We start from the raw sequence: 115,343 nt of genomic DNA on the forward strand, positions 1-115,343 counted from the left end.
GGGTCCGGGCCACGGCTCCGCAGGGGCGCGTGCAGTCCTTCTGGCTGCACCTGAACAGCACTCCGGTGTCGGACGCGACGGTCGCCCTGGAGGCGCGGCGTCGTGCTCACGTCGTGCTCAACGCGTGGGAGGGCGGCCTTCTTCGCAAGCTCAAGGCCGCGAATCCGGCGATCGAGGTGTACGTCTACAAGGACCTGTCGTCGACTCGCTCCTATGCGTGCAGGGCGGGTGTGGACGACCGGTTCCTGCCCGCCGGAGTGGGCTACTGCTCCGTCCGCGGCACCAAGCCCGAATGGTTTCTGCGGGACCAGGGTGGGAAAGAACTGGCCTTCTCCGGTTACGAGGGGCATTGGCAGATGGACGTCGGCAATCCCGATTACCGAAAAGCGTGGGTGAACGGGGTGCTGGCGGATGCCAGGAGTAGCGGTTTCGACGGTGTGTTCCTGGACAACGCCCTCTTCTCGTGTGACACCTATCATCCGGGCGTGTGTCCTGCCAGGTATCCGGACAACGCATCGTTCCAGCAGGCGTACAAAGGGATGCTGGCCGAGGTGGGGAAGGCGCTCGGCGCGGCGGGGTTGTCGACGGTCGCGAACCTCAGCAACGCCCGGCTGCACGCCGGCGCCTGGGAGGCGTACACGGAGTTCCTCGACGGCGGGTTCGACGAGTGGTGGCTGTCCTTCTCGGACACCGAGCTCCTGCAGGAGTACCCCGAGGGCTGGAGCCGGCAGGTCTCCCAGGTCACGGCCGGAGAGGCGAGCGGCAGGACGACCTGGGTGCAGCCGCACTTCGGCGCGGGCAACCAGAAGGCGTTCCGGTACGCGCTGGCAAGTCTGTTCCTGGTCACCGGTGGTGGCGCCGCCATCGCGGAGGTGGCCCACGTCGACGGCTACGCGGGGCCGACGCCCTGGCACCCCGAGTACGACTGGTACCTCGGCCATCCCGCCGGCGCCTACCGCAAGGTCGTGGACAACGTGTACCGCAGGGACTTCACCTGCGGTGTGGTGCTGGTCAACGCCAACCGGACGGGAAGTCCCGAGGTCGAGGTGCAGCTGCAACGCACCTACAAGAACCACGAGGGGGCGCCGGTCGACTCCGTGCGCCTGTCCGGCACCAGTGGCGTCGTTCTGCGTGCGAACTGCTGAGCCGCGCCACCTCCCTCAAGGGTGTGGCACCGCAACCTCCACAACGGACCGACAGGGCCCTTTTCCCGGCGGCACAAAGGAAACATGCATTGATCTCACGTGCACCCTTCGTAGTCGACCCCCTGGACGGGTGCGCGCCAAACCACTCGGTATGGCCCCAAAGGAACGGCGTCGGCAACCCTCCGAAGCGGACCGCGGAAGACGCGCAGGCCTTGCGGGGGTGAGGTTGTTCGACGAACGAGGGGCACCCGTTCCGTCAGCGCGAATCTTCGCGGACGCTGAAGGCAGCACAACATTTCCAGCTCGTACGAGGAGGACTCTGAAGTGCGCACTCAAGGTCGCCGAATCTCAGTCATCGCCTGCCTGGCGGCACTCGTCAGTCTCGCGGCCCCGCCGGCCCAGGCGACGCCCGCGGCCCCGTCCCTGCTCCCGTCCGTGGGCACCGTGGCAGCGCTGAAGCTGTCCGCGTCCGGCGTCGACATCAAGATCGGCGCGAAGACGGAGAAGGTCGACCTGAAGGGCGACGTGGTCCTCCGCGTGGTAGCAGGCGACCTGGACCCCCTCAAAGCCGTTCGCCTGCGCATCCTGGACCTGAACCTGGCCGGCAAGCTCCCCAAGGGCGACGTGCAGATCACCCTGGGCAGCCTGGACGTGGACGTCGCCGGCGCCCTGAGTCTCAACCTGGGCATCCCGCCCACCCTGACACACACGCTGGCGCTGAACCTGAAGGTCGCCATCAACCAGCCCGACGTGAGCCCCACGCCGATCACCCTGTCCACAAAGGACGCGGCCAAGCTCGTCGGCACGCTGAAGAAGTTCCCGCCGGCCGGTGACCTGCACCAGCTCCAGAAGCCGCTGGAGCTCGTCGACGCGGCCAAGCCCACCGTGGTGGCCGCGGTGATCGCGAAGCTCTCCCTGAAGGTCGGCTGACGCCGCGGCCCTGGTGGGCGGGGAAACCCCCGCCCACCAGGGCCGCGCGTTCGGGTCAGCAGGACAGGTTGTCACCGGCCGGGACTCCGAGGATCCCGGTGATCTGCGTGTACTTGTCGATCCGGCTCTGCACCTGTGCCGGGTTGCCGCCGTTGCACTCGATGGAACCGTTGATGCTGCGGATGGTCTCACCGAAACCGCGGCCGTTGACCATCGCGTCGTGCGGCGTCATCGTGCCGGGGCCGCTCTGGGTGTTCCAGTACCAAAGGCCGGTCTTCCACGCCACGGCCGCGTCCTGCTCGACGAGGTAGGGGTTGCCGAGAAGGTCGATGCCGAGGTTGTCACCGGCGGCCTTGTAGTTGAAGTTCCAGCTCAGCTGGATCGGCCCGCGCCCGTAGTACGCGGCCTGGCCCGCGGGACAACCGTAGGGCTGACCGGCGTCGCAGTAGTGCGGGTAGTTCGCCTGGTTCTGCTCCACGATGTGGACGAGGCCACCGGTCTCGTGGTTCACGTTGGCCAGGAACGCCGCGGCTTCCTGCCTCTTCACCGTGTCGTCGCCGGTGTTGGCGAAGCCGGGGTAGGCGTCCAGAGCCGCGGTGAGGCCGCTGTAGGTGTAGAAGCTGTTGCGGCCGGGGAAGATCTGGTTGAACTGGTCCTCGCTCACCACGAAAGAAGCGTCCGATGTGGACGGCTGGGCGGACGAGGTCGCGGCGGGCAGCACCAACGCGCCAGTGGTGGCGACGAGTGCTGCGAGTGCCACTCCGGCGCGCTTCAGGAACCGGGGTGTCGACATTCGGAACTCCTCTTGTCATGCCGGTCGTGCGCGGTACGACCGATCCCGTGTGGACTACGGGAATAGGTATGGACCAATCGCCGAGCCGTGAAACCGCTCTCACGACAAGTGACCGCGTCCGGCCCAGTGATCGCCTCGACATCTGGCAGCGAGTGAAGGACGAGTGGGCCGAACGGATGACGGACGAGGCCGAAGGGACGCGGCCTCTCTACTTTCCGTAGAGACGCCGCACCGGGGCTGGCACCGGCAGGCGGACGAGCTGGTCCGGTCAGGGGCGGTTCAGCTGGGCGCCGTCACGCAGGTAGGTCAGCGTGGCCAGCACCCGGCGGTTGCGATCGTCGCCAGGGGTGAATCCGAGCTTGGCGAAGATGTTCCCGACGTGCTTGTTCACCGCGGCCTCGGAGACCACGAGCTTCTCGGCGATGGCCGCGTTGGAGTAGCCCTCCGCCACCAGGCCGAGGACCTCCAGCTCCCGGTTCGACAGGGTCGCGAGCGGAGTGCTGCTGCGCTTGAGCAGCGTGCGGACGACCTGGGGGTCGACGACCGTTTCGCCTGCCGCCACCCGGTGCAGCACGGAGATGAACTCCCGCACGTCGCCGACCCTGTCCTTGAGCAGGTAGCCCACACCGACACCGCCGCCGGAGTCCAGCAGGTCGGAGGCGTAGCCGGCCTCCACGAACTGGCTCAGCACCACCACCCGCAGCTCCGGGCGATCCTGGCGCAGGCGCACCGTCGCCCGCAGGCCTTCGTCGGAGAAGCTCGGTGGCATGCGGATGTCGGTGACCACCAGGTCGGGGTCGTGCTCGGTGACGGCGGCGACCAGCGCTTCCGCGTCGCCCACGGCCGCCACCACCTGGAACCCGAACCGGTCGAGCAGGGCGGAGAGTCCCTCCCTCAGCAGCGCGCCGTCCTCGGCCAGGACGGTCCGGATCACTTGGGGCTGCATGGGAACTCCGCTCGTACGGTGGTGGGCCCGCCGATCGGGCTGGACAGGGACAGGGTGCCGCCGATGGCCGCGGCGCGGTCGGCCAGGCCGGTGAGACCGGTACCGCGGCCGGCGTCGGCACCGCCGCGGCCGTTGTCGGTGATCTCCACCGTCAGGACGTTCCGGCGGACCTTCGCGGAGACCTGGATCTCGGTGGCACCGCTGTGCTTGCCCGAGTTGCTCAACGCCTCGGCGACGACGAAGTAGCCCGCGCTCTCCACCGTGCCCGGCGGGCGTTCGGGGATGGCGCAGTCGACGGTCACCGGTGTCGCGGAACGGTCGGCCAGTTCCTGCAACGCGGCGGGCAGACCCAGGTCCGACAACGCCTGCGGATGGATGCCGTGGATGAACTCGCGCAGTTCGACGAGCAGTTGCTTGGCCTGCTCGTGGGCGTTGGTCACGGACTCGGTGCCGGGGGAGTCCGGCGGCATCTCCACCTTGGCGAGGCCCAGCTGGAGGATCAGGCTGACGAGGCGTTGCTGCGCGCCGTCGTGCAGGTCGCGCTCGATCCGGCGCCGTTCCGCCTCGAAGGCGTTGACCAGGCGTTCGCGTGACTGCGCGATCTCGACCAGCTCGATCCGCAGACGTTCGTCGGCAACGCCCGACAGCAGCCTCCTGGCAGCCGCACCGTGCAGGCCGGCCAGTCCGGAGATCAGGTACAGCGCCAACGGGAACAGCCCCAGCCCCAGCAGCGCGTACGGCAGCGCCTCGGACACCGTGCTCACCCGACCGAGACCGAGCGCCAGCGGAGCGTCCGGCTGGACCACGAACGGGCTGATGATCAGTGAGCCGACCATCAGCAAGGTCAGGAACAGCGCGGCGCACGGCAGCGCCGCCAGGGACACGACGACCAGGTAGGCGACCTCCCGCCAGGTCTCCGGCCGGGTGTACCGGCGGTGCAACCAGCCGATCCAGCCGCCGCCCCTGGCGCTGTGCGGCACCGGCACCGGATCCGCCTGGACCAGTCGCAACCGCAGCCGTTCGACCTGGGCCACGGGCAGGGCGGCCAGCGGACCGCCCGCCACGACCAGGAGCAGACCACCCAGCCCCACCAGCACTATCTCACCGAGGGTGATCGGCGTGGGCCCGATGAACCGGAAGACCAGGTACAGCCAGGGCAGGCACAACACGGTGACCGGGACGCTGACCAGGGCCGACACGACCGGGGTGCTCAGCACGTACGCCAGGCCGCGCCACGGCCAGCTGCTCAGGAGGAAACGGCTGTGCGCCATCGACTCCCAGATCGTGCGTGCGTTGCGTACGGACACAACGCCCACCGTAGTCAACATCGACATCGGCGATGGACCGGTTGCCGGTAGAGGTTTCTATACCCGTAACTCGGGAGTTAAGGACAGTGACTCCTCGTGCGCGGTGCGGTTGGGTTGCAACTGTTGGTAGTCGAAGAACACGGGTGACGGGCGAGGGGTGCCCGCGACAACCGCGCGACCGGTTGTCCTGTCACCGCAGACGGGGGTTTTCATGTCTTGGAATCAGCACCTCGCCGCCGGTCATCGGCAGGGGGTGCCGAGCGGCGGTCACTCGGCGGTGGAACTGCACCAGGTGACGCGGCAGTACGGAGCCAGGAACACCGGCGTGGCCGCGTTGGACAACGTCAGCCTGAGGTGCCCGGCCGGGACCTGGACCGCCATCATGGGCCCCTCGGGTTCCGGCAAGTCCACCCTCCTGCACTGCGCCGCCGGACTGGACCAGGTCACCAGCGGACGCGTCCTGCTCGCGGGCCGCGACATCACCAGGGCGCAGGACAGCCAGCTCACGGAGCTGCGCCGGCGCACGATCGGCTTCGTGTTCCAGAGCTTCAACCTGATCAGCTCGCTGACCGCCGAGCAGAACGTCGCGTTCCCCTCGAAGCTCGCCGGGGTGCGGGTGTCCAAGAGGGACGTCCGCGAGACCCTGGCCAGCGTCGGGCTCGCCGACCGCGCCAGTCACAAGCCGCGTGAGCTCTCCGGTGGCCAGCAGCAGCGGGTCGCCATCGCCCGCGCGATGATCTCCCGCCCCGCCGTCCTGTTCGCCGACGAACCCACCGGTGCGCTGGACTCGCACTCCGCGAAGGTGGTCCTCGAACTGCTGCGCACCATGGTGCAGACCGTGGGGCAGAGCATCGTCATGGTGACCCACGACCCCGCGGTCGCGGCCAGCGCCGACACGGTGGTCTTCCTGGCCGACGGTCAGATCGTGGACCGCGTGGACATGCCGACCATCCACGACGTCGCCGAGCGGCTCGCCCGGCTGGAGAGCTGAGCCATGTTCCAGATGTCGTTCAGCACGTTCCGCGAACGGTGGGAGCTGTTCATCGGCGCCATCCTCAGCGTGGGCGTCGGTGTCGCACTCGTGCAGGCTTCGATGCTGGTGCTGGCGGCCACCGGCGAACCCCAGATCCCGCCGGGGACGTCCCGGCAGGCGGAGGACAAGATCCGCGAGGGGTTCGTGGCCGCCGCCACGGTCATGGGCATGACCGCGTTCCTCGCCATGTTCCTCGCGGTCTTCATCGTGAGCTCCACGTTCAGCTTCACCGTCGCTCAGCGTCGCCGCGACCTCGCCCTGCTGCGCCTCACCGGCGGAAGCCGCACCCAGCTGCGCGCGCTCCTGCTGTCGGAGTCCCTGCTGCTCGGCGTGGTCGGGTCCGCGCTGGGGGTGCCGTTCGGGCTGATCGCGAAGTACGCGCAGACCTGGCTGCTCGTCGAGATCGGCCTGCTGCCGGAGGGGTTCACCGCTCCGTGGCACCTGTGGGCCGTGGTCGTCTCCGGGATCATCGGTGTCTGCGTGGCCCTCGCCGGCGTGTTCACCGCCTCGCTGCGGGCAGCGAAGATCCTGCCGCTGGAGGCGTTGCGGGAGACGGGCAAGGCGGCCAGGGTGATGACCCTGTCGCGGTGGTTCGTCGGCCTGTCCTTCGCCTTCTGCACGATCGCCATGGTGATGTGGGCGCAGGGCGCCAACCTGATCGGCGCGATGATGGCGGCGCTCGGCATCTCCATGTTCGGCGCGGTCGCCATGAGCATGCTGAGCCCGCTGGTGGTCCCGTTCATGGCCTGGCTGTTCGGGGTCCTCGTGCCCGGCAGCACCCTGGTCGGCCTGGCGCAGGCCAACATGAGGGACGGCGTCCGGCGCAGCGCGGCCACCGCGTCCCCGCTGATCGTGCTGGTCGCGTTGCTGCTGGGACTGGCAGGCACCTTCGGCTCGCTCTCCGCCGCGGGTGGCGAGGAGGCGAAGCGGTCCGTGAACGCCCACCTCGTGGTGACGTCCACCGGCGAGGAGGCGGAACGGCTGCCGGGCATCGAGGGCGTGGCCGTCGCCTCGCGGCAGAACGCTGTGGACATCACGATCACCACGGAGAAGACGCAGAACAAGCGGGTGATCACGAGGAACTTCTACACGGGGATCGTCGCGGTGGACGCGGCCGACTACGCGCGCACGCACACCTTGCCCCCGGCGAGGGGCGACCTCGCGGCGCTGACCGGCAACACCGTGTTCACCGGCCCGGCCCGCAACGCCGACCGGATCGCCCCCGGCCAGGTGCTGCCGGCCGAGGCGGGCGGGCAACCGCTGCAGCTGACGGTGGTCGGCGGCATGCCGGAGACGCTCGAGATGGGGGACAGCTTCCTGGTCCCGCGCCAGGCCCTGCCCAAGGAGGTGTGGGCCGCCGCGCCCACCGAGACCGTCGTCCAGGTCGCGCAGGGCCAGGACCCGGACGCGGTCGCCGAACGGATCGAGAAGGCGGGCTTCGCGCAGGTCCAGCCGGTGTCCGAGTGGGCGACCGCCCGCGCGGAGAACGCCCAGGACGGCAACGTCAAGATCCTGACCGTGCTGATGGGCCTCGCCGGGCTCTACGCGCTGATGGCCGTCGTGAACTCGGTGGTCATCGCCGGCACCGAACGCCGCCGCGAGTTCGCCGTCTCCAGGGTGACCGGGCTGACCCAGCCCCAGGTGGTGCGCACGGCCGTGGTCGAGGGCATCGGGGTGGCGGTCATCGGACTGGTGCTCGGGTGCCTGGTGGCCGGGGCGGGCCTGATCGGCATCGGCGGCGCCGTGCACAAGGCGATCGGTACGACCGTCGTTTACGTTCCGTGGACACTTTTGACAATTGTCGCTATTGGGTCGGTTGGCGTCGTTGCGACGACAAGCGCAATCACCGCCGCTATCGCCACGAAGGAACGGCCTGTGTCCCTGGTCACAACGAAGGAATAAATCCAACCGGCGGGCGGCGGTCGGCATGTGCTATCCCCCCGAAGCGCATCGCCGACCGCCCATCTGGCGGTACGCTCACGCCCGAACGGAGGACCATTAACCCAGGAGGAAACCGCATTGGCTGAAAATGTCGAATATCGCTACGGTCGTTGGTATTCCGTCCGTCTGAGTTGCGCGTGCGCGATATCGCGGTACGCGTTCTGGGGCTTGTGCTAGCGTTCTTGTCGGGGAAGGAGCCTTGAGGGTCCGGGGGGCATTGACCTTGGCTACTCGCCCGTAGTCCCTCAACGGCTCATTGGTTTTACACACGTTGGGGGGCGCTGTGGTTCTGCGCATTCATTTTACGGCTGACGATCTGGCGCGAACACGTATGACAGCGGGTTTGGGGCCGGTCGCGGAAAGCATATTCGCGCTGGATCTGCTGGCGGGTCAACGCAGTCATCTCGTGCACGAACTGCGCAAGCACTTCCAGCAGAAACTGGGCGACCGGCTGGTCGAGATGCAGCAGTTCGGTCAGGAGTACCAACCGATTCCTGACCTGCTCTGGATGCTCAACCGGCGTACCGCGGCGGACGTGGCCGCGGGTGGCCGCGGCGCGCAGCAGATCGCGTCGACCGTGTTCGAGTTCTGCCGCAACGCCGTGCTGCCCTCCTGGGGACAGCTGCGCGACCGGCTCGAGCTCGAGCGCGAGGTCCAGGCGCGCATCGCGATCAGCAGCGGGGTGGAAGGCCTGCTCGGGTCCCTGCACCCCCGGTTCTACTGGAACGCTCCGGTGCTGGAGATCGCCGACGCCGCCGATCGCGACATCCACCTGAACGGCCGGGGTCTGCTGCTGAGCCCGGCGATCTTCCTGCAGGCCCGCCGGCACGCGCTGATCGAGAACGAGAAGGAGAGCGGCATGACCGCGATCGCTTTCTCGGTAGGTGCCGCGGAAGTCGGTGTGGACGGCTTGAACGACACGTGGGACGCCGGCGAGCAGGCGCTGAGCGCGTTGGTGGGAACCACGCGGGCGGCGGCTCTGCGGGTGCTCACCGAAAGCTGCACGACCAGCGTGCTTTCTGAGCGACTGGGAATTTCGCTGGCGGGTGCCAGCAAGCACGCGACAGTGTTGCGCAAGGCCGGTCTCATCACCACAGCGCGCAACCGCAACACAGCACTGCACACACTCACATCTCTCGGACAGGCCCTCCTGCGCAAGCGGGAGGGCCTGCCTCTGATGCGCTCAGAAAGGTTCGCGTCATGACCACCAATCCTTTTGACGACCCGGACGGCCGGTTCCTGGTGCTGATCAACTCGGAAGGCCAGCACAGCCTGTGGCCCGATTTCATCGGCGTCCCGGCGGGGTGGACGGTGGTGCACGAGGTGACCGACCGCGTCACGGCGTTGGCCTACGTTTCCGAGAATTGGACAGATCTGCGCCCGGCCAGCCTCGTCAAGGCGATGACCGAGTAACTTGACCCTCCGGCTAAACAGGTCGAGCCAGGCAGAACACCGTGCCAGGCTCGACCTGTTTTCGTTGCCGGGAATCTTCGCTCAAAACAGGGGGATGTCGTGCTCAGGTTCGAGCTGACCGAAACAGAGGTCGCGGACGTGCGAGGCGTGGTGGACGATCTCGTGCCGCGCTACGCCACCGTCGAGGACGAGCGCTTCCACGCCGAAGCCCTCGTCCACGCCCAGGAGCTGCCGCGGCGACTGCGCCGCGCCATCGTCGACTACCGCACCACCGAGGCCTCCGGCAGCTTCGTCCTCTCCGGCTTCCCGGTGGACGACTCGGCGCTCGGGCAGACTCCGGCCGACTGGCGCGACAAGCCCGACCCCACCGCCACCACCCGGTACGACCTGATGTTCTACCTCGTCGGCAGTCTGCTCGGCGAGCCGGTCGGCTGGGGCACGCAGCAGGACGGCCTGCTCATGCACGACGTCTTCCCGATCAGGGACTTCCGGGACGACCAGATCGGCTGGGGCTCCGAGCAGCCGCTCGTCTGGCACACCGAGGACGCGTTCCACCCGCTGCGCGCCGACTACCTCGGCCTGATGTGCCTGCGCAACCCGGACGGCGTGGAGACCACCGCCGCGGACATCACGGACGTCAAGCTGGACGAGGAGACCAGGGCGAGCCTGTTCGACGAGCGGTACTTCATCCTCCCCGACGACTCGCACCGGCCGCAGGCGTGGGCGGAGGACGAGCTCGCCGACCCCAGGCTGGGCCGGTTGCTCGCGCGGAGCCGCGACCGGGTGGAGAGCGCGCTCGCCAGCCCGCAACCCGTTCCGGTGCTGTTCGGCGCCGAGGACGACCCGTACGTCTGCCTGGACCCGCACTACATGAAGGGCGTCCACGGCGAACGGGAGCAGGCCGACCTCGACAAGATCGGCAGGGCGATCGACGAGGCGATGAGCGGGGTCGTGCTGCGGCCCGGCGACGTCCTGTTCATCGACAACTACCGGATGGTGCACGGCCGCAAGCCGTTCAAGGCCCGCTACGACGGCACCGACCGCTGGCTGCGCCGCCTCAACATCACCAGGGACCTGCGCAAGTCGCGGCACGCCCGGCTGACCGCCGCGTCCAGGGTCATCTACTGATGATCCGGCACATCGTCCTGTTCAAGTTCAAAGCCGGCTACTCGTGGGACGACCAGCGCGTCGTCGCCGCGGAACGGTCCTCGCAGCAGGTCGGCGCGCACGTGCCGGAACTGCTGGAGTGGCGCACCGGGCGCAACGTGTCCACCAGGGACATCGCCTACGACTTCGTGGTGATGGGCCTGGTCCGGGACGAGGCGGACCTGCAGCGCTACCTGACGAACGACTTCCACCGGAGATCTGCCGGGTTGTGGCGGGAGATCAGCACGTGGGTGATCGCCGACCTCGAAGAACCCGTGAGCTCAGACCACGACGTGTGATGGGGGATCCTTGTACACCGTCTTCCACCCGGAACTGGCCGGGTTGACCACGCGGCTGGCCGGCGACTTCGCCGGTTACCTGGCCGGTGACTGGAACGCGGACCGGCTGCGCGCACACCAGCTGGCCGCGTTCCGCGACACCATCGCCTACACCCGCGAACGTTCGCCGTTCTACCGGCGCCACCTGTCCGATGTGGACCCGGCGGCGATCGCAGGGCTGGACGCCGGCTCGATCGCGCACATCCCGTTCACCACCAAGGAAGATCTGCGCCGCGAGCAGTTCGACGTGCTGTCCGGGAAGGTCAGCGACGCGTGGATCTTCTACGAGACCACCGGGACCACCGGCGCGGCGACCCCGTGCCCGCGCGACAACGTCGACACGTTGCACAACAACGCCGTGCTCACCGCTTACTACGAAACGGTGTTCCGGCAGTTCGGTGACGACCAGGTCATCGGAGTCTCCGGCCCGAGCGAGCTGCACGCCACCGGCGACACGTTCGGCGACGTGTGCCGCAACCTCGGCCTCGCGGTCGCCAAGATGTGGCCGCACTCCCCGGTGATCGGCTTCCCGCGGGCGCTCGAGGTGATGCGGCTGCTGCCGATCACCGGTCTGTTCTGCACGCCCGGCATGGCCCTCTCCCTGGCCAAGGCCGCGTTGCGTGAAGGACTCGACCCTGCGGAGGACTTCGAGCTCCGAACGCTGATGATGACCGGCGAGCTGGTGTCGCCGAGCCTCTTGCGCGTCATCGGCGACCTGTGGGGAGCCAAGGCCTACAACTGCCTGTACGCCTCCCAGGAGGCCTCGATCCTGGCCGCGGCCGGCGCCGACGGCGTGCTGTACCAGGCGCCGCTGATCAACTACTACGAGGTGGTCGACCCGGAGACCCTCGCGCCGGCGCAGCCGGACGCCGACGGGATCCGCAGGGGCGAGCTCGTGGTCACCAACCTCTACCAGGGGGTGAAGCCCCTGGTCCGCTACCGCACCGGCGACCTCGTCCGGGAACGGCCGCCCGCGCAGGACGCCACGGTTCCCGCGCCGCGCCTGGAGATCCTCGGCCGCGTTCGCGACCAGCTGGACCTCAACGGTCACCTGATCTCCGGCTACGACCTGGAAGAGCTGCTGCTGCAGCACGTGCACGGGTTCGTCGACTACCAGATCACCATCGACCGCGAGGACGGCCGGGACCGGCTGCACGTGCTGTTCCAGCCGCGCACCCTCACCGCGGAGGACCCCGGCCTGGCCGCGGCCGCCCTGGCGTGCTCCGAGCGCCTCGGTGCCCGGCTCACGGTGAGCTTCGGCGAACCGGGCAACGTCACCGCCACCGGCGCCATGGTCAGCTGGAAGGCCGCGCGGGTCGTCGACCGCCGGAACCTCGTCGGCGCCGAGTCGGTGGCGGCTCAGGAGATCGCGTCGCGGAGGACGGCGTGAGCGCCACTCCCGAACTGGGGCCGGTGGCCTACCACCGCGGCGAGTTCGTCGACGCCAGAGCCGCGCACCTGCCGTTGACGACGCAGGGTCTGCACTACGGAACCGGTGTGTTCGAAGGCATCCGGGCCCACCCGCTGGACTCCGGCGACCTCGCGGTCTTCCGGTTGGGTGATCACCTGGACCGGCTGCTGGCCGGGGCACGGCTGTTGCGCGTCGACACCGGGGTGACGCGCGAGCTGGCGACGGAGATCGTCGTGGAGTTGCTCCGGCGCAACGGTTTCACCGCGGACGTCTACCTGCGGCCGCTGGCGTACAAGCTCGGCCTGCAGCCGGGCACCCGGCCAGGCGTCGGTCTCACCGGGGTGTCCGGCGCGCTGTCGATCGTGGTCTCCCGGCTCGGTGACTACCAGCCCCCGGCCGGCCTCCGGTGCCTGATCAGCTCGTGGCGACGACCGGCCAGGTCGGCGATCCCGGTGCGGGCCAAGATCACCGGAGGGTACGTGAACAACGCGCTCGCCCTCGACGAGGCGCGCTGCGCGGGGTTCGACGACGCGATCCTGCTCGACGAGCGCGGACTGGTCGCGGAAGCGACCACCGCCAACGTGTTCGTGGTGCGGGACGGCCTGCTGGTCACCCCGCCCGCGACCGGGGACCGGCTGCCCGGCATCACCCGCGACACGGTGCTGACCCTCGCCGCGGACCTCGGGATCGACCGGGTCGAGGCGGAGCTGGACAGCACCGATCTCCTGCAGGCGGAGGAGGTCTTCCTCACCGGCACCGGCTGCGGGGTCAGCCCCGTGATCGAGGTCGCCGGCCGTCCGGTCGGCGCCGGCGAGCCGGGTCCGGTGGGCACCGCGCTGCGCGAGACCTACGACCAGACCATCCGCGGGCGGCGACCCGACACCCGCGGCTGGCTCACCACCGTTGCGCTGGCGGAGGCACTGCGATGACGACGATGACGACGAACGAGACCCAGGCACTGGGGTGGATGTCGGTCAGCACCGCCCCGGCGGTCCGGCTGGCCTCCATCGGCACCCTGGGACCCGCCGGGACCAGCAGCGAGCAGGCCGCCGGGCTGCTGTGGCGCGAACTCGGTGAGGGACCGCCCGTGGTGCGGCTGTTCAACTCCTACGAACGCGGCGCCGACGCCGTCCGCGACGGGCACGTCAGCCACTTCGTGGTGGCCAACGCCTACCGGGACGCGCACGAGTTCTACATGGACCTGCGGTTGTCCTTGGCCTCGGTGTTCATCATGGACACCCCGCTGTACGGCCTCGCCCGCCGCCCCGGCGTGCACGACATCCCCGCGCGACCCACGATCGCGAGCCACCGGTCGCCGGTGCCGTTGATCCACCAGCTGATGCCGGCGGGCCTGAGCGTCGGCGACATCGAGGTGATGGCCTCCACCAGCGCCGCCGCGCAGGCCGTCCGCAACCGTGCCGTGGACCTGGCGCTGACCACCGAGGTGGCCGCGCGGAACCACGGCCTCGAGTTCATCTCCGCGACCCGGCCGATCCGGATGGTCTGGTCGGTGTTCGTGGCCGGTGGGGGCGGCCTCGCCGGACTGTCCGGCCAGACCGCGGAAGGAGAGGGCTGAACGATGTTGTTGATCCTGGACGGTGCCGCCGTGCGCAAGGCGCTCGCCATGTCCGACGCCATTCCGGCGATGGCGGACGCGTTGCGCCGCTACAGCGAGGGCGTGGTGACCCAGCCGCTGCGGTCGATCCTGCGCCCGCCGTCGGGCAGCGAGATCTTCGCGAGCATGCCGAGCCACGTCGCGGGCCACGGCTTCGGTCTCAAGGCGATCATGCTGAAGCCGGACAACGCGGCCCGCGGGCTGCCGTCCCACGTCGGGGTCGTCGTCGTGTTCGATCCGGAGACCGGCTACCCATTGGCCACTTTGGACGGTTCCGCGCTGACCGGCATCCGGACCGCCGCCGTCTCGGCGGCCGCCACCAGGGCGCTGGCCCGTCCGGACGCCGGTGACCTCGCGATCATCGGCGCGGGTGTGCAGGCTCGCAGCCACCTGGAGGCCATGCACCTGGTGCGGGAGCTCCGCCGGGTGCGGGTGTACAGCCGCTCGAAGGACCGGGCCGAGCTGCTGGCCAAGCACGCGGCCGGCCAGCTCGGGATCGATGTGGAGGTCACCGGTTCCGCGGCGGAGGCCGTGCGCGGCGCCGACCTCGTCTGCACCACCACCTCCAGCAAGGAACCGGTGCTGGACGCCGCGGACCTGGCAGAGGGCGTGCACGTCAACGCGATCGGCGCGTCCACGAGGGACGCGCGCGAGCTGCCGTCCGAGGCGGTGGCGCGGGCCTCGGTGTTCGTGGACAGCAGGGAGTCGGCGCTCGCCGAGTCCACCGACGTGGGTGCGCCGATCGCCGAGGGCCTGCTCAGCGCCGACCAGGTCACCGAGGTCGGTGACGTGCTGCTGGGCAGGCATCCCGGCCGGTCGTCGGCCGGGCAGATCACCCTGTTCAAGTCCCTCGGCATGGCCGCGCAGGACGTGGTCGCCGGGTTCCTCACCGTGCGCGCGGCCACCGAGTCCGGCACCGGCGTCCGGGTGGCCTACCAGCTCGAGACGGGTGATCACTGATGCCCGCGCTCGTCCTCGGCAACATCGTCGCGGTGCGCAACCCGGAGGGCCTCGCCGAGTACCGCCGCCGTGCAGCGTCCACTTTGGAGCCCTACGGCGGCCGCTTCTTCCTGCGGGGCGCGGAAGTCGACGTCCTCGAAGGGGACTGGGTGCCCGGTCACGTCTCGGTGCTGGAGTTCCCCAGCGCCGAGCACGCTCGCCGGTGGTACCGGTCGCCGGAGTACCAGGAGCTCGTCGCGGTGCGGGCCGGAGTGGACCTGGAACTGGTCCTGTTCGAAGGTGAAGAGGGATGACAGTGCAGGCGGACGTCTCCGCCGCGCCGGGCCGGACCGAGGCCAGGGCGCCGATCGCCTGGCGTCCGGCCGGGATCGTCGTGGCGGTCGTCTCGGCGATCCAGGCCGTGTTCCTCGGGGGCTACGGCCTGTCCGCGGACGAGCTGTACTTCCGGATGCTGGGCGACCGGCCGGGCTGGGGCTACACCGACCAGCCGGCCGCGCTCCCGCTGCTGGCCAAGTTCGGCTCCGTCGTCTTCGGTGACTCCGCCTGGGGCATCCGAGTGCCCGCCCTGCTCTGCGGCGCGGCGGTGCTGGTGCTGCTGGCCGCGATCGTCGCGGAGCTCGGTGGCGGGCGCAGGGCCCAGCTCCTGGCCCTGATCGCGGTGGCGAGCTCACCGTTCGGCTGGGGCGTCGGCCACTTCCTGCTCACCACGAGCGCGGACATGGTCGTCTGGTGCGCCGTCGTCCTGTTCACGCTGCGGGCGTTGCTGCGCGGCGACGGGAAGTGGTGGATCCACGCCGGCATCACCTGCGGGCTCGGCCTGTACGTCAAGTACATGGTCCTGCTGCTGCCGGTGGTGTGGCTGGCCTCGATCGCGCTGCTGGGCCCCCGGTCCGCGTTCCGGGACAGGCGGTTGTACCTGGGCATGGCTCTGGGCCTGGTGATCGGCCTGCCCAGCCTGCTCTACCAGGTCACCCACGGCTGGCCGCAGTTCGAGATGGCCGAGGCGCTGGGCCGTGAGGAGGGCGCGGAGAACCGTTCGCTGTTCCTCACCAACATGATCGTCATGCTCGGGCCCGCGGTCGTGCCGGTGTGGATCAGCGGCGTCGTCGGCCTGTTCCGGTGGACGTCCTGGCGCCCGGTCCGGTCGCTGGCGCCCGCCTTCCTGGTGGCCCTGGCGCTCGTGCTGCTGGTCCAGGGCGGTCGTGCCGACTACACCGCGGGTTTCCTGCTCGCGCTCGTCGCCGCGGGTGCCGTGGTGGCGGATCGGTGGATGACCCGTGCCCGCTGGCGGCCCGCCGTGCTGTTCGGCCTCGTCGGGCTGCTCGCCGCGCCGCAGTTCCTGCTGGCGATGCCGGTGCTGCCGGAGGAGGTGTTCGCGCGGTACCCGGTCGCCAGCCTCTCCGTGGAGACAGTCGGCTGGCCCGCGATGGCGCGGCAGGTCGGCGATGTCTACAAAGGACTCCCCGCGGGGGAGCGGAACCGCGCCGTCGTCCTCACCGAGAACTTCGGCGAGGCAGGAGCCCTGCACCTGTACGGGAAGGAGCACGGCCTGCCTGCCGTCTACAGCGGGCACAACGAGCTGCACAACTGGGGGCCACCGCCGGAGTCGGCGGACGTCGTCATCGCCGTCGGGCTGAGCCGGGACACGTTCGCCGGCTGGCGGCAGTGCGACGTCGCCGCCAGGTACGACAACGGTGTCGGGCTGGAGGCCAGCAAGGAACAGGGGCGCGAGATCCTGGTCTGCCGCGGCAGGACCCAGTCCTGGCAGCAGTGGTGGCCTGCTCTGCGCAGACTGGGAGGTTACTGAGCCAGGTTCTCCCGGACGGCGCCTCACCACGACGTGGTGGGGCGCCGTTTCGCATGTCGTCCCAAGCCCCTGGCCGCGCTGTTTCACCTGCGTGTAAAGGAACTGGCCGCACCGGCCGCGCACCTGAAGTATTGCCCTCGAACGGGTGCTGTTGTTCTCGGCGCACTTCTTCTTCGCGCCACACAAGGGGGTTCTGGGGTGGTTGAGCAACATGCGCGCGGCCTGTACGAGGCGTTCGCGCGACAGGTGCGGCGGTCGCCGGACGCGATCGCGGTGGAGTCCGAATCGGGGTCGCTGACCTACGCCCAGCTCGACGCCCGCGCGACCCACCTGGCCGCGGAGCTGGCCGCACGCGGTGCCGGCCCGGAGGTCGTCGTCGGCGTCTTCGCCGAACGCGGCCCGGAGATGATCGTGGCGCTGCTCGGCGTGTTCAAGTCCGGCGCCGCCTACGTGCCCCTGGACCCGGACTACCCGGCGCAGCGGATCGCCTTCCTGATCACCGACACCGCCGCGCCGATCGTCGTGGCCCAGCCGCACCTGCTGCACCGCCTGCCCGATACCGGGGCCCGCGTGATCGAGCTCGGGCAGCGGGACGACCTGCCGTTCCAGGAAGTCGTGACACACCAGGAGAACCTGGCCTACACGATCTACACCTCGGGTTCCACCGGAACGCCGAAGGGCGTGCAGGTCGCCAGGGACGCGGTGCTGCGCAACATGGTCTGGACGCAGGACCAGTACCCCATCCGCCCGGGAGACCGCGTCCTGCAGAAGACGCCGATGAGCTTCGACGTCTCCGTGTGGGAGATCTTCTGGCCGTTGTTCGGCGGCGCGACGCTGGTGCTGGCCAAGCCCGGCGGCCACCGCGACACCGACTACCTGGTGCGGCTCGTCCAGGACCGCGGGATCACCGTCGTGCACTTCGTGGCGTCCATGCTGACGGCCTTCCTCTCGCATCCCGACGTGGCCGGGTGCGTAACCCTGCGGGCGGTCTTCACCAGTGGCGAGGCGCTGCCCGCCGACGTGCGCGACCAGTTCTTCGAGATCTTCGACATCGGCCTGCACGACCTGTACGGCCCCACCGAAGGCACGATCCACGTGACCTACGCGGACACCGTCGCCGGAGAACCCACCGTGCCGATCGGCCTCCCGGTCAGCGACATCACCGTCCACGTCCTCGACGACCGGCTGGGCGAGGTGCCGTCCGGCGAGATCGGCGAGCTGTACCTCGGCGGCCGTCAGCTCGCCCGCGGCTACCACCGCCGTCCGGACCTCACCGCCGAACGGTTCGTCGCCTCACCGTTCGCCGTTGGGGGAGAACGCCTTTACCGCACCGGCGACCTCGCGAGGGTGCTGCCCGACGGCAGGATCGACTACCTCGGCCGGGTCGACCACCAGGTCAAGATCCGCGGCTTCCGGGTGGAGCTCTCCGAGATCGAGCTGGCCCTGCGCGACGTCGGCGGTGTCGCCGACGCCGCCGTCATCGCCCGCGACCAGCAGCTGATCGCCTACCTGGTCACCGGCGCGGACCTCGACCGCACGGCGGTGCGGGCTCATCTCGCACAACGGTTGCCGGAGCACCTGGTGCCGGTCGCGTACGTCCTGGTCGAGGAGCTGCCGCTGACCATGAGCGGCAAGCTGGACCGCAACGCCCTGCCGGAGCCGGGGAGGCAGGATCGCCTCACCGAGGGGTACCGGGCACCGGCGGGAGCGGTCGAGGAGGCGTTGGCCGCGATCTTCGGCGAGGTCGTCGGCGAACCGGTGATCGGGGCCGACGACGACTTCTTCCGCCTGGGCGGCCACTCGTTGAGCGCGATGCGGCTGGCCAGGCAGATCCGTGCCCGGTTCGGGATCGACCTCCCGGCCAGGACGGTCTTCGAGCACCGCACTGTCGCGGAGCTGGCCCTGCTGCTCGGCGAGCCCGCGGGAGCCGCGCCGGACGTGATCGCCGTCAGCACCGGTGACCGGATGCCGCTGTCCACCACGCAACGCCGGTTCTGGTTGCAGCAGCAGCTGGACCCGGACTCGCTGGAGTTCGCCGTGCCGCTCGCCGTGCGGCTGACCGGCGACCTGGACCTCGACGCGCTGCGGACCGCCGCCACGGCCCTGGTCGCCCGGCACGAGCCGCTGCGCACGGTCTTCGAGGACGGCCAGGGCGAACCGGTCCAGGTGATCCTGCCACCGTCCACTGTGGACGTGACGGCCGTGGACCTCAGCGGTTCCCCGTCCGGCTGCCTGGAGGAGGTCGTGGACGTCGAACTGAGCACGCCGTTCGACCTGCGCACCGGGCCGCTGATCCGGTTCCTGCTGATCGCGCTCGATCCCGGCGAGCAGGTGTTGCTGATCAACGCCCACCACATCGCCGTGGACGGCTGGTCGCTCGGCCTGCTGACCGAGGAGCTCTCCGCCTGCTACAACGACGTCCGCAACGGCCGGCCGGTGCACCCCGCCGCGCCGGAGGTCCGGTTCGCCGACTACGCGGGCTGGGAACGCCGCACCCGCACCGAAGAGGCCCTGGCGGACCAGCACGCCTACTGGGCGGACCGGCTCGCCGACCTGCCCGCGTTGCGGCTGCCCACCGACCGGCCGCGTCCCGCGATCCGCACCACCGCGGGCGCCGCCCACCGCTGGACGTTGCCCGCCGGCCTCACCGCACGACTCGGCGACCTGGCCGCCGACCGGAACGCGACGCTGTTCGTGGTGCTGGTCGCCGCCGTCCGGTTGCTGCTGTCGCACCGCTCCGGCCAGCAGGACTTCGCCCTCGGCACCGCGGTGGCCGGTCGGGACCACGCCGTCACCGAGTCGCTCATCGGCAACTTCATCAACACCGTGCCGCTGCGCACGCCGATCGACCCGCTGCTGTCCGTCGCCGCCGACCTGGACCACGTGCGTGAGACGGTGCTGTCCGCCTTCAACCACCAGCAGGTGCCGTTCGACCAGCTCGTCGACCGCCTCGCCCCTGACCGAGAGGCCGGCACGACCCCGCTGGTCCAGGCCGTGGTGGTGTTGCAGAACACCCGCTTCCGGCTGCCGGAGCTCGAAGGTCTCGCGGCGGAGCTGCTCCCCGTTCCGCTGCGGGCCGTGATGTTCGACATCGCCTTCGACTTCACCGAACGCGAGGGCGGTCTGGACGCGGAGATCCAGTACAACACCGACCTCTTCGACCAGGACACCATCGCCAGGATCGGAGGCAGGCTCACCGCGCTGCTGGAGTCCTTCGTGGACGATCCGGGGCAGCCGGTCCGCGACCTGCCGCTGGGCGATGACGAGTGGGACCTGCTGCTGCGGCGGTGGAACGACACCGCGAGCGAGGTGCCCGCCGAGCTGACCGCCCACGCTCTCTTCGCCGGGGTGGCGGCCGAGACCCCGGACGTGGTCGCGCTGACGTTCGGCGCGCGGAGCTGGACCTACCGCGAGCTCGACGAGCGCACCAACCGGCTGGCCCACCACCTGGTCGCGCTGGGGGCCGGGCCGGACGTCCCGGTGCTGATCTGCGCCGACCGCGGACCGGAGTTCGTGGTCGGCGCGCTCGCCGCCATGAAGGCCGGATCGCCGTACGCCGCCGTCGACCCGAACGACCCGGCGGACCGGCTGGGCTACGTCGCCGCCGACACCGGTGCGCCGGTGGTGCTGAGCCGGCGGCACCTCGTCGCCCGGCTGCCGGAGCTGACCGCCGAACCAGTGTTCTTCGAGGAGCTCGACGACGTTCTCGCCGCTCTGCCCGCCACGGCGCCGGTGACCGCGGTGACCGCCGGGAACCTGGCGTACGTCGTGCACACGTCCGGGTCGACCGGCCGCCCCAAGGGCGTGATGATCGAACACCGCAGCCTGGTCAACCTGATCACCTGGTACCGGGAGACCTACCAGGTCACCAGCGCCGACCGGGGTTCGCAGATCGGCACCACCGCGTTCGACGCGGTCGCGCTCGAGGTCTGGTGCAACCTCATGGCGGGCGCGGGCGTCGCCGTCGCCCCCGCGGACGTGCTCGACGATCCGCACGACCTCGTCGGCTGGCTGGTGGACCAGCGGGTCACCCTGTCGGTCGTGGTGGCGGGACGGCTCGAGGGCGTGCTGCGCGAGCTGGAGGACCGGGACGGTCCGCTGCGCCTCGTCATCACCGGGGGCGACATGGTCCGCGCCCGGCTCCGCGGGGACTTCGGCGTCCAGGTGATGAACCACTACGGACCGACCGAGTCCACCGTCCTCGCCACCGGTGCCGAGATGCGGCCAGAGCACTCCGGCCGTCCCTCGATCGGCGGCCCGCTGGGGAACATCACCGCGCACGTGCTCGACGAGTGGGGCCGTCCGTTGCCCGCCGGCGTGCCCGGTGAGCTCTACCTCGGTGGCGCCGGCCTGGCGCGCGGCTACCTGAACCGCCCCGACCTGACCGCGGAACGGTTCGTCGCCGACCACCTGGGAACCGTCCCGGGTGGACGGTTGTACCGCACCGGCGACCTGGTGCGGCGGCTCGGCGACGGGAACCTGGAGATCCTCGGCCGGGTGGACGGCCAGGTGAAGGTTCGCGGCTACCGCGTCGAGCTAGGCGAGATCGAGGCGGCGCTGCTCAGCCTGCCCGAGATCGACGAGGCCGTCGTGATCGTGCGCGAGGACGACAGCGGCCGCAAGCGCCTGGTCGGCTACGTGACCACGGCCGAGGGCCACCACCCCGAACCGGCGAGGCTGATCGCCGCGCTCGGCCGGGTCCTGCCGCCCTACATGGTGCCCTCGGCGATCGCCGTGCTCGACGCCTTCCCCCTCACCGCGCGGGACAAGGTCGACGTCAAGGCCCTTCCCGACGTCGCGGACCAGCAGGCGGCGGCCGACCACGTGGCGCCCGCCGGCCCGGTGGAGACGGCGCTCGCGGAGATCTGGTCGGAGCTCACCGGGGTCGAACTGGTCGGCGTGCACGACAACTTCTTCGCTCTCGGCGGTGACTCGATCGTCGCGCTGCAGGTGGCGGCCAAGGCCAGGCGGGCGGGGCTCGTCGTGCGGTCCAGGGATCTCTTCCGCTGGCAGACCATCGCCGAGCTCGGCAGGCACGTCGAGACCGAAGAGTCCACTGAGGACTCCCCGGCCGCGGACGGGCCCGCACCGCTCAGCCCGGTGCAGGAGCTGCTGTTCGAACGGTTCACCACGCCGGGCGACTTCAGCCAGTACGTGGTCGCGGACCTGGCCGAGGACGTCGACACCGCCGCCCTGGCCGCCGCCGTCCACGCCCTCGTGGACCACCACGAGGCGCTGCGACTGCGCTTCACCCGCGGGGACGGCCGTCTCGTGCAGGTCCTGGCGGACGCCGGGGCCGCTCCCGCCGCACTGCCGGTGCTGGCGGGGGAGGCGGCCGAGGCGGCGGCGCGGATCAGCGCCACCACGGACCTGGCGAACGGGCCGCTGTTCCGCGCCGCGCTGCTCGGTGCGGACGCCCGGCTGCTGCTGGTCGCTCATCACCTGGTCGTCGACGGCCTGTCCTGGCGCATCCTCGTCGAGGACCTCGAACGTGCCTACCAGCAGGCCAAGGCCGGCCAGCCGATCTCGCTGGGAGTGCGGACCACCGGCTTCGCCGACTGGTCGGGCCGCCTGCGGGAGGCGGCAGGCAACGGGCTCTTCGACGACGAGATCGGTCACTGGTCCGGAATCGCCGGCCGCGCGGCCACGCAGGAGTCCACAGTGGATTCCACCAGGACCGTCACCGTCACGCTGAGCGCGGACGACACCGACGCGCTGCTGTACGAGGTGCCTGCCCTGTACCGCACCGAGATCAGCGATGTGCTGCTCACGGCGCTCGGCACCGCGTTCACCTCGTGGACGGGCGACGACCGCGCCCTGATCGCGCTGGAGGGACACGGCCGCGAGGAGGACCTGTTCGACGGCGTCAGCCTCAGCCGCACCGTCGGTTGGTTCACCAGCTACTACCCGGTGGAACTGGACGTGCGGGCACCCGCGCTCGCCGACCGGATCAAGTCGGTGAAGGAACAGCTGCGCGCCGTGCCGCGGCACGGCATCGGTTACGGCGCCCTGCGCTACCTGGGTGCGGCGGACCGGGTGCCGGACGTGCGGCCGAGCCTGTCGTTCAACTACCTGGGCCAGTGGGACGCGGGTGCGGGCGGCTACGCGCTGGTCCAGCGGCTGTCGCAGGTCGAGCTCGTGCAGGCGCGGCGGGACAGGCGGATGCACGAGATCGACGTGGTCGGCGTGGTCTCCGGTGAGCAGCTCTCGTTCGAGGTGGTCTACTCCGCGGGACGGCACGCGGAAGCGGAGGTCAGGAGCTTCGCGGAGTCGTTCTCGGCCCGTCTGCGCGAGATCATCGCGCACTGCCGGACCCCGGAGGCCGGTGGCCGCACGCCGTCGGACTTCCCGCTGGCGGCGCTCGACCAGTCCACTCTGGACAGGCTCGTGGGCGACGGCCGTGCCATCGCGGACATCCACCAGCTCACGCCCGCGCAGAACGGCATCCTCTTCGACTCCCTGATGGACACGAAGTCCGGCGTCTACCTGGGGCAGTTCGAGGCCGTGCTGGAGGGCGTCACCCGGCCCGAGCTGTTCGCCGCCGCCTGGCAGGACGCGGCGCACAACGCCACCGTGCTGCGCACCCGGATCGTGTGGGAGGGCCTCGAAGGCCCGGTGCAGCTGGTGCACCGCGACGTCGAGCTGCCGGTCGTCCACCTCGACTGGCGAGACCTCGGCGCGGGCGAGCGGGAACAGGAGCTCGCCGCGCTGCGCGAGGCCGACCGGATCGCCGGGCTGGACCTCACCGTCGCACCGGCCGCCAGGGTCACCCTGATCCGGCTCACCGACAGCCGGATCCGTCTGTTGTGGACGGTCCATCACCTCGTGATGGACGGCACGAGCGCCTACCAGGTGCTGGGCGAGGTGTTCGTCAGGTACGCCCTGCTCACCGGCAGGCAGGTCACCCGGCCCGCCCCGCGCCGGCCGTTCGCGGACTTCGTGCGCTGGTTGCGAGACTGCGACGAGCGGGCCGTGCGCGAGTTCTGGACCGCGGAACTCGCGGGGCTCACCGCGCCCACCGCGCTGCCCTTCGACATCGCGCCTTCCACCGGGCACCGCTCCGCCTCCACCGCCACGGTCGAGGTCGGTGTGGACGCCGAAGGTCTGGTCACGTGGGCACGTCAGCACCGGCTCACCCTGAACACCCTGGTCCAGGGTGCGTGGGCACTGCTGTTGTCGCGCTACGGCGGGGAACGCGACGTGGTCTTCGGGGCCACGGTCTCCGGGCGCCCCGCCGACCTGCTGGACGCGGACAAGATCGTCGGCCCGATGATCAACACCCTGCCCGTGCGGGTGGCCGTCGACGGCGGAGCGGACCTGGTGTCGTGGCTGGCCGGGATCCAGCGGGCGCAGGTCGCCGCCCGCGAGTACGGCTGGATCTCGCTCGCCGAGGCCCACGCGTGCAGCGGTCTGCCCGCGGACACCTCGCTGTTCGACAGCGTCGTGGTCTTCGAGAACTACCCGGTCGACCACGACGCGGCCGCCGCCAACGGGCTGGAGCTGATCGAGGTCACGGCCACCGAGGTCTCCGGCTATCCGCTCGCGCTGGTCGTCTACCCCGGCGACGGGCTGAGGTTGTCGCTGCGCTACGACCCGGAGCTGTTCACCGAGGACACCGCGCGGGAGTTCGCGGACCGCCTCGGCAGGGTGCTGGCCTCGATCGCGGAGTCCGAGGTCACCTCCGTGCGGGAGCTGCGGCTGATCAGCCCCGGCGAGTACCGGCGGACCGTGCACGACTGGACCGCCACCGAGTCCGCGTACTCGGTGGACCGCAGGATGGACGAACTCATCGCCGAGCAGGCGCGGCGGGATCCGCACGCCGTCGCCGTCGAGGACGGCGATCAGGTGCTCACCTACGGGGAACTGGACGTCCGCGCCAACCAACTGGCCCGCTACCTGATCGCCCGCGGTGTCCGGCGCGACAGCCTCGTCGGCATCGCGCTGGACCGGAACCTGGAACTGGTCGTCGCGATCCTCGCGGTGCTCAAGGCGGGTGCCGGGTACGTGCCGCTCGACCCGAGGTTCCCGGCGGCGCGGCTCACCCAGATGCTGGCCGAGACCCGGCCACCGCTGCTGCTCACCCAGGAACGGCTCCTGGACGCGTTCGCGGGCGGCGCGGGCGAGGTGATCGCGGTGGAACGGATCCGGTCCGAGGTGTCGCGGCGCGGCAGGACCGCGCCCCGCGTGGCGGGAGCGAGCCACCGCGATCTGGCGTACGTGGTCTACACGTCGGGCTCCACCGGCAGGCCCAAGGGCGTGCTGATCGAACACCGGTCGCTGGTCAACGTGATCCTGTCCGGCATCGAGCACTACGGCCTGCGGCCCGGCAGCCGGAAGCTGCAGTTCTACACGATGAGCTTCGACGGCGGGGTCTGGGACGTCTTCATGACGCTGGCGTCCGGCGCCACCCTCGTCATGGCCACCCTGGACGACCAGGGGCAGGTGGACGACCTGGCGGGCCAGCTGCGCGATCGCGGGATCACCGCGCTGACCCTGCCGCCCGCGGTGCTGCCGTTGCTCGACCCGGCGACCCTGCCGGATCTCGCGGCGGTGGGCGTCGGCGGTGACGTGCTGCCCAAGGACCTCGCCGACCGGTGGTCCAGGCGGATGCGCCTGGTCAACATCTACGGTCCCAGCGAGACCGCGTTGTCGGTCACGTTGTTCCAGGCCGAACCGGACGCCACCTACCGCACGGTCCCGCTGGGGCCGCCGGTGCCGAACGCGAAGCTGTACGTGCTCGACCCCGACCTGTCCCCGGTTCCGCCGGGCGTGACCGGCGAGCTGTACATCGGCGGCGCGGGCCTGGGTCGCGGCTACGTGGACCGGCCTGACCTCACCGCGGAGAGGTTCGTGGCGAACCCCTTCGAACCGGCGGGATCCCGGCTGTACCGCACCGGCGACCTGGTGCGCTGGACCGAACCCGGCTGGCTGGAGTTCGCGGGCAGGGCCGACGATCAGGTCAAGATCCGCGGTTACCGGGTCGAGCCCGCCGAGGTGGAGAACGCCCTGCTGCGCCATCCCGAGGTCGCCGAGGCCGTGGTTCTCGTGGTGGGAGAAGGGGACCGCAAGAAGCTCATCGGCTACGTGTCCCCTGCCGGGCGGACGATCGACTCGGACCTGCGGGCGGACCTGGCCGCCCAGTTGCCCGACTTCATGGTCCCCGCGCAGATCGTGGTGCTGGAGACCATGCCGCTCGGGCCGACCGGCAAGGTCGACCGCAGAGCCCTGCCCGCGCCCGGACGCGCCGACGCGACCGCGGTGTCGTACCTGGCGCCCGCCGACCCGACCCAGGAGCTGCTCGCCGGCATCTACGCCGACGTCCTCGGTCTCGAGAAGGTCGGCACCGGTGACAGCTTCTTCGAACTGGGTGGTGACTCGATCTCCGTGCTGAAGCTGACCTCCCGGGTCCGGCTGGCGTTCGGCATCGAGATGTCACCGCGCGAGTTCTTCGACGCCCCCGCCATCGACGCGCTCTCGGAACTGGTGCAGGACAAGGTCCTCGCCGGTCTGGAAGCCGAGCTCGGGGCCCTGTAGACATGGAGAGAGTTGTGGACACCTCGACGTCCCGCGCGGCGCGAATCGCCGCGCTGCCCGCGCACGTCCAAGAGGAGCTGCGGCGCCGGCTCGCCGGCGAGGCGCCGCGCCCCCGCACCCCCGACGAGATCCCGCGGGTCCCGCGCGACCAGCCGATCCCGCTCTCGCCCTCCCAGCAACGGCTCTGGTACCTCCACGAGGTCGATCCCGGCAGCGTCGAGCACCTGTCGATGCGGGTGCTGCGGCTGCGCGGCGATCTCGACCACGCGGCACTGCGCCGTGCGCTCACCGACCTGGTGGCCCGGCACGAGCCGTTGCGCACGCGGTTCGGCACGGTGGACGGTCAGGGCGTCCAGCTCGTCGGCCCGGCCACCGAGGTCGAGCTCCCGGTCGTGGCGTGCCGAGCCCGCCCCGGCCAGAGCCAGGAGGAGGCACTCGGCGAGCTCCTCGACGCCGAGGCGCGCACGCCGTTCGACCTCCGCGCGGCGGCTCCGTTCCGCGTCCTGCTGGCCGAACTGTCCACTGAGGACCACGTGCTGGTGCTGACCATGCACCACATCCTCACCGACGGCTGGTCCATGGGCGTGATCGCTGACGAGCTGACCTCCGGGTACGCCGGTCAGGCGGTGGCGGCCCCGACCGTGCAGTACGCGGATGTCGCGGCGTGGCAGCGGAATCGCTCCTTCGCCGCGGACGAGGAGTACTGGGCGGGACAGCTGGCCGGGCTGCGTCCGGTGGACCTGCCGGTGGACCGGCGACGTCCGCCGGTCCGCACGTCCGCGGGAGACGCCTGCCGGTTCGCGGTGGACGCGGACACCGCGACGCGCCTGGGAGAGCTGGCGGCGGGGGAGCGGGCCACGCTCTTCATGGTCCTGGTGGCCGCGGTGCAGCTGCTGGTGGCGCGGTACAGCGGCAGTCAGGACGTGGCCGTCGCCACGGCCAGGTCCGGCCGCAACCGGGTGGAGACCGAGCGGCTCGTCGGCTTCTTCGTCAACACCGTGGTGCTGCGCTCCCGGATGGCCGAGGAACGCACGTTCACCGAACTGCTGGCCGAGGTCCGCTCCACGGTGCTGGACGCCTTCGAGCACGACGAGCTGCCGTTCCAGCGGCTCCTCGACGTGCTGAAGGTCGACCGCGACCCGAGCAGGTCGCCGCTGACCGAGGTCGTGGTGAACCTGCAGAACGCCCCGGCCGGGTCCCTGGAGCTGCCCGGCCTGCGCGTCGAGGAGGTGACCCCGCCGTTGCTGACGGCCGGGATGGACCTGGCCTTCGACTTCTTCCCCGAGGACGCGGGTCTCGCCGGCTTCCTCACCTTCAACGCCGACCTGTACGACCCCGCCACCGCGCGCCGGATGACACGGCACCTGAGCGCGCTGTTGACCGCGATCGCCGCTACCCCCGCGACGCGGATCGCTGATCTGTCCATTTTGGACGAGGACGAGCGGCGCCGGATGGTCGAGCGGTGGCCGGTCGCCGGTGCCGCGGCGGAACCGGTCACCGCCGGCGAGCTGTTCGCCGCCAGGGTGGCCGAGACCCCGCACGCGCCCGCGCTGGAGTACGGCGGCACCAGGCTGACCTACGCCGAACTGGACGAGAAGGTCAACCGCCTGGCCCGTTTCCTGATGATGCACGGCGCCGGACCGGAGAAGGTCGTCGCGGTCGCGATGCCGCGCTCGGCGAGCCAGATCGTCGCGGTGCTCGCGGTGCTGCGCAGCGGTGCCGCCTACCTGCCACTGGATCCCGCGTACCCGAAGGAACGCCTGGAGTACGTGGTCGGCGACGCGCGCCCGGTGCTGGCCATCGCCGGGGGCGGGATGAGCAAGATCCTCAAGGGGGTGCGGCTGATCTCCTTCGGTGCTCCCGAGGTCATCGCCACGCTCGGCAAGCTGTCCGGTGCCCCGGTGCGCAACGAGGAGCTGCGGCCGGAACACCCGGCGTACGTGATCTACACGTCCGGCTCCACCGGGCGTCCCAAGGGCGTGGTCGTGACGCACGCCGGCGTGCACGGCCTGATCCGCGGGCAGGCCGAGAGGTTCGCCGTGCGGCGGGACGCGAAGGTGCTGCAGTTCGCGTCGCTGAGCTTCGACGCCGCCTTCTCGGAGCTGGGCATGGCCTTGTTCAACGGAGCCACCCTGGTCGTCGCGGACGGCGGTGACCTGATGCCGGGGGAGCCGCTGGCCGAACTGGTGGCGAGGCACCGGATCACCCACGTCACGCTGCCGCCGACGGCGCTGCGGGTGCTGGACCCGGCGGCGCTGCCCACCGTGACCACGCTGGTCGTGGCCGGTGAGGCCTGCCCGCCCGCGCTGGTCCCCGCGTGGTCGGCCGGGCGGCGAATGATCAACGCGTACGGCCCGACCGAGGCCACGGTGTGCGCCGCGATGAGCGAACCCCTGTCCGGCGGGCCGGTCGTGCCCATCGGCCGCCCGCTGGCCGGCACCTCGGTGCGGGTGCTCGACGCGGCGCTGCGCCCTGTGCCCGCCGGAGTGCCCGGCGAGGTCTACCTGTCCGGCCCGGCGCTGGCCCGCGGCTACCTCGGCCGGCACGGCCTCACCGCGGAACGGTTCGTCGCCGACCCGTACGGTGCCCCCGGCACCCGGATGTACCGCGCCGGCGACCGGGCCCGCTGGTCGGCCGCCGGAGAGCTCGAGTTCCTCGGCCGAGCCGACGACCAGGTGAAGATCCGCGGCTACCGGATCGAACCCGGCGAGATCGAGAACGTCATCGCGAGCCACGCCGAGGTGGACGGCGCCGCGGTGACGGTCCGGCCGGACATGCAGGGTTCTCCGCGTCTGGTGGCGTACGTCGTCGGCGACCTGGACGTCACCCGGCTGCGCGACCACGTCCGGCAGCAGGTGCCGGAGCACATGGTGCCCGCGCTGTTCGTGTTCCTGGAATCGTTGCCGCTCAACCAGAACGGCAAGGTCGACCGCGACGCCCTGCCCGAGCCCGTCGTCCAGCAGAACGGCGACCTGGTCGCCGCGGCCACCCCCGCGGAGCAGGCGCTGGCCCGGATCTGGGCGGACCTGCTCGGGGTGCCGGAGGCAGGGGTGCACGACAACTTCTTCGAGCTGGGCGGGGATTCGATCCTCGGCCTGCAGGTCGTGGCGAGGGCCAGGGACGCGGGCTGGACGATCACGCCCAAGCAGACGTTCCTGCACCAGACCATCGCCGAGCTCGCCGCTGTCGCCGTGCCTCTGGGCACCGGCCGGGCGGCGACCGGGGAAGCCACCGGGGCGATCACCCTGCTGCCGATCCAGCACTGGTTCTTCAGCGAGCTCGGCGCGAGCGCGGACCGGTTCAACCAGTCCGTGCTCGTCGAGCTCCCCGGGAACCTGGACGAGCGGGCGTGGCTGACCGCACTGGCCGCGGTGTTCGACCGGCACGGCATGCTGCGCGCCCGCGTGGTGCACGACGGCGGTCCGCGTCTGGAGATCCCCGCGGACGCCGACCCCGACCGGCTCGCCGCCGCCGCGCACCAGGTGGTCGATCTGTCCACAGTGGAGCAGGTCGCCGCCGAGGTCGAGAAGGCGCAGCTGGACTTCCCGCTGGAGGCCGGTCCGCTGGTGCGCAGCCGGTTGTTCCGGCTGGGCACCGGTCAGCGGCTGTACCTGGTCGTCCACCACCTGGTCGTCGACGGTGTGTCGTGGCGGGTGCTGCTCGGCGACCTGGACGCGGCCTACCGGCAGGCTCTCGCGGGACTGCCGGTCGACCTCGGCAACCGCACGACCTCGTTCGCCGAGTACGCCGCCGCTCTCGCCGGCCAGGTGCGGGCCGGTGCGTTCGACGAGGAGCTGGAGCACTGGCGGACGGTCGGGTCGAGCGTCCGGCTGCCGGTGGACCGCGCCGGTGCCAACACCGTCGCCGGCGCGGCGACCGTGGTCGTCCGGCTGGGCGAGGCCGAGACCGAGGCGCTGCTCCGCGACGTGCCCAAGGCGTACCGCACCCAGGTCAACGACGTGTTGCTCAGCGCGCTCGGCACCGCGCTGACCGAGTGGACAGGTGGCCGGGTCGCCGAGATCGCCCTGGAGGGCCACGGCCGGGAGGAGATCTTCCCCGGAGCCGACCTGTCCGCCACCGTCGGCTGGTTCACCACCCTCTACCCGGTCTCGCTGACGCTGCCCGGCGGCGGTTGGGGCGAGGTGCTGAAGTCCGTGAAGGAACAGCTGCGAGCGGTGCCCGGCAGCGGCATCGGTTACGGCGCCCTGCGCTACCTCGGAGGAGGCCTCGCCGCCGAGCGGGCGCCGGAGGTGAGCTTCAACTACCTGGGCAGGATCGACGCGGGCGCGGACTCGGGTCTCTTCGGCACCCGGTTGCCCGTCGAGGGGGCCGAACGCGCCCCCGGCCAGGTCAGGCCCCAGCTCATCGAGATCAACAGCGTGGTCTCCTGCGGACGGCTGGACCTCCACTTCACCTACGCGAGCCAGATTCACCACGAGTCGACCGTCCGGCGCCTTGCGGACCGCTTCGCCTCGGCGCTGCGGGAGATCGTCGAGCACTGCGCGTTGCCGGCGTCACGCGGGTGCACGCCTTCGGACTTCCCGCTGGCGCGGCTCGACCAGTCCGCGGTGGACCTGATCGCCGCCGCGGACGTCGAGGACGTCTACCCGTTGAGCCCCGCGCAGGCCGGCATGCTCTTCCACTCGCTGGCGAGCGCGGGCCGTGACATGTACACCGGCCATTTCGGCCTCCGCCTCACCGGTGTGTCCGATGTGGACGAACTGGCGGCCGCGTGGCAACGGGTCGTCGACCGGACGCCGGTGCTGCGCACCTCGGTGCGCTGGCAGGACGTGACCGAACCGGTCCAGGTCGTGCACGCGTCGGCGACCCTGCCGATCCGGCACGAGGACCTGCGCGCCCTCACCCCGGCGGAACAGGACGCCGAACTGGCCAGGCGCTGGGACGAGATCCGGGCAGGCGAGGTCGAGCTGGGCACCGCGCCGTTGCTGCGCGTGCACCTCGTCCAGCTCACCGGCGACGCGGTGCAGCTCTACTGGTCGGTGCACCACATGATGGTGGACGGCTGGAGCTTCGCCGGGGTGCTCTCCGACGTGTTCACGGAGTACGCCATCGGCACCGGCCACAGCACGCCGGACGCCAGGGTCAGGCGGCGGCCGTACCGCGACCACGTCGGCTGGCTGGCAGGCCGGGACCCGGCGGAGGCCGAGGAGTACTGGCGCCGGGTGATGGCGGGCTTCGCCGTGCCCACGCCGTTGCCTTACGACCGGCCGCCGGCCAGGGCCCACGGCTCCCGCACCACGACGGACACCCGGCTCAGCCTGTCCGAGGCGGACTCCCAGCTGGTCTACGACACCGCGCGGCAGGCCAGGATCACGGTGAACACCCTGGTCCAGGGTGCGTGGGCGGTGCTGCTGGCGCGGTACGCGGGGGAGCGCGACGTCTGCTTCGGCGCCACCGTCGCCGGTCGCCCCGGTGACCTGCCCGGTGTCGAGTCGATCATCGGGCCGTTCCTCAACACGGTGCCGGTGCGCGTGCGGCTCGACGGCCGCGCCGACGTCGTCGACTGGCTGCGGGAGCTGCAGCACGCCCAGGTCGAGTCCCGGCAGTACGAACACGTCGCCCTGAACCGGATCCAGCGAGTCAGCGACGTGCCCGGTGGCACCGACCTGTTCGACAGCCTCGTGGTGTTCGAGAACTACCCCTACGACAGCGAGGCCGCAGCCCGGTTCGGTCTGAGCGCCGGGACCTACCTGGGCGAGGAGCACACGAACTACGCGCTGACCGTCACCGCGTACGCCGACCGCGAGCTGCACCTGTCGATCGGCTACGACCCGGCCTTGTTCGACGAGGCCACCGCCGAACGGATCGCCGGTCACCTGGGCACGGTGCTGCGCGGCATCGCCGAGAACCCCGGCACCGCCGTCGACGACCTGCCCGTGCTCGGCGAGGAGGAGACCGCCCGGCTCCTGACGGGCTGGAACGACACCGACGCCGACTTCCCGGCGCCCGAGCTGATCCACACCCGGTTCAGCGCCCGCGCCGCGCTGCACCCGGACCTCCCCGCCGTCAGCGACCGGGAGGAACAGCTCAGCTACGCGGAACTGGACCGCCGCTCCGGGCGGCTGGCGAACCTGCTGGCCGCCAAGGGGATCCGGCGCGGCGACCTGGTCGGCGTGTGCACCGGGCGCAGCGTGCACGCGGTGGTGGCGCTGCTCGCCGTGCTCAAGGCCGGGGCGGCGTTCGTTCCGCTGGACCCCTCGTACCCGGCGGAGCGCCTGAGCCTGATGATCGAGGACGCCGGGCTCGGCGTCGTCGTCACCGACCGGGAGCGCGGCCACCCCGGTGAGATCGACCTCGCCGGGACCGATCTCGCCGGCTACCCGGACACCCTGCCGCAGCGGGAAAGCGCGGTCGACGACCTCGCGTACGTCATCTACACCTCGGGCACCACCGGCCGCCCCAAGGGCGTCATGGTGGAGCACCGGCACCTCCACCACATGATCGAGTCCTGGGACCGCCGGTACGGCATCCGGGAGCTGGCACCGACCGTGCTGTCGGTCTCCAGCCTGTCGGTCGACCTGTTCGTCTCCGACTTCGTGCTGGCCTGCCTGCACGGCGGCCGCATGGTGATCTGCGCGGACGACCAGGTGGACGACCCGGCGGCGTTGGCGGGGCTGCTGCTGGACAGCCGGGCGCAGCTCATGATCACCGTGCCGTCGCTCGCACGGGCGGTCGTGGCCGAGTTCGGCTGGCGCGGCACCAGACCGGAGGCGTTGCGGGTCCTCATGGTGGGTTCCGAGGGCTGGCACGTCGACAGCGCCGTCGAGGTGTCCGCCGGGCTGCACCCGGACACCGCGATCGTCAACTGCTACGGCTCCACCGAGACCACTGTGGACTCCACCACGTTCCAGCTCGGCACGGACCCGCTCGGCGAGTCCGCGTTCGTGCCCGTTGGAACGCCGATGGCGAACACCCGGATCTACGTCCTGGACGACCGGCGGCGGCCGGTGCCGGTCGGGGTCGCCGGTGAGTGCTACATCGGTGGCGGCGGGGTCTCCCGCGGGTACCTGAACCGGCCGGAGCTCACCGCGCAGCGCTTCCTGGACGACCCGTTCGTGCCCGGCGGCCGCATGTACCGCACCGGCGACCTGGTGCGGCGGCGGGCCGACGGCAACCTCGAGTACCTGGGCAGGGCCGACGACCAGGTCAAGATCCGGGGCTTCCGGGTCGAACTGGGCGAGGTGGAGACCGCGCTCGGCCGTCACCCCGGCGTCGAGCGGGCGGCCGCGGCGGTCCGGCCCGACGCGGCCGGAGTGGCGAGGCTGGTCGGCTACCTGGTGCCCGCGGCCGCCGGTGCGCCCGGTTCCGCGGAGCTGCGCGCCTTCCTGGCCGACGTCCTGCCGGCTCCCGCGGTGCCCACCGCGTTCGTGGTCCTCGACGAGCTCCCGCACACGCCCAGCGGCATCGTCGACCGCCGGTCCCTGCCCGGTCCGGACCTGGCGGTCGACACCGGAAAGCCCTACGTGGCACCGGGCACCACCGCCGAACAGGTGATCGCCGAGATCTGGCGGGAGGTGCTGGGCGTGCACCGGGTCGGCGTGCTCGACGACTTCTTCGACCTGGGCGGTGACTCCGTCCTGGGCATCCGGGTGGTGTCCAGGGTCCGCGCCCGGCTCGGCGTCGCGCCCTCACCGCGGCTGCTGTTCGACGCTCCGACGGCCGGTGCCTTCGCCGCCGCCGTGACGGCGCTGGACACCGCGGCGGCGCCGGCGCTCATCACCCCGGCCGACCGGTCCCGGGCGCTGCCGCTGTCGCACACCCAGCGCCGCATGTGGTTCCTGCACGACTTCGCGCCGGACAGCGCCGAGTACAACACCGTGCTGGCACTGCGGCTGACCGGATCCCTCGACACCGAGGCGCTGCACCGGGCGGTGGCCGGCCTGGTGCGCCGCAACGAGTCGTTGCGAACGGTCTTCGACACCGAGGACGGCGTGGCGCACCAGGTGCCGCGACCCGAGATGCCCCTGCCGTTCACCCGGCTTGATCTGTCCACATCGGACGGTGACGAGCAGGCGCGGCTGCTGGACGAGGCGATGCGGGAGGCCGCCTCCGAGCCGTTCGACCTGCGCACCGGGCCGTTGCTGAGGCTCCTGCTGGTCCGGCTCGGCCACGGTGATCACGTTGTCGCGCTGGTGATGCACCACATCGCCACGGACGGCTGGTCGATGGGTCTGCTCACCGCCCAGCTCTCGGAGTTCTACGCCGCGGCCGCACGCGGTGAGGAGCCCGACGCCGAACCGCGCGGCCTGCAGTACGCCGACTACGCGGTCTGGCAGCAGCGCGAGCTCGGTGGTGCCGAACTGAGCCGCCGGCTCGGCGTGTGGCGCGAACGGCTGGGCGGTCAGGAACCGCTGGACCTGCCCGCCGACCGCCCGCGACCGGCCGTGCGGTCGTCCGCGGGGGCGATGGTCAGGCTGGACCTGCGCGCCGACGTCCTGGCCGGGCTGAAGGAACTGGCTCGCGCCCACGACGCCACCCTGTTCATGATCCTGATCGCCGGCGTGCAGCTGTTGCTCGCCCGGCGCAGTGGTCAGAACGCGGTGACGGTCGGCACCGCGACCTCCGGCCGTGACCGGGCCGAGATCGAGGACGTGGTCGGCTTCTTCGTCAACACCGTGCCGCTGCGTTCCACAGTGGACGAGAGCGGGTCGTTCGCGGACCACCTGGGCCGGGTGCGGGCCACGGTGCTGGAGGCCTTCGCCGCCGAGGTGCCGTTCGAGCTGCTCGTGGACGCGACCGGAGCCGGGCGGGACCCGAGCCGCACCCCGGTGGTGGAGACCATGGTGGTGCTGCAGAACGCGCCGGGCGGCCCGGCCGTCTTCCCGGGACTGGAGGTGGAGGAGCTCGGCTTCGTCGCCGACGAGGTCGGTCACGACCTGATGTTCGACTTCATCGAACGCGACGGCAGGCTGCTCGGCGGTCTCGGTTACAGCACGGCCCTGTTCGACCAGGGCACCGCGCAGGAGTTGCTGGCCGAGCTCGCCGTGGTCTTCCAGCAGGCCGTCGCGGCACCGGACCAGCCGCTGCGGACCGCGCCGACGTTGCCGGAGCACGTGCGGGACCTGGTCCTGCGCGACTGGACGGCGGCCGCGCCGGTCGTCACCGACGTCACGCTCGTCGGTCTGCTGGCCGCTCAGTCCACTTCGGACCGCCCGGCGCTGTGCTGGGAGACGAACGAACTGAGCCACCGGGAGCTGCACCACCGGGCCATCGCCCTGGCGACCCACCTGGTGGAGCTCGGCGTCGGCCCGGACACCGTTGTCGGCGTGTGCGCGCAGCGAGGCCCCGGCCTCGTCGTCGGCATGCTCGCCGTCCTCCACGCCGGAGGCGCCTACCTGCCGCTCGACCCCGGCTACCCGGCCGACCGGCTCGACTACGTGATCGACGACTCCGGTGCCGCGCTGGTGCTGGCCACCGCCGAGGAGATGGACAGGTTCACGGGCCGCACCGTCGTGTCGCTCGACGAGGACCGCCAGCCGGTGCGGGTGGACCTGCCAGAGGTGCGGCCGGACAACCTCGCCTACGTCATCTACACCTCGGGCTCCACCGGCCGGCCCAAAGGCGTGCTGATGACCCACCGGGGTATCGCGCACCGGCTGGCCTGGGCGGCGCGGCACTACGGGTTCGGTCCCGAGGACCGGGTGCTGCAGAAGACCTCGGCGAGCTTCGACGCCTCGGTGTGGGAGTTCTTCCAGCCGCTCGTCGCGGGCGGCGTGCTGGTGCTCGCGGCACCGGGCGGGGACAGGGATCCGGAGTACCTGGCCCAGGTGGTCGAACGGGAACAGATCACCACCGTCCAGTTCGTGCCGGCCATGCTGCGCGCGTTCGTCGAGGAGCCGCACACCGGCAGCTCGCTGCGGCGGGTGTTCGTCGGTGGCGAGCCGTTGCCCGCCGATCTGCGGGACCAGGCGATCGAGGTGCTGGAAACGCCGTTGTACAACGAGTACGGCCCCACCGAGGCCGCCATCGGCGTCACGCACGCGGAGACCGAGCACGGGGCGGAGCGCGTGCTCATCGGACCACCGTTGCCCGGCAACCGGTTGTACGTGCTGGACGAACGGCTGCGGCCGGTCGCACCGGGGGTGCCCGGTGAGCTCCACATCGCCGGTGTCCAGTTGGCTCGCGGCTACCACGGCAGGCCCGCGCTCACCGCGGAACGGTTCGTGGCCTCGCCCTTCGGCGAGCCGGGGGAGCGGATGTACCGCACCGGCGACCGGGTGCGGTGGACCGCCGACGGTCGCCTCGACCACCTGGGCCGCACGGACGACCAGGTGAAGTTCCGCGGTTTCCGCATTGAGCCCGGCGAGGTCGAGGTGGTCCTGGAACAGCACGCCGACGTGCGCCGAGCCGTGGTCGTCGTGCACGAGGACCGGCTGGTGGCTCACGTCCAGCCACCGGTCGACGGGCAGCTGTTGCGCGCCCACCTGTCCGAACGGCTGCCCGCACACCTCATCCCCTCGGTGTTCGTGCCGATGACCGAGGTGCCGTTGACACCGAACGGCAAGGTGGATCGACGTGCGCTGCCCGATCCTGACCTGGGGGCTGCGTTCGACACCGCCGGCCGGGTAGCGCCGAGCACCGGCATCGAGGAGGCACTGGCCGGGCTGTGGGCAGGAGTGCTGCGGGTCGGCGCGGACCAGATCGGTGTGCGGGACAACTTCTTCGCGCTCGGCGGTGACTCCATCCTCAGCATCCAGCTGGCGTCGCGGGCGAGGCGGGCCGGGCTGCGGTTCACCTCCAGGGACCTGTTCCTGAACCAGACGATCGCCGAGCTGGCCCAGGTGGTGTCGGTGCTCGAGAAGGAGATCGCACCGGTGCGGACCGGGCCGGCCGAGGTGCCGCTGACCCCGATCCAGCACGAGTTCTTCGCCACGCATCCGTTGCGGCCAGGGCACTTCACCCAGTCGACCCTGCTCCGGCTGCGGCCGGACGTGAACCCGGAACGGCTGCGGGCCGCACTGGACGCGGTGACGAGCAGGCACGACGCCCTGGCCATGCGGTTCGACCGGATTCCGGCGGGCTGGACGCAGACCTACCGCCCGGACTCCGCGCGGTTCCGGCTGGAGGTGCACGATCTGAGCGCGGTACCGGAGACGGAGCTGCGGGCGGTCGTGCACGAGCACGCCGTGCGAGCGGAGCAGAGCTTCGACCTGGCGCACGGTCCGTTGTTCACCGCGCTGCACTTCGAGCGCGACGAACCGTTGCTGTTCCTCACCGCGCACCACCTGGTGATCGACGCGGTGTCCTGGCAGGTGCTCCTCGAGGAGCTGTCCCTCGCCTACGACGGGCAGGAGCTCGCCCCGCCGAGCAGTCCGTACCGCGACTGGGCCACCCGGCTGCGCGATCACGTGCTGCAGGGAGGCTTCGACGCCGAACGCGAGTACTGGGCGGCGTTGCCCGCGCCGGTGCCCCTGCCGGTGGACGGCGCGCTACCGCCGCTGGCGGGCGCCGCCGAGGTGATCTCCACCGAGCTGACCGCCGAGGCGACCGAACGGCTGACCCGCAAGGTCACCGGCCGGTTGCGCAGCGGTGTGGACGCGATCGTGCTGGCCGCGCTCGCCTCCGCACTGGCCCGGTGGACGGGCGAGGAGCAGGTGCTGGTCGACCTGGAACGCCACGGCCGTGAGGACCTGTTCGACGAGGTGGACCTGTCGGCCACCGTCGGCTGGTTCACCGGCAAGTTCCCGGTGGCGCTGACCGTCGCCGCCGGTGAGGACCACGCGGCGCTGGTCCGGCACGTGCGCGGGCAGTTGCGCCGCGTCCCCGGCAACGGACTCGGCTACGGCGCGCTCCGGTACCTCGCACCGGACGGACCGGCGGGGAACGGTGCCCAGGTGGTGTTCAACTACCACGGCCAGGTCGACGGCCGGTCCGGCACGGACACCGGTTCACTGTTCGCCGGTGTCGCCGAGCCGGTCGGGCTCGACCACGCACCGGACGAGGAACTGCCCCAGCTGGTCGAGGTGGTCGGCGCTGTCCACAACGGACGGTTGCGCTTGCTCTGGCACTACGCCGCGAACACCCATCGCCGCGAGACCGTGCAGGCCGTCGCCGACGACGTGCTGCGGGTGCTGCACGATCTGGTGGAGGGCACGTGATGCTCGCGGAACTCGCGGAGCGGCACCGGGTTCCGGCCGCCCAGCTGGTGGTCCGGCGCGGTGGTGCGACCGAGTCGTCCGCGGCCGGGGTGACCTCGCGGGCGGCGTTCCCGCTGGGCTCTCTCACCAAGCCGGTCACCGCGAAGGCGGTCATGGCCCTGGTGGCGGACGGGGAGCTCGACCTGGACGAGTCGCTGGAGGAGCAGCTCGGTCCGCTGCACCGGAGCAGGACGCCGCGCGGGCTCCTCAGCCACACCGCCGGACTGCCCGCCACCCTGCGCGAGGAGCACGAGAACCTCACCAGGGCACGCTGGGCGGCACGCTTCGACGAGGAGGCGTTCCCGCCCGGCGCCCAGTTCTCCTACTCCAACCCCGGGTACGTGCTGGCGGGCCACCTGGTCGAGGTGATCACCGGGATGAGCTGGGCGGACGCGGTGAGCACGATCGTGCTGGAGCCCTCGGGCGTCGTCCCCGCGTTCACCGCGGGAGCAGGCGGGCGCGAGGTCGTGGCCGGGCACAGCGTCCAGAGTGGACACCGGACGGTGGTGCTCGACGGACCGCCGGGACCGGCGATCGAAGCACCCGCCGGGGGACTCGCCCTCAGCGCGGAGGACGTGCTGGCGTTGCTGGACGCGGACTCGGCGCGGATGTGCGACGACCAGGTGGCCGGGATGGCCGTCGGGCCGTTCGGGCTGGCCGACGGGTGGGGCCTCGGCTGGGCCCGCTACCAGACGTGGTGGGGCCACGACGGCACGGGCGACGGCACCTCCGCGCACGTGAGGTTCGACCCGGTCACCGGGGACGCGGTCGTGCTCACCGCGAACGCCAGCACCGGCCCGGCGTTGTGGCGGTCGGTGCTGGAACGCCTGGCGGGCCGGGGGATGGTGGTGGGCGACCACCCGTTCTCCAGCCTGCCCGGCGCCGGTGACCCGGTGCCGCCGCCCGCCGCGGCGCCGGGGCGGTACGTCAACGGCGGCCTGGTCCTCGACGTCACCACCACCTCCGGTGGAGGCCTGGCGCTGGCACTGGACGGCCGGCCCTACGCCGCTCTCACCTGCTTCTCCGGACACCGGTTCGTGGCCGAGGAGCTGACCTCGGCCCGGATGGCCTACACCGGCCGCTTCGTCACCGGGCCCGGCGACGCCGTCACGCACGTGCAGATCTCCGGGCGCCTGTCCCGCAAGCTCTAGAGAGGAACGAATCGATGTCGGACGGTGCCGCACCGGACGTCCCGCTGTCCAGGAACAGGAACTACACCATCCTCTGGACGGGCCAGCTGTTCTCCGAGTTCGCCGCGGAGCTGACGCTGATAGCGTTCCCGCTGCTCATCTTGTCGATGGCCGGGTCCCCGCTGCAGATGGGCCTGGCGTCCTCGGTCCTCGCGGTCGCCATGACCGCCGCCGTCGCGCCCGCCGGGGTGCTGGCGGATCGGTGGGACCGCAAGAAGATCATGCTGATCTGCCAGGCGTTGCGCGCACTGGCCATCTCCAGCCTGGCGGCCGCGCTGTACCTGGACTCCTACACGTTCGGGCACCTGCTGGCCGTCGCCGTGGTCGAAGGCGTGCTCGGGTCGGTGTTCCAGCCGGCCGAGCACGCGGCGCTGCCGACCGTGGTGCCCGAGTCGCAGCTGTCCAACGCCGTCGCCCGCAACGCGGCCCGCCCCTTCGTGGCGATGCTGCTCGGCCCGGTCGCGGCAGGCTACCTGTTCGCGCTGAACCCGATCAGCCCGTTCCTGGCGAACGCCGTCATCCTGACGATCTCCCTGGCCACCATGCTGTTCCTGCGACTTCCCCGCGGTGGTGCCGGCGCCGAGCCGGCCGGTGAGCCCAGGCCCCAGGCCGGTTTCGGCGGGCAGTTCGCCGAGGGGGTGCGGTGGATGCTGGGCCACCGGGTCATCCGCACCACCATGGCGTGGGCGGTCGTCGCCAACATGGTCTTCTCGGCACTGCTGATCATCATCCTCACGATGTCCAACGAGGACGAGGTCGGGCCGGGCGAGATCGGACTGATGATGGCTTCCTTCGGCCTTGGCGGCATCGCCGGCGCGATGGCGGCGGGCTGGCTGCACGACGTGCTGAAGCCGTCCGTGGTGGTGCTCGGCTTCAGCTGGATCCTGCCCGCCGCGGTCGCCCTCATGGCCGTGGTCCCGACCGGCCTCCCGCTCGGTGCGGTCCTCGGAGTCGCCGCGTTCTTCGCGCCGGTGGCCAACACCGTGGTGATGACCTACCAGATCACCGCGACACCGGACGAGCTCCGTGGCCGGCTGTCCGGCCTGGCCGCTCTGGCGTCCGGTGCCGCCGCCGCGTTCGGGCCCATGATCGGCGCTTTCCTGCTGGCCGGTCTCGGTGACGGGCGCAAGGCCGTTCTCGTCTGCGCGGCAGGGCTTCTGGTGGTGGCGCTCGCCTCCACCGCCAGCCCGGTGCTGCGCCGGTTCCCCGCCGCCAAGCCCTCCGAGGCCGAGCCGGTGTCCGCCTGAACCTCGGCAAAGCCAACGGCCCTGCTGCTCCGTGCAGCAGGGCCGTTGGCGTCCGGCAGGTCAGAAGGTGCCGGTCCAGTGGAGCTTCCTCCAGGTCGCCGCCCAGGTCTCCTTGCGCCCGCCGCACACCAGGATCTCCTTGTCCTGGTTGATGTTCGGCAACGCGAAGGTCAGCTTGCCGCGGACCTCGCAGCTGGTGAACAGGTCGCTGAACGAGGCCTTGTCGACGCCGACCGCGATCACCAGGGTCTTGTCGTCTCCCGGGACGCCGAAGCCGGCGTAGGAGTTGTTGCCGCTGTAGGCCCTGGGCAGCCCGGCGCCGTACCTGTCCACCGCGCCGGCCTGGCTGTAGTCGTGACCGTAGACGACCGTCTTCCGCTGGTCGTCCTCCGAGAGGTCCCGGTAAACGACGGCCACCTGGTTCGCCAGCTCCTCCGCACCGGTCTGCCCGGTCTGCACCTCACCACCGAGCCCTGCCAGCACCGGGTTGTCCAAATAGGACTGGACGGGCAGGATCGGCAGCACCACGAGCGCGTTCAGCACCGCGTTGGCGACCACCGCGACCACCAGGATCGTCTGCTTCGACCGGGTGCGCGCCCACCGGGCCGCGGGCACCGAGCCGATCGCCACGAGCGCCACGAGGATGCCCTCGTTGTAGCGGGGGAAGCCGCCCAGCGCCAGCAGCGCGACGACGATCAGCAGGTAGGCCAGGCCGATCGCCCGGTAAGGACGCCAGTCCGGGCGGCGCAGCAGTGCCACCAGACCACCGATCCACACCGGGGCCAGCAGCAGGCCGCCGAACAGGAACTGGCCGATGACGAAGCTGATCGCCGTGTTCACGTCCGGCGAACCGGACAGCTCTCCTGCCACGGTGAACTGCGGCCACCCGTGCGTTGCCTGCCACACCAGCGCGGGCGCGGCGATCGCCAGCCCGAGCAGGACGCCGAGCACGAGGAACCTGTCCCGCAGCAGTGCCCGGCCGGGGGTGAGCAGCAGGCCACCGAGCAGGCCCAGCACCAGCAGCACCACCAGGTTCTTCGACTGCAGGCCGATTCCGGTGACCAGCCCGATCGCGAGCCACAGCCGCGAGTTCCCCGTGCGGACGAGCCGGATCAGCAACCAGCAGACGGTCAGCCACACCAGGTGGTCGACGGCCGTCGGGTGCAGGGTGTGCCCGGCCGCGAGGGAGCTCATCGCGCCTCCGGCCGCGGCCGCCGCGAGCAGTTGCGCCGCCCCGCCGCCGCCCATCTCCCGTGCGATCAGCCCGGCGACGACGACACCGATGCCGGCCAGCAGTGCGGGCACGACGCGCAGCGCGGTGACGGTGTCACCGAACAGGGCTGTCTGCACCGCGGCCAGCAGCGCCACCAACGGCGGCTGGTCCTCGTACCCCCAGTCCAGGTGGCGCCCGGCCACCCGGAAGTACAGCTCGTCGAGGTAGTAGCCGTGCCGGGGAGCCAGCACCAGCAGCAGCGCGGTCATCGCACCGCCCGCCGCGACCAGCACGGGCCAGCGCACCACCGGTGCGGCAGGTGGCGGCGTGGCCACCTCGGTCATTTCCTCTGCGATCGACATCGTCCCCACTTCATCCCGTAGTCCGCGAAGGCCAGTGTCTCCAGGCGAGTTGCTGCCAGGTAAGGAAGTTCGCTGGTGGTTCAAGTTCCACCGGTGCAGGTTGACTGCACGGGAAAGCTTCCAGGTGAGTCCGCCGCGAACGGTCCGTCCCGGCCTTTTCCCTGCTGGCAAAGGGAATCCGGGCTGTTAGCGTTTGCGTCGTCCTATCCCGGCGGACATCTGTGCCGGCGGTGAGTTCGGCGGGCGCGGGGGAATGCACGTCCTTTCGAGCACCGGGCTCCAAGCAGCTTGATCTGTCGCCTATCCCAAAGGTGCTTGTGAACAGACCATGACGACGACCGTGAGTTCTTCAGCCCAGCTGGGCAACCTGACCCAGTTCGAGTACCTGGCGCTCAACAGCCCGCTCAACCTGTCGGACGGCCACGCCCGCCAGGACCTCACACCAGGCCAGATCCGGATCATCGACGACCTGCCCGTCCTGTGGGAGGAGGCCGTCAAGCTGCCGGTCGAGGAGGTGGAGACCTCCGCCAAGCAGGCCTACTTCGAGCTGCTCGGCCAGCACAGCTTCCCGTCCGACAGGGTGCTGAGCTGCTACTCCTCCTCGGTCGCGATGGAGATCTTCGCGCGGTCGCTGGCGACGAGGGCCGAGGCCATCGGCCTGATCCACCCGACGTTCGACAACATCCCGGACATCCTGCGGGGCGTCGGCCTGCGGCTGGTGCCGGTGGAGGAGGAGGTGCTGCACGCGGGCGACCTGCCCGCCGAGCTGCTCTCCGAGGTCGGCTGCGTCTTCGTGACGACGCCGAACAACCCCACCGGCCGGGTGCTGCCCGCCGACCGGCTGCGGCGGCTGGCCGAGCAGTGCGCCGAGCACGACGTGGTGCTGACCCTGGACACCTCGTTCCGCGGCTTCGACACCGACGCCCACTACGACCACTACGCGATCCTGCGCGACAGCGGCTGCCGCTGGGTGGTCATCGAGGACACCGGCAAGCTGTGGCCCACCCAGGAGCTGAAGATCGGCTTCCTGGTGTCCTCCGAGCACGTCGGCCTGCCCGTCGACGAGATCTACTCGGACATCCTGCTCGGCGTCTCCCCGGTGATCATGGGCATGATCCGGCGGTTCTCCGAGGACGCCGCAGGCGGTGGTCTCGGTGAGCTGCACCGGTTCATCGCGCGCAACCGGGCCACGTTGCGGTCCGTCCTCGCCGACGTGCCGGGCGTCAGCTTTCCCGACATCCACAGCAGGGCCAGCGTGGAACGCCTGCACGTCGGCGATCGGCTGGGCCTCGAAGTGTGGTCGCGGGTGCAGGACTTCAACGTGTTCGTGCTGCCCTGCCAGAAGTTCCACTGGGCCCGCCCGCACGAGGGCGATCACCTGCTGCGCATCGCCCTCTCCCGGTCCGAGTCGGCGGTTCGAGGTGCGGCGGAAGCGCTGCGCGACGTGTTGCTGACGGGATGAGCCTCCAGCTCTCCTCGCGGGACAGCGCCGGACCGTCCTCGCACGACCGGCACTGGCGCGCGGGCACCGTCCAGGCGGTGCCCCCGCCGGGGGCCGTGGATCTCGGACCCGGTTACCTGGAACCAGGTCTGCTGCCGGTGGACCTGATCGGCGAGGCCTACGCCAGGACGGCGGAGGAGTTCGGCGCGGCGGCCCTGAGCTACGGCGAGAACCGGGGCGCGCTGCCGTTCCGGCAAGCGGTCGCCGAGCGCACCGCCGCGCTCGACGGACTGCCTTGCGGCCCGGAGAACATCCTCGTCACCGCGGGAAGTTCCCACGGCCTGCACCTGCTCGGCACGAGCCTCGCCAGGCCGGGGCAGCAGGTGCTGGTCGAGCGGACCGGGTACGACTTCGGATGGGCCGTGCTGCGCGACTGCGGTCTCGCTTTGCGTTCGGTGGCAACCGATTCCGACGGCATGGTGCCCGCAGCGTTGGACGAGGCGTTGCGCGCCGCCGCGGGGCGGGTGGCGTTCGTCGTGCTCACCCCGACCTTCCACAACCCGACCGGCACGGTCATGTCGTTGCGGCGCAGGACCGAGGTGCTGGAGGTGGCCGCCCGCCACGGGGTGCTGCTGGTCGAGGACGACGCCTACGCCGAACTGGACCTGGACGGCACCGGCGCGCCGCCGTCGCTGGCCTCGCTGGCAGGTCAGCGCGGGGTGGTGCGGCTGCGGACCGTCTCCAAGGTCCTCGGCCCCGGACTGCGGCTGGGGTGGATGCAGGCCGACCGGGAGATCACCGACCGGTTCGCCGCCCACGGCCTGCTGCTCAGCGGTGGCAGCGCCAACCACCTCTGTTCGCTGGCTGTGGCGACCCTGTTGCGCGACAACGGGTTCGACCGGCACCTCGACTGGTTGCGCGTCCGGCTGCGCGAGCGGCGCGACGCGTTGTACGAGGCGATCACCGAGGAACTGCCAGGAGTCGTCGAGGTGCGGCTGCCGCAGGGTGGCTTCTTCCTGTGGCTTCTCGCGGAACAGGACGAGACCTCGTTGCTGGACAAGGCGATGGCCGCCGGCGTGGTGGTCGCCGCCGGCTCCCGGTTCGGCCGGACCGAGGTACCCGCCGTGCGCGTGTCGTACAGCTTCAACCCACCGTCGTCGCTGCGTGCCGCCGTCACCAGGCTGGCCGCCGCGTGGAAGGGGACGTCATGACCGACCGAGCGCCGTGGGGCTACAGCCTGCCGCTGTCGCCGTCCGGCAGATCCGCGATGCTCACCCCGCCGCCGTGGCACTTCTCCGGTGACGTCCTGATGGTGGACTACCGGGTGAGCCCGGAGGCCGCCGCCGCGTTCCTGCCACCGGAGCTGTCGCCCGGCCCTGACCCCGGCGCGGCGGCCGCGGTGTTCGCGCAGTGGCAGTGGACCTCGGACGACGGCGCCGAACTGGAGGACCCGCACCGCGGGCAGTTCGGCGAGTTCCTGATCCTGCTGGCCTGCGAGTTCGAGGGGGAGCGGCTGGCCAGGTGCCCGTACGCCTGGGTGGACCGCGCGGTGCCCCTGGTCCGTGGCTGGCTGCAGGGGATGCCCAAGCAGTTCGGCGAGATCCACCAGACCCGGCCGGCCTCCGTTGGCCGGGCCGGACCGCGGATCGCGCCCGGCGGACGGTTCGCGGGTTCGGTGTCCGTGCTGGGCCGCCGGGTAGCCGAGGCCGCCGTCACCCTGCGCTCCCAGGCAGCCGAGCCGCCGCACCTGCACACCGTTCCGCTGGCGCACAACAGAGTCACTCCACCCTGGCTGCCAGGCGAGGTGGCGGTCTCACAGCTGGTCGCTTCCGCAGTGGACGGTGTCGAGTTCTCGCCGGTGTGGTCGGGAGACGCCGAGCTGACCCTGTTCGACGAGCTGCCCGCCGACCTGGCGGACCTGGGCCTGCTGGCCCCGGTGAGCGTGGGACAGGGGCACTACTTCTCCTACGCCGAAACACTTCACGGCGGCCGCCCGCTCAGTTCATGAGGCGACCAGCCCGTTTTCCCGTGGCGCGAAGAATCTGGTGGCCGGCACGCGGTCGCGCCACTCTCGAGATCAGCTGAATTCCTCCACAAACGACTGGGGCACATCGTGACCGCCGAACTCCTGGAAACGCAGCGCCTTCTCAGCGCTGCCGAGATCTACAACTCGACACTCGCGTCGTGGGCCATCAGCGCCGCCTGGGAACTGGGCGCCCTCGACGAACTGAACGAGCACGGCAAGCTGGACGCCATCGAGTTCGCGACCCGCAAGAACCTCGACCCCGCCTCCACCGTGGGCATGTTCGCCGCCCTCGCCAGCGTGAAGGCGGTGCACCGGGAGGACGCCCTGGTCTGGGTGGGCCCGAACTTCGAGGAGGTGGAGAAGTACCGGTCGATCTTCCACTGGCTGGCCCGGGGCTGCTCCGGCCTCTTCACCGAAATGCCTTCCGTGCTGCGCAACGAGAACCGGAAGGGAGAGGACTTCTACCAGCGCGACGCCGGCGCGATCAGCTTCGCCTGCCGAGAGATCAACGGCCGGTTCTGGGACCCGACCTTCTGGCAGGTGATGAACGGAATCGACTTCAAGTTCACCCACGTGGCCGACCTGGGCAGCGGCAGCGCCGCCCGCCTCATCCAGATAGTCCAGCGCTTCGAAGGAACCACCGGCCTGGGCATCGACATCGCCCAGGGAGCACTGGACTTCGCCGCCACCGCGGTCGCCGAGGCCGGCCTGTCGGACCGCATCTCGTTCGCCCTGGACGACGCCCGCAACCTGAGCGCGAAGCCGCAGTACGAAAAGGTAGAGCTGCTGACCTGCTTCATGATGGGCCACGACTTCTGGCCCCGCGACAACTGCGTCCGCAACCTGCGCAACCTGCGCGCCCTGTTCCCGAACGTGCGCAAGTTCCTGCTGGGCGACGCCACCCGCACAGTAGGCATGGACGACGCCGACAAGCCGGTCTTCACCCTGGGCTTCGAGGTAGGCCACGACATGATGGCCACCTACATGCCCACCATCGACGAGTGGCTGGGCGTCTTCGGCGAGGCAGGCTGGCACCTGGACAAGATGCACCGCATGGAGATCCCCACCGCGTCCGTGATCTTCGAGCTGAGCTGAGCGGCAACCGGCCGAAACTTCGAGCTGTCGACTCCGCTATCCGGTCGGGTGCGCTGCATGCTGCCCCGGACGATCAGGCTGGAGCGCGCCACCAAGTCGTTCCACGACCGCGGGTCGAGGCGCGGTCAAATCCTGTCGCCCGACAGCCAGAGGGCTTTCGCAGCTCAGACCCTGCGGAAGCCCTCCTTCGCGATCTTGCCGAGTTCTGCTGCATCGACCACGCCAAGGCCGACGGGCTGAAGATGACGGGAGAGCACTTCGTGACCCTCGGAGCCGGGGACTTGCACGAGATCGTTTTTCGTAGGGCCCGGCTTCGGGCGGGCTACCCAAGGATGGGAGCGGGCTGAGCTGAGGATTTGGCCGACTCTCTAGTTGTCGAGGAGCGCTTCCCGCTGACGCGCCCCGATATGTCCGAAAGCGGTGGAGGTAGGTGCTGACCCGCCTGAAACCTGGTTCAACCCCGTGCGCCGCTTGGTGCTCATCTCAGCTGATCGGCCACACCCAGCCTCGACTCTTGCTGCCCGTCCCGGTGGAAGCGGAGGCGATTGAGGTAACCGACTCCGGCAGGACGACCTCGACATGGCCGGAGTACTTCGAGTTCGGCAGGATCTGGTTCGGCATGGCGCCGGTGAAGTCCAGACAGGAGCCCGGCTTGGCGTCGTGGACGAAGCCGTCCGGACTGATGCCCTTCATCGAGAACGGGTTGAAGATCCCGGCAGCGTAGAAGCTCTGGTCCTGACTTAGTTCGCCGGTCGACATCGACACGTGCAGCACGACCGTCTTGCTGCCTGCGTCGGCTTTCGTGCCGTACTGGCCGCAGGCGGGGTTGGTCTCGATGCGTTCCACCACGAACTTCAGCCCGCACGACGCTTCGGTCTGGCAGTTCAGGCCGCCCTGTTCGCCGATCTTCTTCGGGATGAACCCCTGCGGAGTCAGGCTCGGGCTCGGTGCGGCCGTCGACGTCGAGGTCGGCGCTGGGCTGGGACTCGGGTTCGGAACAGACGACGAAGAGGTCGACGCTACTGGTGCGGCGGCGCACCCCGCTACCAACGTGACGAGCAGGGCCAGGGCGGGAACGAAACGCATGGTCGGCCTGTCGCGGGTGACCTCGGCATTGTTACAACGAGTCACCTGACTTGCCGCGGAGCTGAACGCCGGGCTGCTAGTCGATCTTTTCGGCGGACAGGAGGATCTTCGTGTTGCAGTCGACGATCGTGCCGGCCGCCACGTTCTGCTTCGTGGTCTTCCAGTTGCGGTCGTTGATGAGCAGCCGGCCCTGGCCGCTGGCGTCTTCCTCGGTCAGGAAGAACAGGCCGGCCTTCTGCATGGTGTCCTGCGCGGTCTGGTGGATCATGCCGACGACGTTGGGGACGGTGCAGGTCTTGGCGGCCGGTGCGGGCGCGGGCGCGGCCGTGGTCGACGCGGCCGGCGCCGTCGTCTGGATCGGCGCGGCGGTGGTCGCTGCCGGTGGTGTGGGCGTGCTCCCGGCGGTCGTCGAGGACGGCGGGGTTCCACACGCGGTGGCGGTGAGCAACAGCAGAAGGACGGCAACGGCAATGCGCATGTGTGGCCTGTCGCAACCCGCCAAGATCGTGTTACGCGGTGTCACTCGACGGAGAGGTGGTGTCAGGGCCGAGCCACGGACGCCAGCAGGTTCGCGGCCACGACGCGGAGCTTGACGTTGTCGCGTTGGGAGCTGTGCACCAGCTTTGCGAACGCTTCGTCGGCGGTGCACGCGTGCACCGCCATGAGCACTCCCTTCGCCTGGTCGATCACCGCCCGGGAGTTGAGTGCCCGCTCCAGTTGTTCGACCTGCCGCTGGGAGCGCTGCCACCGTTGTGAGCTGGTGATCGCGGCGGATGCGGCGGTGGTGAACAGGCGCAGGAGCCCCGCGTCGAACGGATCGAAGGCCGTTTCGGTACAGCTGTAGACGCTCAACGATCCGATGTGGCGTGCCCCGGTGCCGTCCGTTGCCGGAAGCACCACCGGGACCGACAGATACGCGCGGACGCCCCGTTCGCTGGCTGCCGCCTCGAACTCCGGCCACCGTTCGCGGTGCTCGCCGACAGCCGCCCGCACCACTTCGAGCACCCGCGCGGACTCCAGGCTCGGCCCCCGGCCGGCGCTGTGCTGCTTCTCGTCGATGTCGGCGAGGGCGGCGTCCGTGGTCGCTGCCAGGCGGTGCTGGTCGTCCGCCATCACGGAGACGGTCACCGCGTCAGCGTCGGGAATCGCTCTGGCCGCGGTCTCCGCCAAGCGCTGCAACGCCTCGTCGAGAGGCTCCTCGCCGGTGAAGGCCTCGCGCAGAGCGTCGAGAGCGGCGGCCGTCTCGTCGAGGCGCGTCAGAGGATCCGGGCGGTCGCCGCTCGGCGGCACGGGTGCTGGGTTCGCGTGGCCGGCCATTCCGCGGTGCCCCTTCGTCAGGAATCGGAGTCGGCGGCGCCGGCTGCTTGACGCGCGTTCGGAGCATCGTACGGGGCCGGTGAGGTCCGCGTGCACTGGCCTGCGGTGGAGTCGAACAGGACCGGCGGTGTCGTCCGTTCGTGAAAGGACGGTTGTGCCCACCCGCGAATGGGAATGTGATGCGGGTGATGATCGACCACGATGGACCGGGGGATGCGCGCCTCGGCCGCGACACGCGGGAGTTGCTCGACCCGCACCACCACCGCGCGAGCATTCACGTCGGCGACCGGTTGATCGTCGACCCCGACCAGGTCCTGGCGAACGTCGCCATGGCGATGGAACGGCTCGACCTCGACACCAGCACACCGGTCAGCATCGAGGAGGACGTCGCGAGCCTCGAGGAACTGGTCGCCCTGGTCGACCACTTCGCCCAAGGGCCGTCGCTCGTCGCTCACACGCTCAACACCGCTGCCCGCGTCGTGAACGCTCGCTACCCCGCCGAGCTCGTTCACCGCCCGTTACCGCACGACTGCGATCTTCGCCGGCTCTTCCACGCGGACGTGGACGAACACAGCCAGAACATCGCCCGAGCGGTGTTCAACCAGCGGCTCGCGCAGGCCGCGGACGTGCGGGACACGGAGGTCGCGGTGGACCTCCACGGACTCACGTCGCAGCAACAGATCGAGGTGTTCATGGCGGTGTTCTTCTTGTACGGGACGAAGGTCGGGGCGTTGCAGAACCGAACCGGCATCCGGTGAGGCTGCGCGCGCCCGTGAAGCATTCCGAAGAGCGTCGACCTGCTCGGCGGGTGCTACGAGTTCTTGATCGAGGAGAGCAACGCCCTCGCGATGTCGCGCAACTTGACGTTCTGGTGCTGGGATCTCTCGACCAGCATCGTGAACGCTTCTTGCTCCGTGCAGCCGTGCACAGCCATCAGCACACCCTTGGCCTGCTCGATGACAGCCCGTGAGGCGAGGGCCTGCTCCATGTTCTGCACCTGCTCCTGGGAGTGCTGCCGTCTGCGCGCATCGGCGATGATGGCGCAAGCCGCCGTGGTGAACAGGCGCATGAGGCCCTCGTCGAACGGATCGAACGCGTCCGGTGTGAGGCTGTACAGGTTGAGCGAACCGACGTGTTCGGCGTCGTCGCGCTGATCCGCCGCCGCGAGGACCACCGGAATCGACAGGTAGGCGTGGACTCCGTGCCTGGCCGCCGCGTCCTCGAACTCCGGCCACACGTCGCGGTTCTCGCCGACGATGGCGCGAACGGCGGTGAGCGTGCGCGCGGACTCCAGACAGGGGCCGCGGTTGGAGCCGTACTGCTCCTCGTCGACCTGGGCTAGCCGCTCGTCGGTCGTCGCGGCGGTGCGGGGGCGCCGGGCCGCGATCACGGACACCGTCACGGCGTCCGCGTCGGCGATGGCGTTCTTCGCCGTCTCAGCCAGTTTCGACAACGCCTCGTCCAGAGTCTCCTCTCCGGTGACGACGTTGCGCAGCAGCACGAGCGCGTCCGTGGTCTCCTCGAGGCGGCTCAGCTGGTCCGGCTGATCTTCCTCCTCAGAGGAACTCGACAGCTCAGGCGCGTCCAATCGATCGGCCATGCCGCGGTACTCCGTGTTCGTCGGTGGAATCCACGGCGCCGACTGCTTGACGCACCAGCGCATCCTACGACGATGATCAAGAGGCCTCGGCCCGACACGGGCTCGAAAACGCGACCGGTGCCGGCGGAGGGCCGCTGGATGTTCAACCGCCTCCCGCCGGCACCGGCGGACCACCCGAAGATGGTCTACCGCGCGCGAACGCGGTAGACCATCTATACCCCGCGAATGTTGATCCCATTCTCGGCGTGACGATCAAGTTCGGCTTTCTCCGCCATACCCGTTCAGAGCCGGGGTCAGTCTCCGTTGGGGGCCAGCGATGCCAGAACGACGTGCTGAGCTGCGCGGACAGTGATCGAGAGGGTGGAAGGGGCCCGGCTCACGCGACTGCTGGCCGCGGTCATGGCACCGGAGAGCAGCTCAACGACGAGCTGCACGTCGTCGACAGCTCGGAACTCGCCTTTGGCCAGGCCGTCTCGGATGACCGCCTCCACCTCGGCCCCGATCGTGGTGAACGGGTTCTCCGATCCCGCCTGGAATTCGGCGACCAGAGAAGTGGCGTTCGGGAGGAACATCAACCCCATCTCGGGGTTCGTGGACGCGGTCAGAACCGCTTCGACGATCTCCGCCAGCCGGTTCGCGGCGGAATCGGACGAGCGCGCCGCGATCGTGCTCACCAGTTCGACCAACGGCCGGCTTGCTCGCCGGGCGAGTTCCAGGACCAGCGATCGCTTGTCCTTGGCGTAGTTGTAGAGGGTGTTGCGGGCGAGGCCGGCCTGGGCCGCGATGTGGCCCATGTTGATCGAGTCGTAGTCGCGTTCGAGGAGCAGGTGTCGCATCGCCTCGGTGAGGTCGGCCCACACCATCTCGTGGTGTTCCTCGATGGTGGCGGCTCGGATCCGCGGCATCTGATCGTTCTCCTCGCTCCTGGACGTCCTGCTGCCGCCTATTCTGCGGTGGACAGGTCCGCCAGTCGCGGCGCGTTCTCCTGGTGGGTCGCGGTCAGCTTGACGCGGTTGAGCCTCCACCCGTCGGGAGTGCGGACCGCCTCGTTGTCGTAGAAGCCGACGACCAGCCAGCACGGCGCGGCGACCTCGTCCGGGAACCAGTGCTCGGCACGGACGTGGGCGCGGACCTTGGCGGTGTCACCGTCGACCTCGACGACGTGCCCGGTGATGGCGTGGTGCGTCGCCTTGAACGCGGAGAACGTTCCGCTCAGGCTCTGCACGTAGGCGCTCAGCGGGATCGTCATCACTGGAGTGCCTGCCACGCTGGAGAAGTCGACCGTGAGCTCGTCGGTGAACGTCCTGGCGGGCAGCGTCGTGAACTCCCGCCGGTCCGAGATGGTGGCGTAGTTGCTGATCAGCTCGATGATCTCGGCTCGATCACTCGCGGTGCCCATGGGTTCCTCCCTGACGGTCGGCTGCAGCAACTTTTGCGACAACCTGTCGTAAACGTTACGACAGGTTGTCGCAAAGGGCAACGTGCAGCCGCTGACAGACTCGAGACGCGGCAACGACTTCTTGATTGATGTGACGCTGTCGCCGTGCAGTTCACGGAAACTGGCTGATCGCTACTGGGGAACCCCGCCGGGCACCAGGCCAGGCGGGGCGCGTGGGGTCAGCTCAGGGGGCGGGAGAACACCTCCAGCCGTGGCCGGGAATCGGCCGGGCCCTGCAGGACCGCGTAGAGCCGCTTGGCGTCGGCGGACCACGCCAGGCCGCGGTTCGCGAGCACCGAGCCGTCGAGGTCGTAGGACTTCACCGGTACCGTGCCGCCGAGCGGGAAGACCGTGACGGCCTTGTTCCTGGTGGTGTAGGCGCCCGTGGCGATGTGCTGGGTCGTCGGTGAGGCGGCGACCGCGTTCGGGTACGGCCCGGTGCTGTAGGAACCCCTGCCGGACAGGTCCACGGTCGCGAAGCCCTGCACCTGCGTGCGTGAACCCGATGCGGTGTAAGCGCTCGTGCCGTCTGGGCTGAGCGCGACGTCGGTCAGGTTGCCACCGGCGACGTCACCGGACGCGCCCGGCTCCAGCTTGCCGTCCGAGCCGGCCTGGTAGACGTGCACGCTGGTCAGGCTGGTGATGAGCTGGCTCGCCACCACGGTCGTGCCGGCCGAGGTGACCAGCGGTGCGCTCTGGAACAGGACGTCACCCTGCTCGTCGAGGCTCACCGGTGTGGCGGCGGCGACGTCGAGCTTGCCGACCCCGCCGCTCCACTCGTCCTCGCAGCCGTAGCCGAACCACACCACGGTGCCGGTGCGGGCGAGGTGCGTCGGACAGGTCCGCGCTCCCGTGGCGTAGCGCGCCTTCTCCGCGAAGGTCGTGGTGTCGACGGCGGAGATCGCGTCGCCCGCCGCCTGCGCCACGTAGAGCGTCTTGCCGTCCTCGCTCAGCACGAGGCCGGTGGCGCCGAACTGGTTGTCGATCTTCTTCTTCAGGCGTCCGTGCTCGTCGACCACGACGACGCTGTTCGAGGAACTCCCGCCGCTGACGAACACGCGCTCCTGCGCGTCGTCCACGACGAGGTCGCCGAAGCCGGGCAACGGCAGCGGGTCGTCACCCGTCGCCTGTGCGGCGGTAGCCGCCGAACCGAGTGCGAGCACCGTCAAACCGACGGCCAGAACTCTGCGAATCACCTTGACCCCCAGGATCAGAGCACGAAGTATCCACAGTGGACACTTCCCCCTTGTGCTGTGGTTCGATGGTGGCCCGGTTGCGGCGAGGTGCGCAACGCCGCACGGGTGGATTGCGCCGAACGGCGGATGGCGGGCATTGGTGGTATCTCTACCGTTGATGGTGCTTGCTGGGGGAGATGACTGTTGTGCCCGGGTTGGGGAATCCGGGCTTCGTGGCTGAAACGCTTGTCGCACAACCATGTGCTGACGGCGTGTGCTCGGCTGCTCCCCTTGGCGCGCGTAGGGGGAGGTTGACTGTGGGGACAGTCCGGAAACTCGGAACGATCACTCTGCTGGCCGCGCTGCTCGCGTCGGGCACGCCGGCCCAGGCGGCACCGGCCGTGGCTCGAAGCGAACAGCAGACAGCGGCGCTGCGCTCACAAATTCGTTGCTCCACAACGAAATCAGCCGACGTGAGGAGAGCGGACGTCGGTGCGCCCGCGCCCCGTGCGCCGCAATCCGCCGAGGACACCCCGTCCGCCTACTCGGCTCTGCTCACTCCGCAACGGATGATTCCGGGTGAGGAGTACTGGGTCGAGGTCAAGGTGACCAACACGACCGCGACGCCGTTGCCCAAAGCGCACTTCGTCCTTTCCTACCACTGGAAACTGCCGGACGGCACGGACTACACGAAGCCGTCCAACCGCGCGGACACGGCGCTGCCGAACGACGTCGCGCCGGGCCAGTCCGTCACGACGCAGGCGACTGTCAAGGCGCCGATCAGCACCGACCTGGGCAACCAGCGTGAATCCTTCGTGCTGGACTGGGACCTGCGCGACAAGCGCACGGACAAGTGGCTCTCGGAGACCGCCGAGGTGCCGACGCTGAGTCAGCAGGTCACCGCCGAGTACCCGACCTCCGACCAGCTCGGGCTGGAGAAGTTCTACCAGTACAACGGGACCAACGCCGGTACCGGCTGGTCCGCGACGGTGAACCAGTACTCGGGCAACGCCGTCGTGGGTGTCAACGCCTACACCAACCCGAACCGCGGTCTGAGCACGTTCGTCCGGCTCAACTACAACAGCCTCGACAGCTCGAACTCCTACCTCGGCACCGGCTGGTCGCTCACCACGTCGAGCCTGCACCGGCTCGGCTCGCCGCTGCAGTTCCACCGGCCGTTGCTCAGCGACCCGGACCACCCCGCGAAGATCACCCTGATCGACGGTGACGGCACCAGCCACTGGTTCGACCTGAACAAGAACGGCAGCAACGACAAGAAGAAGTGGACGTACGACAGCCCGGCCGGAGTGCATTTGCGCCTCGCACGCGCCGGCGGTGACGACAAGTCCCGCACCTGGGTGATGACGCATCCGGACAGCACGCGGAACTTCTTCGACGCCGACGGCTATCAGACCGCGATCGCCGACAAGAACGACAACGAGCTGAAGTTCACCTACGTCCGCACCACACACGGCAACCGCAACACCGGTGTGCTCACCGAGATCACCGACGCGACCGGCCGCCGGGTGCTCACGCTGGACTACTACCAGCGCGGTGACGACTTCTTCTCCTTCGCCGACGACGTCAAGGTGTTCGGGAAGAACCTGACGAACACCTCGATCACCAGCCAGCTGCGCTCGATCACCGACATCAGCGGCCGCCGGACCACGTTCGCCTACAGCGACCGCGGCCAGTTGCAGGAGGTCGTGGACGGCGCGGACACGCCGGGGCAGAAGATCGTCTCGCTCTTCTACGCCGATCCGCGCGACCACGACTCGAAGCTGGTGCGGGTCAACGACGCGCTCGGCCGCGGCACCCAGGTCAAGTACTACGAGGACCAGGACGACCGCTTTCGGCGCAACCGGGTGCAGGAGCTCGTCGACCGCCGCGGGCACGCCGTCGCGTTCACCTACAGCGACCCCGACGGCCGTGCCGGTGAGTCCGTGTCGTCCACGGTCACCGACCAGAACCGCAACGGCACGACGCTCCTCCTGGACGGCTTCGGCAGGCCCGTCAAACAGACCAACGCCAAGGGCGAGGTGACCGACCTCGCCTGGGACGACGACAACAACGTCCGGTTGATGCGCGAGCACAACGGCGCGACGACGACGTGGAAGTACGACCCCAAGACCGGCTACCCGCTGGAGATCAGGGACGCCGAGGCGAACGTCCACGACACCGCGCCGACGAAGCTGGGCTACCGGACGAAGCTCGACGGGTACACCGCCGAGCTCTCCGAGAAGACCACGCCGGAAGGTCGCAAGTGGACGTTCGGGCACGACGACAGGGGCAACCTGACGTCGCTCACCGACCCGAAGGGGTTCGTCAGCAAGAACGAGTACGACGAGTTCGGTCAGCTCGAGGTCGCGACCGACGCCAACGGCCACGCGAACCGGTTCGAGGACTTCGACCCGACCGGCTACCCGCGGCGGTCGATCGACGCGCTCGGGTGCGTCACCACGACGGCCTACGACGTCGTCGGCAACGTCGTGTCTCTCACCGACGCCAGGCAGAAGACCAGTAACTACACCTACGACATCTTCAAGCGGCCGGGCACCACCAGGGTCCCGCAGGACGCCGCCGCCGGGAAGTTCATCGTCACGCCGGGACCGCGCTACGACCAGAACGACAACGTTCTGGTGAGGACCGCTCCGAACGGCGCGGTCTCGACCGCGAGCTACGGCGCGATGGACGAGATCACGTCCGTCACGGCACCGAAGGACAGCGCCACCGGCAAGGTGAAGATGTCGACCTACGAGTACGACGCGGTCGGCAACCTGGTCAAGGACACCGCGCCCGAAGGCACGCTGACCAGGAACGACGACAGGGACTTCGCCACCACCTTCGCCTACGACCAGCTCAACCGGCTGGTCGCGACGACCCTGGCGACCGGTGACCGCTCGACCACCGCGTACGACGTCGTGGGCAACGTGGTCGCCGAGACGAGTGCGCTCGGCAGAACGTCCAGGTCAGAGTTCGACCTCAACCACCGCGTCACCAAGGTGATCGACGCGGCCGGCCACAGCACGCGGTCCGAGTACGACCGCGACGGCAACGTGCTGGCCGCGGTCGACCAGAACGGCAACAGGACCGTGCGCGTGCTGGACGAACGCGCGATGGTGCGCGAGGTCCGCACGCCACACGATGCGAACGTCGAGCGGATCAGCCGGTTCGAGTACGACGCCGTCGGCAACAGGACGAAGACGATCACGCCGAGGGGTGTCGAGACCGAGGACGACCCGGACGACTTCACCGAGCAGGTGATCTACGACGAGCTGAACCGGGTCAAGGAGAAGCTCGCGCCGTTCGACGAGGACGACGCCCGGGTCAAGACGCCGGACCGCACGCTCTACGGCTACGACGAGGTCGGCAACGTCGTCGAGACCAGCGCGCCGCCGTCGGCGGGCCAGACGGTCCGCAACGTCACGACGAACACCTACTTCGACAACGGCTGGCTGAAGTCGTCCGTCGCCCCCTGGAACATCACCGCCGGCTACGAGTACAACTCCATCGGCAAGCAGACCAGGCGCGTGCTCACCGCGGCGGGTGGTTCGTCCACCAGGTCGATGGAGTGGGAGTACACCCCGGACGGCAAGCAGTTGTCCCGCAAGGACGACGGCGTCCCGGTGGGCAAGGACGTGCTCGTCGTCGACAACTCCGACCAGGCGGTCGAGCTCGAGGGCGAGTGGGGCACGGCGGGTGCGGCGGGCGGTGATCACGAGGGCTTCGACTACCGGACGCACAACGCGGGCAACGGCGGCGACACGTTCAGCTGGCTGGTCGACGTGCCGCGGACCGGTAGGTACGAGGTGTTCGTCCGCTACACCGCCACGGCCACCGCGAAGAACGCCTCCTACGCGGTGGAACACGACGGCGGCACCGAGACGAAGCAGGTCGACCAGACCCAGCAACCGGGGCAGTGGGTGTCGCTCGGCAGCTTCGGCTTCACCGAGGACGCGGTCAAGAAGGTCACGCTGTCGAACCAGGCGAACGGCACCGTCGTCGCGGACGCCGTCAAGGTCGTCCGCGACGGCAGCGGTGAGACCGACGACGAGCAGAAGACGTTCGGCTTCTCCTACGACGCCAACGACAACCTCGTCGAGATGACCGACAGCAGCTCGGCGGCGAAGGTCAGCAGGTACGCGGTCACCTACACCGGGCTCGACCAGATCAAGCAGGTCGAGGAGATCGGCTCGGGAACCACCGGGAACAAGGTCACCAGCTACACCTACGACGCCGACGGCAACCCGAAGACCCGCGAGCACTCGACGCAGTCGTCGTCGTTCGAGTACGACGTCCGCAACCTGGTCACCAAGGTGACCAACACGGGCCGCACGCCGGGCGCCGAAGCACAGGTGGCGACGTTCGAGTACGACGCACGTCGGCAGTTGCTGAAGGAGACCAAGGCCAACGGCAACGTCGTCGGCTACGAGTACTTCCTCAGCGGGATGCAGCGGTACTACGCCGAGAAGAAGCCCGACGGGACGCTCGTCAACGAGCACACGCTCTCCTACGACGCGAACGGCCAGCGCACCAAGGACATCGCGAAGACGATGAACGCCGACAACAACTCGGCGTACCTCGACCGCACGCTGACCTACGAGTTCGACCCGGTGAACCGGCTGCGCAAGCAGGTCAAGTCCGACGCCTCCGGCAAGGAGCTGGAGACGGAGTCGTACGTCCACGACGCGAACGGCAACGTCGTCGAGCAGACGCTCGAAGGCAAGACCACGAAGTTCACCTTCGACCGCAACAGGGTCACGTCCGCGACCGTCGACGGTCAGACGGCACGGCATTCGTACGACCCGTTCGGCCGGCTGGACAAGGTGACGGCGCTCGGGAAGACGATCGAGAAGTACCGCTACGACGGTTTCGACCGGATCGCCGAGCAGCAGAAGCTCAAGAGCGGCAGCGCCGACCTCGTCACGATCACGTTCGCCTACGACCCGATCGATCGCACGACCACCCGTACCGAAGGCGGCAAGACCACCGACTACGCCTACCTCGGCCTGTCGTCCGAGGTGCTGACCGAGCAGCTCGGCGGCAAGCTGACGAAGTCGTACCAGCACAGCCCGAACGGCCGGAGGCTGTCGCAGACCACGCACGAGGACGATGGCGGCACCGAGCAGGCGCAGTTCGGCTACAACCCGCACACCGACGTCGAGTTGCTGACGGACGACAACGGCAACACCAAGTCCACCTACGGCTACACGGCGTACGGCAAGGACGACGAGGAGTCGTTCACCGGCATCGACAAGCCGGACGCGCAGCAGCCGGGCAAGGAGCCGTACAACTTCTACCGCTTCAACGGAAAGCGGTGGGACAGCACCACCGGCAGCTACGACATGGGCTTCCGGGACTACAACCCCGGCCTGAACAGGTTCGTCAGCCGCGACACCTACAACGGAGCACTGGCGGATCTTCAGCTCGGAACCAGTGCGTGGACCGGCAACCGGTACTCGTTCGCCGGCGGCAACCCGATCAGCCGGGTGGAGATCGACGGCCACTGCTGGGCGTGGGGCTGGATCTGCGACACCGGTGACGCCATCGGTGACGCCGCGAACGCGGTGGGCGATGCCGCCGACGCCACGTTCGACTACCTCGGCGACCACATCGACGACATCGGCGGGATGCTCGGCGGGGCCGGCATGATGATCGGCGGCGGTGCCTTGGCGGTGGTCAGCGCGCCGCTGCTGGCCGCGCCGGTCGCCTGTGGCACAGGCGTTCTGTGCGCACCCGGCCTCGCGGGCGGCGCGCTGGGCCTCGCCGGAGTGCTCACGGGTGGCGGCATCGCCATCGGTGGAGGGGCGCTGTTCGCCGAGAGCCTCGGCGGGATGTTCGAGAGCTCGTCGAGCAGCAGTTCGAGCAGTAGCAGCAGTTCCAGCTCGACTGGTCCGGAAAAGGCGCCGGAAGCACCGCACGTGCTGAAGTCGGACTACCGGGGAAGGTACTTCGCCTGGCTGTACCGCGAGGGCAAGCCCATGCTGCCGAAGGACTGGGACGCGCACCACGCCATCCCGCAGGAGTACCGCAACCACCCGGAGTTCAAGGACTTCGACTTCGACGCCCCGTCCAACATCCGAGGCGTTCCCGGAAGTAGCGCGGCCATGCCCCAGAAGAGCCGCGCGCACAACCACCACCAGGACATCACGAACAGGTGGGCCGACTTCGGCAGGCAGAACCCGAACGCCAACCGGTCGCAGATCGAGGACTTCGCGCGCCGCATCGACGAGGAGTTCAGCGGTTCGTACTGGTACTGGCCGTGATCATGCGGCGGGGAGGTCCGAAGTGGACCTCCCCGCCCCGTTTCCTCGAGTAAGGTGCTGCAGGTGGACGTGTTCGACTACGAGCGTTGGCTGACGTCGATGAACGAGCTGGCGACCAGGATGACGGCAGGTTTCCAGGAGAAGTTCGGCTTCCCGCCCTACGAGAACGGTGTCGAACGCGCCGAGGGCGAACCCGAAGGGCTGGAGGCGCTGCCCGCGCCGCTCGCCGAGTTCTACCGGCACGTGGCCGAGGTGTCGCTGATGAACGTGTTCGTCGGCTATGCGGTGTGGCCGGCCCAGCACACGATCAGCGGATTGCAAGGTGTGCAGCCGATTCGCCTGGAAGGGCCGGGGACCGTCGACGTCGTGACGTTCGGGTCCGACGGGGGCGGCACGTTGTTCGCACTCGGCCTGCCCGCCGGCGCACCGGTCTACCTGCTGCCGCCGAGCGGGGTCGACCGCAGCGGTGTGTACGACAACTCCGACTCCCGGGCGAAGGTCGTGGCGACCACGTTGCCGGAGTTCCTCGGCAAGCTCCACGACGTGCTGGAGGACGTCGTGCACGACCGCTTCGACCCGAGTCGTCACTTCGCCTGATCGTCGGCCCGGCCCTGCCTACTCGGTGAACATCGTGTAGGAACGCATGTCCTCGAAGCGCTTCGCGGCCAGGTCTTCTGCGCGGAGCAGGAAGCACCCGTAGTAGACCTCGCTCTGCGTGGGGAACTGGGCGAGAGGCAGCCATTCCCGGACCAGCCGGTGCTCCTCCTCGCGCTGCAGGCGTCGCCGCTCATCGGTCGACAGGTCCGAACCCGCTGCCCCGTTCCGGACGCTGTCGAAGGACATCTGCGTGTGCGGGTCGTCCGAACTGCCGACGTTGCGGCAGTACCCGCCGATCTGGAGCGGACTGCGGTAGCGCTCGTCCCCCTCGGGCCAGAGCTCGCCGACGATCTCGCACAGCTGGTCCACGTGCTTCAGCTCGTCGAACAGCTGCTTCACGTTCTCCGCCGCGAACCGGACGTCGCGGTCCTCGATCCAGTCCGGCAGTTCCGGCCGCACCCGTGCGGTGATCCGTTGTTCGGGGATGAGGAACGGAATGTCCTCGCAGAAGAACGTCCTGGAGTCGTGGTCAGCCGGCGGCGCCGCCACGGCCGTCTCCACGTCCGCGGGAACGTACAAGACATGTGCGTACTCAGGAGAGGGATGTTCCTCCATGTCCTCCTCGTGGTGCAGGAAGAACAACAGCGATCCGTCAGCCGGCAGACCGAGCCCCTCGGCCCGCGGCAGAGCCGCGCAGTCGACGGAACCGATGAACGGCAACGGCGACTCGCCGCCCGGCCACTGCACGCCCACCGGTAAGCGGGGAAGGCCGCCCATCTGACCGACGGCCGGCTCCCCGTCCTCGCCGGGCCACGCCCAGACCGCGAACCGGAGGTGCTCGGCGAACCTGCCGACCTCGTCCTCGGGAATGCCTCGATCGATTGCCGCGCTGCGGAACTGTTCGTAGCGATCCATGGCGCAACATGATCGCAGAGCGGTGGGAGCGCTACCACATCCCCGGTCCAGCGCAACGAACCTGTGGGGTGCCAGAACTCTGCACTATCCCGCGGAGCTGCGACGGCTGTACTCCGTCTTCGTCCAGTTGGGTGGCTGGCTGGTGCTGCTCGGCCGATCCACTTCGGATCCCGCCTTCGCCGACTCGAGACGCCGACACGTCATGGCGACGGTTCCTGCGTGCTCAGGCGGTAACCATGCTGGCGTGCGACTTCTTCGATGTCGACTGCGCGGCGACGTTGAAGCGGGTGTACGTGTTCCTCGTGATGGAGGTCGGCACCCGCTATGCCCACATCCTCGGCACGACCACCAACCCTGACAGCCCGTGGACCACACAGCAGGCACGCAACTTGCTCATGGAGCTTGATGACCGGGCCAGCGAGTTTCGTTTCCCTGGTTTGTGACAGGGCCGGCCAGTTCACAGTGTCGTTCGATTCGGTTCTCACGGACGCCGACATCGACGTTGTGAAGATCTCACCACAATGTCCGGGGGCCAACCGCTATGAGGAACGCTTTGTCGGCACTGTCAGGCGCGAGCTCGCCGGCCGGCTGCTCAATGAGCGTCACCTGAAGTCAGTGCCGAACCGCTACGTCTCCCACTACAACCCACCGAAGGCCACACAGAGCGCGGGACCACGCCCCTCCGCGACCTGATCACCCGCTCACAGGATCAGGCAGTGGCGCCGTCGTTGTCGGCGAGTGCTTGGGTTTGATCAACGAGTGTGAACCAGCAGCTGCGTGATCCGCAGGTCAGGCACGTTGAGCCGTTTTGGCATCCCACACGAAACGAGGGATCCGCGCATGCCCATACAACCCGAAAGCCCCCGGCCTTTGCAGGTCAGAGGCTTTCGGGTTGTGAGGGCGATACTGGGATCGAACCAGTGACCTCTTCGGTGTGAACGGATCCTGTCGAGCTTCAGGCCGTTGCCCTGGTCTCGCTGCGTCAGCTCTGAGCTGTGTGAACGGCCTTTCCGGGTCTCGCTGATTCATTCGCGTCTCGCTTGGAGTAGTGCGTCTCAGCTACCGAATTTACTACCAGTCAACGTTCCGTAGAGCTTCCGACGGCGGGGTGGTTGGTTCAAACGCTATCTAGGTCGAGTGTCACACTCGACCTAGATAGCGTTTGCGCATCTTGATCTAAGTTGCTTGATGCGGCTCGCTCACGGTTGTGCAGGAGGTGGAGAAATGATTGAGTCTCGCCCTCGGCTTCGACTATCAGGTGCTGACCACCCTGTATGGTAACGGCATAACAAGTATTTTTGCTGGCAATCGCGGTCTGCGACGAATGTGGCATACGCGGCTCGCGGCGGGAGGCGTTGCCGTACAGATGCTCGTTGTCTTGTGTCGCATTCAAGATCCTAATTCAGATCACTGGAAATAGATTGGCTCTGGTGGAGTGTTGTCCGTAACGTCTTTTGATGCCTGTGTGATAGTTCGAGTCGTAGTCGAGAGTTGTCTTGGAATGAGGAAGCTGAAGTGAAATAAAAATACACGTACGTTGACATTGGCGACTATTCTGACTCCGGTTCTGTTCAAGCTGAATTGGACGAGATGAGCGCAAGTGGATGGACGCTGGTGTCGACTGATGTAACACACTACTTTTCGGGGGGAAACTATCTGCGGCACTCGATGTGGTGGAGTTCGGGTCGTGATTAGTAGCGATCGGGAATTACGTGGGCGGCGGCGTGGCGACGAACATGCGTCTGAGATTTCTAAGCCCGGTGAGCACCGACCTAATGCGCTGACCTGACGGCGATGGTGCTCGCCGACGACAGGTAGGTGCGGACGGTACCGGGCGACAGTGAGACCTGGCGGGCTATCCCTTCCGGGCCGACCGTTGCTCAGTGTGGCACCGAACTGCACTCCAGCACCGTCAACTCGGTCAACACCTTCAAGTACCCCGATGCGGGCCAGTCTCAGCCGCACACGGTGAAGCAGGTCGACACGACCGGTCCGAACGGCACCTCGCAGGACAAGTTCACCTACGACGCGTCCGGCAACACGACGTCACGCAGCATCTCCGGCGACACCCAAACGCTGGACTACGACGCCGAGGGCCGCGTCTCGAAGGTGAAAGAAGCGGGCGGCGCGGAGTCCACGTTCGTCTACGACGCGGACGGCGGGCGACTCATCGCCCGCGAGCCCTCTGCCACGACGTTGTACGTGTTCGGCCAGCAGATCCGCCTGGAGAAGAACACCACAACGCCGTCGTGGACCCGCTACTACAGCCACAACGGGCACGTCGTGGCGCAGCGGAACTCGATCTCGGGCTTGAAGTGGTTGCTGTCCGACCACCAGGGTACGGAGATCGCCGCGGTGAACGCGGGTCCGGGCCTTGCGGTGGCGTCACGCCGGCAGACCCCGTTCGGTGAGTCCCGGGGTAACCCCGCGACTCCGTGGAACACGCAGGGGTTCGTCGGCGGCACGCGTGAGGAGTCTGGTCTGACGCGTGTTGGTGCGCGGATGTATGACCCTGCCGCCGGCCGGTTCCTGTCGGCGGATCCGATCATTGACAACAACGATCCGCAGCAGCTCAACGGCTACGCCTACAGCAACAACAGTCCGGTGACGTTCAGCGACCCGACGGGTCTGCTTGCCGGTGGGCAGTGTGGTCCGGACGGCATCCTGTGCGGTGGCGGCCGGGAGAACTACCAGAGCGAAGACGACTACAAGAGCGTTCTGAACGACTTCAAGAAGGAGCGTTCGGCTCAGCAGCAACAGTCTTCTGCCACGCGTCAGGCCGTCGAGGAGTTGATGCGGAAGGAGAACATCAGTCAGGCGGAGTACGAGCAGGCCTTGAAGAACGCCCACATGACGAAGTGGGACGTGATCAAGGAGGCGGCCTGGGAGATGTTGAAGGACATCTCCGGGTGGAACGACATCGTCGACTGCTTCACCAAGGGTGATATCTGGGCCTGCGGTGGGTTGGTGATGAACCTGGTGCCGTGGGGCAAGGTCGGCAAGGTTCTGGAAGCGGGCTACAAGGCGATCAAGGCCGTCTCGTCGATGGCGAAGGTGATCTCCAAGGCGAAGGGGTTGCTGCGCCGGGTCGAGTCGATCGCGGCTCGGGGTGCCGAGATCGCGATGAACGCGCTTCGCAAGCTCGGCGGCAAGCCGGACTGTCCGAACAGCTTCCTGCCTGGCACGAAGGTGTTGCTGGCTGACGGATGCCCGAAGCCGATCGAAGAGGTGCAGAACGGCGATCAGGTTCTTGCCACCGATGAGAAGTCGGGTGAGTCTGCAGCACGTGCGGTCGTCGGCACGATCGTCGGTGTCGGAGTCAAGAACCTCGTCGAGATCACCGTCGACGGTGGCGACAAGGTCACTGCAACCGACAACCACCCTTTCTGGCTTCCAGAACAGCAGAAGTGGTTGGACGCCAAGGAGTTGCAGGTCGGTTCGGTGCTACAGACCTCGGCCGGGTCCTCGGTACGGGTGGCCGCAGTCCGCCAGTGGACCGCACTGGGACGCGTGCACAACCTCACTGTCGACGGCGTCCACACGTACTACGCGCTGGCGGGATCCACGCCGCTGCTGGTGCACAATTCGAGCTGTGACCTGGACGCGATTGTCGCCGCTGAATCGGCCGAGTCCAAGTCCACTAACACGGCGGGGGCGGTCGCGCTCGACAGCTATACCGGCCAGTGGGCCTACGGGGAAAGCGGGATGATCCCCGCGAACGTACACCCCGATCTTCAGAAGCGACTGAACGCCCTTGAGAAGGAACACGGAGGAAGTCTCGAAAACTGGAATCCAGGAGAGTGCGCAGAGTTCAACGCCTGCAATAATCTACTGTTGGAACAACCCGGTGTGAAGCTCAATGAGGTAGTGTACAAAACGATCGTGCGGTCGTCAGGGAAGAACTATCCGTCATGTGACAACTGCTTGTTCCTCCTTGGGGGAGCAGGGGCGAAAGAGGTCGGATAATGGCGATGAACGATCTGGCCGCCGCAGATCCGCTGCTGCTGGACTTCATGACCGGTATCGGTTGGTTCCCCGGCCGTGAGGTTGACCTCACGGCCGACCTGGAGGCGTGGGCGGCGGGCGGTTACGCCGTGCCAGGAGCTGTGCAGGAGTTCATGGCGGAATGCGGCGGGCTCGAGTTCGAGTACCCGCGAAGCGCCGCAGTGGGCGGGACGTACTCGTGCGTCGTGTCCGGAGTAGACGCGGCTGGAGGCCTCTTCAGGGCGAAGGTTGCGGAGTACGAGGTGAGGCTTGGTCTCGAACTGTGCCCGATCGGGCACGCCGCTGGACGGCATCTGACCCTCCTGATGGCCAGGGACGGGCGCACCTACGGTGGCAAGGACCACTTTCTAGCCAAGGTCGCAGACGACGGCTACCGCGCCCTCCAGGCGATCTGGTTGAGGAAGAAGCTCCTGAACGTCTGAGAGATCAGGTGATGAGGGGCCTGCTCGCGGCAGCGAGCAGGCCCCTCTGTTGTTGGCACATCGAGTCGGCGTGCCGAGCATTTGAAGGCAAGAGTGTAGTGAGTCCGAAGAGTCGGTGTTCTCCGGCTCGGTCCGGACTCCGGACGGCATCCAGACCAGGGGGTCAACTGAACGCTGGCGACTCCTGCACGCAGGTAGACGCGCGTACGCATTCTCGACGCAACCGTGCACCCAACACATGTGTGGGTGACACAGGCCGTCCAACATCTCCTAATGGACCTCAAGGACGTCGGCAGTTTTGCGCGAGTTAGTTTTCTCATCCGTGATCGTGACGGCAAGCAGCTCAGTGCAGGACTCAGGAACGCGCTCGACTCAGGTCGAGTTGACCTGCTCCGTACACGTTCACGGCCTTGAAGTCGACGCCGCCAAGGCAGTGATTGGTCTGCTTCGGATGCCCGCGTCGACGGGGCTGATGTGACGTGCAACGAGGCGATTCTGCTACCACTTTTACTACCGAGGCTCCGAGAGCAGGGAGCGAGAGGCACCGAGACCTTCGATCTGCGCAGGTCAGAGGCTTCGGGCGCACCGATGATGTCCGAGAGCGGACCTAGTGACCTCTTCGGTAGGGGCGAACAGATCACGGGTTGGATGGGCGAAGAGTCGCTGACCTGCGGATTCGCAGTCCACAGGCCTGAGGTTGGCAGAGTAGTTCCGCCCTGCGCAACGCAAACGGCCTGTCGATGGATTCCATCGACAGGCCGTTTGACCAGTTAAAACACACTGTGGGCGATACTGGGATCGAACCAGTGACCTCTTCGGTGTGAACTATAGTGCTGAGAACGCGCTGACCTGCGGAAACAAGATTCCGGCAGGTCAGCGCGGGTCCGTTCAGGTCCATTGAGGACCGTTCTGGCAAGTTCAGCGCACGGAGTTGCTCCCAATCTGCTCCCATTCCGTGCTCCCACGGTGCCCTCGGTTCTGCCTGCCTCGCCTGATCGAGGCGAACTCGGAGGAGCTTCTACATTCGTGGCGTCGACATCGTCGGATCCTTCGTCCGCTGCCACCCGGTTCACGTGTTCACTTGAGCGATGGGTCAGGCGGACACCAACCAGCGGGGAGCGATCGGCGAAACGGCGGTCTCGCTCGCATTCCAACGGCTCGGTGTCGCTCGTCGTGTCCGGAGGCGGTGAGTTTCTTGATCTTGCTCTGTGTGGTGTCGTCGAGCAGTGCAGTTCTGACCAGGCCCGGCATATCGAGGTGGCCCGAACCCGAGAAAGCCGCCGATGGGTGCGACGAGAACCCAGGCGAAGGCGGGGTCGGCGATTTCCTTCGACACGGCACCGCGTACTCCCAGATCGAGCAGCTCAGCAGCAGCCGTGCTCGTCCTGACCGCGTTCTTGAGGTTGGTGAAGCCGCAGTCCTCTTAGTGCAGCACCGCCTCGTCGAGCAGTTGGAAACTCCGCAGGCTGAAGTCGCGTGGAACCCAGGTCGTCCAGCACTGGGAAAGCCCAGCGATCGTGCGCTTGTAGTTCGACTTGTCGAGGATGTTCCATGACACGTGCTTCCTCGGGCGGGCCGAGGGAGGAGACCTCCAGGGCGGCGATGCGTCCGTCCGGGTAGTGCAACAGCGCGTCGACGGCTGCTCGGCGCCCAAGAACGTCGTACTCCTCCACGGTCACACCGAGCACTTTGCCGACGACAGCGAAAGCGAACTTCTCATCGGGACGATCTGCGCTCATGGCGCGACGATAGCCATGGCGGCGTTCTGGCCGATGCCACGCGTGCTGGACAGGAGATGAGTTCTTGCGGACAAAACTCGTGCAGATCGCCAAGACATCGCTCGGAGCTCGACCGTGACGTGGGTGAGGCTTCGCCGATTCGTCATGACCTGGGCCTATCTGACCTCCCGTGGCGTCACCGTCGACCTGTACACGAGGCCGGACGAGATTTCCTGGCTGTCGGAGAGCTTCGGAGTGCCGATCCCACCCGAGCCCGGTGCTGAGGATTCGGTGCACGTGCTGTGGCTCGATGACGTGCAAGTCGCTGCTTCGTCGCCAAGCAGCATCAGTTCTGGCCGCACGCCGCGCGCTCCCGTACCCGACCCGACGCCGCCAGGACAGCTGGCGCGTTCGGCGCGAGAAAACGCCGACCAGATCGCCAGGGAACTCTTCGAGACCGCACCGGACAGCGATGTCCGCATCGCTGGCCGCCCGGTCCGAGGACGGTGGGTTCCAGCGGACTTGCTGGGCTCGACGCCTGGCGCTCTGCTGCTCGGAGTGCTTCCGGAAGACCTCGCGCCCGATGAAATACGGCAGGTGGCCACCAGGTTGCGCTCACGGCGACTTGAACGCGGCCGATTCACGGCGACCATGCACGATCGTCTTGTTGTCGCCTACGCGCCTGACCTGACTGGCCAACCGTGGCACCTGGTGGACAACATCACCTAGTCGGCACCTCGGTTGTAACCAGCGTGATGATCGAGACCGCTTCGGTGCGCGGACGCCCTGGGGATCGCGGTGCAGAATCCCTACCGTGGCCTGGATTGCTGGATCGATTCGGGCGAATGCTGGGGCACAACGGGCACGAAGTGACTCCCGTGTGGGCATTGATGAACCTTTGTGGTTGAAAAAAGCCCAGATCCCGGCTGGATGGGCGTCGAAACTGGACAGTTCCTGGCCAATTCGGCGGGCTGATCCGTGTTCAAGTGGGACTATCGCACTTCGTAGTCGTGCGATCACCGCATTGCTCCTCAGCTGAAGTAACGGCTGATCGGCAGTGCGCGTTTATTCAGTGAAACACCTCATGCCTGCTCTGAGTGGTCGGTTCTGCGCATGGTGGTGAGAAAGGTGAGCGACAGATGTTCGTCGAGAGCGTGACCCTGGAGAACTTCCAGTGCTTCGGTCCCCGCACCAGGATCGAGCTGGACCGCGGGCTCACCGCGTTCATCGGCTCGAACGGCTCCGGAAAGACCGCGGCCTGTCAGGCGCTGCTGAGGTTGTTCGGCGTCACGAAGTCGGAAAGAGACGTGCGTGCGGACGACTTCCACGTGCCGGTGGACGAGTGCGACAGGCCGTCGACGAGAAACCTGCGGATCGAAGCCGTGCTGGCGTTCCCGGAGCTCGACGACGTGCAGGCCGTGGACGCGAGTCCGTCGACACGTTCGGTTCCCGAGTTCTTCCAGCGCATGGCGGCCACGGATGACGGTGCGGACCTCAAGGTTCGGATCGTCCTTGAGGCGCAGTGGGAGGACGACAACACCATCGAAGGCGCGGTGACCGACACGAGGAAGGTCGTCCGCACCTTTGCCGAGGAGTACGGCGAGGACGAGTGGGTGGTGTTCGGCCCCGCCGAACGAAGCAGGATCCAGATGATCTACATCCCTGCCGCGCGCGATGGTGCGCGCGAGGTGGGGGTCGTTTCTCCGCGGCCGGTTGTGGCGAGCCGCCCAATGGTCAGCGGAGATTCAGAAACTCGTCGGCGACTCCTCCACGGAGGTCGCGGAGGAGTTCGGCAAGGAGCCGGTGGTCGAGGCGGTCGAGACCGCATTGTCGAAGCGATGGCAGGAGTTGCACGACGCGGCGGGTTTCGCCGAGCCGTCGTTCCGGCTGCTCGACGGTGACTTCCAGCAGTTGGTCCGCCGTTCGGAGCTGGTCTTCGCTCCGGGCCACGGCGAGAAGCCGAGGCCGGCCAGGTTGCTGAGCGACGGGCAGAGGTCGTTGCTGCACCTCGCCCTGACGGCGACCATCCTGGACGTCGAGGGCCAGATCGCGGGCCAGCAGCTCACGGACGCCTTCGCGCTCAGCGCCGCCCGGCTGCCGAACCTGACACTGATCGCGGTGGAGGAGCCCGAGAACAGCCTGTCGCCGTTCTTCCTCTCCCGCATCGTCGCGCAGCTGCACGACCTCAGCGGAAACGCTGACTCACAGACGATTCTCTCAAGCCATTCCGCCAGCGCGATGGCTCGGATCGATCCCGAAGCCGTTCGCTACTTCCGCCTGGCGCCGGAGACAGCGACCGCGTCAGTCCGCGAGATCACCCTGCCGGACGACGACACCGAGGCGGGGAAGTTCCTGCGCGAAGCCGTGCACGCCTACCCCGAGCTGTACTTCGCGAAGTTCGTCGTGCTCGGCGAGGGGGACACCGAGCAGCTGGTCATTCCGCGTGTGGCCAGGGCGTTGGGCGTCAGCCTCGATCCGTCGTTCGTGGTGGTGGTACCGCTTGGGGGTCGTCACACCAACCACATGTGGCGCCTCCTCAACGACCTGCGCATTCCGCACGCGACGCTGCTCGACCTCGACTTCGGGAAGGGAGGTGGTGGTGCTGGGCGTCTGAAGGACGCATTCACCCGGCTTGCGGACAACGGCATCGACGCCACGGCAGGCCTCGACGGATTCACCGGACCGGACGCCTTCGCGAACACCTCTAACCCCAATGACCTCGGGGCGGTTGTCACGCACCTTCGGAAGTTCGGCATCTTCTTCAGCGGCCCGCTGGACCTGGACTACGCGATGTTGACGAGGTTTCCAGAGGCGTACAAGACCCTTGAGGAGTGGGAACAGGGGCCGAGGAGCACCGAGGCGCTGGAGTCGGTGTTCGGCAAGGGCGAAGAGCCGGCCATCGCGTACTGGCATGATGCCGAACGAGCCGAGCTTCTACGGTGGTTCCGGTTCTTGTTCTCAAGCCGTTCGAAGCCGAGCAGCCACCTGCGCGCGTTGGGGCGGCTCTCCGACGAGCAGATCAGGGAGAAGGTGCCGAGGGTCATCGCCGATCTGGTCGAGCACATCAAGGAAAAGGTCGGCCTGTGAGCGCCCAAGTCGACTTCCGGAGTGTTCCGCTCGTCCCGGCGGAGACTTGGCGGCCGATCGGGATTGATGACCTGGAGTCCGAGGCCTGGAAGGCCGTGCGGGACCTCGGCAATGTCGCCGTCGTCGCGGGGCCGGGGGCGGGGAAGACCGAGTTTCTGGCGCAACGAGCCGCGTACCTGCTGCAGACCGGCAGCTGTCCCGCTCCGTACCGCATCCTGGCCATCTCCTTCAAACGCGACGCCGCCGCCAACCTCGCGCGCCGGGTGTCCAAGCGCGTTCCCGAGCACGCCGACAGGTTCACATCGATGACCTTCGATGCGTTCACCAAGGGCCTGCTCGACCGCTTTGCTCCGGCACTGCCACCAGACTGGAGGATGCGCGATGGCTATGAGCTGAAGTTTGTGAAGCCGTACGACGCGAGGCTGTTCCTCGGCGCGATCGTGCCTGAGGCGCCGCCTGAGTTGCGGTATCGGCTGTCCGAATTCCAGGCCGACTGGTTCATGCCCCAGTTGATCGGAGCGACCGACCTGCCGGAGGTGCTCCCGTCGGACGGGCCGGCCACCGCCGAGGAGTTCGCGGTGCGCGAGTGGTGGCGTACGAGGTACCTCCGGCCCGGGCCTGCCTACCTCGACTTCGTCATGATCAACAGGCTGGCGGAGCTGCTCGTGCGGTCGGCTCCGAAGATCAGGCACGCGTTGAGGCTGACCTACCCGTTCGTCTTCATCGACGAGTTCCAGGACACGACCAGGGCGCAGTTCTCGTTCCTTGACTCCGTGTTCGCGACCGGGACCGCGGTGACCGTGGTCGGCGACGCCAAGCAACGCATCATGGGCTTCGCGGGCGCCGTGCCCAAGGCGGTCGAGCGCTTCAGCAAGGACTTCGGTGCCATCCCGTACCGACTGAAGTGGAACTTCCGCTCCAGCGAACCGCTCGTGCGCCTCCAGCACGTCATTGCCAGCCGGCTGGACGCGGCCGCGGTACCGGCCGTGTCGAAAGCAGTCCGGGAGGACGGCCACGACGCCGCAGCGGTGTGGAAGTTCTCCGGCATCGACCGTGAGGCGGAGTTCATCGCCGACTGGATCGCTGACGACATCGCCACGTCCGGTCGTGAACCTGCGGACTTCGCTTTGCTGGCACGGCAGAAGATCGCCGACTTCGAGCCGCGCTTCCGCGAACGGCTCATTGCGCGGGGCGTGAAGCTGCGCAACGACGACGCACGGGTCGGCGACATGAGTCTTCAGGACCTGCTCAAGGACGAGACCGCAGGCCTTCTCCTGGGGCTGCTCCACCTCGCCGACCAACCTCGGGGACTTGCGGAGGTGTGGCGGGAGACGTGCACGACGTTCGCCCGCGTTCACGGCGCGCTCGGTGACCCGACTGCGGAACGGGAAGCCGGAGACGCCCTGGGGCACTCGACGTCCGCACTGCGGAGTTGGCTCACGGACCACCCGCCTGCCGACGCCACGGCTGATGACGTCGTCGAGAAAGTGCTCGGGCTGATCGGTGAAGAGCCATTGCGGCGATTCGTGAAGTTGACGTCACCGAGCGAAGACCTCGACCTCATCGCAGGCGCTTTCGCGGCGCGCCTGCGTGCGGTGACGTTCGAGAGCCAGGACTGGACCGATGCGTTTGACCGGTTCGAAGCGAAGGACGCTGTGGTGCTGCTGACCGCTCATCGCAGCAAGAGCCTGGAGTACCACACGGTGTTCTTCCTCGGCTTGGATGATGACCAGTGGTGGGCGCACGACCACGATCCGATGGAGTCGATCTCGACCTTCTTCGTCGGTCTTTCGAGAGCCGCCCAACGGATCGTCTTCACCACCACCTCCAGTTCGGCGCGTAACGGGAAAATCGCGGAGTTCTTCACCTTGCTGGACGAGGCGGGAGTGCCGGAGATCGATCAGGGGTGAGTGATGCCGCCACTCTTCGGGAAAGTTATTACCGGGCCTGGCCGTTTTCGGTCTCTTGATCCTTTGTGGGAAACCTTGTTCCGTTCGCGTGCCTGGGAAATGAAGGTTCGTAGGGTGAAAAAACGTGCCAGGATGCTGACTTTGGATATCGGCCGGGCAGCTAACGTGTTGGCGCTGCCAGGGGGTTCGGTGGTTTTGTGCCAGGAGTTTTCCGCAATCCAACTATCCTATGTGGATGATCCGGTCTGCGGTCTCCTTGGAAGCCTGCGAGGCGTCCAGTGGCCGGGCTCGCCTCTGCGGTCGAGAAGTTCGAATCGCAGGAAGAATGAACATGACGTTCCTGGTCGATCCTAAACTGTTGTCACGCCTCGGATCATCGCCGGGTAGTCAGGGGCTGCCCGCGCGGATCTCCTGCATCGCAGACCTGAGAGCCTTTGTGATCGGCTGCCCGTCGTAGAGCGGCCATTGCGGCGAAAGGCCGAAGGTCTGATTGCTTACATTTTTCGGTTCTTGGGAGAATTGTTAGAATATCTGATTCCGCGTGAAAGAATGATGAGCGGCGCATTCATGCCGGTGAGCCCGCCGTGCTGGCTCGCGGTGATCGCGAGGTCGAACTGCGTCCTGGCTGCCTGCTCCCACGGTATGACCACGATTCTCGACTAGCCGAATGCTTCCGCTAGCACCTGGGCGGAGCAAGTCCGAGCCGCTCCAGCTCGCCACGACCTGCGCGCGGAAGTCGGAGTCGAACTCGGGCAGCACGTCCAGCAACCTGGTCATGGTCGTGACGTTGCGCCCGATCACGAGGACCGTACGCGCGGGCGCCACCGGCCCAGTGTCCCGACCCCACACCGACAGGCACGTCGATCATCGGGCCGCTCACCACGCTCGCGGCTCGCTCTGCTCGTCGATCAGCTTTCTGTATGGCAAGACGGTAGCTGATCAGGCAGGCGAGGGTGGACAGCGCGTCGGGCTCACCACAATCGCAGGAATCCGGTCACCGTCGGAGCGTCCTTGGCCAGAAGGCTTCGCCAGTTCAGCTTGCCGTCGTTCTGCAGTCGGCCCACGACCACGATGGGATGGACGCCGAACGAGTTCGCGACCGCGGTCAGCCAGTTCTGGCCAATGCGTTCCGGCGCTGCCGGGAGCGGAGCGGGTAGTGCCCATTCGCGTGCCAGGCGGTCGGCGTCCTTTTCTCGGTCGAGGTGGTGGTTGTCGCCCTCGTCGATGATCAGGCCGTCGGCGATGTGGTCGAGGACGATGTGGGCGATCTCGTGCAGCAGGGTGAAGAGGACCTTGTCCATCCGGTGTCCCCGGCCCGACAGGCCGATGACCGGGACGCCGTCCAGGAGGAACGAGGCTCCGTCGATCTTGCTGGAGGGGAACGCCTCTACGTGGACGAGGACGACGCCGACCTCGGCGAGCAGCGCCGGCAAGGTCTCGAAGGCGGCGGGATCGCGGAGCATCCGGCTCAGGTTGCCCGCGAGATCGCGTAGTCGGTCAAGGGAGAAGTTCGCCACTTGACGCTGACGGGCTTGGAGCCGCACGCACGCCAGCCAGGTGTCCTGGGTGGGTGTCGGACGTTCGTCGACGTTGCTGCGGCGCGCGGCCATGGGCAGTTGGGGCTGCTGTTCGATGTCGTCGATCTCCAGCAACCTGCACAGTTCGGCGGCCTGCTCCTGAGGGGTGGCCCCGGTGATCAGTCCTCGCTTGCGGAGCACGGAGAGCGGTGCCAGTTCGTTGAGCCGGGCGCGCAGCCGCACGTCGTCCAGCTGTTTGCGAGTGCCGGCGTCCTGGCCTTGTTTCCACAGGTGATAGATGTCCTGGTGGTTCAGCCAGAGTTGCGCTGACGTGCCCAGCGCGGCGGCGATCTGGGCAGCCGAGTCTCTGGTGATCTCCTTGCGGCCGGACATGATCTCCGAGATCACCTGAGCGGGCCGGCCGAGGATCTCTGCGAACTCAGCCTGGGTCCAGCCGCGTGCCTCGAGTTCCTCGGCGAGCAAGATCGCGACGGGGAATGCTTCCGCAGGTCCGGTTTTCATCGTGCTACCTCCTGCGTTTCGGGCCGGACGATGCCTGCCACGGTCACCAGGTCCGGCTTCTTCTCGTCGAATTCGAGGAGCAACCTCGCGCCGTCCAACAAGCGGACCGAGGCGCCAAGGCCACTCGGTGTGGTCTCAGGCCGCAGGTCGAGGCTCCGAAGCGCGGCCAGGTCTTCGCGACACTCGGCAGCAGCCAGCACCTGGTGGCGCTTCCGGTAGGACCGCACGAGGTCGTCACCCCATGAGCTCGGCTGATGGCAGGGATCGTCGGCGAGACGTTCCCAGCACTCGTCGCCGTACCGGATGAGCACGCCTGTCGTCCTCTCTTCACCCCTGAACTGAGGTCGATCAACAGAGAGCGTAGTCGGGAGGCGGGGTGCAGGTGTGCGGCGGCGCGTGTCACTCGAACGAGTTGTTCTGTCAACATCGTGTCTTCGCCCCTTGTCCGAAGTCATGTTAACAAGTTACGGTACCGCCAGCCGGGTGACCGGAAACCGTGAATGCCTGGGTCGGCGGAGCCGCCGATGGGGAGGGATGAAGCAATGGACGCCACGCTGCCCGCGATGGGCGCGGTCTTCTGGCCGGTCGGGTCGGGCGACAGCACCACGATCGTCGTGTCGGACGAGGTCGTGGTGCAGATCGACCTCCGCGACATGGAGAAGGCCGACTCGGACGACACCCCGGAAGCGCCGGTCGTCGATCATCTGGCCGAGGCACTTCCGACGGACGAGGACGGCACTCCGGTCTTGTCGGTCTTCGTGCTCACTCACGCCGACAAGGATCACTGTTTGGGGTTCGCGGACCTGCTGGACCGCGTCCACATCGGTGAGCTGTGGGCCACGCCCCGCCTGTGGAGGGAGTTCGAAGAGGCCAAGGACGAGGAGCTGTGCGCCGACGCCAAAGCCTTCCAGGCCGAGGCGGAGCGGCGGGTCGAAGCCGTGAAGAAGGCGCTCGCCGAAGGTAGGGAGCCGGCCAGCGGCGACCGTGTCGTGGTGATCGGTTACGACACCGACCACGACAAGCACGCCTACGACGAACTGCCGGGGAAGTACAAGTCGGGCCCCGGCAAGACGATCACGGTGCTGGACGGACAGGACTGCTCCGACCGGTTCGAGGCGTTCATCCACGCGCCGTTCGCGGACGACTGCGCGTCCGCGCGCAACGAGACCTCCGTGGCCATGCAGGTGACGCTGACCGACCCCAGCGGCGCGTCGGGGCGGATGCTCCTGTTCGGCGACCTCGCCCACGCCACGATCATGAAGATCTTCAACTACAGCGAGGCGAAGAAGCGCGAGCACCGCTTGAAGTGGGATCTCATGTTGGCGCCTCACCACTGTTCGAAGAAGGTCATGTTTCTGCCCGACGCCGAGGGCGTCGACCAGCGTCAAGACGACGTGCTCGACGCGTTCGAGCGGCACGCCGGTGAGAACCCGGTGATCGTGTCGAGCAGCCGCGTCATCCCGGAGAAGGACGAGCCGTGCGCGAACCCTCCGCACCGCAAGGCGGCCGACCTGTACCGAGAGATGGCGGACGACTTCGTGTGCACCATGTCCTGGCCGGACGAGGCCGCCCCCGTTCCGGTGGTGTTCGCCGTGGACGCCGACGGCGCTCGTCTCGTTCGTGAGGAGACGGTCGAACTGGCAGCCAAGGCCGTGGAGACCAGGCCCGCTCGCCGGCTTGCGGCCGTTGCGGCTGCGGCCACCGCCGTCGCGTCCGTGATCGCCGCGTCCCGTTCTGCCAAGGGTTCGAGTGGTGCGGACCGGTTGCACAAGGCCATCCAGGTCGGCAGGCAGAACACCTCGCCGTCGGAGCCCATCGGGTTCGGGCGTTGACGGCTTCCGCGGTTGATCTCGCCGTTGCCCAGCTCGCGGAGCTGGAAACGTTGAGCGGTGGGGCGTTGACGGTAGTCGGTCTGCCCGGTGACGGTGCCGAGATCGTCATTTCGATGGAGACCGGCGTCACCGCCCGTGGGGCAGGCATTCGGGTACGAGAGCGCGAGCGGTTCCGCATTCAGGTGTCCGCCACGTTCCCTTACGAGCCACCGTCGGTGTTCGTCGAGCACCGGCGGTGGAAGGACAGTTCGCACGTCAACTGGGGCAACCTTCTCTGCCTGTATGCGGCTCCGGCCATCGAATGGATTCCCGCAGACGGCATGCGCGGCCTTGTCGAGCGTCTGCTCGTCTGGCTCGGGCGCGCCGCCGAGGGCACCCTCGACCCCGACGACCAGCCGTTGCACCCACCGGTCGCGGTTCCGAGCGCGACCGGCTGCCTGGTGGTTGACCCCAGCCTCGGCCACCGCGTGCCGTGGGCCGGCGCGTCAACCGGCGTGTCGAGACAGTTCGCTTGGTGTGTAAGGGACGGCGGCCGTGTCGTCGTCTTGGCGTGGTGCTCCGAACAACAACTGGTCGAACGCGTCAACCGGACCGGAGGCGCTTCGGCGAACGGTCAAGGGCTTCCGTACTTCGTCGCGCTCGCGGTGCTCCTGCCCGGCGAGCTTTGGTGGGAGTACCCGAGCGGCGCCGACCAGCTCGCCGAAGGCCTTGCAGGAGCTGGATACTCGCGAGAGCGGCTTCTTGCTGATCTCGCCTTCGTCGGTCAGGCGAACCACGTTCTGAGAGGCCGTCGCGCCACACTGGACGCGGATCCGGTCATCGTCATGATCGGCACACCGTCACGGCGTATCGCCGGCACCACGCGGCTTGCTCACCTCGTCGCGTGGAAGCTGGACGACTACGGCGAGGAGATCGTCACTTGTCTGGCTCAGGACCGTTTCGGTACGTACAACGAGAAACTGAGTCAGCGGCTCCAGGGGTACGCGCGGGAATGGCTGCGCGCAGGTGTCGTGCGGTGGATGTCGGTCTACGACCAGCGGCCTGAGACGACCCGGCGACGAGACCAGGACACGGCGATCTCATGGCTGTTGGGGCGCCGTGTCCTGGTTCTCGGCTGTGGCGCGCTGGGTGCACCGGTCGCCGAGTACTGCGTGCGCGCGGGCTCGTCTGCAGTCACCGCGGTGGACCGAGGCGTCGTCACGCCAGGCATCCTGGTCCGGCAGCCTTACCGCGACGGCGACATCGGAACAGCGAAGGCGGTGGCACTGGCCGAGCGTCTCAACCTGATCACCAGGAAGCCTCGGGTGCGCGGGGTCGTGGCCAACGCGGTCACCTACGTGCTCAGCGAACTCGACGCCGGGGACTTCGACCTGATCGTGGACGCGACCGCGAACAGCGGCGTCCGGGCCGCCATCGAGCAGGCTCATCGCAACCACATCGCGGCCGGGTTCTCGCTGCCGCACACGGCGACGATGATCATCGGCCACCGATCCGATCTCGGTCTTGTCACCGTCTCGAGGTCTGGTGCGACCGGGACGGGCCACGACGTGCTCCGTCGTGTTCAGCTGGCCGCGCGTCGCGCCGGAAAGCGCGGCTGGAGGGAGGTCCTCGCGGACTTCTTCCCTGATCCGCCACGTACCGACACGTTCCTTCCGGAACCGGGTTGTTCCGCTCCGACGTTCGTGGGTTCGGCGGCGGACGTCACCGCCCTGGCCGCGTCGATGCTCACCGAGGTCGCCGGAATCCTCGCCGAGAGTGATGAGGCTGAGGCCTCCATGACCGCCGTCGCCGTTCGAGGGCCGGCCTCGCGGCTCCCGCAGGGCATCGTGCTTGAACGTCTGGGCTGGCCGAACGACGTCGTCGTGACCGATCCGGGCACGAGCTACGACGTGCGACTGTCGGCGCAGGCGATGGCCGAGATCCGTGCGGAGGTCCGGCGCGGTGCTCGCGTTCGTGGCCCTCAGATCGAGACTGGGGGCATGCTCATCGGAAGTGTGGACGACGCGACTGGTGTTGTCAGCGTCGACATCGCCACCGGACCGTCGCCGGACAGCAAGCTGTCGAGCGGCTACTTCTTCCACGGCACGGCGGGTACGGACGAGCTCGTGGAGCGCTACTCGCACCAATCCGGCCGTGTGATCGGATTCCTCGGCATCTGGCACAGCCACCCCGGAGGACCCGCGCGTCCCAGCAAGATGGACATGACGGGTATGTCCGTGCTGACCACCGCGTCCGCCGACATCCGCAGAGCGTTGATGGTGATCGTCGGCGGTGCACCCGAGACGTGGCTGGGTTGGATCGAGGGGAGCGGGCTGCCGGACATCCACGTCGAGATGGTCGCGCGTGATCCGGCAACGCTCGACGAGACGCCTGCTGGACCTGTACTTCAAGAGGTTCCGTTCGGCGAGTACCTGTCAGGCGGGTACTCCGTGCCGCGGACGACGCACTCACGCCGTCGTCGGCGGTGGGTCTGGTGGAGGAGAAGGTGATCACGATCCCCGCCGTTGGGCTTGCGTTGTCAGGTGGAGGGGCTCGGGCCATCGCCTTCGGTCTCGGGTGCATGCGCGCACTGCACGACTGTGACGTCCTTCGCCATGTCCGGGTGGTGTCGGGCATCAGCGGCGGGAGTGTGCTCGCCGCGATGTGGGCCTATGGGCCCACGAACTTCGCCGAGTTCGACGCGACGGTCACGGGCGTGCTGCGCCGCGGGTTTCAGCTTGATCTGGCCCGCCGGGCTCTTTCGCCGCTCTCAATGCTGAAGGGCGCGGTCGGCATCGTCCGCGCGGCGCCGTTGATGCCGGGCCGTCGTCCTCGTGCCTTCACTCGCACCGAACTGCTCGCTCAGGTACTGCGAGACCGTGTCTTCGGTTCTCTCGACCTGAGCCAGATCGAGCAGCCTGACCTCACCGCCGTCATTTCAGCCACCGACCTCACGAGCACGAACGCGGTGCGCTTCGGCAGCGGTGTCAGTTCGTGCGCGCCTTTCGGTCGGATCACTGATCCCGTACCGGTTGCCGACGCCGTTGCCGCTTCGGCGGCGTTTCCCGTTCTGCTGCCCGCGCTCGTCCGGCGCTACGAGTTCCAGAACAGCCGGGGTCACCGGACAGACCACGTGCTAGCCATGACCGACGGTGGTGTGTACGACAATCTGGCGCTCTTGCCGTTGATGCCGGGACGTTCGGCGGCGCACACTAGTCACGTGTACGAGCTCGATCACCTGATCGCTGTCGATTCCGGCCGCGGCCGGAGCCTGAAGGGCGGCGCGACGTACTTTCCCACTCGCATGGCGAGAAGCCTCGACATCACCTTCGCGAAGGCGCAGGACTCGACGCGCGCACAGCTCCACAAAGCCGCTGAGTACGGGCAGCTGCGCGGGTTCGTGCACAGCTACCTCGCCATGCACGACGACAACCTGCCCGTGCCGGTCGCGGATCTCGTGGCCCGGTCCGACGTCATCGGATACCCGACGAACTTCCGCGCGATGTCCGCTGTTGATCTCGCTCTCCTGACCGCCCGCGGTGAGCAGCTCACCCGAGTACTGCTGGCGCACTACTGCCCGCACCTGATCAGCTAGTCCACTGTGGACCTTCCGCTTGGTCGCTGTCACGCGGCGCCACCTCGCCGGCGAAGTGGACCCTGTGCGTGCCGAAAAGTACATCCGTGCAGGTTGCGGGCCTTAGCGCGTGGTAAGTGGGCGTCGGGGCATGATCGCGTGCCGTGCTGGTTCGCTTCGCTTACCTTGCTGTCACTCACGCGTTCGCTGCGCTGCGGCTGCTGTCACTGACTGACCGCGAGAAGGACGTTGAGATTCTTGCTCTTCGCCATCAACTCGCCGTCGTGCGGCGCCAACTCGGCGACCGTCGTCCTCAACTTCGGCCTGAGGACAGGGCGTTCCTCGCTGCGCTTCTGACGCCACTGGGCCATGCCTCATTGCGCCGGCTTCGACTGTTGGTCAGTCCGGATACGGTGTTGCGGTGGCATCGTGACCTGGTGAAGCGTCGCCACGCCCAGGTGAGCCAGCGTCGAAGGCCTGGGCGTCCGCGGACCGTGGCATCGGTCCGCCGGCTTGTTCTGCGTCTGGCGGCGGAGAACTCCTCGTGGGGTTATCGGCGCATTCACGGAGAACTCGCTCTCCTTGGTGTCACGGTCGCTGCTTCGACGGTGTGGGAGATCCTCAACGCTGCTGGTGTCGACCCGGCGCCACAGCGAGCGACCGTGACATGGGCTGAGTTCCTGCGTTCCCAGGCCGAGGTGGTCCTGGCGACGGATTTCATCGAGACCGTCACGCTCACCGGCGCACGCTAGTACATCCTCGCCGCTGTCCACCACGCTGGTAGGCGTGTGCGCATTCTCGGCACCACCGCGCACCCCACACACGCGTGGGTGACACAGGCAGTCCGAAATCTTCTGATGGATCTCGAGGACGCCGACATCCGCGCACGAGTCAGGTTTCTCATCCGTGATCGTTACGGTAAGTACCCCGCACTAGTCGACGACATCCTCGGCGGTGCCGGGATCACGACGATCCTGACCGGCGTCCCGGTGCCCCGCATGAACGCGATCATGGAACGCTGGGTCAAGACGCTGCGTGGTGAGCTCTTGGACCGCACACTGATCTGGAACGAGGCCATCTCCGGCACGCGCTGCGCGAGTACGAGCGGCACTACAACGAGCACCGTACCCACAGATCCCTCGCCGCGGCAGCACCCTTGCGGGCCCGGCCCCAGTGCCTTGGACCTGACCGGATCGATTGCCTTGCGGTACACCGACGGGACCGTCTTGGTGGAGTCCTCCACGAGTATCGGCATGCCGCTTGACCTGTGCGGACGTAATTTTCGGCACGCACAGGTCTACCTGCGAGGTGCGTTCGAGGTGTCGGCAGTACCGCACCGTCGGCACCACCTCGTCGGTCTAGGGAACAACTTTCTTGATCGCGTCGTTCAGATCGTCCAGTACCTTTGAACGCTGTTCTGGTCGATTCACCATCTTGTTCACCATGACTCGGTGTCCTCGCACGCAGGCTTTCCAGTCAGGAGAGCCGTTGTCCAGCGAGCTCCTCTCGTACCGTGCGATGACGCGATTGTCGACGACGATGACGTCCGGTGTTTCGAGTGTCTGGTCCGGTGCTCCACCCTTCAGTGACTTGACGTGCACCGTGACTGAGACGACGTAGATCCAGCCCCAGGTTCCCTCGTCGAGTTTGTCGGGGCCGATCGCCACCCGCATGCGGTCGGGCTTCTGACCTTCGATCGTGAACAGGTCCTCCTTACTGGCGGTGTAGCCCGATATTCCACCTTCCGTTGGGATTCGGAAGTCGAATGAAGCCGTCGCAGGCAGTCCTCCCGCCCCGGTGCACGAACCGAGCCGCGCATAGTCCTTGATCGTCACGTCGATCTTGTGGATGACCGCGGTTTGGCCACCACTGTTGTTCAGGACGATGTCGACAGCCGCAGACCCTCCAGCAAGGACGCCCCCGTCCACGAGGTCTCCTTCTTTGCGGGTCTCCTCGTTGGGTATTTGTACGGGGATGTTCTCCTTGACATCAGGCTTGACGATGACGAAGTCGACATTCGGGGTGGTGTCGTTGGTGGCAACCACTCGATCGTTCGTGTAGGAGAGAATTGCGAAAACAAGAGATGCGACGGCGAGTAGCAGCGTGGCTGCGCCGACAATAGCCGCACCCTTGGATCGGCCTTGGCTCGCCTCTTCTGCTGGTTGTGGCTTTTGCTGCTTCGGTGGCCTGGTTTTTCCCTTGCCTCTTCCTTTCCTGGCCATCGAGCTCCTAGGGTTGACGCGGACTGTTGAAACGCTGACGGTTCATCTAACTGTTGGGCCCTGGATTGTGTTACATCGTTCGGCAGTGTTCACGCTTACGGAGCAATGAGGAATTCGATGCGATCTTGGAAAGCAGCACGCGGCACGCTCATAATGTTCGCACTGGCTGCGGTTCTTCTGGGCGTCGCAGCGGTGGTCATGCTGCTTCCGAGGGGCGGCGACGATTCCACTCGTGGCGGCCCGCCTACGCGCAGTGAAGCGGCTTCGTCCGAGAATCTGCCGCCTGTGAAGCTCTCGGATGTGGCGCTCAGCCGATTGCCTATAGCGCCGGGCCCCTGCGGTACGAGCGAGCCGGTCAAGTACAGCGATGCGGGCCCTACGCGCGTCAGGATGGCCGGTGGCGGAGAGGTGCTGCTGAGTCTTTCTGACAAGAGGTTCGGGGACCTCGACGGCGACGGCAACGACGAGATGGCCATCAGGGTCGCGTGCTCCTACGAAGGCGGGAACCTGGTGTTCGGGATCGCGTTCCTCGTCTACGCGAGTGCGGGTCCGGACGTCCGACAGATCGGACTCGTCGACGTCCAGGAAGACCAGGAGACAGAGCGCAGGGGACGCGTGGAACAGGTCGTCTTCAAGCCTGGTGAGCTGGTGACCGAGGAGCGTTGGTACGCCCCGGAGGATGCCAACTGTTGCCCGACCATCTACATGTCGACGACCTGGAAGCTTGAACGCGAGCGGCTCGTGTCACAGCCTGGTCGCTAGCTCGGACGGGCCCCGGACGAGTTGTTGCACCACAACACCGCTGGTGCACTCTCTGCCTTCCGCGGTTGAGACGGGTGCAGGTATTCCGCGACAAGACGTTCGTAGGGTGTCTGAGGGATGTGAACGTTCTCCTCGGCCCACGCGCAACGCGCCGGGGCGAGGAGGAGGCGGCAGCGGGTCGACGAGCTCGAACGGTGCCTACTGCGTGTGCCGGCGCTGGCGGCGGTCGATCGCGTCCAGCTCTGCCAGGAGCTCGGCCTTGAAACTTGAGAACGCAGGAACCTGGACCGGAACGGGCGCACTGCGGCGTCGAGAGCAGCGACGGTGAGTGATTCGGGGTTCTCCGGGATTCGGAGGTGCCTGCGCAGCGGTTGTTGGGTCAGGCTATACGCTAGAGAGGCCGCGTGGGGTCCTTTTGCCTTACGGGTGATGATCGCTGATCGCCAGAACTTCAAGGCTCGGAATGCCTGAGATGATCTTGTGCATGTGGATCGAGGTTACGCAAAGTAGTTTGTTTCATGATCAAGGCTGCGTGTCCGGGCTTGATGTCGGCCGACGTGTACGCAACCCCTGCTGTATAGGTCTGGCCAAGCTGGAGACGGTGATGACGGCAAGCGATACCTGATCGTCGGCCGCTGACGATCTGAGTCGCCCAGGCCATCCGCATCCTGCTCAAGAACTTCGAGGAGTCTGGCTACCTCGCGCATCAGATTCCTCATCCGCGGCCGAGACGCCAAATATCCTGCGTAGATCGACGAGATCCTCAGCTCCGCAGGGATCGCCACGGTGCAGACCGGTATTCGGATGCCCCGCATGAACTTCATCATCGAACGCTGGGTCATGACACTCCACGCCGAACTGCTGGACCGCACGCTGATCTGGAACCAGACCCACCTACGGCACGCGCTGCAAGCGTGCGAGCAGCATTGTAACCAGCATCGCCCCCACCGATCCCTCGCCGCCGCCGCACCCTTGCGAGCCCGACCCCAACCCCTCGGACCTGAGCGGATCGAACGCCTTGCGTTACTCCGACGGGACCGTCTCGGTGGAGTCCTCCACGAGTATCGGCATGCCGCTTGACCTGTGCGGACATAATTTCGGCACGCACAGCGCTCCGCAGCGGTCGAGTACTCCGTGCCACGCGAAGCCCCGCGTGCTCTGGGTTACTCGCTTGCTGGACATGCCTGCCCGGAAAAGTGCTCGCGTGTCCCTAGAGATGCGTTTCTGGAGCCAGTAGTTCATCGAGGACAACTTGCCGCACCTGAGAGGTTCTCGGCTGGATGCTGGCAGACACGAGACGGTAGATGGTCGTGGATCATGGAAGGCAAAGACGAGGCGTGGTGAACACTTAGGTGGCGCCGAAGAGGTCACGAGCAGTCCCAGGAGCCTTAATTCGCTGACCTGCGGATTTGCGAATCTTGGTGTCAAGACTTCGCGTAGACCTGGCGTTTTGGGGAGGACTTCTGCTCCCAATCTGCTCCCACGCAACGCAAACGGGGTGTCGATGAAGATCATCGACACCCCGTTTGACCTGGTAAAACACACTGTGGGCGATACTGGGATCGAACCAGTGACCTCTTCGGTGTGAACTATAGTGCCGAGAATGCGCTGACCTGCGGAAACAAGACTCCTGCAGGTCGGCGCGGTTCCGTTCAGGTCCATTGAGGACCGTTCCGGCATGTTCAACGCACGGAGTTGCTCCCAATCTGCTCCCACTCCATGCTCCCAAGGCTCATCGACTCTGCCTCGCTCGAGGCTGGCGTGCATGCACAGCGGCATGAGCGTGTGTGTATGCCTGTGACCGAGAAGGGAACGTGTGGGTCGAATCCGTGACATCGACTGCCGCCAGCGTTTCACTGACGTGGTCGAGCACTAGACAGCGACAGAAGTCCGAAGGAACCTTCTTTGGTGATCCCGAGCCGACGTTCGCCACAAAACAAAGCCGTGGCCATGTCGTTGGCACCCGGAGGCACCGCACGCCCGGTGGCGGCCCCGCCGCACCGGCTACTGGGTTGTGCGCTGGGAAAGGGAAAGCTGCTCCTGCAGGCCACCCCAGTCGCTCTAGGCAGTCAGCCAGCCGGTCCTGTCGCTCCCGGGAAGTCACTCGATAACAGCTGCGACGCCGTCCATGAAGGACCATGTGCAGATTGACCCCGATCTGTCACACGGCTGCCGTCCGAGGCTAGGCCGTGCCGAAGGAGGTCTGCGCTGTTCGGGAGTTTTCCCAAGCGGGCGAGGATCACGAGCCGCCGGGCCGCGTGTCGGTTCCCGCCGGCGGCCCTGGCGGCGAGTTCGTCGAATCCGCCGAACTCGGCAAGACAGGTCGCGAGTTCATCGTTGGCCCAATCAAGTCCGGCGTCGGCAGCGGTGCGAGCGACGTCCAGCGCTTCGGGCATCCGTCGGGTCCTGGCCAGCAGCCTGACGTACTCGCGGCCCGCGTGTTCGTGGCCTTGGTCGAAGAGTTTCCGAAGCTGGGCAATGTTGCCTGCCATGGCTAGTCTACGAGGGATCCATTTCAGTGCCCACTTCGGATTTTTGCGTGCAAGCTTCAGCACCTCGGGCCAGCAGTCGTGGTCGGCGAGGAGTTGAGCGAGGACATCCGGGGACCTGTCGAATACAGACCCCCTGCGTTCGGCCGCCGCGTACTCACGCAGCAAAGAAATGAGGAGGTTTCGGTATCCGTGCGCACACAGCGCGGCGGCGAGCTTGTGCAGCGAATCGTCTAGGGAGGCTGAGTGCCGCTCAGTCACGGCCTCGATCGCAAGCTCAGGTTCTCCGTGCCGGACCAGGGATTCCAGGAGTTGGCCGGTGGGATCGCCTCGGTTCTCGATCCGGCGAAACAGCTCGAGAGCCTCTGTGACCTGGTCGTGCCGCAGCAAGGCTTCGACGAGGATCATCGAGACCATGCGACCGTCCCCGACCTCGGCGAGATCACGTAGGCGATCCAACCGCCCGGCCGCAGCGAAGCGCTTTGCCAGCCACTCTCGAGCCCAAGAGTTCCCGCCGCCACGCAGGATTCCTAAAGCTGCAGGCCAGTCCCCGTCGTCGGCGAGAAGGTCAGCCAACTTCGCAGCAACACCGTCATTTTTCATGATGATGTCGTTCCTCAGGCGCCGAAGCAGTTCGATGCCCTTACCGGTTTCGCCATCACGCACCAGTAGCTCGACGAGGTGATCCCACGCCCAACGGACGTCATCACGTTCCGCGTAGGTTTCCAGCAGTGCTCGGGCTTCGCGGACGCAGCCGTGTTCGAGCAGGCTCGATATCGCTGCTCGTGGAGCGGACGCCTGCCGTCCATGTTGGCGCCAATGTTCCAGCCGCGGTCCGTAGGCGGTGTCCTGCAGCAGCCTGATCGCCCCGGTCGAGCCGTCCGTATTCGGTCATGAGGGCGACCAGGTAATCTTGTGTCTGGTCGTTCGCCGTCAGGAGGGCACGGTCGAGCAACGGGTCCCCATAGCGGTGCAGCAACCGCTGACAGGCGCTCTCGGCCAATCGGAGCACGTCGTCGGAATCGTGGGTGTGACGCAACAACGCCGACCACAGTGTCTCCGGAACCGGGCGGCCGCGCCGGGCTATCCGGCCGTGCTGGTCCAGGTAGTCGTGTAGCTCGTAGCCGTCGGCCGGACCCGCGCCGAGTGCACGGCGGTGCGGGATCAGCGCTGTCACGCCAAGAATCGGTTGCTGCGCGGCGCGCGCCAAGCCGCGAATGAACCATTCCTCGGGCGGTTCGACACGATCCTGGTCGTCGAGGTAGCCAGGCGCCGCTTCCACAAGCAGATCGCGGGAGACGGGCTGGAGCAGGCCCAGGCGCCGTGCGTCGATTGCCGCGGTCACTATCGCTGCGGCGAACCGGTCGTTGGCGTCGTCGGGGTAGTCGAGTCGTTCTAACAGGGCCGGGCCGCCCGCCATTGTCTGGATCACCTGGAGGCTGCGGCCGGACGCCGACAACGCTGCGGACAGCCGTGGGTCCGCCGCACCGAGCGACCGGGCGGCCTGTACATCCTCGTCGCGGAATCGATCGGCAACTCGGATCCGGTGAGTGCGCACCTGGAGCAGGGTCCGGGCGTTGGCGTGGTCGTCCCGCTCCGCACTGCGGGGGGTGGCGACGAACTCTGCCCAGAACTGTGGCCACAACGTCCCGAGTACCACGGCTGAACCGCCGCGCGATCCGTCCAGCAGGCTCCACAGCGCGCCTGCGGCCACGTCGCCCGTCGTCCCCACCAGGTGGTTGTGAGTCTCGTTCAGCCAAAGAACCGCCTCGCCGTCGAGCCGTCCTGACCGCACCAGTGTCAGTAGTTCGTCGGCGGTACGCGGGTACCAGAGCGGCCACTCCCGCAGCCGCGGGTGGGCGAGGACAGATTCGTAGAGGGCGCGGGTCTTGCCTGTCGACGACTCGCCAGTCAGCACGACCATGACGCTTCGTGAAGGACTATCGGTGAGTTGTTCGTCCAGTTCGGTGTCGTGCGCGCGCCTGAGATACCGTGGCAGGTCCGGCAGAGATTCGCCAGGCACCGTGATTGCCCGGTGGACCCCGAGGTCGAAGGCGCTCCAGGCACTGATCGGGCGCCCGGCGGGTAGTGGCTCGCGGATCGACCGGGAGTGCAGGTGCACGTCTCCGTTGACGTGTCCGACTTGCAGGACTGCTTCGGCGTCGCCGTCCAGCCTGTTATGGATCGACGCGTGCTTGTCCAACGTCCATCCCTTTCCGCCGCGTCCATCCTAAACCGGCCGGGCGCAGCGAACGAGCATCTCGCCCGCTCATACATTTGCAGAATCAGCCGAGCAGCATGTTGGCGAGAATGCCAAGGCGGGTCGTCACTCGAGCCGGCCTCTTCGCGTTGCCGCTGAGCGGTCAGCGGCATGAGAGCGCATTCGCTGTGGCCCGGAATCTACCTGGCGTCTGTAGCACCAGGCGGTTCGTGCGCGACTAGTCGGTGCAGGGTGGTCGGACGTTGAGTGGTAGTGCAGGGGGTTGTGTTGTCCCGTCGTGGGCGTGGTTGGTCTACGGCTACGAGTCGGCGGGTGATCTGGGCCGGGCGATCCCGCTGTACGAAGCGACCCTTACCGACTACGAGCGGGTGCTGGGCCCTGACCATCCGCACACGTTGAGTTCGCGGAACAACCTGGCCCACGCCTATGGGTCGGCGGGTGATCTGGGCCGGGCGATCCCGCTGTACGAGGCCACCCTCGCCGACCAGGAGCGGGTGCTGGGCCCTGACCACCCGGACACGCTGTCCTCGCGGAATAACCTGGCCAACGCCTATCGGTTGATGGGTGATCTGGGCCGGGCGATCCCGCTGTACGAGGCCACCCTCGCCGACTACGAGCGGGTGCTGGGCCCCGATCACCCGCACACGCTGATCTCGCGGAATAACCTGGCCAACGCCTATCGGTTGATGGGTGATCTGGGCCGGGCGATCCCGCTGCACGAGGCCACCCTCGCCGATTGCAAACGGGTGCTAGGTCCCGATCACCCCACGACCGAGGCTGTCCGCCGGAGCTTGGAGACTGCCAGAGACAGCTGAGTTGCCTTGCTGTCACACGGCGAACGCGCGACTCCGTGTACTACCTCGCAACGCCAGCAACGTCCGCTCATCGGCTACTTGTTGACTGGCGGCACGATCGATGCCAGGCCAGGCTCGGTCCAGGTGTTCGACAGGACGCTCTCGCATCGGCTGCCCACCAGTGATTCTCGGTGTGGCTCACTCATGGTGTGCGTCCTGTCGGAGACCGCGGCGGGGTTATGGCTCATGAGGGGTTTGCTCAGCTCGAAGTAGCGTTGCCCTCCTCGCCTTCCGTTCCCGGCTGGCGAGGAGGGCAACATGAGCCCAGTGGTCATCGGTGTCGATCCGCACAAGCGGTCCGCCACGATCGAGATCGTCGACGGCCGGGAGCGCACTCTCGGCTAAGGACGTTTCTGCACCGACAACGACGGCTACCGGCGGATGCTCGAGGAGGGCCGTCGCCGACCCGACCGGGTGTGGGCGGTCGAGGGGTGCAACGGCGTGGGCAAGCACCTCGCGCAGCGCTTGGTCGCCGACGGTGAACCGGTCCTCGACGTCCCGGCCAAACTCGCGGCCAGGGCCAGGATGTTCGACACCGGTCACGGTCGCAAGACCGACGCCACCGACGCCCGTTCGGTGGCCGTGGTAGCGCTGCGCACCACCGGACTGCACCGCGTGAGTACAAGCTGCTTACCGAGCTGATTGCCGGCGGTGCCAAGAAGTTCTTGTCCGCCACCCAGGCACGTGCGCTGCTCGCCAGGGTGCGCCCACGTGATGTCGTGGGCCGGACCCGCCGGCGACTCGCCGCGGAGTTGATCACGGACCTGGCGACGATAGATCGCAAGATAGCCGCGGCCGACACCCAGCTGACCGAGCTTCTGGACGAGACCGGGACCGGTCTGCGCGCTCTTTACGGGATCGGTCCGTCCAGCGCGGCCAGAATCCTGGGCGATGTCGGCGACATAGGTCGCTTCCCGGACCGCGGACGGTTCGCCAGCTGGAACGGCACCGCACCCATCGACGCCTCCAGCGGTGAACACCAACGCCATCGACTGTCCCGAGCGGGCAACCGGCGCATCAACCGAGTTCTGCACATCATGGCGATAGTCCAGCTCCGCAACGACACTCCAGGCCGGGCCTACTACCGCCGCAAACTCGCCGACGGCAAGTCCCCACGCGAAGCCATCCGCTGCCTCAAACGACGCCTCTCCGACACTGTCTACAAGCGACTCATCGCCGACGCCAAGATCCACGCTACCTCGACAGCCGAGCCGTCAAGCTCCTGCCTCTTGACATAGAGGGGAGCCAGAAGAGTGCGTTAGGGCGGAGGGGAGGAAGCTGACGAATGGGACTTGCGGGCTCCAAATAGCTGGTGCTGACGCCCTCGAGCCGACGGGGTGATCTGGGTCGGACGATCCCGCTGTTCGAGGCCGCTGTCGCCGACTGATCGCGGGTGCGCGGCCGGGACATCCGGCAACGAACCGTAGTTCGTTGAGGTCTACGACTGGCTGCTGCGGCTGGTTGTCAGACACCTGACAAATCGGATCGGCGGATAGACCATCGCCGACTCCGGCTATGCCTAGACTGCCTACATGGCCAGTCTTGCCCTGCGCCGAACAACTTGGCTGGGGTCGCTGTGGAAGAGGCGAACTCCGGGGTCATGTTGAGCGCCGCCAGTGCTGCCGACGGGTGGACCAATGCCATCCGACGTGCCCGCTGCGCTGGTGAGGATCTTGCCGGCTCTCGCTTCAGGCCTGGGCGCAGCACCTTCATCCGGTTGACTGGTCGCCGCACGTTCAGCGGTGTGGAACCAGACGAACCAAGGGATCAGACGGCACGCGCGGGCGATGCTCGCACCGCTTCTCGCATGGTCGGAACGTGGTGGTCCCGGTGCGGCGGCGCACGGCGCGTCGCCCACTGCTCGTGGACTGCGCGAATCTCGTCGTAGGGGCCAGAGGGAACCACCGTATCGAGGGGGCAGGACGCGGCGGCGTGATCGCCTAAGGTGTGTCTATGCAGCCAGGACAGGTGTCGGTCTGGGTGCCGATCGCGGTCGCGTTGCTCGCGGGCGTGTTCGGCATCGTCGGAGTGATCACGGGCCAACTGCTCAACGCGAGGCGTGAACGTCTGCGGGAAGACTTGCGGTGGCAGAGGGAACGGGAAAGCCAGCGTGAGCAGAACGCACACGACCTTGCAAAGCACTGGACTGAAGCCCGTCTGACGCTGCTCAGCGAAGCACTTCATCTGCTTCACGAGTGGCGTGAACTGCTGATACCACTCGCTGATGACCACTTTCACAGAAGGCATCTCCACGAAGCAGAGGATGCCTTGCGGCAGATCAGCGAGCTTCGAACACAGCTCTATCCGCTGTTGATTCGTGTACCACTCGTTGCCTCACCAAAACTGGCCGACATGATCGCGGCAGTGGACGACCACTTCGGTGCATGGACGTCGGTCGTTACTCGAAGGAGTGACGTGCCAATGATGCGCGAGCCGATCGACACTCTGGACGAAGGCTTCGAGGAAATGCTTCGGCTGATGAAGGCCGACCTCGGCTTGGATCTTGAGCGCGCCGCCCGCACGGTCGCTCCGTAACCACCAGGCGACCGGATTCCTGGGGTGCGCACCTCGCTGCTTCCAGTCGCCCGTAGCCATCGCGGTCGTGTATTCGCGCCAGGAATCATTTCCCGATGGATGACGAGTTGCTTCCGCACACCGACGATGCTCGGGCCGAGGACGCACCGGGGTCATCGTGGGAGACGGCGGACGACTGTGCTCCCGATCGTCGGCTGTTCCACCCCGGCGCAACTGGAGTCGGCGTCGCGAGCAGTGCACACGCCGTTGTCCGGCCGCGCGGTCGAGGCGCTGGAGGCCGGCCGGTCGATGCAACCTTCGTTGGGGTTCGCGCCATGCCAGCGGGCGAAGAGCTGGCGCGTCCATCCGATGGCGATCACCTCGCCAGTGCACCAAAACGCCGCTGTTCAGGGCAATTGGCTTTCCGCCGACACTGCACGTCAGTGGTTGAGCCGGAGCGGAAGCCTTTCCAGGCCTCGGAAGCTGACGTTCGGGCGCCAGTCCGGTTCGGCTTCGGTCAGCTCGATCTTGGTGTACCGGCGCAGCAGTTCCTCCAGCACGACGGCGCCTTCCATCTTGCCGAGCGCGGCGCCGAGGCAGTAGTGCGGGCCGCCGCTGAACGCGAGTGTCTTGATCCCGGTGCGGGTGACGTCCAGGCTCTCGGGGTGCGGGTACCGGTCGGGATCGCGGCCGGCGGCCCCGATCAGGAGCATCGCCTTGGACCCTGCGGGCAGTACGGCGTCGTCGAGCACGACGTCCTCGTCGAGAAGTCTGGAGACGATCTGCACGGGCGGGTCGTAGCGGGCGATCTCGTCCACGGCGCCGGGGATGAGATCGGGGTTGTCGCGCAACGACTGCAGCTGGCCGGGGTGACGGAGCAGCGCGAGCATTCCGTTGCCCACCAGGTTCACCGTGGTCTCGTGGCCCGCGACGAACAGGAACAGCACGTTCGCGATGATCTCGGCGTCGGTGAGGCGCACGCCGTCGACCTCGGCGTGTACGAGCAGGGACAGGATGTCGTCCTGCGACGCGGACCTGCGTCGGTCCAGCTCGCCGGTGACGTACTCGCGGAACTCGGTCTCCGCCCGGTTCATCTCCCGCACGTCGTCTGGGGTGATGGACGGGTCGATGACCCGGCTGATCTGTTCTGTCCACTCTCGACACTGGACGCGGTTGTCGGTCGGCAGGCCGAGGAGCTCGCAGGTCACGGTGACCGGGAGCGGCAGGGCCAGGTTGTCGATCAGGTCGAGCTCGCCTTCGCCCATGGCGTCGAGTAGCCGGTTGGCCTCGGCGGCGACGCGGGGCCGCAACCGTTCTACGGCACCGCGGGTGAACACCTTGCTGATCACACCGCGCATCCGCCGGTGGACGGGCCCGTCGAGCATGAGCATCCAGCGCCGCACGCTGCTCACGAGCGGGCTGTCCAGGCCTCCTCTGCGCTCGGCCCAGACTTCGTTGCGATAGAACTCGCTGGACACCCCCGGCGCGCGCAGGACCGCGTCCACGTCGGCGTAGCGGGAGAGCACCCAGTAGCCGAAGCCGGTCCGGTGCACGGGATCGGTCTCCCGCAGCCGGCGGTAGATGGGATAGGGTCATGACCAGTGATCAGGACGCGTGGTACTGGGCGGAGCATGCCGAGGACGCGGAAACGGCTCTCGACTGGTACAGCAGCCATTTCATGTACACGAGCTACCTCGTCGCCTCCCCGTACATCCTGTGGTGGCGATCGGTCACCGACCGGGACACGATCACCGTCGACTGGCGGCGCCACGCCGAGAACGGACTTGATTGCACCGTGCCGAGGCGGGGGCGAACAACTGTCGACACCGAGACGTTCCTGCGAGCCGTGGAGGAGTTCGACCGGGAACTGATCGCCGCTATGGACCGGCGCATCGCCGAGATCGAGACCGGCGGGCTGGCCGCGGACATCCGAGTCGACCTCGAGCAACTCCGCCACGAACACCGGCATCGTTCAGGATCCCTGGCGGCCGCCATGCGCCGCGTCCCCGACACGGACTCGCCGGCCGTTCGCGAGGGCGCCGCGCGCATCTTCTCGACGCGGACCCCGGACGTTCAGAAGCCGCTGGGATGGAGTGAAAGCCAGTCGGTGTGACGACGTTTCACAGCGTCGCGGTCGACAGCCGTGGGCAAGAGGATGTCGGCGCCTCCATCGTAGGGGTTGCCACGCGACGAGCGCCTGAGCCGCACCGATCTCTGGCTGAGTCGGGTCCTCGCCGTACAACCGAACATCTGAAGCGCGTCATCCGGCCCTTCGCCCAGTGGGAGGTGCTTCGCCGCTACCGTGATCTCGCGCCTGAGAAGTGGCTCACGCCCAGCACCGCCGGTCCGTGCGACACAACATCAGCTGCTCAACCTCGAGAACGTCCTGGGATCCATCCGACGCCGGCTATGCGCTGACCGACGCGTGCATTCAGGTCTTGTCAGCCCAGCGGCGTAGTGACATGCATGACTTGTCTTCGTCACGATGATGACCATGAGTGATAGCCAGCAGCCGACGGGAGATGATCCGCTGCGGTATCGCGCTGCGGCCGCCGCGTTAGAGGCCGCCTTGCGGTCGCCTTGGGAGTCGTCGACGTCAGATGAGGGCTGGGTCAAGATCGCTGCTGCCAGGGCAGCGCTGCTGGAATGCGCGCCTGCGGCGCCGACGCCTTGGTGGCCAGGTGGGTGGGTGTTGTGCGATCCCGAACTCACAGCGGATCCCACTTGTGAGGCCTCGCACTTGATGTGGCGAACAGAAGAGGAGGCTGCAGCGGATAGGCCTTCTCTGACGACGCCAAGTATATGGGCTGTTCGGTGGATTCCTACGGAGACCATCTCCTTCGAGAACGCGGATCGCCCCTTAGTTAAGGACGAGTCCACCCGCGATGGGGTCGAAAGCTGGATTCGTGACGAGTCCAGAAGGCACAGGCCGCTGGATGAGGCGTTCTGGCGCGATCGCAACTCTCGCCAGAGGCTGGAGCTCACGAGGTACTCGTCCGAGGGCAGCGGCGACTGGGGTGTTCTCCAGTTCGCAAAATGGATCGTCGACGAAGGTGCAGCTGGACTCGTAGGCAATGCTGCCTTTGCCGCCGTTGTCCTTGTCGCACAGAGACTGTCGGCCAAACGCCGCGCTGCCGAGAGTGGGGCGCTGTCGGCGGACCAGGGCAAGTCCCAGCCCGTGGAACTGCAGACTTTGGACATTGAAGTACCTCCAGGAGCGCCTCCTGTCATCCAGGCCGATGACACCGATACCCAGGACGACGCCGATACGCCCCCGAATTCAAAACCGGACGTGGGTTAGCCGATCGGTGGTCAACCCTAGGATTGACCACTGTCTGAATGGTGATCGGCCGCTTCGCCCAGACTGTGCGTGCCGAGAAGTACGTCCGTCGAGGTCGCGGGCCTGGCGTGTGGCTGGCGGTCGTCGGGCATGATCGTGCTCCGTGCTGGTCCGCTTCGCTTACCTTGTCGTCACTCACGCGTTCGCCGCGTTGCGGCTGCTGCCACTGACTGACCGCGAGAAGGACGTCGAGATTCTCGCTCTTCGTCACCAACTCACCGTCTTGCAACGACAATTCGGCGACCGACGTCCACAACTTCGGCCTGAGGACAGGGCGTTCCTCGCCGCGCTCCTGACGCCACTGGCCCGCGCAACTCTGCGCCGACTCCGACTTTTGGTCAGCCCGGACACGGTGTTGCGGTGGCATCGTGACCTGGTGAAGCGTCGCCACGCCCAGGCGAGTCGGCGTCGAAGGCCTGGGCGTCCGCGGACCGTGGCATCGGTCCGCCGGCTTGTTCTGCGTCTGGCGGCGGAGAACTCCTCGTGGGGTTATCGGCGCATTCACGGAGAACTCGCTCTCCTTGGTGTCACGGTCGCTGCTTCGACGGTGTGGGAGATCCTCAACGCTGCTGGTGTCGACCCGGCGCCACAGCGAGCGACCGTGACATGGGCTGAGTTCCTGCGTATCCAGGCCGAGGTGGTCCTGGCGACGGATTTCATCGAGACCGTCACGCTCACCGGCGCACGCTAGTACATCCTCGCCGCTGTCCACCACGTCGGTAGGCGTGTGCGCATTCTCGGCTCCACCGCGCACCCCACACACGCGTGGGTGACACAGGCAGTCCGAAATCTTCTGATGGATCTCGAGGACGCCGACATCCGCACACGAGTCAGGTTTCTCATCCGTGATCGTTACGGTAAGTACCCCGCACTAGTCGACGACATCCTCGGCGGCGCCGGGATCACGACGATCCTGACCGGCGTCCCGGTGCCCCGCATGAACGCGATCATGGAACGCTGGGTCAAGACACTGCGCGGCGAGCTCTTGGACCGCACACTGATCTGGAACGAGGCCATCTCCGGCACGCGCTGCGCGAGTACGAGCGGCACTACAACCAGCACCGCACCCACCGATCCCTCGCCGCCGCAGCACCCTTGCGAGCCCGACCCCAACCCCTCGGGCCTGACCGGATCGAACGCCTCGAGGTACTCCGACGAGACCGTCTCGGCGGTGTCCTCCAAGAGTATCGACATGCCGCTTGACCTGTGCGGACGTAATTTTCGGCACGCACACGTTCACATAGACGACGAATCTGACAGTTAGCTCTCGTGATGATCGAACATTGCGACGTCGAGGCACAGGCGGCATAAACCAGCGATCCCGCGGGACCTGCTCGTCGAGGGAATTCCTTATCCAGCAAGCGCGAGACCGGTCAGGACGCTCGGCGCTTCGCGCGTACCGCCGTCGCCACGCCCCACCGCGCCCCGTACACGAGGCCGGGCAGCAGCCGGCGGAACCGCAGATGGATCTCTCCCGCCCGGTCCACGGCGTGGTGCGTTCCGGTCGGCTCCACATCGGACCGCAGCACGCCGTCGAACGCCCGCACCAAGCGCTTGCGGTCGTGTTCGAAGCGCACGCGCAGGTCGAACAGCTCGCACGGCCGTTCGGGCACGTGCAGTACGTACGGGTGCATGGCATCGCGGTGCGACAGCCGGTACCGCAACGCGAAGTCGTGTGTGACGCCGCGGGCCAGCGGTTCGGCGGGCAGGAGGGTGAAGCCCGGCCGGTCGGCGTCGGAGCGGTCGCGCAGGGTGCCGCCGTAGAGCAGGTGCACGTCGACGTCGCGGCGGCGCACCGGGAAGACCGAGGCGAAGTCCAGCGCCTCGACGCCGTCCTGGTCCATCACGACCTGGTAGCGCTCGATCACCTCCGGCTGTCCCTGGTCGAGTACGACGGCGACGCTCAGTTCCGCGGTGTGCCAGCTGCCGTCGGTGCGCGGGGATGTCGTGGCCGCGAGTTCGGCGAGTTGGTGTACGGCCTCGTCTATGCGGCGGCGCACGGTGCGGGAGTCGCGGTCGATCCGCGCAGCCACCCACGTCACGCGCTCCTGGTACAGCGGCTGGCGGACGTCGGGGATGAGGCCGAACGCCGCCCGCGTCGCGAACTGGAACTCTTCGGGCAGCTGCTCGACGAGTTCGGTAAGCCTGGTGACGAGCTTCTGCTTCGCCGCCACCGACCCGTCCGCGCTCGTGATCCCGCAGGCGGCAGCGAGCGACGGGCCGATGCGGTCCACGATCCGTCCCGCGTGCACACCCCGTCCCTTGCGCAGCGTCTTCAGCTCGCTGACCAGGTTCGTCAGCATCTGACCTCCTCCCGGCCTGATGGCGGTACCGAGCCGAATGCCAGGGTATTGGGTATCGGTGCTGATGGCCGTACGCGAGAAGCCTTGCTCCGTGGGTAACGCGAGCACTCAGCATCCCGCGCACGGCCTTCTCAGTGGTGCGCGACAACACGATCAGGTTGCTAGCGCGGCGGCCTGAGTCAGACGGCTCGTGACAGTACGATCCGCCTCGCGTTGTACGCGATCAGAATGCTCGCGCAGGCAGCGGCGAGCGACACCTCCAGCGCGTAACCGCGGGTCGTCAAGAACGCTGCGAACACCTGGATGGTGATCACGATGACGACTGGAGAGTCAGCGAGCCAATGCCGCCGACCTGGCAGGTGTACGTCTGGCGTGCAGGCTCGATTCCTGCCGGACTGATCCATCGTCGCAGACCTCTCATCTTCTTGGCCCAGGCGGGTTATGAGTGTTCAGACAAGCTGTGGCAGGAGTGACAGCTCCAGCCACCTGAACGCCACGAGTGTGCACGGGTTCGAGATCATGCGGTAGCCCCGCTACCCTCTGTAGTCGGCTCAAACGGGGCAAGGGGCCCACCGACTGTCATCGGAGGCCCCTTGAGTGAAACCCCGCCTGGACCAACAGGTCGCGGTTTCGGAGGCGAGCCAGCAAGCTCAACCTCGGAACTCAGGGTAAGGCCGCCCTGAACGCAGGCCATGGAGCCGCGAAAGAGTGTCCACTTCTTGTCCAGATCGTGTCCACTTTTCAGAAGTGGACATGCCGCGTCGATGTTCGCCCTGGCCAGGCGGCATGCCGGGGATTGAAGGCATTTTCTTCGATGCCGCCGACTTGGACGGTTTCGAGAGGTGCCCGCCACGTGTCGGCCGCGCAGTGGCTGAAGGGTCAGGTTACGCACCAATGGGTCAGCGCGGTATGCGTGTTTAGGAGGTGTGGTTGTCGATTGTCGAGAGCTCAAGGAGCTGGAGTAGCAAAAATGATCTTGCGTCAGGGGATCCGGGGTCACGCAAAGTAGTTTCGGATCATGATCAATTGCGGGCGTTGGACCTTGGTGTCACATGGAATTTCGGTCCACTTCAACGCTGTCTGCCGTGCAGTGCCTGGGCATCCCGAAGGTGGTGATGAGTCGCAACCTGGTGCAGGTGCTAGTTGGTCATCATGCGCGCCGCGAGTCGCGGCGGTACCAAGCGGAACGCCGCGTCACGGGTGAATCCGCGGAGGCCCCTGAGGGTGGACATCAGGCGGGTTCCCCACGCCTTGCTCGCCGCCCTGCTCGTGCCCCTAGCCCTCGCGACGCTGCGCCGGCTCCGGCTGCTGGTCAGCCCGGACACGGTGCTGAGGTGGCATCGCGATCTGATCAAGCGCCGCCATGCCCGCACGAGCGCGAACCGAGGGCCCGGACGTCCGCGCACTGTCGCTTCGATCCGCCGGCTAGTCCTGCGCCTGGCAAACGAGAACCCCTCGTGGGGCTATCGACGCATCCACGGCGAACTCGCGCTCTTGGGTATCGTGATCGCCGCTTCCGCGGTGTGGGAGATCCTCAAGACCGCCGGCATCGATTCCGCCCTACGGCGCACGACCGTTACGTGGGCGGACTTCTTGCGCTCGCAGGCTGAGGCGATCTTGGCGGTGGACTTCATCGAGGCGGTCACGCTGACCGGTCAGCGCCAGTACATTCTCGCCGCCATCCACCACGCTAGCCGACATGTGCGCATCCTCGGCGCCACCGCACACCCCACCCATGCCTGGGTTACCCAGGCCATCCGCAACCTGCTCATAGACCTCGAGGATGCTGGACATCTCGCGCGAATCAGATTCCTCATTCGGGACCGGGACGCCAAGTACCCCGCGTTGATCGACGAGATCCTCGGCTCCGCGGGAATCACTACGGTGCAGACCGGTGTCCGAGTGCCCCGTATGAACTCCATCATCGAACGCTGGGTCAAGACCCTTCGCGCTGAACTGGTGGACCGCACGCTGATCTGGAACCAGACCCACCTACGCCACGTGTTGCGCGAGTACGAGCGGCATTACAACGAGCACCGAACCCACCGATCACTCGCCGCCCAAGCACCCTTGAGAGTCCGCCCCGAGCCTCTCGGACCCGATCAGATGGAACGCCTCGCCATCGATAGACGGGACCGTCTCGGCGGAGTCATCCACGAGTATCACCATGCCGCTTGATCTGCATGGACGTAGTTTTCGGCACGCACAGTGGCACCCGGACGGCTTCATAGCCGCTCCCCAGCGCGGAGGGCGACTGGTACAGGATAGTTAACTACCGCACGCGCGGGGAGAACTTGATGCCGTTGCGCATCGCGCCCGCGTCACCCGGACCACCCCCGCACGCGCGGGGAGAACTTCCCGTAGGGGTCGGCGTCGAGGTAGGGGCCGGGACCACCCCCGAACGCGCGGGGGAGAACACGATCAACACGGACGCGTCCGCCTCGTCGCTGGGACCACCCCCGCACGCGCGGAGAGAACGATGGCGCGAGCGCGCTTCGCGGCGGTGGACTGGGGACCACCCCCCGTACGCGCGGGGAGAACGCGCTGGTGTGGATGGCGGGCAGCGTGCTCGCGGGACCACCCCCGCACGCGCAGGGAGAACACCGACAAGGACAACCCGCTGGCGCACAACATCGGACCACCCCGCACGCGCGGGGAGAACCGTAAGACGGTGCAGGGCCGGTTCTTCGCCGGGGGACCACCCCCGCACGCGCGGGGAGAACTGCGACGTGCCTTGTGACCTGCACGCCGGCGAGGGACCACCCCCGCACGCGCGGGGAGAACTCGGGAGAGGGGCACGAGCCCGGCCACGCCGTGGGACCACCCCCGCACGCGCGGGGAGAACTGGCCTGCTGGGGTTCCGACGCCGCGCTCTACGGGACCACCCCCGCACGCGCGGGGAGAACTCGACCAGTGCCTGCCACTGACCAGGCGTGCGCGGACCACCCCCGCACGCGCGGGGAGAACGTGCCGTCATAGTGACCGCGCGTGTACGTCACGGGACCACCCCCGCACGCGCGGGGAGAACACCCCGGACGGGCACGGGGGAGCGGTCTACCGCGGACCACCCCCGCACGCGCGGGGAGAACACAACGTTCAACTCCCCCAGGTACTCGCGGATGGGACCACCCCCGCACGCGCGGGGAGAACAACCCGTCCGTCGAGGCCTCGACCGCGGGCTACGGACCACCCCCGCACGCGCGGGGAGAACGCGATCCAGTCCGTGATGACCCGGCTGCAGGCGGGACCACCCCCGCACGCGCGGGGAGAACCGATGTTGTTGCGCTTGCGCGCCTCGTCGGTGACGGACCACCCCTGCACGCGCGGGGAGAACACCCTCGTGACCTACGACGAAATCCAGGTCTGGGGACCACCCCCGCACGCGCGGGGAGAACCAGGCGGTGTCCAACGGCGAGACCGACCGGGCCGGACCACCCCCGCACGCGCGGGGAGAACTCCACATCGGACCTGTGTGCGTTGTGCTGGTTGGGACCACCTCTGCACGCGCGGGGAGTATCTCGCCGACTCGATCTTCGGCAAGGTGGCCGCGGGACCACCCCCGCACGCGCGGGGAGCACCGGCGCTGGTACGGGGTGTGCAGCTTCTTCGAGGGACCACCCCCGCACGCGCGGGGAGCACGGCATAGCCCGCCTTGGCGGTGGTGCGCACCGACGGACCACCTCCGCACGCGCGGGGAGCACCGACTTGGGATGAGCCGGTCTTGTCGATGACCGGGACCACCCCCGCACGCGCGGGGAGCACACTTCTTGACCAGCGCGTTTGTCTAGGTTGAGTACGTTTTTGATTCAGTTGGACAAGTCAACGGCGCCCATAGCGTCTTCGTTTTCCGGCGTTGCTCCACCCCTGGCGGCGCGGCTCGGTCGGCTCGCTGTCGGGGGCTGCGTCGGAAGCGGGACGCAGCATGAGGCTGAGCCCTTCGAAGTCGACTGGTTCCCAGTTGCGGTCGTGGACCTGGAACGCGAGTCCCTGCTCGTTGTCGGCCGCGTGAACCATGATTGCTCGCCCGGTGCTCACCATCTCGACGACGCGGATCCACATGAGCGCCCGGACTCGCGCGGTCACCTTGCCGACGAAGACACCAGGCCAGATTTCCAGCAGCCACCGAGTGAGATGGCCGCGTAGACCCACGAGGCACGCGGCGACAACGATGACGGTCATTCGTCATCTTCTCCATAGGAAGTACCGCCGGCGACGGTGCGTCCCTTGGTGTCCCAGAGGTTCACCACATCGACCTCATCGAAGGCCTCTGGTCCATACTCGATGAGTTCTTCCACGTCTTCGCGCAGGAGCGTACGGATGTCGCGGACGCACGTGTCGAGGAAGGCGCCGCCGCGCATATGGTCGCGTACTGCTCGGCGGGTCTCGGCTACCACCATGTCACAGGCACTCTGTGGCCTCTCACCGACGACGTCGCCCGGTCATGGCCAAACCTTCCTGGACGGTCTCGCAGGATTGCGACCTGATGCGGACCAGGCACCGTATGCACTGTGTGCGGCTCACTCCCAGCGTGCGCGGAGAGACGAGGAGCTGGCGCGTTGGTCTCCAGCATCTGGGACCACCTCCGCGCAGGGAAGACGCACGCCCGGCCGTGCTAACCGCCACCGAGGTGGGACCACCCCCGCATGTGCGGGGAAGGCACGGTGAGCTGGGCGGCGACGTCGTCGTAGTTGGGACCACCTCCGCGTGTGCGGGGAAGCCATGAAGCAGATCGCCGCCACGAACCCAGACTGGGGGCCACCCCCGCGTGCACGAGGAAGACCGGATCATCAACAAGGCCGACATCGGCACCCTGGGACCACCCCCGCGTGCGCGGGGAAGACCTCACCTCTCACCTCACCCTGCTGGACATGTTGGGACCATCCCCGCGTGGGCGGGGACGACAGCCGGGCCAAGCCCTTCTAGGGATTCAGTCAGGGACCATCCCACGTGCGCGGGGAGAATGCGCAAGGCCAGTACCTGAGTTAGCTGCGCCAGCGACCACCCCTGCACACGCGGGAGGACCTGCGGTTCAACGCGCGGCCGACATCGGTGACGGGACCACCCCGCACGCGCGGCGAGAACAAGGGCAACATCATCGCGGGATGCAACCCGGCGGGACCATCCCCTTATGTGCGGGGAGAACGGCCAGGCGAGGGCTTGCCGCGGCCCCATGCGCGAACCGTCCCCGCACGCGCGGGAGAACGACCCGCGAACCTCTACGGCCCTAGGTCAGGCGAGACCACCCCAGCACGTGCGGGAGAACCAGCCGATCGACCAGCGGGTCGCGCTCGAGCTGGGGCCACCTCCGCACACGCGGAGAGAACAACCTGCAGTGCGTCGTAGTCTGGCAAGACGCCGGATCACCCCCGCAGGCGTGGGTCGACGTCATAGGTTCGCCGTTCGCCAGCCACGACCTTGGGGTCACGCCCGCATCTGTGCAGGCAGGCTACATGAGCACTATCAGCGGAGGATGGCTGAGACCGCTCCGCCCGTGCGGCTCGGCAGCACGTTCCGCCCGGTCACCCCATCCAAGCCCTGAGAGTTGACCTTAATTTGTCATTTAATTATTAAAGGTCGGCCACGCAGGTGTCAGCTGGTGCTTGCCTCCACCTTAGGTTGAGGCTGATTCGCGTCTGCGTATTTATGCACTTCCGGGCGTTGTGGTCGAGCACACGCTGAACCTGAGGTAAGTCAAGGTTATCTACAGGTCAGTAGGTTCTGTGGCGATCGGGTGATTCCTTGCTTGAATGGAGTAGGGTGTCCAAGTCTCGCTTTGAAGTTCCCTTGTGATCTGTTCTCATGTCTGCTCTTGATTGCTGTCGGGTGGACGGCTCGAGCTGTGGTGGAGTGTTGTGATCAGGGCAGGATCCAAGCCGTCGTTGTGGGCGCCATGGGGGAAATCTGCAGGTAGAGCCATCCCTCACCCGCTTGTGTGTCACATCGTCGACACAGCGGTGATGGCGTCGCGGTTGTTTGCGCTGGTGCTTGGTCCGCGCTGCCGCAATGAGCTGGAGACCGCGTTCTCGGCGGTGGGTGACGTGAAGGTGTGGGTCAGTCTGCTCTGCGGGCTGCACGACCTGGGGAAATATTCCCCCACGTTCCAGGGGCTGAACGCCGACCTCGCGGAACAACGCCTCGGTGAGATGGCCGCGGTTGACGTGCGGCGAGTGCGGCGGAAGTCGGGTCTACCGCGACTGGACACTCCGCATGGACTCCTGACTGCCCTGCACATGAAGGAACTGCTTATCTCCTGGGGAGTGGAAGCCCGCACCGCCGAACGAATTGCGGTGGTGCTGGGTGGCCACCACGGGTATTTCCCCACCGGGCAGGAGCTCGAGCAAGCCCGGGCCCAGGTCAACAACCACGGCGACGAGCGGTGGAGTGCCTGGCGGGACGACCTGGTCGATGCCGTGATCAACGCGCTCGGGTTGCCGGATCCGTGCACCCTGCCCTGGAGCCAGGTGCGCCTGAGTTCGGCCGGGGCTGTTGCTCTTGCCGGGTTGACCACCGTCAGCGACTGGATCGCCTCGGACGAGCGCAACTATCGGTCACCTGAATCCGAAGGCGACCTCGTCGACTACCTGCGTGTGGCGGAGACCTTTGCGGACGATGCCGTTGCCCAGCTGGATCTGCAACCGTGGACGCCACCGCAGGACACTAGCTTCGCCGGTCTCTTCGCCGCCGAGACGCCACGTCCGGTCCAGGCGGTAGTCGAGAGGATGCTTCGAGGGCACACGGACCCGGCGATGCTGGTAGTGGAAGCGCCAACCGGCGAGGGCAAGTCGAAAGCGGCGCTGCAGGCGGTCGCGACCCTCGTGCGCGGCCTCGGGCTTGCCGGCGCTTACGTAGGGATGCCGACGCAGGCGACGAGCCATCAGATGCTCGGTGAGTTCGAGACGATGCTCGCTCACATTGGCGACACCTCGGCAGTGCGACTGATCCACTCCAACGCCAAGGAGTTCCTGGCCAGCAGGGCCCCGATGCCCACCGATGTTGGAAGCGATGACCTCGACGACTGTGACGTTGCTGCCCAAGAGTGGTTCACCTGCAAGAAGAGCCTCCTCTCACCCCTCGGAGTGGGCACGGTCGACCAAGCGCTGAAGGGAGCGATCCGATCGGGACACGTGTTCGTCCGGCTGGCAGCGCTGTCGAACAAGGTCGTGGTAGTCGACGAGGTGCACGCCTACGACACCTATATGTCGGTCCTGCTCGATCGGTTGCTCATGTGGTTGGGGCACATGGGAATCTCGGTTCTGTTGTTGTCGGCGACGCTGCCTTCGCGCCGGCGAGAAGAGCTGACCGCGGCATGGCGGGCAGGAGTGCAAAACTGCGTGCCTCAGGATGTGCCGCCATTGCCCGCTTCGACCGTGTACCCGCGGATCAGTCTGGTCGACAGCGACACGAGCACGGTCGAAGGCGCCGAGGTGTCCGCGTTGAACCACGATCGCAGGGCGAGCCTCGAACGGGTCGAGGACCAGGACGTCGTGCAATGGGCGCTTGCTCACGCGGTAGCGGGAAAGTGCGTTGCTGTCGTGCACAATCTCGTCAACCGGGCCAAGGAGACCAGCGACGCGCTGGCCAACAGGATCGCGGAGCTTCCCGAACAGAAGCGACCCAGGCTGATCACGATCACCGGTCAGCTGGCCGCCGGGCATCGCAGAGCCGTGGAAGCCGATCTTCGAGCCGAGTTCGGACCTGACGGCACCCGATCGTCGGCGATCGTCGTGGGAACCCAGGTCCTCGAGCAGAGCCTCGACCTGGACTTTGACGCGATGCTCACCGACCTGGCCTCGATCGATGCCCTGATCCAACGTGCCGGACGCGTACATCGCCATAGCCGAGAGAGACGGGGCGTGCTCACCCTGGCCATTACCGGTGTTGTGGAAACGGCCTCCGGGCCAGTGTTCCCGGCCTACACCACCAATGTTTACGCGCCGATGGTGTTGCTGCGGACGTGGGCGTTGTTGCGACACAAGGAGGAGCTGCGTTCGCCCGAGGAGGTTCCGGTGCTCATCGACGCGGTGTACGGACCAGCCGAGGCGATCGAATGCCCGTCGGGCTGGGAACAAGCCTGGGGTCACGCGGCTGAGCGGCTGCGCCGCTCCCTCGACAAGGACAAGCATGACGCTCAACTGATGTATCTGCCGTTGCCGGTGGCAACACACCGGCTCGCCGATTTGACCACCCGTCCGCAGAACCCGAGCAAGACCCGAAAGAGCCGCCGCCGATGAATCTCGACGATGAGCCACGTGAGCTGCTGGTAGACGTCGTGCTGCTGAACGGCACCAACGACGACCGTGTTGTGGCGGTGTGCGGAGACCGCCCCGTCCTGCTGACCTCACCTGATCCCTTGCCAGAAAACACTCTTCGCGAACTGCTTGATTCGCGTACGACTTTGACGGCGTACGTGGGCGTGCCGGTCGAAGTCGTCCGGGCGTTGCGGGAAACGGCAGTGCCGCACGCGTTCGAACAGTCGCCGTGGCTGCGGCGGCATCGAGCTCTGGTCTTCGCCGGCGGTCGGTGCTCAGTTGGCGACCACGTCCTTGCTTATGACGAGAGGATCGGCGTGTACGCCGAGGAAGCACTGTGATCTCAACCCGACCCGCCTCCTACGATCTGCGCATTCAATCCTGGCTGCCCGTGGTCGACCGCGACGGCAACCACGAGTTCGTCAGCCTGGTGCGACTTGTTCTCAGGGCGCACCGCATCCGTCGCATCGTCGGCGACACGCCTTCGATGACCGCCGCGTTGCATCGGCTGGTGCTGGCGCTGCTCCACCGAGTCTATGGACCTTCCTCGGAAGAGGAATGGGCGCGGTTGTGGGAACTGCCGAGCTTGCCGTCCGCTCCGTTGGTCAGGTACCTGCGCGGCCAGGGAAGCCGCTTTGACCTCTTCGACGTCCAGCATCCTTTTCTGCAGTGCACAGGTCTGGCCAAGCTGGCACCCGCCACTGCGGCCAAGCTCGTCCCGTATCGGTCTGTCGGCAACAACGTCACCCTGTTCGACAAGACGATCGACACCGATCAGGTTCAGCTCACACCCGCCGAGGCGGCTCGCTGGCTGGTCACCCTGCAATCGTTCGATCCCGGTGGCACGAAGACGCCGTTCGAGAAGGACAAGTCCTCCCAGCGCGCACTGTGCGCGTGGCTCGGAGTGGTGCTCGTGGAGGGCGAGACGCTCAAAGAGACCCTGCTGCTGAATATGCCGACCTATCGGCCCGAACATGAGCTGCCGGCGCCCAGCACGCCTGACGACGGCCCGATCTGGGAGCAGGAGGCTCCGCTTTCGCCGCTGCCGGATAAGCGAGTGCCGCGGGGATGGACGGATCTGCTGACGTGGCCTGCTCGACGCGTCCTGTTGTCCACGCAGCGAACCGGCGAGGGATTGGTCGTAGACGGCGTCATCATCACGCCGGGTTCGCGACTCGACACCGAGCACGTCCAGGTGGAGCTGATGGCGGCGTTCCGCAAACCTTCCGGCCCGAAGGGGCAACCGAAGCGGGACGCGCCGATGCTGCCGGTGCGGCTGCATCCGGTGCGGGGAGTGTGGCGGCACAGCGTGGAGCTGCTGATGACCAACCTCTGGGAAGAGGGGAAAACCAGGCAACGGCCGCGCACCTTGGAGCAGATCTCCGAACTCGCCGAGCACGGACACATTCCGGCCGGCGCGGTCTACACGCTGCGTGTGTTCGATCAGAAGCTGGATTCGAAGGGCACGGTGGTGGAGGCCTGGCTCGAGGAAGTTGTCCCCGCGCCGGTCGCTGTATTGCGTTCCAAGGACAAGACGCTTGGAGCGCTGCTGGGGTGCGCGATCGCGTATGCGGACAGCGTCGGAGCCGCTCTGCGTCACATGCAACGCAACTACCGCGTCGAGAAACAGGGCAACCGGGAGAACAAGCGTCTGACGCCCACCTGGAGCCTCGACATCGAGTACTGGCCGAAGCTGGCGCGGCCGTTCGCCACCTATCTCGAGGAGATCGCCCGAACCTACGAGGGGGGCGAATCCCTGGCGGACGCGACGGAGGTGTGGCAGAAGGCTGTCGCCGTCGTTGCGCTACGCGCCACAGATCGTTGGGCTGAGGGCTCTCCAGCGGAGGGGCGCGATCTCCTCCTCACAGGGAAGCACCAAGGCCAGTTCCTCGGGCGCCTCAGCGAGCTGACGCGCGTCTTCCACGCCGAGGCCGCTGCCTACATCGTCACGAAAGGAGCCGCGTGACCACATCGATCATCGAGCGGCGCCGGGAGTTCACTGCTCACCTTTACCGACTGAACAGTGCGTTGTCGTCTCCGGTGTCCCATCGAGTGTCGGAGGCCCGGCAGGTTCTGGCGAGGTTGCGACGCAGCTTCGCCGGTGCCCGGCAGCAGGCCGAGGCCTATGATTTCGTCTTCGCCCACAACCCGCCCGAGTCGGAGCAAGAAATCTGGCTGCTCGTAGCGGGACTGTTCGCCCTGCACCCGCAACCGCGAAGGAATGCGCGCTCGCTCGGCGCTTCCATGGGGAAGCTCGCGTCGACGCGAGGTGAATCGGTGACGCGCCGGTTCACTCAGCTGATCGCCCGCGACCGCGCTGCCTTGGCTCACCAACTGCGCCAGGTGATCCGCCTGCTCGACACCGAGAAGGTGCCGGTCGACTACGACCAACTGCTCGCGGACCTCATCGTACTTCTCGGTGATGACTATCGAGGCGACGAAGCCCAGCGAATCCGGCTCCGATGGGCACGCGAGTTCCACTACCGCCCAGGAGTACGTGAGTCCACGAAGGACTCGTCAACGCCCACCGACACCAACTGACACAGCGGAGACCCTCCAGTGATCATTGAACTACACCTGCTCCAGTCCTTCCCCGTCAGCAACCTCAACCGCGACGACGTCGGTCAGCCCAAGACCGCCACGTTCGGCGGCCACACCCGTGGGCGGGTCTCCAGCCAGTGCTTCAAGCGCGCTACTCGCCAACTGTTCAACGACTACGGTCTCGAGAAGTCCGAAACCGCCATCCGCACCAAGCGGCTGCTCGATCACGCCGCTGCGGCCCTGGCCGAGAACGGACGTGACGCGGAGCTCGTGACTCAGGTCGTCACCGCCGGCCTGCGGCAACTCGGCTTTGGTGTGGACGAGAACACAAGGCTCACGGAGTACCTGCTCTTCGTCGGGCGGCACGCCATCGACCACTTGACGACCTACTGCGACGACAACTGGGACGCCCTGCACGCTATCGCAGCCCGGAACAAGGCCGCCGCAGACAAGGCCAAAGGCAGCTCGGCGGAGAACGGCGAATCGAAGAAGGGAGGTAAGGGCGGAAAGGTCACCAAGCCGGACAAGGCGGCCGTCGAGCAGGCGCGCCGCATCCTCGATGCCGGCCGCGTCGCCGATGTCGCGCTCTTCGGGCGGATGATCGCCGACAACAAGGATTTCAGCGTCGAGGCCGCGTCCCAGGTGGCGCACGCCATCAGCACCCACGCCGTGGTCAACGAGTTCGACTTCTACACCGCGGTCGACGACCTCAAGTCACGAGGCGAGTCTGGCGCCGACATGATCGGCACCATCGACTTCAACTCCGCCTGCTACTACCGCTACGCCAACCTCGACCTCAACCAGCTGGCCATAAACCTCTCCGGCGACGAGGACTTGGTCCGTCGCACCGCGCGTGCCTGGCTGTTCTCCTTCATCCACGCCATGCCGACCGGTGCTCAGAACTCCATGGCGGCCCGCACGATGCCTGAAACGCTTCTGGGCGTAGTCCGCTTCCGGGGCGCCTGGAACCTCGCCAACGCGTTCCAGGCCCCCGTCGTCGACGCCGATATCATGGCCGCCTCCACCGCGCGTCTCACCCAGCACTTTCACCGGCTACGTGGCTTCTACGGCAACAACGACCTCCGCGCAGTTGCCGCGGCCTCGATCACCGCTGAACTGCCGCACCTCGACGACGGCGACATCGTCGCCAGCATCGACGCCTTCACCGACCGAATTCTCGCCGGGGCAACGGCCTGACCATGGCGACGTCACTGGCCCTGTGTTTCGACGCACCCATGCAATCCTGGGGAATCCGCTCACGGGGCGTCATCCGAGACACCACGTCGGAGCCCACCAAGTCCGGCGTTGTCGGACTGATCGCCGCCGCTCTCGGTATTTCGAGGGAGGATGATCACGCCATCGCGGAGCTCGCGCGGCTTCGACTCGCTGTACGGGTCGACCGGGAAGGCATCCTCGAACGTGACTTCCACACCACCCAGAACGTCCCCACCACAAAGGGCACGGGACACCGCACGGTCGTCAGCGAGCGCTACTACCTGGCCGACGCACTGTTTCTCGTCGTGCTTCAAGGCGACGAGCACACGCTGTCCCGCATCGCTGCCGCAGTTGACCGTCCACATTGGCCGATCTTCCTCGGTAGACGAGCGTTCGTGCCGGCAAGGCCACTGCTTCCGCGCAATGGAGGGCCAATTGCCTGCACTGCGGAAGAACTGCTCGCGCGCCACTCGTGGCTGGAGACATCGAAGTCCGTGCGGGACCTTGAACTGGCGAAAGGCGAACGTGTCGCGTTGCGCACTGTCGTCGACTGCACAGCAAGTACCGAGCGCGCCGAAGTCCGCCACGACCACCCCGTCAGCCTCGCCGAAGGCCGACGCCGATTCGCCACCCGGACCGTGCTCGTCGAGCAAGTCAGCCTGAACTACAGCATGATCACCACCGGAGACTTCTCGTGTTCCTGAGCAAACTCACCATCAACGTGCGATCCCGCGAGTTCCGCCGTGACTACGCCAACGTCCACGACATGCACCGCACCATCATGAGCGCCTATCCCGACGTCAGCGGTGAGACGCCTGCCCGGCTCGAGCACAAGATCCTCTGGCGCCTGGACGCGACCCAATACGGATTCACCCAGTACGTCCAGAGCCACACAGAGCCGGACTGGAGCCGACTGCCGGCCGGACACCTCATGACACCGGCCGAGGTACGACCGTTCACACCGGTGATCGAGGCAATCGCTCCCGGCCGGAAGTTCTCGTTCCGCCTGCTCGCGAACCCGACCCGCAGCGCCCGAGTCGAGAACGGCCAGGACGTCCGCAAGCGCCGTGCGCACACGACACCCGAAGCGCAGATCGAGTGGCTCGTCAACCGGGGCGAGCGCGACGGCTTCGTCATTCCCACCGCGCGCCGCGGCGAGCCCGACGTCGCACCATCGCCAGTTCCCACGCTGATCGGCCAGAAAAGGGATCAGGGCAAGATCACGGTGGTGCCGGTTCGCTTCGATGGACACCTGATCGTCACTGATACCAAGGCGTTCACCGATGCGGTGATCAACGGCGTGGGACGGGCCAAGGCGTATGGGTGCGGCCTGATCAGCCTCGCACCACCCCGCACCGATAGGTGAGCGAACAACTTCCGACTTTGGGCGGCCGCCGCGGCGAAGATATTCATGGTCGCGATAACGGACAGCCCTTGAGCGGGCGGTCCGTTATCGCGACGGGGTCAAGATGTATTGCTCGACCGGAGCTCACGGCCACACCGCCGCCCGAACCGGACGTCTGAGCCCCTGATGCGGCAGATTGTGGTCCTGCGCTGGCGGAACCGGCCTTGATCCGATCCAGATCGCTGGCCGTGTGGGCCTGGCCGCCTCGACCGCGGACCTGACCATTCTGCAGTCAAGTTCATCCAGGCGAACCTCAACAACACCCGATTGACCTGAGGCTCTTCACACGGTCACCGTAACTGTGCGGACCGTCCATCCATTGTCAGTAGCGGACGTTCCTCGATCAGCAGGCCTGTGCGACGTTGTCTGACTGGTCGCGGACCATCCCCTGGTGTGCCGGGAAGACGAAATCGCCACCCTCACTTTGACCGTGGACCTGGGACCCACGCGTGCGCGCGGAAGACACCTCAATACCAGGGTTTCCGCCCGCACCGGCAGGACCGCCCCGCGTGGGTGGGGAGGACGACCGCTACGGCGAGGCCATCGAGTATGACCTGAGATCACCCCCGCGTGCGCGGGGAAGACGGGCCGTCCAACCAGATGTGTGCGGTCGTGCACGGGCCATCCCCGCGTGGGCAGGGAAGACTGACTGGCCAGGTAAGAGCCGACGTACTCCGGGGGACCACCCCGCGTGCGCGGGGAAGACGGGCCTGCGGCCGCCGACAGCCGCATGGACAGGGGACCACCCCACGTGTGCGGGCACGCCGTTCTGGGCGTTGATGTCCCAGTCGGGAGCACCCCCGCGTGCGCGGGGAGAAAGTTATGACCACAGCGTCCAGCACGGACTACCAGGGAGCACCTCCGCGTGCGCCGGGAGAACTTCGGCAGGGTACGTGGCATGCGGATCGCCAGCGGAGCACTCCCGCGTGCGCGGGCATAACACCCGCTCGATCACCTCGGACGAGCCGTCGAAGGAAGCACCTCCGCGTGCGCGGGGAGAACGTGCGCTCGTCCTGCCACCTCCTGATCACGTCGGGAGCACCCCCGCGTGCGCAGGGAGAATACCGCCGAACTCATGAACACCGGCGGGGTGCAACGAGCCAGGACTCACCACGCGGGGAAGACTTGCCGCTACCGATGTCGCCGATGACCGCGACAGGACCACCCCGTACGCGCGGGGAAGTCGATGCGGATATCGTCGCGGACGCCCTCAGAGAGGGAGCACTTCCACGTGCGGGGAAAGACGTCGTGCCCAGCACGCCGGACTTTCGCCCGAACGGACCGTCCTCGCGTGCGCGGGGAAGACACGAGTTGCTCGTCTGGGAACAGGTAGACCGGAGGATCACCTCTGCGTACGCGAGGACGACCCGAAGCCTGGCTCGCCCCTATAGCCGTTCTCGGGACCACCCCCGTATCCGCGGCGACGACTGGCTGCGTGACCACCGCGACCTGCATCTGACCGGACAACCCCAGGTAGGCGGAGACGACTTGTGCTAGTCAGCTCGGAGCATTCGCTTGTCCGGACCATCCTCCCCGCGTGCGCGGGGAGGATGGCTTCTACCTTGGTAAGGAAGAGCCCGAGCTGGGACCAACCCCGCGTACGCGGGGACGACGCGGCGAGTACCGACTCGGTGTACTTGGTGCCAGGACCACCTCTGCGTGCGCAGGAAAGATGACCCCGAAGGCAGCACGAACCGCTGTTTGATGGGACCACCCCGCGTGCGCGGGGAGAACTGCTTGAGGTAGCGGTCAAGCAACATCGACACGGGACCACCTCGCGTGCGCGGGGAAGACAACGCGATGAACGCCGTCGACGACGCGCAGGCGGGACCACCCCTGCGTGCGCAAGGAAGATCTGGCCGCGCACGGGCCGATGGTTCTGGGACCATCCTGCGTGCACGGCGAAGACAAGGCCATCGGCAGTATGCAGCTCCTGCCGCGGGGACTACCCCGCGTGCGCCGCGGAAGACGTCGTAACGTCCTCGTTCGCAAGGTACCGCTGTGGACCACCCCCGCGTGCGCGGGAGAACTGGATGCTGGGCGAGCCAAGCGGATATGAGTTGGGACAACCCCGGCGTGCGCGGAGAGAACATCCTGACCACGCCCTGCGGTGACTCGCGCGACGGACCACCCCGAGTGCGGGGAGAACTAACAGGCCGACACCAGCGAGACCGGCGGCCTGGGACCCCCCGCGCGCGGGGAGAACTCACCTGTCCACTCAGTGGCTACGCCACGTTCGGGACCACCCCCGCGCGTGTGGGGAGAACGTACAACTGGGCGGCCGAACCGAGGCTGTTCCAGGGATCACCCCCGTGCGTGCGGGGAGAACGACGAGTGCACGCTGAGACTGGCGAAGGGCGAGGGACCACCCCCGCGCGTGTGGGGAGAACGTACAACTGGGCGGCCGAACCGAGGCTGTTCCAGGGATCACCCCCGTGCGTGCGGGGAGAACGACGAGTGCACGCTGAGACTGGCGAAGGGCGAGGGACCACCCCCGCGCGTGCGGGGAGAACCCCGCCTCAAGCAGGTCACCATGTGTCCCGTCGGACCACCCCCGCGCGTACGGGGAGAACACTTCTTGACCAGCGTATACGTGCAGCATAACGCCGAAATAGCATCGGGTTGTCCGGCGTCGTTGCGCAGTGGTCTAGCCAGCAGAAGCGTTGTGCGGGAGCGCGATGCGCGAGTACACCCGCCTCAAGAATCGACGAAAAGGACCATGTCGTCGAGCGCTCCTCCGCCCTGCCTGCTGCTGCGGGAGGCGCGCGCAGTGTCGCTGGCGCCACGGCGGTGGTATCGGTGCCCATCGCTTCCCTTCTCGTTCAATGATCAACTCGGTTCGAGGTCATGTCGATGCTGGGCGCGGGTGATGCCGACGTGGCGTCGGTGGACAAGGGGATCAGGTCCGCACACGATGGGGTGAGATGCTTCCCGCCCGGCGACGGGTACCGGCCGGCAAGCAACGACGTCACCACAGGTGGACAATCGAAAGCGTGCATGTGGGCTCTCTAGCGAAGCCCCATGTGGGACGTGGCGCGGTGTGTAACGTCAAGGGTCGCTTGTGGGGATAGGTCAACAGGCCTGAGTGGCGAGGAGGTGGGGATGTCGAAGTCGATCCAGACGATGGCCTCGCGCTCCGTGCTGCGCTGGGCCAGGGAGTCGATCGGCTACGTACCCGTCGCGGCCTCCCGCAAGATCGGGGTACCTGATGATCGAGTCGAGCAGTGGGAGGCCGGCACCGACGCCCCCACGCTGAACCAACTCCGCAAAGCCGCGGAGGTCTACAAGAGGCCGCTGGCGGTCTTCTTCCTCCCGAGCCCGCCGACGGACTTCGACGTCATGCGGGACTTCCGTCGCCACGTCGATGCCGAATCGATTGAGTGGACGCCGGAGCTGCACGCGGAGTACCGGCGCGTGATCGCACAGCGGGAGACCGCGATCGAGCTCTTCGAGATCGAGGAGTCGTCACCGTCAACGCTCTGGCGCCTCGAACTACCGGCCGGTGGGGACGAGAACCTGGCCGCAGCAGCACGCGATCTGCTGCTGCGTCACACGCCGCTGCAACTGCCGCGAGGTGTTGGCACCAAGTACGAGCACCTCAACACCTGGACCGCCGCGTTGGAGGAGGTCGGTGTGCTGGTCATGTCGACCTCCGGCGGCCGGGTCTTGACGCGGGAGATGCGAGCGTTCTCGCTCTACTACGACCGGCTTCCCGTGATCATGGTCAACGGCAGCGACAGCCCACGAGGCCGGCTGTTTTCGCTGCTGCACGAGTACGCACATCTCCTCCTCAACAGCGCAGGCCTTTGTGACACCTTGACCGACACCCGCTCCACTGATCCGGACGCGCGCCTCGAAGCCCGGTGCAACGCCATCGCGGCCGCGATCCTCATGCCGAGAGACCGGGTGCTCGCCAGCCCCGAGGTCGTGAGCCGGGTGGCGCTGCGGGACTCGTGGAACTACGCGGCCCTGCGAGATGCCGCGGCGCCGTTCGGGGTCAGTGCGGAGGCGTTCGCCCGCAGGCTCTTGACGCTCGGACGCATCGACATCGCGTTCTACCGTGCTCGACGGGCGGAGTTTCTCAAGGCGTACCAGCGTGAAGAAGAGAACGCGCCCGCGCCCGGCGGGGGTAACTGGTACCGCACGACCGCACGAGATCTGGGCAAGGGCTTCGTGCGCAGGATTGCGGACGCCTATCGCCGACGTGTGATCGACAGCTACACAGCCGCTTCGTTTCTCAACGTCAAGGTCGAGCAGATCGATCGGCTGGCCGAGATGGCCGTTGTCTCGGAGTCTGCGTGACCGGCCCGATCATGTACTCGTTCGACACGAGCGTTGTGATCAACGGCCGCCGCGATCTGCTGCCTCCGGAGATCTTCCCGAGCGTGTGGTCCAAGATCGAGGGCATGATCGCTTCGGGTGCGGTCCGCGCACCAGACGAGGTGCGGATCGAACTCGGAAAGCGTGACGACGCGACGAAGGCGTGGTCGGACTCGCAACCGGCGCTCTTCGTCCAGTTGGACATGGACATCCAGGCCGCGACCGCGGCGATCCTGGCGGATCATCAGAGGTTGCTCGGTTCTGGCAAGGGGCGTAACGGTGCCGACCCGTGGGTGATCGGGATGGCGAAGGCTCGAAATTGCGTCGTCGTCACCGAGGAGAAGGCGACAGGCAACCCAAACAAGCCGAAGATCCCTGATGTGTGCCTCGCGGTCGGCGTCCGATGTGTGAATCTGATCGGCTTCATTCGTGACCAGCGCTGGTCGTTCTGATCAGATCTCTTCACCGAAGCCGCCGTCTGCGACGGAGTCGCCGGGACGGGCATTCGCCCAGGCGAAAGTCCTTTGTGGATCGATCGAACAGCGGCCAGGTTCCCCAGGCGGGGGCTTGCTGGGCGTCCTTGATGCCTGCGTCTTCAGGGTTGTGCGTTGTGCGTGCCGAAAGGTACGTCCGTCCAGGTCGAGTGCATCGGCGTGTGGCTGGCGGTCGTCGGGCATGATCGCGCTCCGTGCTAGTCCGCTTCGCTTACCTTGCCGTCACCCACGCCTTCGCCGCGCTGCGGCTACTGCCACTGACTGACCGCGAGAAGGACGTAGAGATTCTCGCCCTTCGCCACCAACTCACCGTCTTGCAACGCCAACTCGGCGACCGACGCCCACAACTCCGACCTGAGGACAGGGCGTTCCTCGCCGCGCTCCTGACGCCGCTGGCCCGCGC

General features: G+C 67.6%; 82 protein-coding genes (1 of these 82 cut by a window edge). 58 read left to right on the forward strand and 24 right to left on the reverse strand.

The features are described 5' to 3' along the window. Positions 1 to 29 precede the first annotated feature (29 nt). Together ACQEU1_RS39120 and ACQEU1_RS39125 are read left to right on the forward strand one after the other, a co-directional pair. Complete coding sequence (locus ACQEU1_RS39120) at positions 30 to 1,145, forward strand: putative glycoside hydrolase (protein ID WP_433213822.1); 1,116 nt, start codon at positions 30 to 32, stop codon at positions 1,143 to 1,145. Between the two features lie 435 nt (positions 1,146 to 1,580). Next, entirely contained in the window at positions 1,581 to 2,075 is a 495-nt protein-coding gene (locus ACQEU1_RS39125; protein ID WP_433213825.1) for a hypothetical protein, read from the forward strand. A gap of 55 nt (positions 2,076 to 2,130) precedes the next feature. Here the strand turns inward: ACQEU1_RS39125 and ACQEU1_RS39130 are convergent, their stop codons facing one another. The 3 genes from ACQEU1_RS39130 to ACQEU1_RS39140 form a co-directional block, all read right to left on the reverse strand. Further along, positions 2,131 to 2,868 (reverse strand): chitinase, encoded by a 738-nt coding sequence (locus tag ACQEU1_RS39130; protein ID WP_433213828.1) that lies wholly within the window; start codon positions 2,866 to 2,868, stop codon positions 2,131 to 2,133. Between the two features lie 268 nt (positions 2,869 to 3,136). Beyond that, positions 3,137 to 3,814 (reverse strand): response regulator transcription factor, encoded by a 678-nt coding sequence (locus ACQEU1_RS39135; RefSeq protein ID WP_433213831.1) that lies wholly within the window; start codon positions 3,812 to 3,814, stop codon positions 3,137 to 3,139. Next, positions 3,799 to 5,121, reverse strand: a complete 1,323-nt coding sequence (locus ACQEU1_RS39140) for a sensor histidine kinase (RefSeq protein WP_433213834.1) — start codon at positions 5,119 to 5,121, stop codon at positions 3,799 to 3,801. The genes ACQEU1_RS39135 and ACQEU1_RS39140 overlap by 16 nt, the downstream gene beginning before the upstream one ends. Before the next feature lie 211 nt (positions 5,122 to 5,332). Here ACQEU1_RS39140 and ACQEU1_RS39145 point away from each other — a divergent pair, with 211 nt between their 5' ends. From ACQEU1_RS39145 to ACQEU1_RS39220, 16 genes are all read left to right on the forward strand, one after another. Beyond that, on the forward strand, positions 5,333 to 6,112 hold the full coding sequence (locus ACQEU1_RS39145) for an ABC transporter ATP-binding protein (RefSeq protein WP_433213837.1): 780 nt from the start codon (positions 5,333 to 5,335) through the stop codon (positions 6,110 to 6,112). 3 nt (positions 6,113 to 6,115) lie between these two features. Then, positions 6,116 to 8,056, forward strand: a complete 1,941-nt coding sequence (locus tag ACQEU1_RS39150) for an FtsX-like permease family protein (RefSeq protein ID WP_433213840.1) — start codon at positions 6,116 to 6,118, stop codon at positions 8,054 to 8,056. A 322-nt stretch (positions 8,057 to 8,378) separates the two neighbouring features. Next, a complete protein-coding gene (locus tag ACQEU1_RS39155) occupies positions 8,379 to 9,299 on the forward strand; it encodes an ArsR/SmtB family transcription factor (protein ID WP_433213844.1) in 921 nt (306 codons plus the stop codon). Further along, a complete protein-coding gene (locus tag ACQEU1_RS39160; protein ID WP_433213847.1) occupies positions 9,296 to 9,508 on the forward strand; it encodes an MbtH family protein in 213 nt (70 codons plus the stop codon). Before ACQEU1_RS39155 ends, ACQEU1_RS39160 begins: the two co-directional genes overlap by 4 nt. Before the next feature lie 99 nt (positions 9,509 to 9,607). After that, positions 9,608 to 10,636, forward strand: coding sequence for a guanitoxin biosynthesis L-enduracididine beta-hydroxylase GntD (gene gntD / locus ACQEU1_RS39165; protein ID WP_433213849.1), 1,029 nt, complete (start codon positions 9,608 to 9,610; stop codon positions 10,634 to 10,636). After that, complete coding sequence (locus tag ACQEU1_RS39170) at positions 10,636 to 10,953, forward strand: Dabb family protein (RefSeq protein ID WP_433213852.1); 318 nt, start codon at positions 10,636 to 10,638, stop codon at positions 10,951 to 10,953. The genes gntD and ACQEU1_RS39170 overlap by 1 nt, the downstream gene beginning before the upstream one ends. Positions 10,954 to 10,963: 10 nt before the next feature. Continuing rightward, positions 10,964 to 12,382 (forward strand): phenylacetate--CoA ligase family protein, encoded by a 1,419-nt coding sequence (locus ACQEU1_RS39175; protein ID WP_433213855.1) that lies wholly within the window; start codon positions 10,964 to 10,966, stop codon positions 12,380 to 12,382. After that, the gene (locus ACQEU1_RS39180) at positions 12,379 to 13,332 is read left to right on the forward strand and encodes a branched-chain amino acid transaminase (protein WP_433213858.1); all 954 of its coding nucleotides are present in this window, start codon (positions 12,379 to 12,381) and stop codon (positions 13,330 to 13,332) included. Before ACQEU1_RS39175 ends, ACQEU1_RS39180 begins: the two co-directional genes overlap by 4 nt. Beyond that, positions 13,329 to 13,979, forward strand: a complete 651-nt coding sequence (locus tag ACQEU1_RS39185) for a hypothetical protein (RefSeq protein WP_433213860.1) — start codon at positions 13,329 to 13,331, stop codon at positions 13,977 to 13,979. Before ACQEU1_RS39180 ends, ACQEU1_RS39185 begins: the two co-directional genes overlap by 4 nt. 3 nt (positions 13,980 to 13,982) lie before the next feature. Further along, a complete protein-coding gene (locus ACQEU1_RS39190; protein WP_433213863.1) occupies positions 13,983 to 14,978 on the forward strand; it encodes an ornithine cyclodeaminase family protein in 996 nt (331 codons plus the stop codon). Next, entirely contained in the window at positions 14,978 to 15,271 is a 294-nt protein-coding gene (locus tag ACQEU1_RS39195) for a DUF1330 domain-containing protein (protein ID WP_433213866.1), read from the forward strand. Before ACQEU1_RS39190 ends, ACQEU1_RS39195 begins: the two co-directional genes overlap by 1 nt. Continuing rightward, positions 15,268 to 16,785, forward strand: coding sequence for a glycosyltransferase family 39 protein (locus tag ACQEU1_RS39200; protein WP_433213869.1), 1,518 nt, complete (start codon positions 15,268 to 15,270; stop codon positions 16,783 to 16,785). Before ACQEU1_RS39195 ends, ACQEU1_RS39200 begins: the two co-directional genes overlap by 4 nt. Before the next feature lie 198 nt (positions 16,786 to 16,983). After that, on the forward strand, positions 16,984 to 26,319 hold the full coding sequence (locus ACQEU1_RS39205; protein WP_433213872.1) for an amino acid adenylation domain-containing protein: 9,336 nt from the start codon (positions 16,984 to 16,986) through the stop codon (positions 26,317 to 26,319). 14 nt (positions 26,320 to 26,333) lie between these two features. Further along, positions 26,334 to 38,438 (forward strand): amino acid adenylation domain-containing protein, encoded by a 12,105-nt coding sequence (locus tag ACQEU1_RS39210; RefSeq protein WP_433213875.1) that lies wholly within the window; start codon positions 26,334 to 26,336, stop codon positions 38,436 to 38,438. Next, positions 38,438 to 39,628, forward strand: a complete 1,191-nt coding sequence (locus ACQEU1_RS39215; protein WP_433217003.1) for a serine hydrolase domain-containing protein — start codon at positions 38,438 to 38,440, stop codon at positions 39,626 to 39,628. The genes ACQEU1_RS39210 and ACQEU1_RS39215 overlap by 1 nt, the downstream gene beginning before the upstream one ends. Positions 39,629 to 39,642: 14 nt before the next feature. Then, positions 39,643 to 40,914 carry an MFS transporter gene (locus ACQEU1_RS39220; RefSeq protein WP_433213878.1) on the forward strand — a complete coding sequence of 424 codons (1,272 nt, stop codon included), beginning with the start codon at positions 39,643 to 39,645 and terminating at the stop codon, positions 40,912 to 40,914. Between the two features lie 60 nt (positions 40,915 to 40,974). On the opposite strand, the gene ACQEU1_RS39225 is transcribed toward ACQEU1_RS39220, so the two are convergent. After that, entirely contained in the window at positions 40,975 to 42,489 is a 1,515-nt protein-coding gene (locus ACQEU1_RS39225; protein ID WP_433213881.1) for a glycosyltransferase family 39 protein, read from the reverse strand. 328 nt (positions 42,490 to 42,817) lie between these two features. Here ACQEU1_RS39225 and mppP point away from each other — a divergent pair, with 328 nt between their 5' ends. From mppP to ACQEU1_RS39245, 4 genes are all read left to right on the forward strand, one after another. After that, positions 42,818 to 43,951: an enduracididine biosynthesis enzyme MppP gene (gene mppP, locus ACQEU1_RS39230; RefSeq protein WP_433213884.1), complete on the forward strand. Its 1,134-nt coding sequence runs from the start codon at positions 42,818 to 42,820 to the stop codon at positions 43,949 to 43,951. Next, positions 43,948 to 45,141 carry an aminotransferase class I/II-fold pyridoxal phosphate-dependent enzyme gene (locus ACQEU1_RS39235; RefSeq protein ID WP_433213887.1) on the forward strand — a complete coding sequence of 398 codons (1,194 nt, stop codon included), beginning with the start codon at positions 43,948 to 43,950 and terminating at the stop codon, positions 45,139 to 45,141. Before mppP ends, ACQEU1_RS39235 begins: the two co-directional genes overlap by 4 nt. Next, entirely contained in the window at positions 45,138 to 45,938 is an 801-nt protein-coding gene (mppR, locus tag ACQEU1_RS39240) for an enduracididine biosynthesis enzyme MppR (RefSeq protein ID WP_433213890.1), read from the forward strand. Before ACQEU1_RS39235 ends, mppR begins: the two co-directional genes overlap by 4 nt. Before the next feature lie 105 nt (positions 45,939 to 46,043). Continuing rightward, positions 46,044 to 47,051 (forward strand): SAM-dependent methyltransferase, encoded by a 1,008-nt coding sequence (locus ACQEU1_RS39245; RefSeq protein WP_433213893.1) that lies wholly within the window; start codon positions 46,044 to 46,046, stop codon positions 47,049 to 47,051. Positions 47,052 to 47,534: 483 nt separating this feature from the next. On the opposite strand, the gene ACQEU1_RS39250 is transcribed toward ACQEU1_RS39245, so the two are convergent. The 3 genes from ACQEU1_RS39250 to ACQEU1_RS39260 form a co-directional block, all read right to left on the reverse strand. Continuing rightward, on the reverse strand, positions 47,535 to 48,137 hold the full coding sequence (locus ACQEU1_RS39250; protein WP_433213896.1) for a hypothetical protein: 603 nt from the start codon (positions 48,135 to 48,137) through the stop codon (positions 47,535 to 47,537). A 76-nt stretch (positions 48,138 to 48,213) separates the two neighbouring features. After that, positions 48,214 to 48,615 carry a PASTA domain-containing protein gene (locus tag ACQEU1_RS39255; RefSeq protein ID WP_433213899.1) on the reverse strand — a complete coding sequence of 134 codons (402 nt, stop codon included), beginning with the start codon at positions 48,613 to 48,615 and terminating at the stop codon, positions 48,214 to 48,216. Between the two features lie 62 nt (positions 48,616 to 48,677). Then, the gene (locus tag ACQEU1_RS39260) at positions 48,678 to 49,454 is read right to left on the reverse strand and encodes an ANTAR domain-containing protein (RefSeq protein WP_433213902.1); all 777 of its coding nucleotides are present in this window, start codon (positions 49,452 to 49,454) and stop codon (positions 48,678 to 48,680) included. Positions 49,455 to 49,642: 188 nt separating this feature from the next. On the opposite strand from ACQEU1_RS39260, the gene ACQEU1_RS39265 reads away from it, so the two are divergent. Next, complete coding sequence (locus ACQEU1_RS39265; RefSeq protein ID WP_433213905.1) at positions 49,643 to 50,212, forward strand: hypothetical protein; 570 nt, start codon at positions 49,643 to 49,645, stop codon at positions 50,210 to 50,212. Positions 50,213 to 50,265: 53 nt separating this feature from the next. On the opposite strand, the gene ACQEU1_RS39270 is transcribed toward ACQEU1_RS39265, so the two are convergent. From ACQEU1_RS39270 to ACQEU1_RS39285, 4 genes are all read right to left on the reverse strand, one after another. Beyond that, the gene (locus tag ACQEU1_RS39270; protein ID WP_433213908.1) at positions 50,266 to 51,117 is read right to left on the reverse strand and encodes an ANTAR domain-containing protein; all 852 of its coding nucleotides are present in this window, start codon (positions 51,115 to 51,117) and stop codon (positions 50,266 to 50,268) included. Between the two features lie 230 nt (positions 51,118 to 51,347). Further along, positions 51,348 to 51,959 (reverse strand): TetR/AcrR family transcriptional regulator, encoded by a 612-nt coding sequence (locus ACQEU1_RS39275; protein WP_433213911.1) that lies wholly within the window; start codon positions 51,957 to 51,959, stop codon positions 51,348 to 51,350. Between the two features lie 38 nt (positions 51,960 to 51,997). Next, positions 51,998 to 52,453: a nuclear transport factor 2 family protein gene (locus ACQEU1_RS39280; protein ID WP_433213914.1), complete on the reverse strand. Its 456-nt coding sequence runs from the start codon at positions 52,451 to 52,453 to the stop codon at positions 51,998 to 52,000. A gap of 218 nt (positions 52,454 to 52,671) precedes the next feature. Then, complete coding sequence (locus ACQEU1_RS39285; protein ID WP_433213917.1) at positions 52,672 to 53,688, reverse strand: hypothetical protein; 1,017 nt, start codon at positions 53,686 to 53,688, stop codon at positions 52,672 to 52,674. Positions 53,689 to 54,140: 452 nt separating this feature from the next. Here ACQEU1_RS39285 and ACQEU1_RS39290 point away from each other — a divergent pair, with 452 nt between their 5' ends. Next, the gene (locus tag ACQEU1_RS39290) at positions 54,141 to 59,933 is read left to right on the forward strand and encodes an RHS repeat-associated core domain-containing protein (RefSeq protein WP_433213920.1); all 5,793 of its coding nucleotides are present in this window, start codon (positions 54,141 to 54,143) and stop codon (positions 59,931 to 59,933) included. A 63-nt stretch (positions 59,934 to 59,996) separates the two neighbouring features. After that, positions 59,997 to 60,530 carry a hypothetical protein gene (locus tag ACQEU1_RS39295; RefSeq protein WP_433213923.1) on the forward strand — a complete coding sequence of 178 codons (534 nt, stop codon included), beginning with the start codon at positions 59,997 to 59,999 and terminating at the stop codon, positions 60,528 to 60,530. A gap of 18 nt (positions 60,531 to 60,548) precedes the next feature. Here ACQEU1_RS39295 and ACQEU1_RS39300 read toward each other — a convergent pair whose 3' ends face one another. After that, entirely contained in the window at positions 60,549 to 61,445 is an 897-nt protein-coding gene (locus ACQEU1_RS39300) for a DUF1963 domain-containing protein (protein WP_433213926.1), read from the reverse strand. Between the two features lie 236 nt (positions 61,446 to 61,681). Here ACQEU1_RS39300 and ACQEU1_RS39305 point away from each other — a divergent pair, with 236 nt between their 5' ends. From ACQEU1_RS39305 to ACQEU1_RS39315, 3 genes are all read left to right on the forward strand, one after another. Continuing rightward, positions 61,682 to 61,888 carry a hypothetical protein gene (locus tag ACQEU1_RS39305; RefSeq protein ID WP_433213929.1) on the forward strand — a complete coding sequence of 69 codons (207 nt, stop codon included), beginning with the start codon at positions 61,682 to 61,684 and terminating at the stop codon, positions 61,886 to 61,888. Between the two features lie 1,375 nt (positions 61,889 to 63,263). Then, the gene (locus ACQEU1_RS39310; RefSeq protein WP_433213932.1) at positions 63,264 to 65,411 is read left to right on the forward strand and encodes a polymorphic toxin-type HINT domain-containing protein; all 2,148 of its coding nucleotides are present in this window, start codon (positions 63,264 to 63,266) and stop codon (positions 65,409 to 65,411) included. A 5-nt stretch (positions 65,412 to 65,416) separates the two neighbouring features. After that, positions 65,417 to 65,872, forward strand: coding sequence for an SUKH-3 domain-containing protein (locus tag ACQEU1_RS39315; protein WP_433213935.1), 456 nt, complete (start codon positions 65,417 to 65,419; stop codon positions 65,870 to 65,872). A 1,364-nt stretch (positions 65,873 to 67,236) separates the two neighbouring features. On the opposite strand, the gene ACQEU1_RS39320 is transcribed toward ACQEU1_RS39315, so the two are convergent. Next, positions 67,237 to 67,611 (reverse strand): hypothetical protein, encoded by a 375-nt coding sequence (locus ACQEU1_RS39320; RefSeq protein WP_433213938.1) that lies wholly within the window; start codon positions 67,609 to 67,611, stop codon positions 67,237 to 67,239. Positions 67,612 to 67,725: 114 nt separating this feature from the next. Here ACQEU1_RS39320 and ACQEU1_RS39325 point away from each other — a divergent pair, with 114 nt between their 5' ends. The 4 genes from ACQEU1_RS39325 to ACQEU1_RS39340 all read left to right on the forward strand — a co-directional run bounded on the left by ACQEU1_RS39325 (position 67,726) and on the right by ACQEU1_RS39340 (position 72,587). Next, the gene (locus ACQEU1_RS39325; protein WP_433213941.1) at positions 67,726 to 68,319 is read left to right on the forward strand and encodes a hypothetical protein; all 594 of its coding nucleotides are present in this window, start codon (positions 67,726 to 67,728) and stop codon (positions 68,317 to 68,319) included. 368 nt (positions 68,320 to 68,687) lie between these two features. Next, positions 68,688 to 69,491, forward strand: coding sequence for an AAA family ATPase (locus tag ACQEU1_RS39330; protein WP_433213944.1), 804 nt, complete (start codon positions 68,688 to 68,690; stop codon positions 69,489 to 69,491). Further along, positions 69,394 to 70,677, forward strand: coding sequence for an ATP-dependent nuclease (locus ACQEU1_RS39335; protein WP_433213951.1), 1,284 nt, complete (start codon positions 69,394 to 69,396; stop codon positions 70,675 to 70,677). The genes ACQEU1_RS39330 and ACQEU1_RS39335 overlap by 98 nt, the downstream gene beginning before the upstream one ends. Then, positions 70,674 to 72,587 (forward strand): UvrD-helicase domain-containing protein, encoded by a 1,914-nt coding sequence (locus ACQEU1_RS39340; protein WP_433217006.1) that lies wholly within the window; start codon positions 70,674 to 70,676, stop codon positions 72,585 to 72,587. The genes ACQEU1_RS39335 and ACQEU1_RS39340 overlap by 4 nt, the downstream gene beginning before the upstream one ends. A 971-nt stretch (positions 72,588 to 73,558) precedes the next feature. Here the strand turns inward: ACQEU1_RS39340 and ACQEU1_RS39345 are convergent. After that, entirely contained in the window at positions 73,559 to 74,587 is a 1,029-nt protein-coding gene (locus tag ACQEU1_RS39345; RefSeq protein WP_433213954.1) for a helix-turn-helix domain-containing protein, read from the reverse strand. Positions 74,588 to 74,622: 35 nt separating this feature from the next. Then, positions 74,623 to 74,937: a hypothetical protein gene (locus tag ACQEU1_RS39350; RefSeq protein ID WP_433213957.1), complete on the reverse strand. Its 315-nt coding sequence runs from the start codon at positions 74,935 to 74,937 to the stop codon at positions 74,623 to 74,625. Positions 74,938 to 75,168: 231 nt separating this feature from the next. Here ACQEU1_RS39350 and ACQEU1_RS39355 point away from each other — a divergent pair, with 231 nt between their 5' ends. The 5 genes from ACQEU1_RS39355 (at position 75,169) to ACQEU1_RS39375 (ending at position 81,420) form a co-directional block, all read left to right on the forward strand. Next, the gene (locus tag ACQEU1_RS39355; protein ID WP_433213960.1) at positions 75,169 to 76,458 is read left to right on the forward strand and encodes a hypothetical protein; all 1,290 of its coding nucleotides are present in this window, start codon (positions 75,169 to 75,171) and stop codon (positions 76,456 to 76,458) included. A gap of 65 nt (positions 76,459 to 76,523) precedes the next feature. Continuing rightward, entirely contained in the window at positions 76,524 to 78,947 is a 2,424-nt protein-coding gene (locus ACQEU1_RS39360; protein WP_433213963.1) for a ThiF family adenylyltransferase, read from the forward strand. Then, positions 78,932 to 80,032 carry a patatin-like phospholipase family protein gene (locus ACQEU1_RS39365; protein ID WP_433213966.1) on the forward strand — a complete coding sequence of 367 codons (1,101 nt, stop codon included), beginning with the start codon at positions 78,932 to 78,934 and terminating at the stop codon, positions 80,030 to 80,032. Before ACQEU1_RS39360 ends, ACQEU1_RS39365 begins: the two co-directional genes overlap by 16 nt. Positions 80,033 to 80,175: 143 nt before the next feature. Continuing rightward, positions 80,176 to 80,763 (forward strand): helix-turn-helix domain-containing protein, encoded by a 588-nt coding sequence (locus ACQEU1_RS39370; RefSeq protein WP_433213969.1) that lies wholly within the window; start codon positions 80,176 to 80,178, stop codon positions 80,761 to 80,763. Between the two features lie 105 nt (positions 80,764 to 80,868). Further along, positions 80,869 to 81,420 carry a hypothetical protein gene (locus tag ACQEU1_RS39375; RefSeq protein ID WP_433213972.1) on the forward strand — a complete coding sequence of 184 codons (552 nt, stop codon included), beginning with the start codon at positions 80,869 to 80,871 and terminating at the stop codon, positions 81,418 to 81,420. Here the strand turns inward: ACQEU1_RS39375 and ACQEU1_RS39380 are convergent. Continuing rightward, positions 81,370 to 82,233, reverse strand: coding sequence for a hypothetical protein (locus ACQEU1_RS39380; protein ID WP_433213975.1), 864 nt, complete (start codon positions 82,231 to 82,233; stop codon positions 81,370 to 81,372). The genes ACQEU1_RS39375 and ACQEU1_RS39380 overlap by 51 nt on opposite strands. A 285-nt stretch (positions 82,234 to 82,518) precedes the next feature. Here ACQEU1_RS39380 and ACQEU1_RS39385 point away from each other — a divergent pair, with 285 nt between their 5' ends. Continuing rightward, complete coding sequence (locus tag ACQEU1_RS39385; protein WP_433213978.1) at positions 82,519 to 82,995, forward strand: hypothetical protein; 477 nt, start codon at positions 82,519 to 82,521, stop codon at positions 82,993 to 82,995. Positions 82,996 to 83,781: 786 nt separating this feature from the next. Beyond that, the gene (locus tag ACQEU1_RS39390; RefSeq protein WP_433213981.1) at positions 83,782 to 84,075 is read left to right on the forward strand and encodes an integrase core domain-containing protein; all 294 of its coding nucleotides are present in this window, start codon (positions 83,782 to 83,784) and stop codon (positions 84,073 to 84,075) included. A 989-nt stretch (positions 84,076 to 85,064) separates the two neighbouring features. Here ACQEU1_RS39390 and ACQEU1_RS39395 read toward each other — a convergent pair. Both ACQEU1_RS39395 and ACQEU1_RS39400 read right to left on the reverse strand, forming a co-directional pair. Next, positions 85,065 to 86,150, reverse strand: a complete 1,086-nt coding sequence (locus ACQEU1_RS39395) for a hypothetical protein (protein ID WP_433213984.1) — start codon at positions 86,148 to 86,150, stop codon at positions 85,065 to 85,067. Between the two features lie 40 nt (positions 86,151 to 86,190). Beyond that, positions 86,191 to 87,687 (reverse strand): hypothetical protein, encoded by a 1,497-nt coding sequence (locus tag ACQEU1_RS39400; RefSeq protein WP_433213987.1) that lies wholly within the window; start codon positions 87,685 to 87,687, stop codon positions 86,191 to 86,193. 305 nt (positions 87,688 to 87,992) lie between these two features. Here ACQEU1_RS39400 and ACQEU1_RS39405 point away from each other — a divergent pair, with 305 nt between their 5' ends. The 4 genes from ACQEU1_RS39405 (at position 87,993) to ACQEU1_RS39420 (ending at position 91,094) form a co-directional block, all read left to right on the forward strand. Further along, the gene (locus tag ACQEU1_RS39405) at positions 87,993 to 88,520 is read left to right on the forward strand and encodes a tetratricopeptide repeat protein (protein ID WP_433213990.1); all 528 of its coding nucleotides are present in this window, start codon (positions 87,993 to 87,995) and stop codon (positions 88,518 to 88,520) included. Between the two features lie 420 nt (positions 88,521 to 88,940). Next, on the forward strand, positions 88,941 to 89,201 hold the full coding sequence (locus tag ACQEU1_RS39410; RefSeq protein ID WP_433213993.1) for a hypothetical protein: 261 nt from the start codon (positions 88,941 to 88,943) through the stop codon (positions 89,199 to 89,201). 110 nt (positions 89,202 to 89,311) lie between these two features. After that, complete coding sequence (locus ACQEU1_RS39415; RefSeq protein ID WP_433213996.1) at positions 89,312 to 89,797, forward strand: transposase; 486 nt, start codon at positions 89,312 to 89,314, stop codon at positions 89,795 to 89,797. A gap of 715 nt (positions 89,798 to 90,512) precedes the next feature. Beyond that, positions 90,513 to 91,094 carry a hypothetical protein gene (locus ACQEU1_RS39420; protein WP_433213999.1) on the forward strand — a complete coding sequence of 194 codons (582 nt, stop codon included), beginning with the start codon at positions 90,513 to 90,515 and terminating at the stop codon, positions 91,092 to 91,094. 419 nt (positions 91,095 to 91,513) lie between these two features. Here ACQEU1_RS39420 and ACQEU1_RS39425 read toward each other — a convergent pair whose 3' ends face one another. Beyond that, positions 91,514 to 92,626 carry a cytochrome P450 gene (locus ACQEU1_RS39425; RefSeq protein WP_433214002.1) on the reverse strand — a complete coding sequence of 371 codons (1,113 nt, stop codon included), beginning with the start codon at positions 92,624 to 92,626 and terminating at the stop codon, positions 91,514 to 91,516. Between the two features lie 41 nt (positions 92,627 to 92,667). Between ACQEU1_RS39425 and ACQEU1_RS39430 the strand changes: the two genes are divergently transcribed. After that, positions 92,668 to 93,186: a DUF5984 family protein gene (locus tag ACQEU1_RS39430; RefSeq protein WP_433214004.1), complete on the forward strand. Its 519-nt coding sequence runs from the start codon at positions 92,668 to 92,670 to the stop codon at positions 93,184 to 93,186. Here the strand turns inward: ACQEU1_RS39430 and ACQEU1_RS39435 are convergent. Continuing rightward, the gene (locus ACQEU1_RS39435; RefSeq protein WP_433214007.1) at positions 93,147 to 93,323 is read right to left on the reverse strand and encodes a DUF3885 domain-containing protein; all 177 of its coding nucleotides are present in this window, start codon (positions 93,321 to 93,323) and stop codon (positions 93,147 to 93,149) included. The two genes, ACQEU1_RS39430 and ACQEU1_RS39435, sit on opposite strands and share 40 nt — an antisense overlap. A gap of 244 nt (positions 93,324 to 93,567) precedes the next feature. Here ACQEU1_RS39435 and ACQEU1_RS39440 point away from each other — a divergent pair, with 244 nt between their 5' ends. The 3 genes from ACQEU1_RS39440 (at position 93,568) to ACQEU1_RS39450 (ending at position 95,677) form a co-directional block, all read left to right on the forward strand. After that, positions 93,568 to 94,374: a hypothetical protein gene (locus ACQEU1_RS39440; protein WP_433214010.1), complete on the forward strand. Its 807-nt coding sequence runs from the start codon at positions 93,568 to 93,570 to the stop codon at positions 94,372 to 94,374. Positions 94,375 to 94,516: 142 nt separating this feature from the next. Continuing rightward, positions 94,517 to 95,104 carry a helix-turn-helix domain-containing protein gene (locus ACQEU1_RS39445; protein ID WP_433214013.1) on the forward strand — a complete coding sequence of 196 codons (588 nt, stop codon included), beginning with the start codon at positions 94,517 to 94,519 and terminating at the stop codon, positions 95,102 to 95,104. Between the two features lie 105 nt (positions 95,105 to 95,209). After that, positions 95,210 to 95,677, forward strand: a complete 468-nt coding sequence (locus ACQEU1_RS39450) for a hypothetical protein (protein ID WP_433214016.1) — start codon at positions 95,210 to 95,212, stop codon at positions 95,675 to 95,677. A 109-nt stretch (positions 95,678 to 95,786) separates the two neighbouring features. Here ACQEU1_RS39450 and ACQEU1_RS39455 read toward each other — a convergent pair whose 3' ends face one another. Both ACQEU1_RS39455 and ACQEU1_RS39460 read right to left on the reverse strand, forming a co-directional pair. Next, positions 95,787 to 96,716 carry a hypothetical protein gene (locus ACQEU1_RS39455; protein WP_433214019.1) on the reverse strand — a complete coding sequence of 310 codons (930 nt, stop codon included), beginning with the start codon at positions 96,714 to 96,716 and terminating at the stop codon, positions 95,787 to 95,789. Positions 96,717 to 96,895: 179 nt separating this feature from the next. Further along, a complete protein-coding gene (locus tag ACQEU1_RS39460) occupies positions 96,896 to 97,030 on the reverse strand; it encodes a hypothetical protein (RefSeq protein WP_433214022.1) in 135 nt (44 codons plus the stop codon). Between the two features lie 910 nt (positions 97,031 to 97,940). Here ACQEU1_RS39460 and ACQEU1_RS39465 point away from each other — a divergent pair. Beyond that, on the forward strand, positions 97,941 to 98,894 hold the full coding sequence (locus ACQEU1_RS39465; RefSeq protein ID WP_433214025.1) for an integrase core domain-containing protein: 954 nt from the start codon (positions 97,941 to 97,943) through the stop codon (positions 98,892 to 98,894). A 1,641-nt stretch (positions 98,895 to 100,535) separates the two neighbouring features. Here ACQEU1_RS39465 and cas2e read toward each other — a convergent pair. Both cas2e and ACQEU1_RS39475 read right to left on the reverse strand, forming a co-directional pair. After that, positions 100,536 to 100,895, reverse strand: a complete 360-nt coding sequence (gene cas2e, locus ACQEU1_RS39470) for a type I-E CRISPR-associated endoribonuclease Cas2e (RefSeq protein WP_433214028.1) — start codon at positions 100,893 to 100,895, stop codon at positions 100,536 to 100,538. Then, a complete protein-coding gene (locus ACQEU1_RS39475) occupies positions 100,892 to 101,113 on the reverse strand; it encodes a hypothetical protein (protein ID WP_433214031.1) in 222 nt (73 codons plus the stop codon). Before ACQEU1_RS39475 ends, cas2e begins: the two co-directional genes overlap by 4 nt. A 1,455-nt stretch (positions 101,114 to 102,568) precedes the next feature. Between ACQEU1_RS39475 and cas3 the strand changes: the two genes are divergently transcribed. The 10 genes from cas3 to ACQEU1_RS39525 all read left to right on the forward strand — a co-directional run. After that, positions 102,569 to 104,947 carry a CRISPR-associated helicase Cas3' gene (gene cas3 / locus ACQEU1_RS39480; protein WP_433214033.1) on the forward strand — a complete coding sequence of 793 codons (2,379 nt, stop codon included), beginning with the start codon at positions 102,569 to 102,571 and terminating at the stop codon, positions 104,945 to 104,947. After that, complete coding sequence (locus ACQEU1_RS39485) at positions 104,944 to 105,306, forward strand: hypothetical protein (RefSeq protein ID WP_433214036.1); 363 nt, start codon at positions 104,944 to 104,946, stop codon at positions 105,304 to 105,306. The genes cas3 and ACQEU1_RS39485 overlap by 4 nt, the downstream gene beginning before the upstream one ends. Next, positions 105,303 to 106,931, forward strand: coding sequence for a type I-E CRISPR-associated protein Cse1/CasA (gene casA, locus ACQEU1_RS39490; protein ID WP_433214039.1), 1,629 nt, complete (start codon positions 105,303 to 105,305; stop codon positions 106,929 to 106,931). Before ACQEU1_RS39485 ends, casA begins: the two co-directional genes overlap by 4 nt. Beyond that, on the forward strand, positions 106,928 to 107,506 hold the full coding sequence (casB, locus tag ACQEU1_RS39495; RefSeq protein WP_433214042.1) for a type I-E CRISPR-associated protein Cse2/CasB: 579 nt from the start codon (positions 106,928 to 106,930) through the stop codon (positions 107,504 to 107,506). The genes casA and casB overlap by 4 nt, the downstream gene beginning before the upstream one ends. Positions 107,507 to 107,524: 18 nt before the next feature. Beyond that, a complete protein-coding gene (gene cas7e, locus ACQEU1_RS39500) occupies positions 107,525 to 108,703 on the forward strand; it encodes a type I-E CRISPR-associated protein Cas7/Cse4/CasC (RefSeq protein WP_433214045.1) in 1,179 nt (392 codons plus the stop codon). A gap of 2 nt (positions 108,704 to 108,705) precedes the next feature. Beyond that, positions 108,706 to 109,425, forward strand: coding sequence for a type I-E CRISPR-associated protein Cas5/CasD (gene cas5e / locus ACQEU1_RS39505; protein WP_433214048.1), 720 nt, complete (start codon positions 108,706 to 108,708; stop codon positions 109,423 to 109,425). Continuing rightward, a complete protein-coding gene (gene cas6e / locus ACQEU1_RS39510) occupies positions 109,416 to 110,087 on the forward strand; it encodes a type I-E CRISPR-associated protein Cas6/Cse3/CasE (protein ID WP_433214051.1) in 672 nt (223 codons plus the stop codon). The genes cas5e and cas6e overlap by 10 nt, the downstream gene beginning before the upstream one ends. A gap of 3,177 nt (positions 110,088 to 113,264) precedes the next feature. Next, positions 113,265 to 114,428: an XRE family transcriptional regulator gene (locus ACQEU1_RS39515; protein ID WP_433214054.1), complete on the forward strand. Its 1,164-nt coding sequence runs from the start codon at positions 113,265 to 113,267 to the stop codon at positions 114,426 to 114,428. Continuing rightward, positions 114,425 to 114,898, forward strand: coding sequence for a DUF4411 family protein (locus ACQEU1_RS39520; RefSeq protein ID WP_433214057.1), 474 nt, complete (start codon positions 114,425 to 114,427; stop codon positions 114,896 to 114,898). Before ACQEU1_RS39515 ends, ACQEU1_RS39520 begins: the two co-directional genes overlap by 4 nt. Before the next feature lie 236 nt (positions 114,899 to 115,134). After that, a protein-coding gene (locus ACQEU1_RS39525) for an integrase core domain-containing protein (RefSeq protein ID WP_433214060.1) crosses the window boundary here: on the forward strand, positions 115,135 to 115,343 show its start. Its footprint extends 892 nt past the window's final position; only the first 209 of its 1,101 coding nucleotides appear in the window; it begins with the start codon at positions 115,135 to 115,137; its stop codon lies beyond the right edge, outside the window.

The sequence above is a fragment of the Lentzea sp. CA-135723 genome, assembly GCF_050936595.1.
Taxonomy (GTDB): Bacteria; Actinomycetota; Actinomycetes; order Mycobacteriales; family Pseudonocardiaceae; genus Lentzea.

Coding starts and splice junctions, on each gene's coding strand:
- ACQEU1_RS39130 (WP_433213828.1), bottom strand. CDS start 2,868: ATGTCGACACCCCGGTTCCTGAAGCGCGCCGGAGTGGCACTCGCAGCA.
- ACQEU1_RS39135 (WP_433213831.1), bottom strand. CDS start 3,814: ATGCAGCCCCAAGTGATCCGGACCGTCCTGGCCGAGGACGGCGCGCTG.
- ACQEU1_RS39145 (WP_433213837.1), top strand. CDS start 5,333: ATGTCTTGGAATCAGCACCTCGCCGCCGGTCATCGGCAGGGGGTGCCG.
- ACQEU1_RS39150 (WP_433213840.1), top strand. CDS start 6,116: ATGTTCCAGATGTCGTTCAGCACGTTCCGCGAACGGTGGGAGCTGTTC.
- ACQEU1_RS39160 (WP_433213847.1), top strand. CDS start 9,296: ATGACCACCAATCCTTTTGACGACCCGGACGGCCGGTTCCTGGTGCTG.
- ACQEU1_RS39170 (WP_433213852.1), top strand. CDS start 10,636: ATGATCCGGCACATCGTCCTGTTCAAGTTCAAAGCCGGCTACTCGTGG.
- ACQEU1_RS39185 (WP_433213860.1), top strand. CDS start 13,329: ATGACGACGATGACGACGAACGAGACCCAGGCACTGGGGTGGATGTCG.
- ACQEU1_RS39190 (WP_433213863.1), top strand. CDS start 13,983: ATGTTGTTGATCCTGGACGGTGCCGCCGTGCGCAAGGCGCTCGCCATG.
- ACQEU1_RS39195 (WP_433213866.1), top strand. CDS start 14,978: ATGCCCGCGCTCGTCCTCGGCAACATCGTCGCGGTGCGCAACCCGGAG.
- ACQEU1_RS39200 (WP_433213869.1), top strand. CDS start 15,268: ATGACAGTGCAGGCGGACGTCTCCGCCGCGCCGGGCCGGACCGAGGCC.
- ACQEU1_RS39215 (WP_433217003.1), top strand. CDS start 38,438: ATGCTCGCGGAACTCGCGGAGCGGCACCGGGTTCCGGCCGCCCAGCTG.
- ACQEU1_RS39220 (WP_433213878.1), top strand. CDS start 39,643: ATGTCGGACGGTGCCGCACCGGACGTCCCGCTGTCCAGGAACAGGAAC.
- ACQEU1_RS39225 (WP_433213881.1), bottom strand. CDS start 42,489: ATGTCGATCGCAGAGGAAATGACCGAGGTGGCCACGCCGCCACCTGCC.
- mppP (WP_433213884.1), top strand. CDS start 42,818: ATGACGACGACCGTGAGTTCTTCAGCCCAGCTGGGCAACCTGACCCAG.
- ACQEU1_RS39235 (WP_433213887.1), top strand. CDS start 43,948: ATGAGCCTCCAGCTCTCCTCGCGGGACAGCGCCGGACCGTCCTCGCAC.
- mppR (WP_433213890.1), top strand. CDS start 45,138: ATGACCGACCGAGCGCCGTGGGGCTACAGCCTGCCGCTGTCGCCGTCC.
- ACQEU1_RS39250 (WP_433213896.1), bottom strand. CDS start 48,137: ATGCGTTTCGTTCCCGCCCTGGCCCTGCTCGTCACGTTGGTAGCGGGG.
- ACQEU1_RS39255 (WP_433213899.1), bottom strand. CDS start 48,615: ATGCGCATTGCCGTTGCCGTCCTTCTGCTGTTGCTCACCGCCACCGCG.
- ACQEU1_RS39260 (WP_433213902.1), bottom strand. CDS start 49,454: ATGGCCGGCCACGCGAACCCAGCACCCGTGCCGCCGAGCGGCGACCGC.
- ACQEU1_RS39265 (WP_433213905.1), top strand. CDS start 49,643: ATGATCGACCACGATGGACCGGGGGATGCGCGCCTCGGCCGCGACACG.
- ACQEU1_RS39270 (WP_433213908.1), bottom strand. CDS start 51,117: ATGCGCTGGTGCGTCAAGCAGTCGGCGCCGTGGATTCCACCGACGAAC.
- ACQEU1_RS39275 (WP_433213911.1), bottom strand. CDS start 51,959: ATGCCGCGGATCCGAGCCGCCACCATCGAGGAACACCACGAGATGGTG.
- ACQEU1_RS39280 (WP_433213914.1), bottom strand. CDS start 52,453: ATGGGCACCGCGAGTGATCGAGCCGAGATCATCGAGCTGATCAGCAAC.
- ACQEU1_RS39300 (WP_433213926.1), bottom strand. CDS start 61,445: ATGGATCGCTACGAACAGTTCCGCAGCGCGGCAATCGATCGAGGCATT.
- ACQEU1_RS39305 (WP_433213929.1), top strand. CDS start 61,682: ATGCTGGCGTGCGACTTCTTCGATGTCGACTGCGCGGCGACGTTGAAG.
- ACQEU1_RS39315 (WP_433213935.1), top strand. CDS start 65,417: ATGAACGATCTGGCCGCCGCAGATCCGCTGCTGCTGGACTTCATGACC.
- ACQEU1_RS39320 (WP_433213938.1), bottom strand. CDS start 67,611: ATGAGCGCAGATCGTCCCGATGAGAAGTTCGCTTTCGCTGTCGTCGGC.
- ACQEU1_RS39355 (WP_433213960.1), top strand. CDS start 75,169: ATGGACGCCACGCTGCCCGCGATGGGCGCGGTCTTCTGGCCGGTCGGG.
- ACQEU1_RS39375 (WP_433213972.1), top strand. CDS start 80,869: ATGGATCTCGAGGACGCCGACATCCGCGCACGAGTCAGGTTTCTCATC.
- ACQEU1_RS39380 (WP_433213975.1), bottom strand. CDS start 82,233: ATGGCCAGGAAAGGAAGAGGCAAGGGAAAAACCAGGCCACCGAAGCAG.
- ACQEU1_RS39410 (WP_433213993.1), top strand. CDS start 88,941: ATGCTCGAGGAGGGCCGTCGCCGACCCGACCGGGTGTGGGCGGTCGAG.
- ACQEU1_RS39420 (WP_433213999.1), top strand. CDS start 90,513: ATGCAGCCAGGACAGGTGTCGGTCTGGGTGCCGATCGCGGTCGCGTTG.
- ACQEU1_RS39430 (WP_433214004.1), top strand. CDS start 92,668: ATGACCAGTGATCAGGACGCGTGGTACTGGGCGGAGCATGCCGAGGAC.
- ACQEU1_RS39435 (WP_433214007.1), bottom strand. CDS start 93,323: ATGTTCGGTTGTACGGCGAGGACCCGACTCAGCCAGAGATCGGTGCGG.
- ACQEU1_RS39440 (WP_433214010.1), top strand. CDS start 93,568: ATGAGTGATAGCCAGCAGCCGACGGGAGATGATCCGCTGCGGTATCGC.
- ACQEU1_RS39450 (WP_433214016.1), top strand. CDS start 95,210: ATGGATCTCGAGGACGCCGACATCCGCACACGAGTCAGGTTTCTCATC.
- ACQEU1_RS39455 (WP_433214019.1), bottom strand. CDS start 96,716: ATGCTGACGAACCTGGTCAGCGAGCTGAAGACGCTGCGCAAGGGACGG.
- cas2e (WP_433214028.1), bottom strand. CDS start 100,895: ATGACCGTCATCGTTGTCGCCGCGTGCCTCGTGGGTCTACGCGGCCAT.
- ACQEU1_RS39475 (WP_433214031.1), bottom strand. CDS start 101,113: ATGGTGGTAGCCGAGACCCGCCGAGCAGTACGCGACCATATGCGCGGC.
- ACQEU1_RS39485 (WP_433214036.1), top strand. CDS start 104,944: ATGAATCTCGACGATGAGCCACGTGAGCTGCTGGTAGACGTCGTGCTG.
- cas5e (WP_433214048.1), top strand. CDS start 108,706: ATGGCGACGTCACTGGCCCTGTGTTTCGACGCACCCATGCAATCCTGG.